The sequence below is a fragment of the Paenibacillus sp. FSL R10-2736 genome (assembly GCF_038000245.1).
GTDB classification, from domain to species: Bacteria; Bacillota; Bacilli; order Paenibacillales; family Paenibacillaceae; genus Paenibacillus_AQ; species Paenibacillus_AQ phytohabitans.
In genome coordinates this window covers 576714-692056 of record NZ_JBBOBN010000001.1, presented here as the reverse complement: position 1 = coordinate 692056, position 115343 = coordinate 576714, and the positions used below count along the sequence as shown (strand labels likewise).

General features: G+C 51.7%; 94 protein-coding genes, 16 tRNA genes, 2 rRNA genes, 1 pseudogene and 1 riboswitch (2 of these 114 cut by a window edge). Of the genes and pseudogenes, 33 read left to right on the top strand and 80 right to left on the bottom strand.

The genetic code is table 11. The features are described 5' to 3' along the window. Both NSQ73_RS03155 and NSQ73_RS03150 read right to left on the bottom strand, forming a co-directional pair. Positions 1–1400: the 5' portion of a hypothetical protein gene (locus tag NSQ73_RS03155; protein WP_340985359.1), read on the bottom strand. Its footprint begins 1012 nt before the window's first position; the window shows 1400 of its 2412 coding nt (coding positions 1–1400); its start codon is at positions 1398–1400; its stop codon lies off the left edge, out of view. A gap of 141 nt (positions 1401–1541) precedes the next feature. Beyond that, positions 1542–2588, bottom strand: coding sequence for a LacI family DNA-binding transcriptional regulator (locus NSQ73_RS03150; protein ID WP_340985358.1), 1047 nt, complete (start codon positions 2586–2588; stop codon positions 1542–1544). Between the two features lie 398 nt (positions 2589–2986). Here NSQ73_RS03150 and NSQ73_RS03145 point away from each other — a divergent pair. After that, a pseudogene (locus NSQ73_RS03145) lies at positions 2987–3151 on the top strand (ATP-binding protein); the annotation flags it as partial. Positions 3152–3321: 170 nt separating this feature from the next. On the opposite strand, the gene NSQ73_RS03140 reads toward NSQ73_RS03145, so the two are convergent. After that, positions 3322–4119, bottom strand: a complete 798-nt coding sequence (locus tag NSQ73_RS03140) for a TrmH family RNA methyltransferase (protein ID WP_340985357.1) — start codon at positions 4117–4119, stop codon at positions 3322–3324. Between the two features lie 321 nt (positions 4120–4440). Further along, on the bottom strand, positions 4441–5124 hold the full coding sequence (locus tag NSQ73_RS03135; RefSeq protein WP_144026190.1) for a potassium channel family protein: 684 nt from the start codon (positions 5122–5124) through the stop codon (positions 4441–4443). 171 nt (positions 5125–5295) lie between these two features. Between NSQ73_RS03135 and NSQ73_RS03130 the strand changes: the two genes are divergently transcribed. Further along, positions 5296–5532: a small acid-soluble spore protein SspI gene (locus NSQ73_RS03130; RefSeq protein WP_042139923.1), complete on the top strand. Its 237-nt coding sequence runs from the start codon at positions 5296–5298 to the stop codon at positions 5530–5532. Between the two features lie 120 nt (positions 5533–5652). Here NSQ73_RS03130 and NSQ73_RS03125 read toward each other — a convergent pair whose 3' ends face one another. From NSQ73_RS03125 to NSQ73_RS03085, 9 genes are all read right to left on the bottom strand, one after another. Further along, the gene (locus NSQ73_RS03125; RefSeq protein ID WP_042139924.1) at positions 5653–7239 is read right to left on the bottom strand and encodes a peptide chain release factor 3; all 1587 of its coding nucleotides are present in this window, start codon (positions 7237–7239) and stop codon (positions 5653–5655) included. A gap of 330 nt (positions 7240–7569) precedes the next feature. Further along, on the bottom strand, positions 7570–8445 hold the full coding sequence (locus tag NSQ73_RS03120) for a radical SAM protein (protein WP_340985356.1): 876 nt from the start codon (positions 8443–8445) through the stop codon (positions 7570–7572). Beyond that, positions 8446–9621: a hypothetical protein gene (locus NSQ73_RS03115; protein WP_340985355.1), complete on the bottom strand. Its 1176-nt coding sequence runs from the start codon at positions 9619–9621 to the stop codon at positions 8446–8448. It abuts the gene before it with no gap. Beyond that, on the bottom strand, positions 9611–10528 hold the full coding sequence (locus NSQ73_RS03110) for a hypothetical protein (RefSeq protein ID WP_340985354.1): 918 nt from the start codon (positions 10526–10528) through the stop codon (positions 9611–9613). The genes NSQ73_RS03115 and NSQ73_RS03110 overlap by 11 nt, the downstream gene beginning before the upstream one ends. Then, complete coding sequence (locus NSQ73_RS03105) at positions 10525–11754, bottom strand: MFS transporter (RefSeq protein WP_340985353.1); 1230 nt, start codon at positions 11752–11754, stop codon at positions 10525–10527. Before NSQ73_RS03105 ends, NSQ73_RS03110 begins: the two co-directional genes overlap by 4 nt. Beyond that, on the bottom strand, positions 11732–13141 hold the full coding sequence (locus NSQ73_RS03100; protein WP_340985352.1) for a hypothetical protein: 1410 nt from the start codon (positions 13139–13141) through the stop codon (positions 11732–11734). Before NSQ73_RS03100 ends, NSQ73_RS03105 begins: the two co-directional genes overlap by 23 nt. Before the next feature lie 49 nt (positions 13142–13190). After that, positions 13191–14762, bottom strand: a complete 1572-nt coding sequence (locus NSQ73_RS03095; RefSeq protein WP_340985351.1) for an amino acid--tRNA ligase-related protein — start codon at positions 14760–14762, stop codon at positions 13191–13193. A gap of 17 nt (positions 14763–14779) precedes the next feature. Next, positions 14780–16087: a radical SAM protein gene (locus NSQ73_RS03090; RefSeq protein ID WP_340985350.1), complete on the bottom strand. Its 1308-nt coding sequence runs from the start codon at positions 16085–16087 to the stop codon at positions 14780–14782. Between the two features lie 65 nt (positions 16088–16152). Then, the gene (locus NSQ73_RS03085; protein ID WP_340985349.1) at positions 16153–16326 is read right to left on the bottom strand and encodes a hypothetical protein; all 174 of its coding nucleotides are present in this window, start codon (positions 16324–16326) and stop codon (positions 16153–16155) included. Positions 16327–16568: 242 nt separating this feature from the next. On the opposite strand from NSQ73_RS03085, the gene NSQ73_RS03080 reads away from it, so the two are divergent. Further along, positions 16569–17294 carry a class I SAM-dependent methyltransferase gene (locus NSQ73_RS03080; RefSeq protein WP_340985348.1) on the top strand — a complete coding sequence of 242 codons (726 nt, stop codon included), beginning with the start codon at positions 16569–16571 and terminating at the stop codon, positions 17292–17294. Positions 17295–17361: 67 nt separating this feature from the next. Here the strand turns inward: NSQ73_RS03080 and zwf are convergent, their stop codons facing one another. Together zwf and NSQ73_RS03070 are read right to left on the bottom strand one after the other, a co-directional pair. Beyond that, positions 17362–18912 (bottom strand): glucose-6-phosphate dehydrogenase, encoded by a 1551-nt coding sequence (zwf, locus tag NSQ73_RS03075; protein WP_039307355.1) that lies wholly within the window; start codon positions 18910–18912, stop codon positions 17362–17364. A gap of 269 nt (positions 18913–19181) precedes the next feature. Beyond that, the gene (locus NSQ73_RS03070) at positions 19182–20003 is read right to left on the bottom strand and encodes a YwmB family TATA-box binding protein (protein ID WP_340985347.1); all 822 of its coding nucleotides are present in this window, start codon (positions 20001–20003) and stop codon (positions 19182–19184) included. 225 nt (positions 20004–20228) lie between these two features. On the opposite strand from NSQ73_RS03070, the gene NSQ73_RS03065 reads away from it, so the two are divergent. Further along, a complete protein-coding gene (locus NSQ73_RS03065) occupies positions 20229–21563 on the top strand; it encodes an MATE family efflux transporter (protein WP_340985346.1) in 1335 nt (444 codons plus the stop codon). Positions 21564–21632: 69 nt separating this feature from the next. On the opposite strand, the gene NSQ73_RS03060 is transcribed toward NSQ73_RS03065, so the two are convergent. From NSQ73_RS03060 to NSQ73_RS03030, 7 genes are all read right to left on the bottom strand, one after another. After that, on the bottom strand, positions 21633–22286 hold the full coding sequence (locus tag NSQ73_RS03060) for a response regulator (protein ID WP_039307403.1): 654 nt from the start codon (positions 22284–22286) through the stop codon (positions 21633–21635). Positions 22287–22307: 21 nt separating this feature from the next. After that, a complete protein-coding gene (locus NSQ73_RS03055) occupies positions 22308–23342 on the bottom strand; it encodes a sensor histidine kinase (protein ID WP_340985345.1) in 1035 nt (344 codons plus the stop codon). Positions 23343–23388: 46 nt separating this feature from the next. Continuing rightward, complete coding sequence (gene liaF, locus NSQ73_RS03050; protein WP_039307347.1) at positions 23389–24036, bottom strand: cell wall-active antibiotics response protein LiaF; 648 nt, start codon at positions 24034–24036, stop codon at positions 23389–23391. A gap of 298 nt (positions 24037–24334) precedes the next feature. After that, positions 24335–25042: a PspA/IM30 family protein gene (locus tag NSQ73_RS03045; protein ID WP_039307345.1), complete on the bottom strand. Its 708-nt coding sequence runs from the start codon at positions 25040–25042 to the stop codon at positions 24335–24337. A gap of 3 nt (positions 25043–25045) precedes the next feature. Beyond that, a complete protein-coding gene (locus NSQ73_RS03040; protein ID WP_340985344.1) occupies positions 25046–25516 on the bottom strand; it encodes a PspC domain-containing protein in 471 nt (156 codons plus the stop codon). Between the two features lie 4 nt (positions 25517–25520). After that, a complete protein-coding gene (locus NSQ73_RS03035; protein WP_042239590.1) occupies positions 25521–26198 on the bottom strand; it encodes a PspA/IM30 family protein in 678 nt (225 codons plus the stop codon). A 47-nt stretch (positions 26199–26245) separates the two neighbouring features. Next, positions 26246–26545: a LiaF transmembrane domain-containing protein gene (locus tag NSQ73_RS03030; protein ID WP_039307338.1), complete on the bottom strand. Its 300-nt coding sequence runs from the start codon at positions 26543–26545 to the stop codon at positions 26246–26248. Between the two features lie 288 nt (positions 26546–26833). Here NSQ73_RS03030 and NSQ73_RS03025 point away from each other — a divergent pair, with 288 nt between their 5' ends. The 6 genes from NSQ73_RS03025 to NSQ73_RS03000 all read left to right on the top strand — a co-directional run bounded on the left by NSQ73_RS03025 (position 26834) and on the right by NSQ73_RS03000 (position 36232). After that, a complete protein-coding gene (locus NSQ73_RS03025; RefSeq protein ID WP_340985343.1) occupies positions 26834–28687 on the top strand; it encodes a glycosyltransferase in 1854 nt (617 codons plus the stop codon). Beyond that, entirely contained in the window at positions 28684–31053 is a 2370-nt protein-coding gene (locus tag NSQ73_RS03020; RefSeq protein WP_340985342.1) for an exosporium glycoprotein BclB-related protein, read from the top strand. Before NSQ73_RS03025 ends, NSQ73_RS03020 begins: the two co-directional genes overlap by 4 nt. A gap of 165 nt (positions 31054–31218) precedes the next feature. Then, positions 31219–31905 carry a response regulator transcription factor gene (locus tag NSQ73_RS03015; protein ID WP_076247719.1) on the top strand — a complete coding sequence of 229 codons (687 nt, stop codon included), beginning with the start codon at positions 31219–31221 and terminating at the stop codon, positions 31903–31905. Further along, positions 31902–32936 carry a sensor histidine kinase gene (locus tag NSQ73_RS03010; RefSeq protein WP_340985341.1) on the top strand — a complete coding sequence of 345 codons (1035 nt, stop codon included), beginning with the start codon at positions 31902–31904 and terminating at the stop codon, positions 32934–32936. The genes NSQ73_RS03015 and NSQ73_RS03010 overlap by 4 nt, the downstream gene beginning before the upstream one ends. Positions 32937–33032: 96 nt before the next feature. Next, on the top strand, positions 33033–33731 hold the full coding sequence (locus tag NSQ73_RS03005) for an ABC transporter ATP-binding protein (protein ID WP_042139934.1): 699 nt from the start codon (positions 33033–33035) through the stop codon (positions 33729–33731). After that, the gene (locus tag NSQ73_RS03000) at positions 33728–36232 is read left to right on the top strand and encodes an ABC transporter permease (RefSeq protein WP_340985340.1); all 2505 of its coding nucleotides are present in this window, start codon (positions 33728–33730) and stop codon (positions 36230–36232) included. The genes NSQ73_RS03005 and NSQ73_RS03000 overlap by 4 nt, the downstream gene beginning before the upstream one ends. 50 nt (positions 36233–36282) lie before the next feature. Here NSQ73_RS03000 and NSQ73_RS02995 read toward each other — a convergent pair whose 3' ends face one another. The 4 genes from NSQ73_RS02995 to NSQ73_RS02980 form a co-directional block, all read right to left on the bottom strand. Beyond that, on the bottom strand, positions 36283–37143 hold the full coding sequence (locus NSQ73_RS02995; RefSeq protein WP_340989179.1) for a helix-turn-helix domain-containing protein: 861 nt from the start codon (positions 37141–37143) through the stop codon (positions 36283–36285). A gap of 36 nt (positions 37144–37179) precedes the next feature. Next, positions 37180–38151 carry an EamA family transporter gene (locus NSQ73_RS02990; protein WP_340985339.1) on the bottom strand — a complete coding sequence of 324 codons (972 nt, stop codon included), beginning with the start codon at positions 38149–38151 and terminating at the stop codon, positions 37180–37182. A gap of 4 nt (positions 38152–38155) precedes the next feature. Beyond that, the gene (locus NSQ73_RS02985) at positions 38156–38608 is read right to left on the bottom strand and encodes an Lrp/AsnC family transcriptional regulator (protein ID WP_076247727.1); all 453 of its coding nucleotides are present in this window, start codon (positions 38606–38608) and stop codon (positions 38156–38158) included. Positions 38609–39343: 735 nt separating this feature from the next. Continuing rightward, complete coding sequence (locus tag NSQ73_RS02980) at positions 39344–39907, bottom strand: GbsR/MarR family transcriptional regulator (protein WP_042139941.1); 564 nt, start codon at positions 39905–39907, stop codon at positions 39344–39346. A 224-nt stretch (positions 39908–40131) separates the two neighbouring features. Here NSQ73_RS02980 and NSQ73_RS02975 point away from each other — a divergent pair, with 224 nt between their 5' ends. From NSQ73_RS02975 to NSQ73_RS02950, 6 genes are all read left to right on the top strand, one after another. Continuing rightward, on the top strand, positions 40132–41082 hold the full coding sequence (locus NSQ73_RS02975; RefSeq protein WP_340985338.1) for a carbohydrate ABC transporter permease: 951 nt from the start codon (positions 40132–40134) through the stop codon (positions 41080–41082). 48 nt (positions 41083–41130) lie between these two features. After that, a complete protein-coding gene (locus NSQ73_RS02970; protein ID WP_039307391.1) occupies positions 41131–41967 on the top strand; it encodes a carbohydrate ABC transporter permease in 837 nt (278 codons plus the stop codon). A gap of 34 nt (positions 41968–42001) precedes the next feature. Continuing rightward, positions 42002–43348, top strand: coding sequence for an ABC transporter substrate-binding protein (locus tag NSQ73_RS02965; RefSeq protein WP_171721132.1), 1347 nt, complete (start codon positions 42002–42004; stop codon positions 43346–43348). Positions 43349–43409: 61 nt separating this feature from the next. After that, the gene (locus NSQ73_RS02960; RefSeq protein WP_340985337.1) at positions 43410–44309 is read left to right on the top strand and encodes an HAD family hydrolase; all 900 of its coding nucleotides are present in this window, start codon (positions 43410–43412) and stop codon (positions 44307–44309) included. Beyond that, positions 44306–44647, top strand: a complete 342-nt coding sequence (locus NSQ73_RS02955) for a DMT family transporter (RefSeq protein ID WP_039307319.1) — start codon at positions 44306–44308, stop codon at positions 44645–44647. The genes NSQ73_RS02960 and NSQ73_RS02955 overlap by 4 nt, the downstream gene beginning before the upstream one ends. A gap of 41 nt (positions 44648–44688) precedes the next feature. Beyond that, on the top strand, positions 44689–45639 hold the full coding sequence (locus tag NSQ73_RS02950) for a metallophosphoesterase family protein (RefSeq protein WP_340985336.1): 951 nt from the start codon (positions 44689–44691) through the stop codon (positions 45637–45639). 117 nt (positions 45640–45756) lie between these two features. On the opposite strand, the gene NSQ73_RS02945 is transcribed toward NSQ73_RS02950, so the two are convergent. The 10 genes from NSQ73_RS02945 to NSQ73_RS02900 all read right to left on the bottom strand — a co-directional run bounded on the left by NSQ73_RS02945 (position 45757) and on the right by NSQ73_RS02900 (position 58318). Continuing rightward, positions 45757–46581: a MetQ/NlpA family ABC transporter substrate-binding protein gene (locus tag NSQ73_RS02945; RefSeq protein ID WP_340989178.1), complete on the bottom strand. Its 825-nt coding sequence runs from the start codon at positions 46579–46581 to the stop codon at positions 45757–45759. An 87-nt stretch (positions 46582–46668) separates the two neighbouring features. Further along, positions 46669–47331: a methionine ABC transporter permease gene (locus tag NSQ73_RS02940; RefSeq protein ID WP_039307317.1), complete on the bottom strand. Its 663-nt coding sequence runs from the start codon at positions 47329–47331 to the stop codon at positions 46669–46671. Further along, positions 47324–48085 carry a methionine ABC transporter ATP-binding protein gene (locus NSQ73_RS02935; RefSeq protein WP_340989177.1) on the bottom strand — a complete coding sequence of 254 codons (762 nt, stop codon included), beginning with the start codon at positions 48083–48085 and terminating at the stop codon, positions 47324–47326. Before NSQ73_RS02935 ends, NSQ73_RS02940 begins: the two co-directional genes overlap by 8 nt. Positions 48086–48473: 388 nt before the next feature. Beyond that, entirely contained in the window at positions 48474–49487 is a 1014-nt protein-coding gene (locus tag NSQ73_RS02930) for an endo-1,4-beta-xylanase (RefSeq protein ID WP_340985335.1), read from the bottom strand. A 62-nt stretch (positions 49488–49549) separates the two neighbouring features. After that, complete coding sequence (locus NSQ73_RS02925) at positions 49550–50509, bottom strand: carbohydrate ABC transporter permease (protein WP_081970570.1); 960 nt, start codon at positions 50507–50509, stop codon at positions 49550–49552. A gap of 2 nt (positions 50510–50511) precedes the next feature. Continuing rightward, positions 50512–51489, bottom strand: coding sequence for an ABC transporter permease (locus tag NSQ73_RS02920; protein ID WP_039307312.1), 978 nt, complete (start codon positions 51487–51489; stop codon positions 50512–50514). A gap of 89 nt (positions 51490–51578) precedes the next feature. Next, entirely contained in the window at positions 51579–53270 is a 1692-nt protein-coding gene (locus NSQ73_RS02915; RefSeq protein ID WP_340985334.1) for a sugar ABC transporter substrate-binding protein, read from the bottom strand. 114 nt (positions 53271–53384) lie between these two features. Continuing rightward, complete coding sequence (locus tag NSQ73_RS02910) at positions 53385–54929, bottom strand: response regulator (protein WP_340985333.1); 1545 nt, start codon at positions 54927–54929, stop codon at positions 53385–53387. Positions 54930–54932: 3 nt separating this feature from the next. Continuing rightward, entirely contained in the window at positions 54933–56756 is a 1824-nt protein-coding gene (locus NSQ73_RS02905; protein ID WP_340985332.1) for a cache domain-containing sensor histidine kinase, read from the bottom strand. Between the two features lie 20 nt (positions 56757–56776). Then, on the bottom strand, positions 56777–58318 hold the full coding sequence (locus tag NSQ73_RS02900) for a response regulator (protein WP_340985331.1): 1542 nt from the start codon (positions 58316–58318) through the stop codon (positions 56777–56779). A 211-nt stretch (positions 58319–58529) separates the two neighbouring features. On the opposite strand from NSQ73_RS02900, the gene NSQ73_RS02895 reads away from it, so the two are divergent. Together NSQ73_RS02895 and NSQ73_RS02890 are read left to right on the top strand one after the other, a co-directional pair. Continuing rightward, positions 58530–58880 carry a DUF2294 domain-containing protein gene (locus NSQ73_RS02895; protein WP_340985330.1) on the top strand — a complete coding sequence of 117 codons (351 nt, stop codon included), beginning with the start codon at positions 58530–58532 and terminating at the stop codon, positions 58878–58880. Positions 58881–59033: 153 nt separating this feature from the next. Beyond that, positions 59034–59588 (top strand): UbiX family flavin prenyltransferase, encoded by a 555-nt coding sequence (locus tag NSQ73_RS02890; protein ID WP_042139954.1) that lies wholly within the window; start codon positions 59034–59036, stop codon positions 59586–59588. A 110-nt stretch (positions 59589–59698) separates the two neighbouring features. Here NSQ73_RS02890 and NSQ73_RS02885 read toward each other — a convergent pair whose 3' ends face one another. The 6 genes from NSQ73_RS02885 to NSQ73_RS02860 all read right to left on the bottom strand — a co-directional run bounded on the left by NSQ73_RS02885 (position 59699) and on the right by NSQ73_RS02860 (position 67120). Further along, positions 59699–61090, bottom strand: a complete 1392-nt coding sequence (locus tag NSQ73_RS02885; protein ID WP_340985329.1) for an ADP-ribosylglycohydrolase family protein — start codon at positions 61088–61090, stop codon at positions 59699–59701. A 3-nt stretch (positions 61091–61093) separates the two neighbouring features. Further along, positions 61094–62050, bottom strand: a complete 957-nt coding sequence (locus NSQ73_RS02880) for a nucleoside hydrolase (RefSeq protein ID WP_340985328.1) — start codon at positions 62048–62050, stop codon at positions 61094–61096. Positions 62051–62314: 264 nt separating this feature from the next. Then, positions 62315–63253 carry an ABC transporter permease gene (locus NSQ73_RS02875; protein ID WP_340985327.1) on the bottom strand — a complete coding sequence of 313 codons (939 nt, stop codon included), beginning with the start codon at positions 63251–63253 and terminating at the stop codon, positions 62315–62317. Next, positions 63250–64296 (bottom strand): ABC transporter permease, encoded by a 1047-nt coding sequence (locus NSQ73_RS02870; protein WP_340985326.1) that lies wholly within the window; start codon positions 64294–64296, stop codon positions 63250–63252. Before NSQ73_RS02870 ends, NSQ73_RS02875 begins: the two co-directional genes overlap by 4 nt. Next, positions 64289–65851 carry an ABC transporter ATP-binding protein gene (locus tag NSQ73_RS02865; protein WP_039307286.1) on the bottom strand — a complete coding sequence of 521 codons (1563 nt, stop codon included), beginning with the start codon at positions 65849–65851 and terminating at the stop codon, positions 64289–64291. Before NSQ73_RS02865 ends, NSQ73_RS02870 begins: the two co-directional genes overlap by 8 nt. Before the next feature lie 132 nt (positions 65852–65983). After that, a complete protein-coding gene (locus NSQ73_RS02860; RefSeq protein ID WP_042139960.1) occupies positions 65984–67120 on the bottom strand; it encodes a BMP family ABC transporter substrate-binding protein in 1137 nt (378 codons plus the stop codon). Between the two features lie 327 nt (positions 67121–67447). Between NSQ73_RS02860 and NSQ73_RS02855 the strand changes: the two genes are divergently transcribed. The 3 genes from NSQ73_RS02855 to NSQ73_RS02845 all read left to right on the top strand — a co-directional run bounded on the left by NSQ73_RS02855 (position 67448) and on the right by NSQ73_RS02845 (position 70158). Continuing rightward, positions 67448–68203, top strand: coding sequence for a helix-turn-helix domain-containing protein (locus NSQ73_RS02855; protein WP_171721068.1), 756 nt, complete (start codon positions 67448–67450; stop codon positions 68201–68203). Positions 68204–68496: 293 nt separating this feature from the next. Next, positions 68497–69840: a UbiD family decarboxylase gene (locus NSQ73_RS02850; RefSeq protein ID WP_340985325.1), complete on the top strand. Its 1344-nt coding sequence runs from the start codon at positions 68497–68499 to the stop codon at positions 69838–69840. 51 nt (positions 69841–69891) lie between these two features. Beyond that, positions 69892–70158, top strand: a complete 267-nt coding sequence (locus tag NSQ73_RS02845; protein ID WP_076247750.1) for a BMC domain-containing protein — start codon at positions 69892–69894, stop codon at positions 70156–70158. An 873-nt stretch (positions 70159–71031) separates the two neighbouring features. On the opposite strand, the gene NSQ73_RS02840 is transcribed toward NSQ73_RS02845, so the two are convergent. Beyond that, the gene (locus NSQ73_RS02840; RefSeq protein WP_340985324.1) at positions 71032–71403 is read right to left on the bottom strand and encodes a hypothetical protein; all 372 of its coding nucleotides are present in this window, start codon (positions 71401–71403) and stop codon (positions 71032–71034) included. Positions 71404–71554: 151 nt separating this feature from the next. On the opposite strand from NSQ73_RS02840, the gene NSQ73_RS02835 reads away from it, so the two are divergent. The 9 genes from NSQ73_RS02835 to NSQ73_RS02795 all read left to right on the top strand — a co-directional run bounded on the left by NSQ73_RS02835 (position 71555) and on the right by NSQ73_RS02795 (position 80190). Continuing rightward, on the top strand, positions 71555–72502 hold the full coding sequence (locus tag NSQ73_RS02835) for a hypothetical protein (protein ID WP_340985323.1): 948 nt from the start codon (positions 71555–71557) through the stop codon (positions 72500–72502). A 72-nt stretch (positions 72503–72574) separates the two neighbouring features. Next, entirely contained in the window at positions 72575–73012 is a 438-nt protein-coding gene (locus tag NSQ73_RS02830; RefSeq protein WP_340985322.1) for a BMC domain-containing protein, read from the top strand. A gap of 214 nt (positions 73013–73226) precedes the next feature. Further along, positions 73227–73508: a BMC domain-containing protein gene (locus NSQ73_RS02825; RefSeq protein ID WP_019908484.1), complete on the top strand. Its 282-nt coding sequence runs from the start codon at positions 73227–73229 to the stop codon at positions 73506–73508. Positions 73509–73516: 8 nt separating this feature from the next. Further along, positions 73517–74269: a hypothetical protein gene (locus NSQ73_RS02820; RefSeq protein ID WP_340985321.1), complete on the top strand. Its 753-nt coding sequence runs from the start codon at positions 73517–73519 to the stop codon at positions 74267–74269. Between the two features lie 16 nt (positions 74270–74285). Next, complete coding sequence (locus NSQ73_RS02815; protein ID WP_340985320.1) at positions 74286–74567, top strand: EutN/CcmL family microcompartment protein; 282 nt, start codon at positions 74286–74288, stop codon at positions 74565–74567. Between the two features lie 3 nt (positions 74568–74570). Further along, positions 74571–76385, top strand: coding sequence for an adenine deaminase (gene ade, locus NSQ73_RS02810; protein WP_340985319.1), 1815 nt, complete (start codon positions 74571–74573; stop codon positions 76383–76385). Between the two features lie 31 nt (positions 76386–76416). Then, a complete protein-coding gene (locus NSQ73_RS02805; protein WP_340985318.1) occupies positions 76417–77100 on the top strand; it encodes a cyclase family protein in 684 nt (227 codons plus the stop codon). Positions 77101–77124: 24 nt separating this feature from the next. Continuing rightward, positions 77125–77775 (top strand): urea carboxylase-associated family protein, encoded by a 651-nt coding sequence (locus NSQ73_RS02800; RefSeq protein WP_340985317.1) that lies wholly within the window; start codon positions 77125–77127, stop codon positions 77773–77775. Positions 77776–77958: 183 nt separating this feature from the next. After that, complete coding sequence (locus NSQ73_RS02795) at positions 77959–80190, top strand: AraC family transcriptional regulator (RefSeq protein ID WP_340985316.1); 2232 nt, start codon at positions 77959–77961, stop codon at positions 80188–80190. A gap of 1076 nt (positions 80191–81266) precedes the next feature. Here NSQ73_RS02795 and NSQ73_RS02790 read toward each other — a convergent pair. The 4 genes from NSQ73_RS02790 to NSQ73_RS02775 all read right to left on the bottom strand — a co-directional run bounded on the left by NSQ73_RS02790 (position 81267) and on the right by NSQ73_RS02775 (position 86611). Then, positions 81267–82823, bottom strand: a complete 1557-nt coding sequence (locus tag NSQ73_RS02790; protein ID WP_445669650.1) for an extracellular solute-binding protein — start codon at positions 82821–82823, stop codon at positions 81267–81269. Between the two features lie 160 nt (positions 82824–82983). After that, positions 82984–83877, bottom strand: coding sequence for a carbohydrate ABC transporter permease (locus NSQ73_RS02785; protein ID WP_039309445.1), 894 nt, complete (start codon positions 83875–83877; stop codon positions 82984–82986). 15 nt (positions 83878–83892) lie between these two features. Beyond that, positions 83893–84759, bottom strand: coding sequence for an ABC transporter permease (locus NSQ73_RS02780; RefSeq protein ID WP_425415555.1), 867 nt, complete (start codon positions 84757–84759; stop codon positions 83893–83895). Between the two features lie 454 nt (positions 84760–85213). Beyond that, positions 85214–86611 carry an MATE family efflux transporter gene (locus tag NSQ73_RS02775; protein ID WP_340985315.1) on the bottom strand — a complete coding sequence of 466 codons (1398 nt, stop codon included), beginning with the start codon at positions 86609–86611 and terminating at the stop codon, positions 85214–85216. Positions 86612–86776: 165 nt separating this feature from the next. Between NSQ73_RS02775 and NSQ73_RS02770 the strand changes: the two genes are divergently transcribed. Next, positions 86777–87658, top strand: a complete 882-nt coding sequence (locus tag NSQ73_RS02770) for a helix-turn-helix transcriptional regulator (RefSeq protein WP_171721054.1) — start codon at positions 86777–86779, stop codon at positions 87656–87658. Between the two features lie 129 nt (positions 87659–87787). Here the strand turns inward: NSQ73_RS02770 and NSQ73_RS02765 are convergent, their stop codons facing one another. From NSQ73_RS02765 to NSQ73_RS02750, 4 genes are all read right to left on the bottom strand, one after another. Beyond that, positions 87788–90856: a glycoside hydrolase family 2 TIM barrel-domain containing protein gene (locus tag NSQ73_RS02765; protein ID WP_340985314.1), complete on the bottom strand. Its 3069-nt coding sequence runs from the start codon at positions 90854–90856 to the stop codon at positions 87788–87790. Positions 90857–91236: 380 nt separating this feature from the next. Continuing rightward, positions 91237–91797, bottom strand: coding sequence for a cysteine hydrolase family protein (locus NSQ73_RS02760; RefSeq protein WP_340985313.1), 561 nt, complete (start codon positions 91795–91797; stop codon positions 91237–91239). A 19-nt stretch (positions 91798–91816) separates the two neighbouring features. Continuing rightward, entirely contained in the window at positions 91817–93229 is a 1413-nt protein-coding gene (allB, locus tag NSQ73_RS02755) for an allantoinase AllB (protein ID WP_340985312.1), read from the bottom strand. Positions 93230–93389: 160 nt separating this feature from the next. Then, positions 93390–93493, bottom strand: a riboswitch (purine riboswitch). Between the two features lie 416 nt (positions 93494–93909). Further along, complete coding sequence (locus NSQ73_RS02750; RefSeq protein WP_042139976.1) at positions 93910–94290, bottom strand: MerR family transcriptional regulator; 381 nt, start codon at positions 94288–94290, stop codon at positions 93910–93912. Between the two features lie 155 nt (positions 94291–94445). Here NSQ73_RS02750 and NSQ73_RS02745 point away from each other — a divergent pair, with 155 nt between their 5' ends. After that, complete coding sequence (locus tag NSQ73_RS02745) at positions 94446–95366, top strand: aldo/keto reductase (RefSeq protein ID WP_039309431.1); 921 nt, start codon at positions 94446–94448, stop codon at positions 95364–95366. A gap of 153 nt (positions 95367–95519) precedes the next feature. Here NSQ73_RS02745 and NSQ73_RS02740 read toward each other — a convergent pair. From NSQ73_RS02740 to NSQ73_RS02650, 19 genes are all read right to left on the bottom strand, one after another. Then, positions 95520–95598: transfer RNA gene (locus tag NSQ73_RS02740), tRNA-Leu, on the bottom strand. A 29-nt stretch (positions 95599–95627) separates the two neighbouring features. Beyond that, positions 95628–95701 (bottom strand) — tRNA-Cys (locus NSQ73_RS02735). 7 nt (positions 95702–95708) lie between these two features. After that, positions 95709–95783 (bottom strand) — tRNA-Gly (locus tag NSQ73_RS02730). 6 nt (positions 95784–95789) lie between these two features. Continuing rightward, positions 95790–95864, bottom strand: a tRNA-Gln gene (locus tag NSQ73_RS02725). An 18-nt stretch (positions 95865–95882) separates the two neighbouring features. Then, positions 95883–95958, bottom strand: a tRNA-His gene (locus NSQ73_RS02720). Between the two features lie 49 nt (positions 95959–96007). Then, positions 96008–96083 (bottom strand) — tRNA-His (locus NSQ73_RS02715). A 26-nt stretch (positions 96084–96109) separates the two neighbouring features. Then, positions 96110–96183: transfer RNA gene (locus NSQ73_RS02710), tRNA-Trp, on the bottom strand. A 5-nt stretch (positions 96184–96188) separates the two neighbouring features. Continuing rightward, positions 96189–96274: transfer RNA gene (locus NSQ73_RS02705), tRNA-Tyr, on the bottom strand. Positions 96275–96279: 5 nt separating this feature from the next. After that, positions 96280–96355, bottom strand: a tRNA-Thr gene (locus NSQ73_RS02700). Positions 96356–96375: 20 nt separating this feature from the next. After that, positions 96376–96451: transfer RNA gene (locus NSQ73_RS02695), tRNA-Phe, on the bottom strand. Positions 96452–96470: 19 nt separating this feature from the next. Next, positions 96471–96548: transfer RNA gene (locus NSQ73_RS02690), tRNA-Asp, on the bottom strand. A 4-nt stretch (positions 96549–96552) separates the two neighbouring features. Then, positions 96553–96629 (bottom strand) — tRNA-Met (locus tag NSQ73_RS02685). Between the two features lie 33 nt (positions 96630–96662). Then, positions 96663–96738: transfer RNA gene (locus NSQ73_RS02680), tRNA-Val, on the bottom strand. A gap of 5 nt (positions 96739–96743) precedes the next feature. Further along, positions 96744–96815 (bottom strand) — tRNA-Glu (locus NSQ73_RS02675). A 146-nt stretch (positions 96816–96961) separates the two neighbouring features. Next, a tRNA-Ser gene (locus NSQ73_RS02670) sits at positions 96962–97051 on the bottom strand. A gap of 3 nt (positions 97052–97054) precedes the next feature. Next, positions 97055–97130 (bottom strand) — tRNA-Asn (locus NSQ73_RS02665). Positions 97131–97192: 62 nt separating this feature from the next. Continuing rightward, a 23S ribosomal RNA gene (locus NSQ73_RS02660) occupies positions 97193–100121 on the bottom strand. Positions 100122–100416: 295 nt separating this feature from the next. Beyond that, positions 100417–101974, bottom strand: a 16S ribosomal RNA gene (locus tag NSQ73_RS02655). The 16S and 23S rRNA genes sit together here with 16 tRNA genes alongside, the layout of an rRNA operon. Positions 101975–102406: 432 nt before the next feature. Beyond that, a complete protein-coding gene (locus NSQ73_RS02650; protein WP_039310397.1) occupies positions 102407–103282 on the bottom strand; it encodes a nucleotidyltransferase-like protein in 876 nt (291 codons plus the stop codon). A gap of 131 nt (positions 103283–103413) precedes the next feature. Between NSQ73_RS02650 and NSQ73_RS02645 the strand changes: the two genes are divergently transcribed. Beyond that, positions 103414–103779: a DUF2614 family zinc ribbon-containing protein gene (locus NSQ73_RS02645; RefSeq protein ID WP_340985311.1), complete on the top strand. Its 366-nt coding sequence runs from the start codon at positions 103414–103416 to the stop codon at positions 103777–103779. A 105-nt stretch (positions 103780–103884) separates the two neighbouring features. On the opposite strand, the gene NSQ73_RS02640 is transcribed toward NSQ73_RS02645, so the two are convergent. From NSQ73_RS02640 to NSQ73_RS02595, 10 genes are all read right to left on the bottom strand, one after another. After that, the gene (locus NSQ73_RS02640) at positions 103885–105606 is read right to left on the bottom strand and encodes a glycosyl hydrolase family 18 protein (protein WP_340985310.1); all 1722 of its coding nucleotides are present in this window, start codon (positions 105604–105606) and stop codon (positions 103885–103887) included. A gap of 179 nt (positions 105607–105785) precedes the next feature. After that, positions 105786–106217, bottom strand: a complete 432-nt coding sequence (locus tag NSQ73_RS02635; protein WP_039310392.1) for a Fur family transcriptional regulator — start codon at positions 106215–106217, stop codon at positions 105786–105788. Positions 106218–106342: 125 nt separating this feature from the next. Continuing rightward, the gene (locus NSQ73_RS02630; protein ID WP_340985309.1) at positions 106343–108268 is read right to left on the bottom strand and encodes a DUF4097 family beta strand repeat-containing protein; all 1926 of its coding nucleotides are present in this window, start codon (positions 108266–108268) and stop codon (positions 106343–106345) included. 37 nt (positions 108269–108305) lie between these two features. Next, positions 108306–108779 (bottom strand): GNAT family N-acetyltransferase, encoded by a 474-nt coding sequence (locus NSQ73_RS02625; protein ID WP_340985308.1) that lies wholly within the window; start codon positions 108777–108779, stop codon positions 108306–108308. Positions 108780–108882: 103 nt separating this feature from the next. Further along, positions 108883–110328 (bottom strand): Asp-tRNA(Asn)/Glu-tRNA(Gln) amidotransferase subunit GatB, encoded by a 1446-nt coding sequence (gene gatB / locus NSQ73_RS02620; RefSeq protein WP_340985307.1) that lies wholly within the window; start codon positions 110326–110328, stop codon positions 108883–108885. A 38-nt stretch (positions 110329–110366) separates the two neighbouring features. Beyond that, positions 110367–111824: an Asp-tRNA(Asn)/Glu-tRNA(Gln) amidotransferase subunit GatA gene (gene gatA, locus NSQ73_RS02615; RefSeq protein WP_340985306.1), complete on the bottom strand. Its 1458-nt coding sequence runs from the start codon at positions 111822–111824 to the stop codon at positions 110367–110369. Positions 111825–111849: 25 nt separating this feature from the next. Next, a complete protein-coding gene (gatC, locus tag NSQ73_RS02610) occupies positions 111850–112137 on the bottom strand; it encodes an Asp-tRNA(Asn)/Glu-tRNA(Gln) amidotransferase subunit GatC (RefSeq protein WP_042139983.1) in 288 nt (95 codons plus the stop codon). 175 nt (positions 112138–112312) lie between these two features. Beyond that, a complete protein-coding gene (gene araA, locus NSQ73_RS02605) occupies positions 112313–113806 on the bottom strand; it encodes an L-arabinose isomerase (RefSeq protein WP_340985305.1) in 1494 nt (497 codons plus the stop codon). Between the two features lie 19 nt (positions 113807–113825). Then, positions 113826–114875 carry a DUF4432 family protein gene (locus NSQ73_RS02600; RefSeq protein WP_340985304.1) on the bottom strand — a complete coding sequence of 350 codons (1050 nt, stop codon included), beginning with the start codon at positions 114873–114875 and terminating at the stop codon, positions 113826–113828. A gap of 34 nt (positions 114876–114909) precedes the next feature. Beyond that, a protein-coding gene (locus tag NSQ73_RS02595; protein WP_340985303.1) for a class II fructose-bisphosphate aldolase crosses the window boundary here: on the bottom strand, positions 114910–115343 show its 3' portion. Its footprint extends 445 nt past the window's final position; the window shows 434 of its 879 coding nt (coding positions 446–879); its start codon lies off the right edge, out of view — the gene reads right to left on this strand; its stop codon occupies positions 114910–114912.

Sequence of the window (115343 nt, the reverse complement as noted above, 5' to 3'; positions counted from 1 at the left end):
AATAAATAATACACGTGGCCGATATAGTCAAAATCATATATACGGTAAAAGGACCCGTAAAGCGGTTTGGGATGCAGGAAATCCCCCTGTTCAAACCAATGGTATTTTAGATCAAGGAAAGCAGACAGCTCTACTTTTCTGACTTGTGCCGGTACAGGGGGCGATAGAAGATTCTTCATCAGAATGAAAGCTAATTTACCAAGCGATTCTCCTTGATTGGATAAAGGCAGAAATGAATAGGGACGGGTTACTGAGGCTGTATTAAAGCTGTTGTCACATAACCATTCGGCCCGTCTCTCAAGAATCTTATGAACAGGCTCGAGGACATTGCCGATTAGCACATCACATTTGCCGTTACTGAGCTGAGCAACCAGCTTGATCTCCCCCGCTGACTTCAGCGGCAGAACTGCGCGTAACCGATTAGATTTTGCTGCGGGAACGATTGTGAATTCACTTGAGATATCCGTCTCGTTAACAACGCCTGCTTCACAGGTTGCGCTATACATTTTTACCGACTGCAGCGTTTCCTGTTCCGGCAATTCTACTTCGGCAATAAATTTCCCTTCAGTAGTAGTAACGGACGAGTAGGTCCAGCCCGGATGTCCGTACTTGAGCGCTTTAGTATAGAAATCCGCCTGCCCATTAAATGTTGTAAACACAAATGACCATTCTCTTTCGCCATAAGGCTCTAAGGTGACAGGTGCGTAGCCGCCATAGATCCAATCACTGTCTGCCGACTGCTCAAGCGAGCTTCCATCCTCAATAAATGACAACCTGTGGTAGAGCATTCCATCCAGTGACGGGGAGACCTGTTCCAGAAAACGATTGACATAACTGCAATATGTACCAAAGGCGGCAACACGTTCCCCGGTACTGTATATAGCCAGATGAGGTGCCTCATTACTTCTGCGTACTGCTGCAAATTTGCTGAAATCCCCGCCGATATGCGGAAATACTGCGCAAGAATGCCTGATATTCCTCATGACATCACGATCACGGAACATGATATAGGCCAGAGAGAACCAGCTGTGAAATCCATTGATTCTTACGGCAGCAGCAGCAGGATTTGAACAACGGATCTTCCATGCCCATTCTCCATTGTTGTTCAGCAGATATTCATATTGAACTTTAAATTTATCATGCACAAAAGTTACAGTAGCTGATGTATCACCTGCAACTTCAATATAGGACTGCAGGTTAGCGCTTTCAATCCGTTCATCATCAACAATTGCCGTCCATTGTCCAAAAGGCTTATGCTCCTGGGCGTAGCCGGCCTCCTGAACATAATCTGCATCAATTACCCAGTTCATCCTTGCGGGATCATCTGTCATACGGAGGGATTCGACCGTTCCTTCTGTTGAGAGGTTTACTTCAAACGTATCATTACGAAGCAGTCTCAAGTTCTCACTCCTATCGATTTAATTTAAACGTTTAGATTTCGGGTTAATATTACCACAGTGTAAAATTGCCAGCAAGCCATTTATCGCTGCTGCAGGTAAAGAGACTGTCCACTTCATGTGAACAGTCTCTTCCCGCAATTATTATTTAATAGAGGTTCTTGGCCCGGCTACAGAATCCCGCTCAATCAGTTTGCATAACGGAGGTTCCTCTATTGTCTCCTCTTTTCCGCTAATCCTGTTACATAGAGTCTTCATCGCCAATATCCCCATATCATGCAGCGGTAAATCCATCGTCGTAATTCGGGGATTCAGATAAGCGCTGAATTCCCGGTTATCAAAACCGACAACCGACAGCTCCCTAGGTATGGAGATCCCGCGTTCAGCTGCAGCTCTCAGGGCACCGGCAGCCATCAAATCGTTCATCACAAGAATAGCCGTAGGCGGGTCGGGCAATTCCATAAGCTCACCTAATAACTGATAGCCTGACTCCCCTCCCCAGTCGCCTACTTTGATAAACTGCGGGTCGAAATACAGCTGAAATTCCGTCAATGCTTTGTAATACCCGTTAAACCGCAGTCTCGAAGGGATCGAATCCATTAAGCCGCTGATGACCGCAATCCGAGAATGCCCTTTGCTGACTAAATACTGGATGGCATCATAGGAGGCCTGTTCATCATTATACTGAATAGAACACTCATTCTGCGCGTAGCAATACGTATAGACAATCGGCTTGTCATTCGTATGAATTAATCCCGTTAAATCACGGGGATGCACGCCAATATATACGATTCCTTCAACCTGATTGGATACTAGGTCTGATACCGCATTTTGTGCATGCTTCTGGTAGGTAGCGGTATCCGCATAATTGTAGCCTACCTTTTTTTGCAGCCGCAGGTTGGTTAACAGGATATGCATATCATGTTGCTCTGCATAATCATTTATTCCATCAATAATTTCCGGCGTGTTAAAGACCGTTATGTCTTCCGCAATAACTCCGATCGTATTCGTTCTTCTGCTCTTAAGGCTTTGGGCAATCGCGTTAGGCCTGTAATTAAACTCTTCAATTACCTTCAAGACCCGCTCTTTCGTCTCAGGCTTCACATTACGGGTACCATTCATCACATATGATACTATCGCGGTGGATACATTTGCGCGCAAGGCAATATCTTTAATTCCGATTTTCTTCATACCTTCACCCTATTTAAACGTTTTACATTGCGCACACATTGTATCATTAACACGACTTGACATTCAAATGTAATTTTGAGCTATGCAGAGTCTAGCCCTCCCTTCAGAAATTCTTTAGAATTCTCCTACCTAATTCCTCAGAAATTTTAGTTAGTATTTCTGTATCGAAGTGAGCTGAGGGGATGGCATGTTGGCTGGTCATTCGATCTTAGAGTTAATTAAATCAGTATGGATATCTGTTTTTTTATCTTGCTTTTACGCTAGGCCCTTTTGGTATTCCAATCCCTAATGAACTTCTTCGTACAGAATCTTATCAGGATAAAGTTGACTCCCAGTTAAATCTAAAGAGAGTTGATTTGGCACAGCTAGTACAGCTAATAACTGATGCTGAATACAGCATTATCGAAATTGAGAATAAAGGGATTCCTCTATCAGAAGAAAAAATGGACCGGCTATTTGAGCGTTTTTATAAGGTTGACTATTCAAGAAATAGCGAGGGAATCCAAACGGGAGCTGGTCTCGGCTTGTCCATTGCCAGAAATATTGCCGAGCTACACCGAGGCATTTAGAGCAACTTTGATAATTCTCAGTCACATTTTAAAAAAAGCCCTGATAATCAAGAGTTTCTTGACCATCAGGACTGAGATACTTGTGCCAGAAATCGTTACAAACCAGTGACAAACTACGTTACAAACGGTGACAAGATGAATTACAACTCACACAACAATTTAGTCTACTTCCCGTGACTCCCCCGCTGCCGCATCCCCTCAAATAAAAGGATCGTCGCCGCCATCGCCGCGTTCAGCGATTCGGCGCGGCCGGCCATCGGGATGATGATGCTCTTGTCGACAAGGGCTGCCGTCTCCGGCGAGATGCCTTTGCCTTCGCTGCCGATCAGCAGCCACTGGCTGCCCTGGAAGTCATGGGTGTAGCAGGAATCTTCACCTGTCAGCGAAGTGCTGACCAGCAGCGCCCCGCGTTCCCGCGCCTGCGGCAGAATCGTGCCGAGATCTCCCTCCACTACCGGGAGATGGAACATCGAGCCCATCGTGGAACGGATGGTCTTCGGATTGAAGAGATCGGCGCAGCCTTGGCCGAGGATCACCCCGTCCGCACCTGCCGCATCGGCACTGCGGATGATTGTGCCCACGTTGCCAGGGTCTTGGACCCCGTCCAGCACAACAACCAGACTATCCGGCTTCGCCAGGATGGCCTCCACGCCCTGCTGCTCCTTGCGTACAACGGCAAACACCGGCTGCGGTGTATTCGTGCTGCTGCACTTCGCAATCACCGCTGCTGACACGCCAATTACCTCCATGCCCTGCACGGCCTGAAGCAGAGGCTTCAGCTCGGACGGCATGCCCTTATCCAGATCAAAGGCCAGGCATTCCACATCTGCTTCCGCCTGCAACGCCTCCTGCACCAGATGGATGCCTTCTACGATATATTTACCGGACTTGTCGCGGTGCTTCTTCTCCTGCAGTCCAGCCCATTCCTTCACCCGCGTATTCTGCGGCGACATAATTTCCATGAGGTCCTACCTTTCTGTTGCTTGCAGATTCCTGATTTTAAGTATGCTACACCAACCGGGCGGCTTAACTGTAGTTAGTGCAACTAAAAACTGCCTTTCCGCAGCAAATCCCCTTTTAACTGCAGTCTGTACAACTAAAAGTAGCGGTTGGAGTAAAATTCCGCCATTTGTGTAAATTTAGTTGTACCAGATACATCTATTTGCAAATAACGGATTAATTCATTTAAAATAACTGCACAAAATACAACTAACCCTACCTACCTGTACTAATATCTGTACTTGAACCTGGCCTGTACCTGTAATCACTTCATCCATACAGCCCTATTGATAAGCCATTTCCAGCTTCGTCAGGTTGTCCTTCCGGCCGACGATGACAAGTACATCGCCCTCGCTCAGACGATCTTCCGCTCTGGGGGAAATATTCATTTCCTCACCCCGGCGGATAGCCATCACGTTACAGCCATATTTGGCACGAATGTTAAGCTCCTGCAAATTCTTGCCGAGCATCGGCCCGGAGACTTTCATATCCAGAATGCTGTAGTCCGGCGACAGCTCTATATAATCAAGGATGTTCGGCGAGGCCAGATGATGCGCCACCCGCATGCCCATATCCCGTTCAGGGTAGATTACCTTATCTGCTCCGATTTTACTCAACACCTTGCCGTGCAGCTCGCTTTTGGCCTTAACCAGAATTGCAGGCACGCCAAGATCCTTCAGAATCAGCGTGGTTAGAATACTGGCCTGAATATCTTCGCCAATCGCGACAACCACCACATCGAAGTTACGGATACCGAGTGCACGCAGTGCCTCTTCATCGGTCGAATCCGCGGATACGGCATGAGTAACAATATTCGAAATTTCCTGGGTACGCTGCTCATCCGCATCAATGGCCAGTACGTCAAAGCCCATACCGCTGAGCGCCTTGGCTACACTTGAGCCGAAACGTCCCATTCCGATGACGGCATATTGTTTTTTTGCCATAATTGTTGTCCCTCCCGCCCGCATTTTGCATCTCAAACAGTATAGCATAAGCCGTTATAAACTTGAATTTTCAGCGCTGCCGCAGGGCACCTTATTAAGAGCCTATGCTAACAAAACCTAAGCGCATGCTCCCGAAGCCAGTTTTGCGAAGCTGAGCCAGGAAGCCTATGCCAACAAAACTTAAGGAGGTCGATTATGCCAGTCACCATTGATTTGCGCCAGGCTATTGTACACAAGATTCACGGACAGACCGAGGAAGGTCTGCGGGAAGTGATCGAGAACTCCGTGGACGGGCCGGAAGCCGCGCTTCCCGGACTCGGCGTTGTCTTCGAAATGATCTGGAAGGACCTTGATCCCGCCAAGCAGGACCGGGTGCTCTCCATGCTGCACAGACATCTGGAGAAGCTCACGCCAGGGTCCATCACGTCCTAAAGAGGTTCATTCCGCCAAAAACCTCCGCCTCCACATGTGCAGCTGCACAGTGGATCGCGGAGGTTTTTTATAACAAACAATGGAACAAGCGGTCAGCTTATCCTACTTCAACTGTACTTTTCAAGGCGCGGTTTCCAGGAATTTAGCCGTCGGATTCTTCTCCATCGCGGTCCGCATGGCGTATTCGTTCTCGAACAGCACTACATAATTACCCTTCTTATCGGTAACCAGTGTGGAGTTGATCCGGAATTTGCTTGCATCCGGCTTGGTGTCATCCACAATCCAGCGTGCGAACTGGTAGCTCATCCGCTGCAGTTGGACATCTACGCCGTACTCGCCCTTCATGCGGTACTCGAACACCTCGAACTGCAGCTGTCCGACGACACCCAGCAGGATATCATCGAAGTTCACCGTACGGAACACCTGAATCATGCCCTCTTCGGTCAGCTGGTCAATACCCTTCTGGAACTGCTTCGATTTCAGCGCATTCTTAATGCTTACTTTGGAGAAAATCTCCGGTGAGAAGGTCGGCAGCTCATCGAATTCGATATCCCCTGCCTGACTCAGCGTGTCGCCAATCCGGAAGATACCCGGGTCAAACAGACCGATAATATCACCCGGATACGCCTCTTCTACAATATCGCGGTCCTGGGCCAGGAACTGCTGCGGCTGGGACAGCTTGATGTCTTTGCCGGCACGCACATGCTTCACACTCATGCCACGCTCGAACTTGCCGGACACAATGCGCAGGAAGGCAATGCGGTCACGGTGAGCCGGGTTCATGTTAGCCTGGATTTTGAACACATAGCCGGTGAATTTCTCATTTGTCGGTTCAACAGATCCAGCTGTACTGCGGCGCGGTTCAGGCTTCGGTGCAAGATCCAGGAAGTTATCGAGGAAGGTCTGCACGCCGAAGTTGTTGATCGCACTGCCGAAGAATACCGGGGTAATCTCTCCGCGAAGTACTTTCTCATAGTCAAACGGATCACCCGCTACATCCAGCAGCTCCAGATCCGCACATAATTGGTCATGCAGGTATTCTCCGGCCATCTCGCGGATGATCGGATCGCGGTAGCTTTCCACTTTTTGTACTCTGATCACGGAATGATCGTCGCCCTGGAACAGCTCAACCTGATTCTTCATCCGGTCGTATACGCCGCACAGCTCACGGCCCATGCCGATCGGCCAGTTCATCGGCACAGAGCGGATACCCAGTACATTTTCCAGCTCTTCCATCAACTCAAATGGATTGCGGCCTTCACGGTCCAGCTTGTTGATGAAGGTGAAGATCGGAATGCCCCGCTTGGCACAGACCTGGAACAGCTTGATCGTCTGTGTTTCCACGCCCTTGGCAACGTCGATCAGCATGACCGCACTGTCAGCCGCAGTAAGCGTACGGTAAGTGTCTTCACTGAAATCCTGGTGACCCGGGGTATCCAGAATGTTCACCCGGTGGTCCAGATAATCAAACTGCATGACGGAAGAAGTGACGGAGATCCCGCGCTGCTTCTCAATTTCCATCCAGTCACTTGTGGCGTGCTTGCTTGCCTTACGGGCTTTGACTGTTCCTGCTAAGCGGATAGCGCCCCCGAAGAGGAGCAGTTTCTCGGTCAGCGTTGTTTTACCCGCATCCGGGTGGGAAATAATCGCAAAGGTTCTGCGTTTGTCTACTTCACTCTGAAGCTTGTGGTCCGGTGCCTTATTCATTACACATATCCCTTCATATATAAATTCATCCATGCTTCTGCTTCAATTACCGGATTTCATCAAATCGGTGCACTACTCATTCGTCCAGATCCTTTCACGTAGAATTCATCGTTACATCGTTGAAGTACGGTTTATAGGATATTTTATGGCGCCTTGCCTAGAAATTCTTTATTTTGAAAGCATCCTTTTTAGTATAGCAAAATCCGGCAAACATTATCTACAAAAAAGCAGCGGAACTGAAATAAGTTCTACAAGTTCACAAAAAGCCTGGAAGCTTCGTATTTAACAGTACAAAAAAGACACCGATTAATTATCAGTGCCTTTTCTGTATCAGAATAAGGAGAAGCAAGCATTCCTGTAGCAATTAAAGCACGACTGATGCCGGGTAATGAATTCTCCATGCTTATCCATAATCTCTAGGACAGAATCAGTAGTTTGGCCTAGAGGAGATTTATTGTGAAAACACGGATAGATTGTTCTATCGGAATCAATAATCAGCGTTTTTGCTGAGAAATAACATTTGGGAATTATCCGCGTCTGCTTTTTCAAAGTAAATTCCGCAAGTTTGTAATGGTACTGACGCTCCTCAAACGCATAAAACCCCTTAAACACCGTCAGTGCCTTATCTATTTCCGGCGTTGAGGCTTTGTTCCAAGACAACAGATCTTCAGAATCCATGAGATTTAGGTTTACACCGAAGCCCCGTTCTTCTGCATATGCAATCACTTCATCAATATGATCCACATTTTCAGGTGAGACAGTTACATTCAAATCTACATGATCTGAGTAATGCTGTTCATAAATCATATGCAGCACTTCCATTACTTTTGCATAGCGTCCGCGATATTGATCTGTATAGGCTTCATTTAGACTGTCAAGGGTAATGGCGAGATGTACCCGATGTGCTATAAGCTGCTGCAACAGCTCTTCTGTAATAAGCGTCCCATTCGTCAATAACATAATATCCCGGACCCGGCTGCCTGCAAAGACTATCAGCTCCATAATATATCCCATGCTGAGTGGTTCACCACCGGTTAACAACAGCGACTTAACCGGAATGACCTCTGTTACACGCTCCAGAAACGAGGTAATATCTTCAAGCTTTAAATTATCGTTAAGAGAGGGGTAAATATCATTATTGTAATAGCAATAATGGCATTTAAGATTACATTTGGACGTCAAAATGAAACCAAGCTGATTAATCATTTACTCCCTCCTGTCAATGGAGCCTATCCACTCACTGACAAAACCCGATAGCTCCATGCCTGTGCATTGCTCTAAAAGCTCAATAAATAAATCAAGTGAAACCACTCGTCCACAATTATCAAATAGCTCAATGAGCTGTTTCAGAATAGTCATATCCATATTTTTTGACTGGAACAGTTCATTAAATGCCAGAACACCCTTACCGCAGATGAGCGCCAAAAATGTTTGTTCGTCCATATGGGGCTCGAATTCGGCAATTGTAGTGTCCGTACCGGCAATATTGGCCTCAAATAAATGCTTGTAATATTGAAGTTGCCTGTCAAAAAAAGCCTCACCAAACCTGTTTTTTAGATAACACAGCTGTAGATACTCCGTAAAGCTTTCCAAAAGCCAATGCCGCCCCCGGCCTACAAAGACGGTAGTCAGCCCGAGCTCCTGGTGAATGATTTCGTGAAAAAGGTACTTATAAAGAAATACAAGAGGCTTGGCAGCCATACAACCATCTACTAAGATCAGATTTTTACATGAAATTGCATTGACCTGCAGATCCACTATATCGACGATCCGACACTCCAGCCGGCGTTTAAAAAGAGAATAATAAAAATCTAAAAATAGCGAGAGTTCACCCGCCAAATCAACCCTTTCAAACAAGGAAAGCGTCGGTTTAGAGACAGCCACACTTCTTCCGCTGATCTCAATATTGAGCTTTCGCTCATTGTGCGCAGAACAATCAGCAATGACCAAACAGCTTAAATCTTTGATTGTATATTCCCCGCAAATCTTTTCTGCATTGGTGACAAAGGACAAATCGCTCTCAATGAACAAATGCGCGTTATTCTTCAGTCCGGGGGTAATAGAGGGAAAATGAATACTGCCGGGAAGCAGGCGGAAGGAATTATCCCCCTGTCTTTTACTGTAGGAAACGGTGATCTTTTTAAACAGCCTTAACGCAGTAATCCGTACCTGAGTTCCCGTCCGCTCATAATCTATTTCCTCATCATCAGCACATAATAGATGGATGGTATAGGAGCTATCCAGCATAAACTCCAGTGCACCCAGACTCTCCTTAAATACAGCCTCGTATGTAACGGCGAGAAGGGCCGCTCTGCAGATGACCGAGACCCGGCATGCCGGCAGCAGCACCGCTCGCTCCGGAATTTGTCGATTATGAATCATAGAAATCACCACTTTTCCCATCGATACTTAAGGTGAACGATTCCAGAACAATATCAAAGTGATAGGCTCTTTCGAATACCCCCTGCATATTCCGGTTATGTCCGAACCCAAGATGACAGGTCCCCCACAGCTTCTCGTAACTGGGCATAAACCGCAGGTTGGCTAAGTCAGCATTAGTGCCGATGCCGAACTCCGCCAAGGGAACCGGGATACCCTGATATTCACCTGAACTGAAATAGGCCATCCCGTCCTGAATGGACACGCGCTGCAGCCCTCCAGCAACAGCGTAGATAAGCTCTCCTTGGGCAGTATAGGGCTGAGGAGCAAAAAACACCTCGCCTCCCGGAAGCTGAAAGAGATGTTCATGCTCGCTAAATTGACAGTTTTCCATCAGGATTTCTTTTTCCCGGTCTCTTGTAAACTTCAAATCGGTTCCTAGGCTACTGCGGAGCCGGTAGCTGGTTCCCTGTAACAGAATACTTTGAACTTGGCGGTTTCTCCTGCTTAGCGCACCATAATCAAGATTGATGGCTCTTTTGTATAACCGGACTACGGCGTCTGCGTAATGCTGCGGTACATACAGCGTTGGGTCATCCATCAGAATCAAAGGCAGCTTCAGCGCTTCACAACGATTAATAAAATCATGCACAGCCGGAACTGTCGATGCATTTTCAGAGAAGGGAAACAGCATAAACAAGACTTTCTGTCCGATATAATCCTCCAGGAATTCCGGCTGAATACATTCGGAGACAGCAGCTGTCCGGACGAGCCCATTTCCTATTCCCGGCTGTGTGTATAGCTCTTCCACAACAGTATGTATATAAGTTGATCCGGGCGGATCAAATATAATAACGATCTCCCTTTCTCTGAGAAAGTCCTGATCTTGACCGAATAACTGCTGCTTCATATAGCTGGCTGCTCCCCTTCTGCCTGAACCATCCCGATTTGTACATACTTAGCATTAAAATAAATTAACACGGCATTAGAAATCAACAGGCTAACTGCCCCTAAATACCAGATAAAGGAGTACCCCAGCCGTTCAGTCAGCAAGCCAAGGAGCAGGGTGATCGCAAAACCGGCAAGCGACTTAAGTGCGGATAAACCTGAGGAGAAGGTAGCACGCTTGCTTCTGGGAATAAAATCCTGAACCCAGGCGCCGAAGCAGGAGGATTCCATAGCCAGCCCGAACTCGAATAGGATCAAGCCGCCCACAAATACAATCGGATTAGGAAACCATCCTACAAGCAGCAGCCCCAGTGCAGAAATTAACGTGCCACCTGTTATAATTTTAAGGGAAGAGACTTTCCGTTTGGCCAGAAAAGATACAAAAAAGCTGGATACACTCATGACAGCCATGAAAACGATTAGAATAATCCCCAGATAGCTTACTGACATATGAAGTTCATTGACACCGTATACCTGCCAGGTGAGCAGGAATGCGAGCAATGCTGCATGGCTGAATATGCTTTTCAGCAGGACAAACCGCATTAGCTTATTCTTGGCAAAATCTACTGAGGTGTTATATACCTCTTTAAAAATATTCTCTTCAGTTCGTTCCCCATAGTTATCAGTGAACCGGAACCAGGCGTAGATACCAAGACCGATGGCCACAATCCCTGCTATTGCAACAGGAAGATAAAGGTGAACATTACTGCTCACTGTTGCCAGAAAAGCACCGACAATAGCAAATGCGGAGATAAAGCCGTTTAAGCGGGGCAGCACCACATTCTTATAATCCAACATGCCGAGATCATCCAGCTTATCAATATACCACGCCTGAGGTGATCCAGAGATTAAGGCTACCCCCAAAGACATAATGATCGCAGAAACGATGAACAGCATGAGATTAGAGGCAAAAGCGAATAGGCATAAGCCTATGCCCCAAGTAAAGAAACCGATAGCGGTTAATTTCTTCCGTCCGAATAAATCTGATAAATTACCGCTGGGATAATCAAAAATCGCCAATGACAATGAAGACACTGCAAATACAATACTGATCTGCAGCGGATCGATCCCCCTCATGCTCATCAGCACGATATACACTGCTCCGTACAGCTTATCCGCCAGGTTGTAGCCGGAGAGCATGACGCCTACAAAAATGCTGTACTGCTTATGATCTGGTAATTTCTTCATATGATAACTCCCCGTTCCTGAACAGATCCAAAAAATCATCGTTCGTAATATACGGATGCTTCTTTAATCCCGAACGAACAGCAGCAAAGCCTAAAGCATAGGAAATACTTTCAATAGGAGCACTGTAGGCTTGCAGACATATACTCCTTAGCTGAGAAGCTGACTCACGGCCTTCACAATAGCCGGCAAGCCGGTCACTGGCCTGGTTAAAGCTGTATCCGCAGCAGTGTATAAGCACAGTTGATATGGCAAGCAGCAGTGATTTTCTTAATCCCTGCCTGAACTCTGCCATTAATTCCGCATCCTGAAGGATAAAGTGGCTAAAGCTATATTCACAATATTTCGCCCAGCCCTCTTCCATTATCAGATTGTCCATTACCGTACTCTCAATCATATTCTCCCGTGATTTGACGAATTTGGAGTAATGATGTCCCGGAAAAATCTCATGCACAAACCCGAGGGTCATACTAAAATCATTCAATTTCGCCGAGTCATAGATCAAGGCACCCTTTACCGCTTTTTCTTTCAGAGAATAGGACTTTAAGTAAGCCAACCGGCCGGGCTGTTTGTATTTCAGATCCTTCATATCGGAAATAACAACATGCTGCAGAAACTCTTCCGTATCGGCCTCTATGAATGCTTTGCCTGCATGAAGCACATACTCAAGCTGCGCTTTAAGCGGTAACATCGAACTACGCCCTTCCCCGGCAGCATGTCGGGCGCTGTCCGTTGTACAATTATACTCACCCACTTCAGTCTCGATATCATTCAAAAACCGCTGGAAATCCATCCGGATTCCGGATTCCAACGCGATATAAGTTCTAAAGCGTTCCTCTCCTATGCCCAGCATAAAGGCAGCGCTCTCCTCTTGCCGGCTAATAAGATATGCCCGGAATTTCTCTGCCTCCTGCTTGAGCATATCCACCGTTCCGCCGGGGAGGCTAAGCCCGCCCGCCATTAGCAGAATCTGCTTCAGTTCATCCTCCAGCTGTCTAATTCCGAGGATGCAATCCAGCTTAGTGACGGGCGCTTCAGATAAATTCCGGATCGCTGCAGCGTAGAACTGTTGCAGTGAGCTTACATATGTACCCAGAAGATCACTTCGGATATCTGCTGAGAAGACTGCTTCATAGGTTCTCCCTAATAACGATATTGTCCGTAACGAATGTTGAATATAGAATGCCGGGGCCCGCCACGACTGCAATTCTTCAAGCTCAAATATCCGCAGCTTAAGTGTCCTCTTCAATGAATGTATTGGCTTCTCGTCGCCTTCCTCCAGTTCTTCCGCCAGCCTCAGGAGCCGCTTGTATTCCGTAGTCATCCTATGGATATTGTTCTCCGTAAAGATGAACAGCTCCTGTCTGTCAATTCCCCACTTAATAGCCATACTTGGGTAAAGGCAGCTTGATAATTGAATGTACTGGTCTACAAGATATTCACGCGTTGGTTTCATCGTATGCAACCGCTCCATTATTCCGGAATAAATAGCTTTGCCCATTCTGATCCTTGGGAAAAATCATCACGTCCTGCAGTTCCTGCGTGTCCATAAGCTTCCACAGCAGCCTCTCCCAGCCGATGCCTATTGTAAACACCGGAGGTGAACCGCTTTTCAAAGCGTCCAGGTAGTAGGCATATTGCTCCTCACTTATCTGTAATAGCTTCAGGGACTGCAAAAACTCCTTAACCTTGTATTCTTTTTCACTGCCGCTGGCAATTTCTACACCATTAAGAATGAGATCAATTCCTTTACTTTCCTGCCCCAGCCGCTTCGTAAAAATATTCTGTCCTATTCCCTCCAGCGGCTCCTGTCCAGGTGTGTCTGCTTCAACAAACGGGTAATTTTCAATCCAGCAGAAGGAATATTTCTCAGTTGGTTGCCGTCTGTTTAATGAGCGGAGAATGGACGAGAAGAAGGCTGAAATTAGCGGCTCCGATCCCTCAATAAGCAGAATTTCTCCTCTATCAACGGGAGCGATCCCTTCGATAAAGGTTTTGAATTGAGCAAGGTCAAGCGCTCTGCCATTTCTATGGGACAGCCGGTTTTCAGCAATCCTCAGTATTGAATATCCTGAGACCGGCAGTTTCTCGGCTCTGCCCGCAATAAACTGAAGGACTGTTTCAGGCAGGGAATAAGGAATTATTAGTGTTTTATATGTACTGCTGCTGTCCATGCCGAATTCCGTGTATTTAGGCTGCAGGAATTTCCGGTATCTGAAATCAGGCTTATCAGAGCCATAGAGGCGTATAGATTCCTTATAATCCAGCACCGGAAACGGAATGGCGATTTCAATATCAAAGCAATTCAGGCAAAGCTGCTTCAGCATTTCTTCAATAAGTGCCTTTCCCTCTTCATTTGTACAAAAATCGCAATTAATCGCCAGCTGGGTAAACTCTACCAAAGCATCCGTTTTGACCTCGGTACTTTCTTCCGACAGCCGGAAACAGGGGTGGAATTGAAAAATCCGTTCCAGACCGCCTATATTGTTCAGCAGATTTAGAATATTAGGGGATTGCAGCAGGGTATGTTCGAATTGGCGGGAAAGCACATTATAAACTTTGAATTCATTGAAGCCGTACTCTTGTACACTTGTCCAGAGCAGCGGATTTCTTGTCTCAATGAAGTAACGGTCACCGAGAAATTGTCTGATCTGCTGCTCCATATCATTTATTTTTTGGGCCAGCCGGATGTTCTTGTGATTAAAAAATTTAAGATGTGTATGTTCTCTTTTGATGTGATCAGCAGTAACAGTTGGTGTAGAAGTATTCAGTACCTCCAGCCTGGTTGCAAGTAAAGAAGAGCAAGTCTCTTCAGCTTCCTTCTCCAAAATAACCTCAACTGAAACTACATCCCTGATCTGCAACTGGTCAGAATTGCAGCAGATCATAATTTCACCAGTCATATCCCACAGCATAAACCCATGTGGCTTGATCTCCTTCACCCAGCCTGCCAATGAATATTCACCAGAGTGCGCAGTCAATTCTGCTATAAGGACTCTCTTGTGCAGCATACAGCTAGTTCCCCCTTTTATTTAGTCACTGCCCAAGGGATAACGCTTTTGAAAAATTTGCACTTTTCTGGATTCAGCTTACCTTCTCTTACAATCGCTTCAAACGTGCAGGGTCCGCCGCAAATGTTATAGCCGACACAATGCAGACAGGCCTTGGAGCTATGGTCATCGAAATGCCAGTCAATAAAGGCCTCATCCAGAGAAAAATCACTGAAATTGGAGGTACATCTTTCGTCGCACTCTACAACGCACTTGGAGACCAGACCATCGCTTGTGACGTAAACTCCCCAGGAATTCTCGGCCTGTCCATAGGTGAGATTCATACAGGAGTTGGTTTGCGGAAATTGATTGTTTACGAGAAACACAATATTGTTGCCGGGGTGGTTGAACGGGACATTTACCTTATCGCAATACATCCAGGCTTTAATAATAGCCTCACCCAACGCTGCACCGTCGATATCCCAGCCATGCTCATTCGGCTGCGGCGTATTAACGCTAATTTCGGTGAAACCTATATCCTCTACTAGATGGGTAATTATCTCTGAGAAAATATCCAGGTTATCTTTGGTTGGAGTAATGATTCCGGAGAGTCTTCCTCCTGCGTTCCTGAAATGATGTACACCTCTTACAATGGCATCGTAACTGCCCGTGCCATTATGATAGATTCTGTTCTTATCGTTAATCTCTTTCCAGCCGTCAATGCTAAAAACAAGCATCATTTTATTCTCATAAAAGTATTGGGCGTTCTCCTCGGAAACTAGGGTTCCGTTCGTTACGATTTCTTCGGTGAAACCGGTGATCTGCCCGTTTCTATGGGCTTCCTCCAGCATTTCATGCCCGCGTCTAATCAGATCCATACGAATCAGGGGCTCTCCTCCAAAATACTGAAGAATAGGAGCAGCGTCCTGGTTCTGCTCGATAAACCATTTCATAGTATCCTCGAATGCCTCGATGCTCATTGAACCTTTATTCTGGTAAATATCATTTACAAAGCAATAGGTACAGTTCAAATTACACAATTCTGTCAAGGAGATCCGCATGTAACCAATTCTGTTCTTTCTTATTCGCTTATTGACATCTCTGCGGGTATGCCGCTGAAGCCTGGCTTCGGCAAATTCATCATGCTCACACGGCACAAGGAATTTCTGTTCCGCCAGATCCAGGCTGTAAGTATCCTCTGCTAACGGACGTGGAGTCTTGTAAGTCTGGTAAGCTTCATATCCTTCTCCCGGAAGCTCAAATAAACCCAGTGTATGGGCATTAAAGAACACATAATTCTCCTCTTTATCAAAAATATTCGCAAATTTTGACTGTCTGTATAACATGGTCCATCCTCCCGTTCCGGATGGGAGAGAGGAAAACACCTCTCTCCTGAATAAGTACCGGTAAATTATTTAGCTGTAAGTAGTGCTGTTTCTGACTTTTTTTCTTCCAGTTCGATAGCCTCGAGGAGCTCCGCTTCAAATTCTTCAAACTCAACGTCAAGAGCAATGACGGCTCTTGATCTTTTGCATACATCTGCAAAAGCAGGAGCCTGTAAAGAGATTTTCTTTTCTTTCAGCATAATTCCGCCTCCTTTCTTTTTAAATAAATTTAATAATATGTAAATACATATTATATATTGGGATTATATAGAAACTTATTCTAATTGCAATTCAAATCCCCCAACGTTCAATTTTTATACATATTAAGGAATAAAAATATATTAAATACATTTAATGGTGATTTGGATTATTGACATCTTTTCAGCCGCCGAGATTAAATTAGATTGTGCGTCTATTCCAAATGTCAAAGGAGCCCCTATTGATGTCTATACAAGAGGAGAGTTTATATTATGATATCCTTTACGATAATTACCTCGATGATCTGGAGTTTTATAAAGAGCTTTTAAGCGGGAATGTGCTTGAACTGGGCTGTGGGACGGGAAGACTAACCCTTCCTTTGGCCTGTGCCGGTCTAAATATTACCGGGCTGGATATTTCTGCGGAGCACCTCGATGCAGCCCATTCAAAAACAAATAGACTACAATGTAGTCCTGATTTCATCAAGGCGGATATGCGGGATTTCAGTATAGACCGTAAATTCGATGTTATTTTTGCCCCCTTTAACACACTATGCTTTTTACACACTGTTCCTGATATTTCAAGCTGCTTTGACCGGGTGAAGAAACACCTTAAACCGAATGGCAAGTTTATAGTCGATGTTTTTTTGCCGTCTATGCCTATTCTCCTGCGTAATCCCAACACCCTGTATGAGGTTAAGGAAACAATTGATCCCTTGACCAGCGAACCGCTAAAAATTTCCGAAAAGAACATTTATAACAAGCTCACTCAGGTCCTGTCCATTTCTTATCTCTTTGAGACGGCTGAAAAGAAATTCTCCCGCAATTTGCAGATGAAAATGTACTTTCCTAAAGAACTTGAAGCCTACTTTACCTTTCACGGTTTCAAAATTGTCCATACCTATGGCGGCTATGCATACGAGCCGCTGTCAGTCAAATCCCGACAGCAAATAATTGTGTCTTCTCTCTAGCCTCAGCACAAAAAGATCCCCCTGCAGCGTATGCAGAGGGATCTCCAACAGTTCTCTTATGCAGGGCTTAGCGGTTAACCTGCCAAACCACATTATCTTCATCCTGGCCGTTAACCGGCCACCAGTGGAAGCCTTCGCCAGCCAGCAGCTGATCGGCTTCGACCGGCCCCCAGGAGCCGGCAGGATAGGAAGCGAGATCGTTGCTCTCTTCCTTCCATGCCTTGGCGATACGGTCCACGAAGGACCAGGCAGAGGACACTTCATCCCAGCGGGTGAAGTAAGTGGAATCCCCGCGCGCAGCATCATGCAGCAGACGCTCATAAGCTTCCGGCGAATTGATGCCGATCATGCAGCTCTGGCAGAAATCCATCGCCAGCGGCTGAATTTCCGATTCGGAGCCCGGCTTCTTGGCATTGATCTTCACGTAGATGCCTTCCATCGGATTCACACGGATTACGAGCAGGTTCGGCTCCAGATTATGCTTCTGGCCCAGATAAACATTGGTCGGCATTCCTTTGAACTCTACAACCACTTCCGTAGTCTTCACAGGCAGACGTTTGCCGGTACGGATATAGAAGGGAACCCCTGCCCAGCGGAAGTTGTCTACAAATACACGGGCTGCGAAATACGTCTCCGTATTCGATTCCGGGTCCACCTTATCTTCCTGGCGGTAAGCCGGAAGGGTCTTGCCCTTGTAGAGCCCTTGCGTGTATTGACCGCGCACTACGTTCTCGCGAACCTCTTCCGCAGTAGCGTAAGGACGCAGCGAACGGAGCACCTTCACTTTCTCATCACGGATATCTTCAGCCAGCAGACGGCTTGGCGGTTCCATAGCGATCATTGTCAGTAGCTGCAGAATATGGTTCTGTCCCATATCGCGCAGTGCTCCGGCATGATCGTAATACCCGCCGCGCTCTTCCACACCCACGGTTTCCCCGAGTGTGATCTGAATGTTGGCGATATGCTTGTTGTTCCATAGCGGCTCGAAGAAAGCATTGGCGAACCGGATCACTTCAATATTCTGCACCATTTCCTTACCGAGGTAATGGTCAATCCGGTAAATCTCTTCTTCCTTGAACACCTGGCGGATTTGCTCGTTCAGCTGTTCAGCGGATTCCAGATTGTAGCCGAATGGCTTCTCGATCACCAGACGGTTCCAGCCCCGGGTCTGCAGCATGCCGCCAGCCTTCAGGTTGAAGGAGACACTGCCGAACAGTTCAGGTGCAAGCGCCAGATAGAACAGGCGGTTGCCCGGAATATGGAACTTCTCTTCGAGCGCTTCCGTCTGGGCATTCAGCTCACGGAAACCGTCGATATTGTTGATGTCCAGAGACTTGTATTCGAAATGCTGCACGAACTCGTTCCATTCCGCAGCATCTCCTGCCTGGTAGCGGCAGAACTCGCGGATGGATTCCTTCACATCTTCCCGGAATTCATCCTGGGTACGGGGACGCCGAGCCACGCCAATTACCGCAAAATCATGTGTCAGCTTGCCTTCACGGTACAAACTGTAAATCGCCGGGAAAAGCTTACGCCGGGCTAGATCTCCGGTTGCCCCGAAGATAAAGAATACAGCACCGGGTGTATGCAGTGCATCAAGGGTTTGATTTTCAGCCATGGCTCCTCATCTCTCTGTATGTAATATAGTTGACATTCATTCTCAGCGGCGGTCATGATATAAAATACGCATGACGGCGTGATGTCATTTTATCATAATTGCACTAAGGATGCTATCACATTCCTGACAGTTTTTCTCGGGATTTCGTAATTTTCCATTACTCTTTCTTATGCTTTCACATGTTCCCGCTTATACTACCGATATTATACCGCCCCGCCAAAAGCTCCGCAACGTGGAGCCGCTGCGGAGTAAGCCCGGAAACTCCGGCTTCAATATTCGATCGTAATCAGCGGAAGTCCGAGGGTCACACGGTTTCTGTCCTCATTCCCGTCCCTGTGCACCGCCAGCTGGAGCGCAAGCTCATGTCCGCCGCTGCTGACGGTGCGCTGCAGGCCGGGCACGCTATACGAACGGCTGGATGTAGTTTCATCTGCGTAATTCTCTTCCGCATGAATGCCGGGGAGCTGCGCTGCAAGGTTCCGCTCTGTGGCCAGGAGCGCAGCCTGAGGTCCGCTCTGCTCCTTCGCCGGAGCCTGCAGAGAGACGTTCCACTCTGCCACAATACCCGCCTGTAGCATCGCCTGCCCGGCGTCACCTGCTGCTGACGTAAGCTCCGGCGAGTCCAGGAGATCCGCCGTCTCGAAGGTGACGATGCAATAGCTCCGTCCGCCGCCGAGCTCGCTCCAGAACAGGGAGACCTGCGCTCCTCCGCTGACTTCTGCGGAGGAGCGCGAGGTTAGATGCCCATCCTCATCAGAGGAGCTGACTTCACCGAGTCCGAGCCGGGAAGACAGGTTCTGTACAGTAGCGTCTGCCGCAGCCTCTCCGCTATATTCTCCCTGCCACTTCAATACGAGCCGGAGCGGAGCCCCGGGAGCAGATACCTCGCGGCCGAGTGTAGTCAGCAGCGCCAGAGAATCCTGAAGCTCTCCCGCACCAGCAGTGGAAGCAGTGACCGCAGACACAGCAGATACTTCCTGTAAGCCATTTCCTCCGGCTGTCCCCGCGCTGCGGAAGCCGCTAAGCAGCATAACCGCCACACACAAGCCCGCCAGCACCAGCCTCCCTTTGCTCTGTCCTCTGTTCCCCACTCTGCATCTCCCTCTCAATCCGTTCTAGTAATCTACTAGACAGGATATCCAGCTTCAGAGAAAGATATACCCCGCTGAGAGAGACTCTCTGAGACTCCCGATCCGGCAGTTGCATAGTTCACCGGAATGTAATGAGATTTTAATCACTTCTATAGAAGTATTTATTAGTTTATATTTCCATTAATAGGATTCACATTATATAAATAGAAGAGGTACTCAATCAGCATGCTTAAAAAGTGGTTTCACCGAAACAGCACTGACTTCCGGCTTATCAACGATCTGGTTGTCCCTATGTTTTTCCTTCAGATTCTCCAGCTACTCTTTCAGCTCGGCGACCAGGCGATTATCGGCAGGCTTAGCGTTGAAGAATTTGCCGCAGTGGGCATCGCCTCATCTTTTATTTTTCTAATCACCGGAACGATCGGCATTCTATGCGCAGCCTTCAACATCATCGGCGGAAGATTCTTCGGCAACAATGATATTCCTAAGTTTGGCCAAGCCTTTAATACAAGCATGACAATGTCCATCATTATCGGCATCCTGTTCGAACTGCTGTTATTAGGGACTGGCAGATGGATATTGGGCACGGTCTATGATCTGAATTTCGCACCTGCCACTCATTATTTGTATATCAGCGGAATGACCATGGGCATGAATATGGTTCTGTTTAATTTCTCAGCCTATTTCAAGAACATCAACCAAGCTAAGCTGTTAACCTTCAGTTTCGTGGCAGCAGGCATCGTGAATATATTCTTCGATTATGTGCTCGTCTTCGGCAAATGGGGATTTCCTGCGCTGGGTATGAGCGGCGCCGCTGTCGGCTCTGTCGCGGGCTATGGTGCGAGCATTATAGTCTGCATCTATTTTTTCCGCAAAAGCAGCTTATTCAGCTTCTCTCTTCAGATCAACCGTCCCATTGCCAAGCAGCTGCTGAAACTCTATTTCCCCATGGCCCTTCAGGACCTTATTGAATACACTTTGTTTGCAATGGGCATCATGGCGATCATCTCCAGAATGGAGTCTGAATTCATCGCGTCATACACCGTTGTGACCACTTTGCTTGAGATCATTCTGATTCCGATGTACTGCTTCGCGGGCAGCTGTATGACAATTACCGCGAAGGCCTACGGCACGCAGCAAGCAGGGTACACCAAATATTCGTATCTGTCGCTCCAGCTTATGTTAATGATCAGCATTCCGCTAACCTTGATCGTGATCTCCTTCTCCTATCCGCTTATTGCCATCATCACAGACAAAGCCGTTGTCATCTCACTAGTGGAACATGTTCTTCCCCTGGCGCTGGCGCTGAATCTGATAAACGGGCTGCAGATGATTATGCGCTCTACCCTGCAGGCGATTGACCTGGAGAAGTGGGTGCTTGTGTACTCGGGGGTGGTGTATGCAGTATCCCTGGTGATCATTTATTTATGTATCCGGAAGCTCGAACTAACCGGTGTCTATCTCGGGTTTGGGGTTAGTTATCTGCTCTTATCCTTAGGTTATGTATACAAACTGCAAGGACGTGAGCCTTACGCGCACGCAAAAACACTTTCAAGATAACTCCCCGTCCCTCCCGGGCCAGGGCTGATTTCTCTTGAAAGTGCGTAATGGCTTCTATGGTCTATGGCTTTATTCCGCCAGTCCATTCTTATATGCGTAAATAGCCGCCTGGGTCCGGTCTTCGACGCCCAGCTTGGCGAGAATATTCGTGACATGGAATTTCACTGTCTTGATTCCAATAATTAATTGATCGGCAATATCCTGATTGGACTTGCCCTGGGCCAGCAGCTTCAGCACTTCCATCTCGCGTTCGGTAAGCTCCTTGTAGGCCGGAGATTCACCTCTGGCATTCGAGCGGAACCGGTTCATCATTTTGGAAGCCACTTGTGATTCCAGCACGGACTGACCTCTTGCAGCAGCCCGGATCGCATCGGCGACTTCACTGGCCCGCGAGGTTTTGAGCAGATAGCTGAACGCGCCGGCTTCAATGACCGGATACATTTTCTCATCATCCAAATAACTGGTCAGCACTATAACTTTGCAGTCCGGGTACAGCTTCAGCAGCTGTCTTGTTGTTTCGATCCCGTCCATGCCGTCCATCACCAGATCCATCAGCACCACATCCGGATTATATTCCTGTGCCAGCCGGATTCCTTCTTCGCCGCTTCCGGCTTCACCTACAACTTCAATCCCATCCTCGGTGCCAAGCACCGCAGCAAGTCCGATCCGGACCATTTCGTGATCGTCCACCAGCAGGACCTTGATCGCTTCCGCTTCCTCCATCTCCATGGTTACCCTTGCCCCCTATTCATTGACTACCGGTACGGTAATATCAATCCGCATTCCTTTGCCGGGAGCGGTGATGAACTGGATCGAGCCCCCGATCTCCGTTATCCGCTCCTGCATATTCGAAAGTCCGTAGGATGTCTGCTTGCTCTCATCCAGCTCAAAGCCAATCCCGTCATCACGCAGCGTCAGACGGACCGTATCGCCGCGGCGGTGCAGGCGGATCTCCATCTTCTCCGCTTTGGCATGGCGCAGCGTGTTCGAAATCGCCTCCTGCACAATGCGGAACAAATGATTCTCGACGCCTTTGAGCAGCTGCACGCCCTGATCCATCTCGAACACAATATCAATCGGAACCTTGATCTTCAGTTCCTTGATCAGCTCCTGCAGCCCCTGCTCCAGCCCCTTGCCTTCCAGATATACCGGCCGCAGGTGCAGCAGCAATGCCCGCATCTCCGACTGGGCTACGGCGGACATCTCCTCAATCAGCGCAATTTGCCGCTGCGCCTTGTCGAAATCCTTCTCCAGCGTCCGGCCTACAGCCGTCGCCGTCATCGAGATCGCGAACAGCTGCTGGGATACGGCATCATGCAGCTCGCGTGCCAGCCGCTGACGTTCCTCGATAATCGCCGTCACCCGGGCTTGCTCGGCAAGCTTGGCATTATTGGTGGAGAGCCGCTGCAGCGTATTCACCTGATTCTCCCACTTGCCGCCAATCCGTCCGAGCTGTTCCCCGAGCCGGCCCAGCTCATCATGGCCCAGATCCGGCATTACCGGGGTGAGGTTACCCTTCTCCCAGGCTACCAGCGTAGCCCGCAGCAGCTCCAGCTTGCGCTTGCTGCGGAAGCCCTGATAGAATCCGTACCCGATGCCGAAGGCCATCGGCAGCAGAATCAGCGTCATTGCCGTTCTCACGCCGACCTTCCAGTCCTCAAACGGCTGTAATAATCCATATGTATACATAATGTATGTAATAACAAGCAGCATGATCAAAGAGAACAGAGCCCCCTCGCCCATACTGCGCGTTACCATGTTACTGCTTTTTTTGCCCATGCCCGGGAGCCCTCCCTTCCATCTCTCTGCTCATATGCTGTATTCATCAGGGAAACCGTATGTCGAGATCACCCATCAGATATGAGATATTGAATTTCACTTTATGCTCGCTGCTGTCGTAGTTGGGTGACTTCCAGTTCAGCCGGTTCAGCATCCCTGTGTCCCGGTGACTGCCGGATTCAATAGAGCCGAACAGCACGAAGGCTTCGATCTCTACCCCGTAATCCTCGGACATCAGAATATCCACATCGCCAAAAATACCCTGGAACAGCATAATTGTCTCTTGTTCTTCCGCCATTGCCAGCGAAAGATCCACGTCCGCCTCACCCAGCACATGCCAGGCACTGAGGCTGCGCATGACCCACGGCGAGAGATCCCAGTCGAATCTGGAAGAGAAGCTTTGCTTCTGCATAAACCCGGCCTTGCGCTGCATTCTTTTGGATTTGACAAAGAACATCCCCAGCGAAATCAGGCAGATTCCAAGCACCAGCAGCAGATGGTCCAGCAGCAGCAGCACCGCGCCGATCCCCAGAAGCTTATACCCCTGCTTCACCTTGCCTGACGTTGTCCGGTAAATCCCCAGCAGCAGGAACAGGAGTGCGACAATGGAGAAGAAGCCGATCCATTTGCCAAAAATCATCAAGCAGCCGACACCAATCAGTCCGATGGCAATCAAACGGTTCCGTTTATCCATTCCGCACCTCCTTAAAGTTTTGCCAAGCAGAAACAGCTACGCCGTCTTTTAAGGGACGGTGCGTTTCAGCGAGAAATAGAAGGATAAGTTATCATGCCAGCATATAAATTCTTATATTTGAAGCAAAACTGACTTCGTAAGCATAATCTGAGTTTTGCCAAGCTGACTTCGCAAGCCTCAGCTTATCTGCAGCTATAACCGCTTCCCGCTACAAAAGCCATACCGGTATGGAGAATCCATACCGTATGGCTTTACCTTGTTCAGCATATCATATCTGCCTATTCTTTAGGAACAGGCATTATTCTTCTTTTTTATCTAGTGAAGGAGCTGCCGGAGCAGAATTCAGCTTGCTCTTGAGTGCTGCGAGCTGTTCTTCCACTTTGAGCTGCTTCTCAGGATCTACCGGCTTAGCATATGCGGTTGCCGAAGGGCTATACGGAGCACGCATAACATCTGCTTCCGCTTCAAGCTGCATGATCTTTTCTTCCATGCGGTGGAATCCAAGGGATGCACTTCCGCTTTCAATGGAATGTACACTGCTGATCTGGGACATTTGCTTCTTGGCTTTGGCCATTTGAGCACGGGAGACCAGTTCATTACGTTTGTTGCGCAGCTTGTAGAACTCATCCTTCATATCATGAAGCTGCTGCACCAGTTCCTTGGCTTGAACCTCAGCCTGGGCGTGAAGCTCGCTGTATTCAACATGCTTCTGGTCGAAATAAATCTTCTCTTCCAGCAGCTTGCGGGTAACTTCCTCCTGGCCGTTCTTAAGCGCAAGTTCCGCTTGTGCTGCACGCTGTCCGGATACCTTAGCAGCTTCATCCACACGCTGCTTCATACGGCGTTCGTTGGCCATCTGCTTCGCTACCGTTACTTCAGCCTCATGAATCTCAGCCTCCATATCGCGCAGATATTGATTCAGCATTACGATTGGGTCCTCTACCTTATCCAACATGTCGTTTACCGACGCTTTAGTCATATCTTTAATCCGTTTGAATACTCCCATAATTTACACTTCTCCCTTCTCGTATTTAGACAGTTTTTGTTTGAGCTCTTCTACTTCTTTTTGCAGTGCCTTCTTCTCAATATCCTTCATCATGGCATCCAGACCGGAATCGGGAGCCGTGTAAGCGCCTGCTTTGTCATAGCCGGGATTATAGCCCGGCTGTCCGCCGTATGGGCCATATCCTTGTTGTCCCTGAGGTCCCTGCGGTCCGCGGCCATGCTCAGGTCTGCCTGAGTAAGGACCGCCGTATGGGCCGCCCGGCGCACCGGGTCCAAAGGGATTGTACTGGGTAGGCTCCTTGGGAATTACCATTGCTGCGATAAGGTACACCAGGATAGTGGCTCCTCCGCTAAAAGGAATGCTGACCACCAGCAGAATTCTGAACAGTGTGGAGTCGATGCCGAGTGTCTCGGACAATCCGCCTGCCAGCCCTGTCATTACCCTGTCTCTGGTTGAACGGTACAATCGGGTCATAGTACTACTCCTTTCTGCCATCATTGTTCAGCTTCTCCTTCAGGCGGGCCATTTCTCTTTCGAGCACGGTCGCCACCGTCTCACCGGCCTGCACTGCGTATTCCTGTCCCATCCGCCGCAAATCGCTCAGGCTTTTGGCTTCCAGCTCCCAATCGGTCATCTTGTCCTCCAGACGGCCGAACATCTTGGGAACATCACCGCCGCCGTAAGCACTCGCTCTTTGATTCATGCGCTGCTGCAGCCGAAGTGATTCCATCCGGGCTGCATAGAACTGGCGTTTGCTGTACACTGTCTGATACTCAATTTTGAGTTCATTCAACTGGCTTTCAAGCTCGAAGAGTGATTGCTGGCTGGTTTCCAGCAGCCCGCTGTATTGCTCCAGCTTTTCCTCGTGGATAATTTTCTCCTGCAATGCCAGTTTGGCGAGATGATCTTCGCCGGCCTTGAGCGCGAGGAGTGCCTGCTCTTCACGTTTGTTTCTCATGGCGGTTGCCTGATTCACCTGCTGCTGCAATTGCTTCGTATGGGAAGCGTACTGCTGGTACAGCCGCTCTGCCTCCCCTATTTCCTCACGGGTTGAATGTAGAAATTGATCAATCAGCTTCACGGGATCCTGACTCTGCTCCAGGCGTTCATTCAAGTTGGCTACGGTGATATCCCTCATTCTGCGAAAAACACTCATGATTTCCTGTTCCCTCCCTGCTTCTAATTAAGTAATTGTTCTACCTCTTAGTATGTTCTGCTCCGCTTACCCCGGAGTACCGAGATGCCCCACACTACCAGCGCCACACCGAGCAGCGGTCCGATAATCCAGGAAAGCTTGGAGAGCAGGGACATGATACCGATGAACATTACCACCCAGCCGATAATCTTGCGTCCGCTCTTAATTCCGTAGTATCCGAGAACAACCAGCAATACCGGGAACAGGATGCCGAAGATGCCGTGAATCAAATGAGGCAAAATCCCTAACAGCATTACCGCTCCAATTGCAATCAGCACAATCGCAAGTCCGTTACCTTTTCTTTGCATTTTTTCTCACCGCCTTTCGCTGATCTCTTTCTTATAACCTTATTCTAGGGCAAACCGCAGATTTTCAAAACAGACTGTGGACGGTTTTATGTACTGGACCTTAGTCGGGGACTTATGCACGACCGCAGACCGCGGGGCTCGGGAAATAATTCATCTTGCATAAAGCTACACAACTATTGTTGGACTCTACATTATAATGAAGACTTTTGTCGGATAATGTCCAGAATATGTCCACTTTACTGTGTTAGAGTGTGATATATATCATTTCAAATCAAATGGAGGGATTGAATGCAAGTATCCATTATCATATTGGCCCAACATCTTCGATTACTTAAATCATGCCTGGCCAGTATTGAGTTATTTACGGAAGCCCCCTATGAGCTGATTGTGATTAACGATGGCGGCGGTGAAGAGATCAGCAGCTATTTAACTCTCCATAAAAAAGCGCGCTCCTTCTCGTCCAAGGAACGTATCGGCGTGTCCGGAGGATACAATCTGGGCGCATCCTTTGCGGCTGGTGAATACCTTGTATTCATGCGTGACCATATGATTGTGTCTGAAGAATGGCTGTCCAGCCTGACCGGCTGTGCCCGGCAGCACCCGCAGGCAGCGATGATCGGCCCTGTCAGCAATGATGTTAGCGGCCCGCAAAGACTTCCGGTGATCTGTACAGAGATGGAGCAGCTGGATCATATCGCCAGATCGTTCGCACTCTCCAAAGCCGGACAAGCCAAGACCACAACCCGGCTGCTAAGCCATCTGCTGCTTATGCGCCGTGATGCCTTCGGTCAGCTCGGAGGCTTCGATGAACAATTCGGACTGGAATGCTACGAGGATGACGATCTATGCTACCGTGCGCTCCAGGCAGGATACAGTCTGCAGATTGCCCTGGACTGCTTCGTGCGCTATATCCAGCCTCCACCGCTGTTCCCGGAATATCCCGGCTGGTACAACGCACAGCTGATTGCCAATAAAGAAAAAGCCCGCAGGAAATGGGGCCTCGATATTACAAGTGCTCTATATGAAATGAAACGCAGCGTCACCGTGAGTCTCTGCATGATTGTCAAGAACGAGGAAGCCACTCTTAAACGCTGTCTGGACAGTGTCTCAGGACTGGTGGATGAGATCATCATTGTGGATACCGGTTCAACAGACCGTACCAGGGAAATTGCCCTGCGCTACACGGACAAGGTAGCTGATTTCACATGGGTCAACGATTTTGCCAAAGCGCGGAATTATGCCTTCAGCCTGGCGACACAGGATTACCTGCTCTGGATGGATGCTGATGATATTCTGCTGCCTGCAGATGCCGAGAAGTTCAGCACCTTGAAGAGCGCCTTGGAATGGGATACGGATGCGGTATCCATGAATTATAATCTGGCCTTTGACGAGCACGGTAATGTCACCTCCAGCCTTACACGCAACCGCCTGGTCAAACGGGAGAACGGCTTCCGCTGGATCGGTATCGTCCATGAATACCTGGAGGTTAGCGGCAAGGTGCGACGTTCGGATATTTCCATCACCCATGGCAGAGTCCACGGGAATTCTGACCGTAACCTGAATATCTACGAGAGCCGTCATGCGGCCGGGGAGATTTTCTCCACCCGGGATCTGTTCTACTTCGCCAATGAGCTGAGGGAACATAAGCAATGGGACAAAGCCATCTCTTTCTATGAAATGTTCCTGCAGCAGGTAGACAGCTGGATCGAGGACCGGATCAATGCCTGCGGAAGCCTCTCCGATTGCTACCGGGAGCTTGGCAATGAACAACAGGCTAAAGCTAAAGCGCTCCAGTCTTTCTCTTATGATCTGCCCCGCGCAGAGAATTGCTGCCGGCTTGGCAGCCTGTACATGCTGGAGAACGACTTCAGCAAAGCCATCTTCTGGTACAAAATGGCGAGCGAATTAACCAAGCCGCTGGACAATTACGCCATTCTCCAGCATGCCTGCTGGAGCTGGCTGCCGCATCTGCAGCTCTGTGTCTGTTATGACCGCATCGGCCAGTATGAACGGGCCAGTGCCCATAACGAAATGGCTGCAGAACACATTCCTTTTGACAGCAAAGTGCTGGCGAACAGAGCCTACTTCACCGGCCTGGGCGTTGCAAGACAAACATATACTTTAGGGGGAACTACTCGATGAAAAAAGCAACAACCCGCTATACAGAAATCGCCCATGGCAGCGAAAACTCCAAAAAGGATATCAAACCCGCTTTAGTAAAAACCTCAATGGCGGTTATGGTGCTTAGCCAGGTAGCAGCCGTGCTGCCCAGTGCCGGATTCGGCGGTACAGGCATTGCCTCCGCAGCTGAAAAGAAAGGCTTCAATGATGTAAGCAGCAGCTCGTGGATGTACAAATATGTAATGAAAATCGCCGCTTTGGGGTTTGCGGAGGGAGATACCACCGGGAACTTCAATCCAAAGGCGCCGCTGACTCATCAGGAAGCTGCAATTATGGCAGTCCGTTTCCTGGGCACAGAGGAGCCTTCCGCTACTTCGGCCAATTCTTCGCTTGAAGTCAGTAATTGGGCAAGTGCCTGGGTGCAGACCGCTATTAATGAAGGTTTAATTAAACCTGAAGAGGAAACCGCTTCGGGCTGGGGAACACAGAATGCCAGCCGCGAGTGGCTGACTAAACTTGTGATCCGTCTGCTCGACAAGGAGAATGAAGCACTTGCCCTGGCCAGCGAACCACTCCCCTTCAATGACGAGAATCAAATTTCCGCCTGGGCTACCGGCTATATCAATGCAGCTTCCCAGTTAAAAGTAGTCCAAGGCTTCGAGGATAAAACGTTCAGACCTACCGCTGATGTGACCCGTGCCCAGGCGGCAGCTATTTTCAGCTTGGCGGAAAGATATGCTCCAGCCCAATCCGGAACTGTTGCCCGCGGCACCGTCGTCAGCCTGACTGGCAGCCAGATTGGTGTACTGACAGAAGCTGGTCAAGTCGTGAACCTTAAGATTGACAGCACAACACTGATCTTCGGCACTGGCGGAGCTTCCGCTTCTGATATAGCCGTCGGGCAGCCCATCACGGCAATCTACAGTAACGGCGCAGCTTCTTATATTGAAATCGCCGACATTACCAAGGCAGAAATTACGCTGCCGGCGCCAAAAGGCGAAACCGGAGCTACTGGTGCAGCAGGCCTGGTGGGTGCTACGGGGGCGACTGGCGCTACAGGGGCGACTGGCGCAACGGGTACAACCGGAGCAACAGGCAGCGCTGGCTCCTCAGGAAACCAAGGAGCAATCGGGGCGACTGGTGCGACGGGGTCTGCCGGTCCTGTCGGTGAAATAGGCACAACAGGTGCAACGGGCCCGGCAGGTGAGACCGGCGTAACCGGAACCACGGGGCCTACCGGGGCAACGGGGCCTGCCGGCGAAGTCGGCGCTACTGGGGCGACGGGTGCTACCGGCCCTACGGGTGAAGAAGGAGTCACTGGTGCTACCGGCGCGACTGGACCTGCGGGCGAAGAGGGAGCTACTGGAGCCACTGGTGCAACGGGGGCGACTGGCGCTACTGGAGCCACTGGCGCTACAGGAGCCACTGGCGTTACCGGACCTGCCGGCGAAGAAGGAGCTACTGGGGCAACGGGGGCAACGGGCGCTACTGGAGCCACTGGCGCTACAGGGCCTGCGGGCGAAGACGGAGCCACAGGCGCTACTGGGGCAACGGGCGCTACTGGAGCCACTGGCGCTACTGGACCTGCGGGCGAAGAAGGAGCTACTGGGGCAACGGGCGCTACTGGAGCTACTGGCGTTACAGGGCCTGCGGGCGAAGATGGAACCACTGGCGCTACTGGCGTTACGGGAGCAACGGGTGCTACCGGCCCTGCGGGCGAAGATGGAGTCACCGGCGCTACAGGTGCCACTGGCGTAACTGGCGCTACCGGGGCGACTGGTGCTACCGGTGTTACAGGAGCCACCGGAGCGACTGGCGCCACTGGTACTCCAGGGGCTAGCGCAAATGCCTATATCCCGTTTTCTTCAGGAAACCCTGCTACTGTAACTACGATAGCAGGCGGTTTGCCAGGCACTGGCGCACTGATTGGCTTCGGAAGCTCAGTAAGCGGCGTATCCGTTACCTCAGGAACCATTGATTTAACCGGAGCAAGCGGCACAAATCTCAATTATGCCTTTTCTGTACCAAGTGCCGGAACCATTACATCCCTAAGCGGATATTTTAGTACAACACAAGCACTTTCTCTGGTGGGAACTACGGTAACTATTACAGCCCAACTGTACGCGAGTACAACGCCCAACAATACATTCGTGCCTGTACCTGGAACTGCAATGACATTGTCTCCCTCGCTTACAGGAATAATATCCGTAGGATCCATCTCTTCCGGTATAATTACAGGCCTATCTATTCCTGTTACAGCACAAACGCGCCTGCTTATGGTATATTCAGCATCCGCGGCAGGTCTCAGCCTTAACAATACTGTTCAAGGATACATGAGCGGCGGTCTCAATATTTCGATGCCGGCAACTGTACCAACACCTCCCTGATAATTCATTTTATTAATTAAAGGCTGTTTCCCGGCAGATTTCTGCCGGGAAACAGCTTTTTTACTGTCTCTTCCAAATTATACGGCATCATACTCCCTTGCAGGATCTCCCAGTCATGGCCATAATATTGAGATAACGCTTCATCCACACAAAGGAGTTACGCCCATGAAGACACTGCTGATCGTTGAAGATGACCGAAGCCTGAACAAGGGGATCGCCCTGTCCTTGGCTCAAAATGACTTAATTATAGAGCAGGCCTATTCTGTGGCGATGGCTGATCAGATTATATCCTCAACCCAGATAGATCTCATTCTGCTGGATGTGAATCTTCCGGACGGAAGCGGACTCGATTACTGCGAGAGAATCCGCCGAACCTCACAAGTGCCGATTATATTTCTGACAGCCAACGACATGGAGCCGGATATTGTTACCGGCTTTGCGCTGGGAGCTGATGACTATATTACGAAGCCATTCAGTCTGATGATTCTGCGGGCCCGGGTAATGGCCGTCCTGAGAAGGAGCGATGCACCTGCCAGTGACAGGATCGTTATCGGACCGCTGGAATTTGATTTTGGCAAAATGGAATATTTCAAGAATAGCCGCCCCCTGCTGCTGAGCAAGTCCGAACAGAAACTGCTGCGCATACTGGTAGTGAACAGAGGCAACATTCTGACCCGAGAGCAGCTGATCGACAAAACGTGGAGCCAGGAGGCTGTCTTCGTAGATGAGAACGCATTGACGGTAGCGATCAAAAGATTGCGGGCCAAAATCGAAGCTGAACCCTCCTCGCCCCAATATATTAAGACCGTTTATGGTTTAGGGTATACATGGACAGAAGGGCCGATTCTATGAAGGGACAAGAACGACTGCCGCATACCCGGCTGGTAAATCTGGGGTTTGCTGCGGCTTTTATCATTCTGGTGCTGGCTTATGTGACTTGTATTATATTACTGGATACCACTGGCTCATCCATCCTCGGACTCTCCCTTCTGTTTATACTCTGCATGCTGATCCTTGGAGGGGCCTGGTCCTGGTCGCTCAGGCAACAGCTCACTTCTTTTATGGGAAAGGTAGAGACACTGGTAGACAACGCTACTCTCGGGCGTGAGCCCAACTATAATTATGAAGAAACCCTTCTCTCCTCCATAGAACATAAATTAATGCGGTACATAGAGATTGCCAGAGTGAACGGACAGAATCTGGAGACGGAAAAGAATAAAATTAAAGAACTGATCTCCGATATCTCCCATCAGACCAAAACACCGTTATCCAATATTATGATTTACAGCCAGCTGCTTGAGGAAAATCTGGTGCATGATGAGCATGCGCTCCCGCTTGTTCTCCAAGTTAAAAAGCAGTCGGAAAAGCTCGACTGGCTGATCCAATCCCTGGTCAAGCTGTCCAGACTTGAGACGGGCATGATTTCTTTGCACATGGTGTCTTCTCCTGTGATCCGCGCCGTTTCTGAAGCAGTTTCGCAGATTTTCATCCAGGCAGAGAGCAGCTGTATCACTATCAGTATAAGCTGTGAAGCCCACATCACCGCGCACCATGACTCCAAGTGGACAACCGAGGTGTTATTCAATCTGCTGGAGAACGCCGTGAAATATACAGGAGCGGGAGGCAGCATCCATATCACCGCTGAAGCGAATGAGATGTTTGTACGCCTGGATATCGCAGATACCGGCCGGGGAATCTCCCAGGAAGAGCTGCCCCAAATCTTCAAGCGGTTCTACCGGGGAAATAATGTGCGCGATATAGATGGCGTGGGAATAGGACTATTCCTGGCGCGGGAGATTATCACTGCACAAGGCGGACATATGAAGGCTGCATCTGTGCCCGGGCAAGGCACTGTGTTCTCGATCTTCCTGCCGCTATGCTGAATATGTCCATTCCGTCAGATTTCAGACACTCTCCTGTTAGATTTGTCTGATACCTTGAAGATGTGAATAAGAACATACGCACAGGAGGAATATAACATGCCTATTCTGCGAATAGAGAATCTCAAGAAATATTATGGAAAAGGAGCGCAGACGGTCAAGGCTCTGGATAACGTATCTATGAATGTCGAGAAAGGGGAGTTCGTGGCAATCGTCGGCACGAGCGGCAGCGGAAAAAGTACACTGCTGCATATGCTCGGAGGTCTGGACCGGGCCACAGAAGGCAAGGTGTATGTCAACGGGCATGATATTTTTCAGATGAGTGATGAGAAGTTAACCATTTTCAGGCGCCGCTCTGTCGGATTCGTCTTCCAGAGCTATAATCTGGTGCCGATCCTGAATGTGCTGGCAAATATCGTCCTGCCCATTGAGCTTGACGGAGGCCAGATCGACCAGGAGTATCTGAACCTGATTATCACGAGTCTGGGACTGCAGGAGAAGACCCGCAATCTGCCTGCTGCACTCTCCGGCGGCCAGCAGCAGCGCGTGGCCATCGCAAGAGCGCTTGCGACCAAACCTTCCATTATCCTTGCTGATGAACCCACCGGCAACCTGGACAGCAAGACCAGCCAGGAGGTGCTTATCCTGCTGAAACAGCTCAGTGTCAAATTCGACCAGACTATTGTTATGATTACGCATAACGAAGCCATCGCCCAGATGGCGGACCGGATCATCCGCATTGAGGACGGCAGGATCGCCTCAGGATTAACGCAGTCACCCGGGGAGGGCCGGTTATGATCGCTACAAACAACCGGAAGACCGTGTTCAACCTGGCGATGGCCAGCCTGCGGGCCAACCGGTTGCGAAATTTGGCGGCCATCTGCGCTATTGTGCTGACTACACTGCTTATTACTTCCATTTTCACTATGGCTCTGAGTATCAACCAGTCTATGCAATATGCACAAATGAAAACAGCCGGAAGTGACTTCCACGGAGGCTTCAAATACCTTACTCCGGAAGAAGCCGCTATGCTGCGGAAGCATCCTTCAATTAAACTATACGACTACTCGCTTAGTTCCGGCAGATTGGGGAATAAAGAATTTAAGCATGATCCCGTTGAGGTGCTGCAGATTGATCAGGTCTACGCGGATCACAGCTTTATCGTGTTCACAGAGGGAGGATTGCCTACTGGAGAGAATGAGGTTGCCCTGAACACCTGGATTCTGGACAAGCTGGGGGTGCAGCCGGAGCTCGGCAAGGAAATCACGCTGCAGATAGATATTGGTGAGCGGATGATCAGCCAGAAGTTCACTTTGTCAGGCTATTATGAAGCGGACAAAGAGCTTGCGATGGCGGGACTGGCCTTTGTCTCGAAAGCTTTTACCGATAAAAACCTCTCAGACATCGATCCCGTACAATCAAGGGACAGCGGCTCCTACGTTAATACCTCAAATCTGAGTGTCATGTTCAGCAATTCCTTTCATATTGAGAGCAAGCTCAACAAGGTCCTGGCAGACACGGGAATTACGGCTCCTATCGGAATCAATTGGGCTTATTCCAGTGTATCTTTGGCGGAAAATGCAGTGAATATCATTCCATACGCCGCAGTTATCTTCATCATTATGCTTAGCGGCTACCTGCTTATTTATAATATTTTTTATATTTCGGTGGTCCGTGATGTGAAGTTCTACGGCCTGCTGAAAATGATTGGCACCACCCCGAGACAACTGCGGAGAATCATCGCTATTCAAGCCAGGCTGCTATACCTCATTGCCCTGCCGTTCGGCCTTGGCTTCGGCTATCTAATCGGCAGATGGGTTACACCTCTGACCACTTCGCTATCCGGAGAGTTTAAAGGAAGTTCGCTTTCGTCCAGTCCATGGATATTTGCAGGCGCAGCCCTCTTCTCCTTCCTGACCGTGTGGATCGCAGCGCATAAGCCGGGACGGCTGGCAGCGGACATCGCTCCCGTGGAAGCTGTTAAATTCTCAGGCGTTCAGAATGGCGGAGTGAAAACTCTCAGGTCCTCAAACCACGGGGCCAAGCTACACCGTATGGCGTTCTCCAATCTGTTCCGGAGTCAAAAGAAGCTGAGCCTGATGTTATCTTCGCTTTTCTTAAGCATTCTGCTGTTTAATACGATATTCACCGTAATCTCCTCCATGGACGTCAATAAGTACCTCAGCGCCTACATTCATGGGGATTATATGATACACAACAAGGGCATTATCCAGCAGGAGGGGGAACGCTCAGTCAATGAAACAGAGCTGTCCGAGGAACTGTGCAGGCAGCTGAGTCATATAGACGGGGTGAACAGTATCGATAAAGTCTATTATAGCCTGCTCACCGTTCCTCCGGATGATATCATCCGCGCTTCACTGAAGTCGTCAGCCAATCCACAGGGCATCCCTGCCCGTGTCCACGCTCAGCTCTTCGGACTGGATTCAGGCTGGTACGATCTCGCAGAACAGGATGTGCTCGAAGGGGAATTCAACCGGGAGCAATTTGATTCCGGGGACTTCATACTGGTGACCCAGACTCTTACAGAGCCAGGCGCCTATGCAAGCTACTATCATCCCGGAGATAGGATCAGCTACCCCGGATTGAAGCAGAGCTACGAAGTGATGGCCGTGCTGAAATATGACGCTTTCTTTGCGGCAACCACCCAAACGTATTTCGGCAACGGCTACAACGCCTTCCTGCCTGCAGCCAAGCTCCGCCAAGCCACTTTGGAGAGCGGGACTCCAGCAGACATCCTCTCGCTTACCCTGCATGCAGATCCCGCCAAGCTTGATGAAACGGGGCAATTGCTCAGAGAGGGCATCCGCCCGCTGGATGCTCTGCAGCTGAAATCCAGAGAAGATTACAGAGAGGAGTTAAGCGATAATATCCGTATTTTTGAGATTATCGGCTATGGCCTGAGTCTCGTAATCGCCCTCATAGGTCTGCTCAATTACATTAATTCTGTCCTTACCGGGGTGATCGCCCGCAGGCATGAATTTGCCGTTCTGGAGAGCATCGGGATGACTAAGAAGCAGCTCAAACGGATGCTTGTTTACGAAGGATTGTATACTGTACTGCTCACCGCTCTGCTTACCTCTACTATAGGCGTGCTGCTGACTTACTGGATCGCCAGGAATATTGCCGCGGGTATGGCCTATATGGAATTCCGCATGATGTGGCTGCCGTTCATTCTGGTCATTCCGGTACTGGCTGTTTTGTCTTATCTCATCACAATAAGTGCCTACAGACCGCTCGCCCGCAGCCCGATCGTCGAAAGGCTGCGTGAAATGGAATAAAGGCATGCTAAATAGCCGGATACTCTAACGAGTACCGGCTGTTTCAGCAGTTATTTGGCGAAGGTCCGCGACACCCAATCGCCCAGAATATCCTCACTGAGGAATGGAGCCAGCGGCAGGAGGGCTGCCGCACCTTCTTTATTGAAGATACGCTCAGCTAGTCCGTTCAGCGCCTCTTCACTAAGGAATGGAGCCAAGGGGAGCAGCGCTCCCGAGCCTTCCCGCTCAAAGATTGCTTCTGCCAGCTCATCCAGTAGCTCTTCTTCGAGGAACGGAGCCAGCGGGGGGAGCGCTCCCGGACCTTCTTTGGCAAAAGCGAGCTTGGCGCATTCCTCCAGCCCCTCCTCACTTACAAACGGGGCAAGCGCCACAAGTGCATGTTTTCCTCCTGAGGCATAAGCTTGTTTGGCAAGCTCGTCCAGCCCCTCCTCACTCATAAACGGGGCCAGCTTCAGCAGCGGCTGAATCCCCTCCCGCTCAAACACCTCCACGGCGCATTTATCCAGCGTCTCTTCGCTTAAGAATGGCGCCAGTGCCAACAGATCGTCTACAGCCGCACCCACCTTCACATGCTCAAACGCTTCGCCGATCTGTTCATTTTGCAGCAGCGGCGCAAGGTCCGAAAGCTCTTGTGCCGTGCCTTCCCCCCGCCGGAAATAATCCCCCGTGGTCTGATCCAGTACACTTTCGATAATCCGGGAGCTTCGCCCTTGCTCTTCTCCGAGGATCTCGCCGATCCCTACGCCAAAGATTTCCGCCAGCTCCGGAAGCTTGGAGATATCCGGCATACTTGCGCCCCTCTCCCAGTTGCTGACCGCCTGATAGCTGATTCCCAGCTTATCTGCGAGCCCCATTTGCGTAAGCCCGGCGGCTCCTCTCAATCTAACGATATTCCTGCCCACCTTCAACATGTCAAACACGCTTCCACCCCTTCGGCTAAGATGCTCTCAGTGTACCGACCGCTGCTGTTTTTGTATATCAAGCGCTGCTTGAGTTGCCGCCTGCTGGGGCTTGCCGCGGAAAATAGTCACCAGAACGACCGCTGCAATAATGATCACGGCTGCAATCAGTGTATTCAAGGTAAGCTGTTCACCGACCAGCAGCCAGCCAAGCAGTACCGCCACCACCGGATTAACAAAGGCATAGGTTGAGACGAGAGACGCGTCAGCATTCTTGAGCAGCCAGATGTAGGCCGTGTAGCCGACGATGGAGCCGAAGACGACCAGATAACCGAGTGCCAAATATGAGCGCATAGAAATGCCGGAGACATCAAGCCGGGACCAGTCGCCGGTGAAATAGGAGAAAATTATCAACAGCGCCCCTCCCGTCAGCATCTGTGCTGCCGTTGACATCAGCGGGGAATCCGGCATTGCAGCATTGCGTGAATACATCGATCCGACTGCCCAGCTTATGGAAGCTATTAATAAGGTAATAATACCGATCAAATCGGTGGCGGTCCCCGTATCTCCCTTCCCCGGCTGGAAGACCAGCACGGCAATGCCTAGCAGCCCCAGTACAATGCCGGCGATGACACCGGCATTCGGACGTTTGCCGCCGCGGCCAAACCAGCCCATCAGCATCATCCAGACGGGAACGGCCGCAACGATCAGTGAAGCGATGGATGAAGATACTCTTTGCTCTGACCAGGCCACCACACCGTTGCCTCCAAGCAGCAGCAAGGCGCCGACAATCGCCGAAGACCGCCACTCGCGCCCGGCCGGACGCTTCGCTCCGCTTAATCTGGCAATCATATAGAGCACAGCACCGGCTGCAAAAAACCGCACTCCAGCCATCAGAAAAGGCGGCATCGTCTCAATCGCAATCTTCATGCCGACATAGGTGCCTCCCCAAAACAAATAAACGCACAATAGCGCAATACCAACCACGTACACCGGATTCACTTTCTTCTTCTGCGGCATACCGCTACACCCCCTTCAATCCGTCCTCATATATAGTAGATAAAATAAAAGTGGTCGAGGTTTCCTTAATGTCAGGAATACGGAGAATCTCGTCAAGCAGCAGTGTAAGCTCCTCCGGCGAGGTCACCCTTACCTTGAGCAGCATGCACCACTCTCCCGCCAGCCGCTGGCATTCGATGATGCTCACTCCCGGGATTTGGATGCGGATAATCTGTTCGGCCGCCTCCTTAAAGCCCTGGCTGACCACCTTCACGGAGATCATGACTTTGATCTTCTGGTCCAGCTTGCTCCAGTCCACAATTCCCCTATAGCCCTTGATCACTCCGCTTTTCTCCAGCTTGCCAACCCTTTGATGCACAGACGGCCGCGAGATATGCAGCAGCTTGCCGATCTCTTCATGGGACAGTCTCCCGTTCTCTTCCAGCAGCTTTAGAATTCTAATATCGAGTTCATCCACAAGACCGCCTCCTGGGCAAAATTATAGCATGATTTATATGAATAATGACTAATCGTTAGTGTTCATCAGTAAAATCAAACGTTTCGTAAGATAAACGGGAAATAATATCGTTAATCGTTAGAATACCGGCTCAAATCTATCATGAGAATAACGAATCGTAGGTGCGTTTGATACGAAAAAACCCAAGTTTTGAGCCGCCAGCTGGAGAAGCTGGCTTAGGCCGCTGCTTGAGCAGGATGATGCTGGGGGATATTTGATATTTGCTGCGGAACTCCAGATGGGGGCAGAACGGAGAGAGCGTAAACTAACCAACTGGTGCATCAGTAAAACAAACGAATTTGAAAAGGCTGGGTTGTACTGAATTCGGCTTAATCGAACCCAGTTTTCGACCCCAAACCATAACTCAACCGGACTGAGAGGACCCTATTTTACGAAAAGGACTACTTTGTCCGGGCAAACGGACTCAGAATCCTCTATTTACTTCCGGGCACGCCAAAACAAGGGTCTTTGAGACATTTAGCGGAATCTGAGTCCGCGCAGGTTAAATAACAGGGTATTTTCGCCAAATAGGGGATTGTCAGTCCGGTTCCCGCAGGATATCGGTCTCCCCCACAGTTGTTCCCGTGTCACAGATGAACTGGAGACGCAGACTTTCATTGCTCCGTCCGCAGCGACAGAGCACAGCAGCTACTTCTATCCAGCGTCAGCGGCTTACGACTTCCCCGAGTTCAGCAGCTACTCTCTGCCCGGCAAGCCGCCGCCGAACACCGTTCCTTCCGCAAGCCCCGACACGAACTGCTGCAGCCAGACATAATATTCAGCGGCATGCTTCAGCTTGTCCAGATCCTTGAGGCAGGCCTGCCGTTCCTCCTCCGGAGTGTCCTCCGCATCGATAAGGGCCTGCAGTTCAGGCACCGCCGTCCCCATCGCCTCCTGCATCACATCGATCTCCCGCTGAAGCTTCAGCGTGAAGAAGTTCCGGAAGGCCTGGAAGAAATCCGTCTCCGCCGCATACAGCTCCTTCCGCTCACGCTTCTCCTCCAGCTTCGTAACCATCCGGGAGGCGATCAGGGAGCGGACACCGTAGCTCATATTGCTTTTGCTCATATTCATGACCTGCTTCATTTCCTCCAGCGTCATCGGCTTGTCCTCAAAGAACATAATTCCGTACAGCTGCCCGAAGGAATAATTCGCTCCATACAAATCCATCGTCTGCGCTATCGCATCAATCATCGGGCCGAGCAGCTGCTCCCGTGGTGAACGATGCGGGTTGTCCTCGCCAAATGCGGCCTGCTTCATCAGGGTAGCACCTCATTTTCGCATAGAATTGTTCTCTCTACATTACACAAAACTGAAGCTTTGCGGCAGACTTACTACAAATTTTACACAAATTCCGAAGTATGTTTACTCCCGCTTGACCACAAGCCTCATCCATGAGTGTACAATTTTTTTTGAACAGAGGAGCTGTCCTCTGCATTATACCGCACAAAACAATGTAGATGGAATGGGGTATTGGGACGAAAATGACACGTTCAAAGCTTATTAGCGGCCTTAAGCCCGTGCTGTTCACGCTGCCGGCAATGGTCCCGTTCGTCCTGTTCTGGCTGGCACCGCTGCTGTATGTACTGTATCTCAGCTTCACGGAATGGGATTTCATGAGCCCGGAGAAGACCTTTGTCGGCCTGCAGAATTATACCGACCTGCTCAGCAATCCGGCTTTTTACCAGGCCTTAAGAGTAACCGTGCTCTTCTGTGCGGGCAGTGTGCTGCCGATCATCCTGCTGGGACTGGGCCTTGCCCTCCTGATGAACCATAAAACAACCCCACGAAGTGGAGCTTTAGCTTCGAGGTTTACTCAGGTACTTCGCGGGGGCCCCACGTTCAACTTAAAGGGCTCTGCCCTGTATCAGGTGCTGCTGTTCTCGCCTTGGGTCACACCAACCGTTGCCGTATCCATCGTCTGGTCCTGGATATATGAGCCTGACGTTGGTCTCGCCAATACAGTGCTCGGCTTCTTCGGCCTTGAGCCGATCGGGTGGCTGCAAGACCCCAAGTGGGCGCTGATTGGCGTGCTGCTCGTAACGATCTGGAAATCAGTAGGCTGGGCGATGATCTTCTATCTGGTGGCGCTGCGGAATGTGCCTTCAGACCTGCTGGAAGCCGGGGAGCTTGACGGGGCAAGTTCGGTGCAGAAGTTCCTCCGCATCACGCTCCCGCTGATCTCGCCGACCACACTGTTTCTGTTCGTGGTACAGCTCATCTCGGCGCTTCAGGCCTACGATCAGATTAATGTGCTGACGCAGGGCGGCCCGTCCGGCTCTACCCGCACCTTACTGTATCTGTATTATCAGTCCGCCTTCGAATCGTTCCAGATCGGAGAGGCTTCCACTGTAGCTGTCGTTCTGGTCTTCCTCTGCATGCTGCTGTCGGTGTTCTCTTTCAGCATCAGCAAGCGGACCACCCATTATCAATAGCAGTTATCTGTTCTTATCTTTCGTACAAGGAGGTCTCACCGCTTGCGTATGCTCACACGGCTCAGCGGACCGGCCCGCCAGATTTTTTTCGCCGCGCTTGCTCTGCTGATGGCCTTTCCGTTCTACTGGATGGTTACCAGCGCACTCAAAACCAATGATGAAATCTGGCGCTCCCCGCCTACGCTCTGGCCTGAGGTACCGCTCTGGGGGAATTTCGCCGCAGCCTGGAACGAGGCCCCCTTCGCCCGATATATGGGCAACAGCATCTTCGTGGCTGTCTCCATCGTCATCCTGCAGACGATCAATTCCGGGATGATGGCGTATGCGCTGACGCATATGAAGTTCCGTCTGAAGGGTGTTTTTGCCGGAGTCATTCTGTTCGGTTATATGGTTCCTGCTACAGCTGTCTATCTGCCCGGATATCTGGTACTGTCTGAGCTTCATCTGCTGAATTCTTATGCGGGACTGATTCTCTCTAATTGTGTAAGTATCTTCTCCATCTTCCTGATCAGACAAGCCTTCCTGCAGGTATCGCATGAGCTGGTGGAGGCAGGTGAAGTGGACGGTGCTTCGCATATGCGGATTCTCTGGACGGTGCTGGTGCCGGTTACTCGTTCATCCTTCGCTGTACTGGCGCTGATTACCTTCATTGATCAGTACAACAATTATTTCTGGCCGATGCTGATTACCAAGGACCCCAGCCTGCAGCTGGTATCAGCCGGTCTGCGCAGCTTCTTCGTGGAAGGAGGTGCGTATGGACTGAAATGGCCGCTCATCATGGCCGCCAGCGCCTTCACGATTGCCCCGCTGCTGCTTGTCTTCCTGCTGGCGCAGAAAACGATTATGCAAAGTGTCAACATGACCGCAGGCTCCAGTAAAGGCTGAAATCTAATATTTCCAAACAAAGAGGAGAATGATGATGAACGTATTCAAAAGGTTGTCTGCAGTATCCATGATCGCCGGACTTTCCGTACTCACTGCCTGTGGCGGTAATTCTGCTTCGGGCAATGTTACGGCAGCGGACGGTGCCGCCACAGTGCCTGCCGCTAATGCTGCTCCGGCTGGAGGCGCACCGGTAACTATTGAATTCTGGTATGGACTCGGCGGCAAGCTCGGTGAAAATATGGAATCGCTCATTCAGAAATTCAATGCCTCCCAGCAGGAGGTCATCGTCAAGGGCATTGTGCAGGCAGATTATACAGAAACCGAACAGAAGCTTCAGGCAGCTATCGCTACCGGGCAGGTTCCGGCAGCCGTGCTCTCCTCCAATATAGACTGGGCCCGCAAAGGCTACTTCGCAGCGATGGATGAACTGATTGCCGGGCAGCCGGATTTCAATCAGGCGGATTTCGTCCAGACCTTCCTGAGCCAGGGCCAGGTTGACGGCAAGCAGTACTTCCTCCCGATGTATGGAACGACACAGGTGATGTACTACCGTAAGGATGCTTTTGAGAAAGCCGGCATTGATGCCAGCCAGATTAAGACCTGGGAAGACCTCGCTGCAGCTGCCAAGAAAATGACAGTCACAGAAGGCGGCAAAACCAGCTTCTACGGCTGGGAGCCGATGTGGGGCTCCGGCAATATGATTGACGCTGTACTCAGTAAAGGCGGCAACATTCTCAGTGAGGATGGCAAAACAGTTACGATCGACTCTCCTGAATGGATCGAGACCTGGGACTTCTTCCGCCAGTCGATTCATGAAGACAAGACCATGCGTATTCACTCCGGCGGACAAGGCTGGGAGTACTGGTACAAGACGATTGACGATGTAATGAAAGGCCAGGCGGCCGGATACACCGGCTCCAGCGGCGACCAGGGCGATCTCGACTTCAGCATCGTCTCCGCGATGGAGCAGCCGGGCTGGGCCGGAGTCGGCGAAGGCAAACCTGTGGCTCAGGCAATTATGGCCGGTATTCCTGCCAAGGCCGGAGATGCCGAGCAGCAGGCTGCCATGAAATGGCTGGCCTACTTCACGAACTCCGAGAATACCGCCTTCTGGTCCATTAACACCGGATATATTTCCGTCCGCCAGTCTGCACTCGAAGATCCGGCATTCGTCACATTCAGTGAGACTAATCCGCAGATCAAAATCCCGTTACAGCAGGCCTCTCACGCCTCCGCTCCCTTCCAGGACCCTACCGGCGGCAAAATCAACGATGCCCTGACAATCGCTGCGGACAAGGTGCAGATTGAGAATATTCCGGCGGCTGAAGCCCTTAAGGAAGCGCAGCAAACCGCCCAGGCGGCCTTGGATAAACTGAAATAACCGGCAATTCATGCTCTAAATACTTCAGGCAATGAACTATCAGATACAGGAGGACGGCAGCATGCCTACGCTCATCACCCCGCACGGGGAGCATTCCATATCCGCCATTCTGTTCGACAAAGATGGCACCCTCCTGGAGTTCGTATCCCTCTGGGGCAGCTGGGGAGAGTGTTTCCTCGCCCAATTCTCCCGGCAGCTGGAGGAGCATGGCCTTGAATTTCCGGCGCAGCACCTGGCCTCGCTGCTCGGAACCGTTCACGATGCAGAGGGCATAATTATTGATTATGACCGTAACGGCCCCCTGGCCATGGGAACCATGAACGATCTCTATGCCATTCTGTCCTGGCAAGGCTATCTGCTTGGCTTATCCTGGGCAGAGTCGATGGAACTGACTGACCGCTGCCGGCAAGAAGCAGATGCGTTAATGGAACAGAGCAAGCCTGTCCGACCACTCCCCGGCCTGCTGCATTTCCTTGACGGGTGCGCAGCCGAAGGAATTCCGCTGGCCGTAGTCACTGCCGATGAAACTGCAGCGGCGGAGAATCACCTCCGCTGGCTCGGCATCCGCGGGTATTTCAGCGCCGTGATCGGCACGGATCAGGTGGAACGCGGCAAGCCCTTCCCCGACATGGCGCTGCTGGCCTGCGAACGTCTGGGGATACAGCCGGCCGAAGCTGCCGTGATCGGCGACACGAACGGCGATATGCGGATGGCCAAGGCTGCCGGGATGGCGGTGGCCATCGGGATTGCAAGCAATGCGGCAGCCGAGGCGGCACCTGCTGCAGCTACGGCCAGAGCAGGTGCAACCAGCAGCCCGGCCGGCGTGAATACAGCGGCTACAGACCTGGCTGCCGGCAGTAGCCGTGCGGCAGATACACGGCCTGCACGCAGTCTTTTGCCGGATGCGGATTGTTTGGTGCAGTCTTATGCGGAGCTTGGTATAGGAAGGATCGCACGATGAGGGCCGAGGGGGCCTTAGCCTGGGTGTTTCTCGCAATGGCGATTGTGTTCGAGCTCTCCGGAACCCTCTCGATGAAACTATCCCACGGCTTCACCCGGCCCTGGCCCTCCGTGCTGATGTTCCTGTTCTACGGAATCAGCTTCACCTCGCTCAATGTTGCCCTTACCTCCATCAAAGTTGGAGTTGCTTATGCGGTATGGTCGGGGGCAGGCATCATCCTGATCTCCGTGGCGGGCGCGCTTTTTTTTGAAGAACGGCTGACCTTCTCCTCACTCTTGTGGGTGACCGTAATCGTAGCCGGTATAGTGGGATTGAACATTAGTGCCAAAGGGCATTAGCAGATTATTCATACATCATCAAAGGAGGCTCTCCCTGCGAAATGAACACAAGCGGACATGGCGGACAACCGCCGCTGTTAACCTTCCAGATTATTACCGACACCCACGTCACGGCCGATCCGGCACATGAATACAATCTGAATTTCGAACGGGCACTGCAGGATTTGGCCGTCCATGCGCAGGGCAGCAGCGGAATTATGCATATCGGGGATATCACGGATCATGGCTTCGCAGAGGAATATGCGGAGGTCCACCGTATTCTTCAGCTGCATCAGGCATCGCTGCCTGAGATCCGCTACACCTTGGGCAATCATGATGTGGGCCTCGGCCACTGGGAATCCCGCCTGGCGATGTACACTTCACGTATGGGTATGCCTGGTCCCTATCATGACCATTGGACCGGCGGGTATCATTTCATCTTCCTTGGAACTGAGGAGGGTCTGCCCACGTTCTGCAATCTGTCGGATGAGCAGCTCCGCTGGCTGGACCGGAAGCTTGGCGAAGGCGCACCGGACAGCCGGCAGCCTGACGGGCAGATGGAGCTGGAGCTCGGTGCAGCCGCGCCGCCGGATCAGCCGGTCTTCCTCTTCCTGCACCAGCCGCTGAAGGACACGGTGGCCGGTTCTCTGGAGTCGCAGGAGTGGTATGGCGTTACTCAAGACAAAGAGCTGCGCTCCATTCTGGCGAAGTATCCGCAGACGCTGCTCTTTACCGGACACACCCACTGGGAGCTTGAGGTCGATAATACGATGTACCCCGGCAACGGGGAGACAGCTACCATGTTCAACGCAGCTTCTGTCGCCTACCTCTGGACGAATGCGGATGAGCACAAGACGGGCAGCCAAGGCTTCTATGTGGAAGTCTACACTGATAAGGTGCTTGTACGGGGACGCGATTTCACTACGGGAACCTGGATTGAAGCGGCTGAATACGAGGTTGTTAACACCGTTAATGTACCTGGGCAATCTTCTGAAAAAGTCCATATTAAATAAACAAGCTTCATTATAAAAGCTGCAATAAAAACAGCCTTCTCCGTCAATAAGGAGAAGGCTGCTGTGCGTAAAGGCTGCAAAACTGTACATCCGTTTGCGGATGCAGTCTATTTTCAATCAAAAAGCAGGCAACGCGATATCCGCGTAATTATCCTCAAGGAACTTCTTCACTTCCGGGCCGCTGATCGCCTTAGCCAGCTTCTGGATCGCCTCTGAATCCTTGTTGTCCTCACGGGCAACAAGCGTGATCGTAAATGCGGAATCCTCACCTTCGGTGATCAGCGCATCCTTCTTGGGGGTCAGGCCGAGCGGGCTGGCATAAGCCGGCGTCATCGCTACCAGATCTGCATCATCCAGCATACGCGCCAGCATCAGCAGATCAACCTCTTCAAACTTAAAGTTCCTGGTATTGGCGGTAATATCAGCCTGGGTCGCCTGAATCCCTACCCCATCCTTCAGTGTAATCAATCCGGCATCCGCGAACATTTGCAGGGAGCGTCCGATATTCGAAGGATCATTCGCCATTACGAGGGTTGCTCCATCAGGCAGCTCATCAATGCTCTTATAGCGTTTGGAGTAACCACCATAGATGGCATCATATACTGGCTGAACCGCAACGAGCTTCGCATCTTTGCTGGCATTGAACTGCTCCATGTAAGGCACATGCTGGAAGAAGTTCGCGTCCACCTCTTTGTTCGCCAGCGCTTCGTTCGGCTGCACGTTATCGGACAGCACCACAACCTCCATATCCACGCCTTCTTCTTTCAGGATCGGCTTCACGATATCAAGGATATCCGTCATCGGCGGAATCAGCGAGGCTACCTTGATCTTCACAGATTCAGTGCTGGTGGCAGCCGGTGTCTCTTCTGCTTCCTTGTTGTTTCCGCAGCCCGCAAGGGCGAGTACCAATACGAGCAGTGTTAATCCGAAGGCAGCTTTCATTCTTGTTGCGGTTCTCTTAACCGTTCCGTTTCCTGCAATTATCGAATTCTTCATTGTTATCTCCAGCCCCCATTGTTATATAGTTACTCAGCGTTTATCCAGCAGTCTTGCCAGTGTACTTCCTGTGAACTGAATCAATTGCACCAGCACAATCATGACGAGTATGGCGTAGATCATCACTTCTGTCTCGAACCGCTGATACCCGTAGCGGATCGCGAAATCGCCAACCCCGCCGCCGCCGACCACGCCCATTACTGTTGAAAAAGAAATGAAACTGATCGTAGAAGCTGTCAATCCCAGCACCAGTCCGGAACGGGCCTCCACATACAGAAACTTAAAGATCACTCCCAGCCTGGATGCACCCATGGATAACGCCGCTTCTATCGTTCCTCTGGGAACCTCCAGCAGAGACTGCTCCACCAGCCGTGAATAATAGGCAATAGCGACGATAGACAGCGGCACCGTTGCCGCCAGCGTGCCAATCGCCGTTCCCACCACTAGACGGGTGAACGGAATCAGAGCCACTACCAGCAGCAGGAACGGAAAAGAACGCACCACATTTACAATGCTGTTCAGTATGAGAGACAAGCTTCTGTTCTCATACAATTGGCCTTTGCGGCAAAAATACAGCAGTGTCCCCAGCGGAAGCCCCAGCAGCAGCGCAGCCCCCACTGAGATTCCGACCATCACAAAGGTCTCTCCGATCGACTGCCACATCTGATCCTGATACTTCAGCATGCTCTCAAACATAGGGTTCCCCCGTTCTTCCCGTAATTCTCTCCCGGTAGGAGCCCGAATGGCTCCCCGGCGGAAGAAAGCCGGCCTCATCCCGGGAAAAGAAATCAACCATCCGCCCGCTCTCCATCACAGATACCTCTGAGCAGATGCTCCGGACGACATCCAGCTCATGGGTAACTATAACGACGGTAACACCGAGCGAATCATTGATGTGGCGGAGCACACCCAGGATATCCGCCGTGGTGCCCGGATCAAGCGCGGAGGTCGGCTCATCGCACAGCAGCAGCTTCGGATTGTTCGCCAGCGCCCGGGCAATCGCGACCCGCTGGCGCTGGCCGCCGCTGAGCTGTGCCGGATACTGATTAGCTTTGTCCGCAAGCCCGACAAACTGCAGACATTCCAGCACCCGCTTCATCCGCCCGGCACGCGGCACTCCCGCAAGCTCCAGCGGAATCGCCACATTGCGGCTGACGGTGGCATTGCCGACAAGATTGAACTGCTGAAAGATCATGCCGATTCTTTGCCGCTGCTGCCGCAGCTCCTTGTCCGGCAGCTCTGTAAGCAGCTTGCCGTCTACAGTAACCGTTCCCCTATCGGGCCGCTCCAGCAGATTGATCAGCCGCAGGAGTGTAGATTTGCCGGCACCGCTTGCCCCGATAATGCCGTGAATAGCACCCGTCTTCACTTCAAGCGATACATTGTCCACAGCAGTATAAGGGCCGTCCTTCAGAGCGAAGCTTTTGCTAACCTGACTCAGTGATAGAATATGAAGCCCTCCTCAATAGACTGCCCGGACTACAGCTCTCCACCTTCGGCTGTATTGTACTATAATTATTTAAAATCTGTTTCATTAAAAATCTCTTTAAATAATAAGGCATTTCTTCCGCTGTGTCATCATTTTTCTCAAAATGATTTATAAGCGCTCCGGAAGGGATACCCATTATAAGGATGCCCCCGGGCCGTTTGGGATTATTCTTGTATATACGCAAGTGGAAACGGCTTTGCCGTCCTTTTGTGAGGACGGTACCGTTTCAGCGAGAAATAGAAGGATAAGTTATCATGTGAAACATATAAATTCTTATATTTCAAAAAAGGATGCGGCCCTAATAGGACCCCATCCTTTTTGGCTATTTCACAAGAAAAATCTCCTCCGCTCAGCGGTTCCCCGGCACAATCCGGTTATACGCAGGCTTGGGCTGATGCTTCTCATCGAACAGAAACGGCCAGTTTTTCCGTCCCCGGACCGGAAAATCATCCAGCCAGGTATAATCATCGGCTGCGCCCCAGAAGGTGACAGAGGTGATGACCTCGCGGTATTCCTTCAGCAGCCGGAACACGGCTTCATACCGCTCCGCCTGCAGCTCAAGCAGTTCCGCAGGAGGAGCCTTAAGATCAGTTCGCCTGTCATCGAAGCGGAACAGTGACAGATCAAGCTCCGTAAGATGCAGCTGAAGACCGAGCGAAGCATATTTCTCAATCGCTTCCCTGATTTCATCCAGGCCCGGATCATACAGATTCCAGTGGGCCTGCAAGCCGACGCCGTGCACCGGCACCTCCCGGTCAATCAGGGATTTCATGAGCGTGTGAATTTTGTCCCGCTTCTGCGGGTCGGATTCATTATAGTCATTGTAGAAGAGCAGCGCCTGCGGGTCCGCTTCATGCGCGTACCGGAACGCTTCGGCAATGAAGTCCGGTCCGGCGATCTCCAGCCATTTGGAGGGGCGCAGCAGCTCACTGCCTTCATCGGCAATAGCTTCATTGACCACATCCCAGGCATAGATATCTCCCCGGTAACGCCCGACCACGGTTTCAATATGACTTTTGAGCCGGGCCAGCAGTGTATTCTTGTCTACCATTCCGTGCGATTTGTCCTCAAACAGCCAATCGGTTGTCTGATTATGCCATACGAGGGTATGCCCGCGCATCGCCATGCCATGCTTCCGGGCAAAGGCTGCCAGCGTATCCGCCGCCCCGAAACGATAGATCTCCTCTGCCGGATGCAGACTCTCAAACTTCATCTCATTCTCGGCAGTAATGCTGTTGAAATGATAAGCCAGCAGTTTTTCCTGTGAACTGGCCGTCCGCGGATTGACCGCTGCGCCGATCTTGAAATCATCAGCGAACACCAGCTTCAGTGCAGGCTCCTTGAAGTCCAGGCTTTCTCTCACGGCTAACAACACTCCTTATTCACATTAGTCGGATCAGGCAAAGCAAGCGCCGTTCCGGCAACCTATTCCTTCACACTGCCGACATTCAAGCCCACTACAAAGTACTTCTGCATAAACGGATACACCAGCAGGATAGGCACAGAGGCCACGACTGTGATTGCTGCCCGTATAGAGAGCGGCGTCACCATCGCTCTTGCCGAATTCTGATCCATCCCCACCCCATTCTGTACGGTTGGGTTGCCGTTGGAATTCATCGTTGAGGATAGCAGCTTCATCAGCTCATATTGCAGCGTACTGAGATTCTGTCTGGATGAGGTATAGATAAAGGCATCGAACCAGGAGTTCCACGCGCCGACAGCCACAAACAGTGCGATGGTAGCCAGCACCGGCTTGCAGAGCGGAAACACCACCCGCATGAATATTCTGAAATCCCCGGCGCCGTCGATCTTCGCCGATTCCAAGAGGCTCTCCGGAATGGTTCCGATATAGGTACGGATGACGATCATATTGAATGCGCTGATCATGGACGGGAAAATGTACACCCAGAAGCTGTTTAACAGATGCAGATCCTTGATCAGGAAATAGTTCGGGATCAGACCGGCGCTGAAATACATCGTAAGCACAAAGATAACAGTAATCGGCTGGCGGAATACATATTCCCTGCGGCTTAAGGTGTATGCAAGCATGGTGGTCAGAAAAATGTTAAGTATCGTAGAAATTACTGTACGGGCTACTGAAACCAGGAAAGCGTCAAAAATAGTTCCCGTGGCAAAAATCGCCCTGTAATTCTGAAAAGTCCATTCTCTCGGCCATAAGTAAATACCGCCGCGGATCGTATCGTTCCCTTCATTAAACGAAACAGCAATCGTGTTGATGAATGGATATAATGTCACAACCACCAGACAGACCATAAAGAGCGTGTTGAAGGAAGTGAACAGAATCGGCTCAAGCCTTCCGGTGCCTAGGCTCCTTTTCACCGTATAGCCTGCTTTTGGCCCAGGGCTAATTTGTCGGTTATCCATCATTATAACAACCTCTCTTCCCCAAGCCGCTTGGAAATCCCATTAGCCATAAGCAGCAAGGTTACACTGACAACTGTTTTGAAAATCCCGCCCGCAGTGGCGAGTGAATAATTCCCTTGGGCAAGCCCGTATTTAAGCACGAAGATATCTATCGTCTCCGCCCAGTCCACTACCAGCCCGTTGCCGAGCAGATACTGCACTTCAAAGCCTGCTTCCAGGACATGTCCTATGGACATAATCATCAGAATTACAATCGTTGCTTTGATACCAGGCAGGGTTACAAACATCATCTTCTTGTAACGGTTAGCACCGTCAATTTCGGCAGCTTCATAAAGGGCCGGGTCAATGGAGGCAATGGCTGCCAGATAAATAATGGTATTCCAGCCCACTTCCTTCCACACATGCGAAGCCCCTACGATTCCCCAGAAGTACTTTCCCTCACTGAGCCATAGAATCGGCTCTTTAATCAGATGCAGCTTCATCAGAACGATATTTACAATCCCGTCGTTAATGGAGAGCGAGGTGGCCACAATGCCGGTAACGATAATCCAGGACAGGAAGTGGGGCAGATAAGAGATTGTCTGCACGGTCCTTTTCCAGAAGACCTTCTTGATTTCATTCAGCAGCAGCGCAAGCACGATGGCTGTAACAAAACCGAGAATCAGATTGATAAGCCCCATCGCCAGCGTGTTGCGCAGTACACGAATAAAGTTATCATCTGTAAACAGAAACCTGAATTGCTTGAGTCCCACCCATTCCTGTTCACCGAAGGACTTCGCCGGCTTGTAATTCTGAAAGGCCATGGTCCAGCCCCAAACGGGAACATAGGCAAAAAGAATAATGTAGAGCATCAAAGGTACAGACATCCAAATAAGCTGATTCTGGTTTTTGATCAAACGCCAGGTAATCGGCTGTTTTTTCTTCTTTCGGTTCTTCTTCGGATGCCGGACGACAGTATCTATTTCTAGGGTCTCATCCATATTCATTGTCTCCTACTCCATGAAATTAATTTAGCAAGTGGAAGGCCCTAATCGGCCCTCCACCTTCTGATCCCGGAAACAGCGTTCCGTTATTTACTCCAGTTCTCAATTCTCCACTTAATCTGCTCATTGATCTTGTCTTCATATGCCTTCACATTAGCCTTTTCGATCTGTCCGGTGTAATCGGTCCATACGGAATCGAAATCTGCCGGGTCGGCAAGGATGGCTTTAGGCAGGAACTTGGTCTGCAGTTCATTCAGCTTGGTACTGGCTATTTTGGCATCCGATCCTTCAATTAAGTCGATGGACCAGGCAGGATAATAGACCGGGTTGGCAGGAGGTTCACTGAAGAAGTCCACGTAAGAGTCAAAGCCATAGGCATCAAGCACTTCCTTGTCAAAAGGCTTCAGACCCGCTTTGTATTCTTCCGGCTGTGCAGCAGCATCCGTTGAGTTGCCGTCACTGAAGCTTCCTTCGGTTTTGGGCAGGTAATCAAACATCGCTTTGGCTTTGTTGGCCAGCTGCCAGGTGGCATCGGCTGCATTGTCACGCTGTTCCTGGGTTCTCATAAATCTGCCGTTCTCCACGATATAATCTTCGCCTTCCACACCCCAGGAGAACGTTTTCTGCCAGTCTTCCTGGATCAGAGTGTCGAGCAGCTTGATGATCTGCACGGCATTTTTGGCATTGATACTGATACCGAAGCCGTTGTTAAGGTTAAGAACGGCAAGATCGCGGTAGTAGTCTTTGGTCGACTCGTCGTATACGAGCGGAAGACCGACATAGGTGCGTTCAATTTTACCTTGGGTAGTCAGAGAATCCTCAGCAGCGTTGAAGTTCCAGTGCTGGTCGAACATCCCCAGAACGGTTCCGCTGGACAGCTTTGCCATATACTGGTCATAGTTCTGTACAAAGGTCTCTTTATCGATCAGACCCTTCTGGTTGATTTCATTCAGCTTCTGGTAGTATTGCTTCGCATAATCTTTATTTGCAAACACTTCAGCTACGCCGTCATTGACAACGACACCGCCATCATTTGGATGGCCGATCAGATGCTGCGGCGCATTGAACAGACCCCAGTTTTTCCAGTCATAGTTCAGGATTTCGAACCCGATCGTCGGGCTTCCGTCGATTTTAGGATATTTCGCCTTATACTGCTCAATCAGGTCAAAGTATTGGTCCAGTGTCTTCACCTGCGGATAATTGAATTCCTTGAGGACAGCTTTTTGAATCCAGAAGGCAGGTCCCGAATACCAGGAGCTGTTGACCTTACCATTGTATACACCGTAGTTAGGCAGGATATAAATATGACCGTCGTTCGGGTCCTTCATCATGTTCCAGTATTCGGCATAATGCGCTTTCAAATTTGGCGCATACTCTTCAATCAGGTCTTCCAGCGGAATATAAGCCCCTGCTGCTGTAAGCTTGGTATTCCCGGTCATGAGATCCGGGTAATCCTGGCCGGCAATCATAACGCCCAGCTTCTGGTTAATGTCACCCGCCAGGAATTCCATATCGAAGCTGGCTCCGGTTTCTTCCTTGATCTTCTTGTAAATTTTGTTGTCCGGTGTCGGCTGTTGTCCAGCTGCCCCAATGAATACGCTTACCTTAAAGGGTTCTATTTTTCCTTCCGTGTTAGCTGAAGCGGTTCCTGCCGCAGTTGTCTCTTCAGCTTTGCCCGCAGTATTGTTGTTGTTGCCCCCGCAGCCGGATAGCGTAAAGCTTAGGGATAACAGAACAATCAGGGAAAACTTGTACATCGCTTTCGACTTGCCCCCCATAAAGCACCTCCATAATGTGTTGGTCTTTAATTTGTAAGCACTTACATATATGAATTATAGAGGTGATTACCCTGCTAAAATACGACCGAATTAAAGGTATACCCCCATAAAAGTTTAGAACTTTGCATGGCGGTACTCATTCGGGCCCATGTGCATCTCCTTTTCAAACCGTTTCAAAAACTGGCCGTAATTGACATAACCTACACGTTCAGCTATCTCCGAGAGCTTCAGCTTGCTGCCGCGCAGCAGAACCGCCGCCTCCTGAATCCGCAGATGATGCAACTGCTCATTGAAGGTCATGCCGTTCTTCTTAATCAGCAATTGCCCCAGATAGACGGGATGCAGGAAGAAGACCTCTGCCAGCTTCTGAATGCTCAGACTCTCCTGAAAATGCGCACCGATATACTCGTTAATCTCCTGCACAATGCCATGCGACTTTTGATTCTGCTCACGCATCAGGAGATCAATTGCCATTTCACCGCACATTAATAAGCGGCTGAGCAGTTCATCCAGCGGCATCATGGCCTGCTGGATCTCCGCGATTCCAGACCCTGCCGTCCCCTGCTCCCCGCCTCCGTCCTCCGCCCCGGGTGCGAGCTCGGTGATCCGGTACATGAGATGAATCACAATTTTCCGAACCACCTCCGGTGCCACCTGCTGTGCACGGAAGCTGCGGTCCGCTTCCTCCAGTGCTCTGCGGTAACCGTCCGCATCGAGCAGATTAACAGAATCAAGCAGGGCATCCATCAGCCGGATATGGTCATAATGATAGCTGAAGGAATGGCCCTGTATCCCGCGGTAAGCCAGAATCCCTGCATACTCAGGATTATAGAAAAAATGCTGCAAAGCCTCTTTGGCACTGCGGTAACTCTCCGCAATCCCCGGCAGGGAGTTCTCCGGGGCTCCAATGGCCATATAGATCTGTCCGCTGCCGTATTCCTGCCGGAGGATATTCAGCCCCTCTTCTATTGTGCCGCCTTCAGGTCTGTCTGCCGGCATACCGTATACAATCCCGAGTATGCCCGCCTCCAGATCCATCATCACCATGGCCGGATAGGCGGCCAGCAGGGCAGCCGCCCTTCCCCGCAGCTCTGCATACAGCTCCGGGACAGTCTGAATCAGACAAAGATTCCAGATGCTGACTCCCTGAAAGCCTGGCAGGCGATCCAGCAGCTCCTGAAGCTCCGGGTCTGCTTTTTTCCCGTACAGCAGTCCTCTAATCAAGGCCACCGCCTCTTCTTCAGAGGCAATCTCATGAATCATTCTGCGGTTCGCTTCCTGTTCCAGCTCCTGATGAATTTCCCGCAATTCCTCGGCAGCCTCCTCCGGAAAGACCGGCTTCAGCAGATAATGGCTGATTCCGTAGCTGATGGCCGTACGGGCATATTCAAATTCACTGTAGCCGCTCAGGATCACGAACTTGGGTCTGCCGGCATCCTGCTCTTGCCAGGCCTCTATCATCTCCAAACCATTCATGAGCGGCATGTTCACATCTGTAATCACCAGGTCCGGCTCCAGCAGCTTCATCAGCCGCAGCCCCTCCCGGCCGTTGCCGCAGGTTCCGCACAGCTCGAAGCCGAGTTCCTCCCAATCAATCCACAGCTGCATACCTTCAAGGGCGCTCGGCTCATCATCAATTAATAATACTTTGTATTTCATTGGTTACACCTCGCCTTCCAAGGGATGATTCATCTCCAGCAGCCTGAGCGGAATGCCGAAGGTGACCAAGGTCCCCAGACCCGGTGTGCTGGATATCTCGAAGCGCACCTGATCGGCATAATACAGCTCCAGCCTGCGGTAGACGTTGCGGATTCCGATATTGGCCCCGGAGGAGTCCTCCTTGCGGATGGCGAACAGCAGCTCTTTAAGCTTATCCGGCTCTATGCCTTTGCCGTTATCCGATACGCTAATCTGCAGCCGGTTATCCAGCACTGCCGTGCTCACCCGGATAATGCCAAGCCCTTCAATCGTCTGTAATCCATGCTTGCAGGAGTTCTCGACCAGCGGCTGCATGCTCAGCTTCGGAATTTTATATTTCAGTGACTGCTCATCAATCTCAAACACATAGTCGAATTTATCCCTGAACCTGAATTTCTCAATTTTGAGATACATCTCGATGAATGTGATCTCCTCCTGCACCGACACCAGGTCTTCCTTCCAGCTGAGCAGCCTGCGCAGCAGCTTCGACAGGCTTTTCACAATATCCGTAACATCGGAATACTTATTCTTGGTGCAGACCACCAGAATCGCATTCAGCGTATTGAACAGAAAATGGGGGTTCATCTGGCTCTGCAGGAAGTTCAGCTCCGCCCTGACGCGCTCCATCTCCAGATTCTTGCTCTGGATCTCCAGCTTATACACATCGTTGATCAGCGAGTGGATTCTGGAGGTCATCCGGTTGAAATTGCGGATTAAGCCGCCGATCTCATCCCGCCCCTCATCGATGGTGATCAGCTCAAACTTCTCGTTAGACACCTTTTGCATATGACGGGACAGGCGTTTCACCCGGTAATTGTAAGAGCGCAGCATAATATAGATGAATCCGCTGGTCAGCAGCGTAAGCGTTGTTGCCAGCCCAGCCGCGTACAGACGTATATCCAGAATCGCCTGGGAAATCCGCTCACCCTGGGTGATTCCGGCAATTCTCCAGCCTTTGAGATAGTTGGCCGTACCCACAGGTACTATCCGAACATCCTCCTCCTGACCTTGACCGTTACCCAGCTGATCGAATACGGGATAGGGTTCTTTGGTGAGCCGCTGATAGCCGCTGTCCGCTGACATGACAATCTTGTTCTGCTCATTGATGAGGTAGAGGCTTAAGTAATCCTTCTCCCGGACAATAATGTCATAGATCTCATTAAGATCCAGATCAATGCGCAGCACCTTCTCATACTTATTCAAGTTTCTGTAATTATCCATCGTTTCAACTACACTTAGCGTAGGGATTGACGATGCCAGATTCTTGTTCTCACTTGTCCGGTAGGCGGTCACAAACACCTGGGTACTCGCATTCTTAGCCTGTCTATACCAGTCGCTGGCCCATACCTTGTCATTCATGACCTGGTAATTCCCGCCGGATACAATGGTGCGGTTGTCTGTGTAGATGCTGATCCGCTCCAGCTGGTTGTTAACAGGTATGTAGCTGTTCATCCGGTCCCTCAGCTGTTCGTCGAACATATTATAGAATTCTATGGAGTCCGTGTAGGTGCGGTCCAGCATCTCGTACAGATTCTTATCCGTAGACAATGCATAACCGACGGAGACCCCCCCTTCGATGAAATCAAGAATATCCTTGCGCGCCCGCTCCAGGGAAATCTCCAGGTTCTGCTGTTCTCTGGATTTGATAAGATCCGTAATCCGGTCCAGAAATACAAGATTAAGCACCATTATAGGCAGAAGTACACCGACAATATAAATCAGGTAGAACTTGTAATTGAGCGGGATATCGTTAACAATCGTCGTGAATTTGAATCTTTTTCTCCACATGCCTTATGCACCCGGCTTTCTCAGAGCTGCTTGTTCTTATTGGCATTCTTGTAGACTGAAGGTGAAGAACCAACCCTCCCCTTGAACTTGTCGATAAAATAATCCGTATTCGAAAAGCCCACCTGCAGTGCGATATCCGATATCTTGAGCTGGGTGCGCTTAAGCAGGCCCTTGGCCGCTTCAATCCGCTTCTCATTCAGATAATCGCTGAAGCTCCGGCCCGTTTCCTTACGGAACAGCTGGCCCAAATAGGCCGAATTCATATGAAACTGCTTGGCAATATCCTGAAGCTGCAGCTTGCTCCGGAATTCAAGATCCACGTACTGAATGACATTATAGATCGTATTCCCTTCATTATCCGCCCGTAATTCAGCCAGATAAGCCGCTGCCTGCAGGCAGAGCTTGTCCACATACAGACTCAGCCGGTAATAATCCGCGAGTCCGCCCAGATTGCCATACTCCGTCCGCATCGCGTTCATGATTCGGTCGGGATCTCCCTGCATTTCAGCGATGCTACGGCATAAGGTCATCTCCAGATGAGCCACCTCGGCCTGGGCAGCATCGATCTTCAGCGGCTTGGCCGTAATGGCAGCGAACGCTTCCCTGACACAACTCAGAATCTGCCCGGTCTCGCCTGCCTTGACCTTCTCCAGCACACAGGTGAAGTGCCCTTCAGCTAATTCGAGGGACTGGCCCTTTGCTCCCAGGTCGTTATAGTAGAAGATTCCACCCTTCTCCCTGCGGTACTTCAATCCCCAGACCTCAAGGCTCTGTGTGTACAACTCCTGGATGGAGCGCGCCCCTTTCCGCTTGCCGCTGATCAGTACGGCCACAGGAACGCCAAGCTTCTCCGACTGTGCCCTCTGCACCTGGGCGGCGGCCGCCTCAATGGCTTCGGAGGACATCCCCGCACACCGCACAATAAGACCCGGCCTGCCCGCAGGGTCCTGAAAGACATAGCCAAGCTCACCCGGGAATCCTTCCCCCTCCCCTTCATTCAGGCTCATTGTGCTTGATACAGCAGCAGCAAGGATGCACTGCAGCTCCGTCTCAGGCTGAAGGTCCATCAGCCTATCCGCTGCGCGCTCCAGCTCTTCGCTCCATTCCCCCTGAATGAACCGGTTGATCAGATTATGGACCAGGAAGTTTTGCTTCTTGCGGCCCTCCTCTCTGGAAGCGATTTCATTTTGGATGATAGCTTTGATCTTCAAGAGCAGCGCCCCGATCTCCTCATCATCGACCGGCTTCAGCAGATAGCCATCCACCTTCTGGCGCAGCGCAGTGCGGGCATAATTGAAATCGTCATATCCGCTCAGAATAACGAATCTGGGCGGGTGATCCATCACTTCCTTCACGGCAGCAATCAGCTCGAGTCCGTTCATTACGGGAAGGTTGATATCCGTAAGCAGCAGGTCCGGCTTATGCTCCTGAATTAACCGGAGAGCCTCCACAGCGCTAAGCGCTTCGGCGCATACTTCGTAACCGGATTTCTCCCAGTCGACCATCGTCCTAAGTCCTTCAAGAACCCACGGTTCATCGTCAACAATCATGACTTTCAGCATGAGCCTCGCTCCAATCCCCGAATCTAAATTTTGTCAGCAAATGAATTACAAATAATGCTAACATACAAGTTCAATGATGTGAATTACAACTTAATCAGATATCGGAGTCACATAAAGTAACATTGGTCATTTACTTTTTGCGGATATTCTCTATAATTAGGGTTAATTTTATTGATTATCCGGCATTATCTCACACAGGGAAGTGATATTCTTGACGGTCCACAATCTTTTAGCCTCCAACGAATTCAAGAAGCGCCTCTCCCGCTGCTACAATGAAGTGCATAGGGAACTGTATGGGGTGGGTGTCACACAGCTGAGAATAGATGCCGCCGGCGAATCGATGATCCTCTTTCTGGTGAAGCATCAGCGGGTAACCGCGCTGCGGGCGCTGGAAGAGAACTATCCCGAGTTGAAGCAGTCGGTGGATGCTGCGCTACATCAAGAGTTCAAGCGGATCTTCCGGAAGAAGCTGGCCGATGAACTGGATCTGCCCGTCACCGGTGTACTCCGGGATTATGATCCGGGTACAGGCTGGGCCAGCACTATTATTATCAGTGAATAACAAGTAGAAGCGGCGGCGTCCGGATTGTATTCTGGGTGCGCTGATTAGGCCTAAGGTTTGCCCGATTTCTGTTTACAGACTGAAGGAAGCCGTTGATTAGAGGGATCCCCCTCTAGTTCAGCGGCTTCTTTTCATTTCAAAGGAGCTTACGCCATGAAAATTATCGTCGGCATCACCGGAGCCAGTGGCTCCATTTACGCTTATTCCCTGATCCGCAGCCTGCATCAGCTTGGGGCTGAAACCTATGTCATCGCCACAGGTGCCGGAGAGAATGTGATGAAATACGAGTGCGGCGCGGATATGCAGGAGCTTGCCGGATACGCCACCGTGCTGTCCAATACGGATCTGTTCGCACCCGTGGCCAGCGGGTCCTTCAAGACCGACGGGATGGTGATTATCCCCTGTTCAATGAATACGCTGGGAGCTATCGCTAACGGCATGGGGGATACACTGCTTAGCCGGGCAGCCAGTGTGGTACTCAAAGAGAAGCGGCGGCTGATTATCGTTCCGCGCGAAACCCCGCTCCATCTGATTCATCTGGAGAATATGCTGCGGATTGCCCGGGCGGGGGCGGATATCATGCCCGCTTCGCCGGGCTTTTACAATCATCCGACCGAGATCTGGGAGCTGGTGAATTTCATGAATGCCCGCGTCCTCGACGCACTCGGGATTGACCATCAGCTGATGAAGCGCTGGGGGGAAGCTTAGGAGGGCTGTCCCGGCCTTCTGCCGAAACAGGGAAGCCCGCAGCCAGTGTGGCATGGCTGCGGGCTTCCCTGTTCTTTTAAGAAAAATAATGTATGAAAGCCAAGCTAATCCTATTCTTCCAGCTCTGCACGGATCTTCAGGAACACCTGATAGCTCCGTTCGGCAACCTCCGAAATCGCAATCGGGTGGAAGCCCGGCAGATCCGCGTACAGCAGATCATTCAGCGGTGCGGTCCAACTGGCGGGAAGCCGGGCTGCGCCCAGCTTCGCTCCCATAATGGAGCCGACTGTGGCACCGTTGCAGTCTGTATCCATCCCGGCAGAGACAGAGGTAACCACGGCTTTCTCAAAGTCATTGCCGCCGTATATAAGCGAAGCTGCAACGATGGCGGCGTTGTTATTGGTATGCACCGGGTCATAATGGCTGAACCGGTCCCATAGCCTGCTGACAAGCTCACGCTCGCTGCCCGCTTCCTGTGCAATGGCTATTCCGGTCCGCACATCCCCGGCCAGTCTGCTCGTCTGAGGAATTTCGCTGAGTCCAATCTCCACAATCCGCTCGTTATCAAGGCCCGCAAACGCAGCAGAGATCATTGCAGCATTGAACATTTCGCCGTAGATCCCGTTCTTCACATGGGAGAAGGAGGCATCCCGCCAGCCCAGCTCCGCCGCAAGCTCGGGGTTCCCGGCCGATCCATAGGCCAAGGCGTCCGCACGGATGGCCGCCCCGATCCATTCGCGGTACGGATTCAGATGCATGCGCACCCGCTCCTGCCGCAGCGGCCAATCCTCCGGCTTCTCACCGTGCAGATGGGAGGTTTCACCGGCAAAGTTCATATAGGCCTGTGTTTCTGCTGTACATACCTGGCTGTAGGTCAGATGCCCGTGCCACAGCTTGCCGATATCCCAGGAATCCCAGTCCAGCCCTTTCTGCTCCAGCAGCATCAGACCGAGGACCGTATAACGGATATCGTCGTCACTCTCCATGTAGCTGATCTTCTCCCGGGTGCTGGTGAATGACCAGTCGCTTAAGCCCAGACCGTATTCCGCCCGGGCCGTAGAGTACTCAGGTGTATACCCTGTAATCGGCCAGGCATCCGCACCGCGGAACCACAGCTCGATGTTCTCCCAGCCGGTACGGCCGTCCTTCCCGTACAGATAATCCCAGTATTCCAGCGGCTTGCCCAGCGCACAGCCTACGCTCCGGCCAAGCCACGCTCCATAGAACCTGTCCCTCCACTCTTCCGGTGTCCAATTCACCGCAAGCTTACGCGGACCTCCGGGGCGCAGCCGTCTGATCGACGCCAGATCCGAAGGCTCCTCGTAAGGAAAGTCGGCAGCCACCTGAAGGGCCATCAGCTCCCGGTATACCGCCATGAGCTTGCCCTCATCACTTCCGGCAGCAGCCAGCTTATCTGCCAGACTGCCTGGCCGGCAGCCTTCCTCAATCCGCTGCTGTAGCTCCAGCCGCACCGTCTCCTGCAGACGTTCCCAGCCTGCCATCCGCTACAATGCTCCCGCCGCAGGCAGGGGCCCGCGGTCTAACCGCTCCAGTGAATCAAACAGCAGCTTAATAAAGGCTTCACGGTCTACGCCAAGCAGCACCTCTGTATTGGCAGGCTGCTCCGGCTTCTTGCGCCGGTCGGCAACAGTCATCCCCCGGGTCAGCTTGCCTTCGGTCTCCACCGTAACATACAGATGCTCCGATTCAAAAAGCTCTGGATGCAGCAGCCAGGCAATCGCGCACGGGTCATGCAGCGCATTGCCGATATATCCCATCTTTTTGCCGTAGATCGAATAGAAATCCAGCAGCTCACCGACCATTACCGATACGGGTCCACGGGTTTTCAGTTCCTGAATCTCCTCTTCAAAAATCGCCGCCTTATCCGTTACATCCAGTCCGCTCATCACAATGGGAATCCCGGATTCAAAGACAATCCGCGCCGCCTCCGGGTCGACATATATATTGAACTCCGCTGTCCGGGTCACATTGCCATAGGCCAGCCCGCCGCCCATCAGAGAGATCTTCTCGATTCTGTCCTTCACTTCCGGATAAGCGGTAATCAGGAGGGCGATATTCGTTAGCGGAGCTGTAGGCACCAGGGTAATCTTCTCTTTGGATGCGCGGATAATCTCCAGCATGAATTCTACCGCTCCCTGTTCCACCGGCTTGAACTTGCTCGCCGGAAGCGCGGGGCCGTCCATGCCGGACTCCCCATGTGCTGCTTCTCCGGTTACCAGCTTACCAAGCAGCGGAGCCGCCGCTCCCTTGGCTACGGGAATATCGGCATTTACAAAGCTAAGCACCTTGAGTGCATTATCGGTGATTTTATCCAGAACCTGGTTGCCGCCAACCGTGGTAATGCCCCGGATCTCCAGCTGCCCGGGATGAGCCAGCGCAAGCAGAATGGCAATCGCGTCATCATGCCCCGGATCGCAGTCAATTATGATAGGTGTTGGCATCGTTGTCGCTCCTTTATAGGTCGATTTCTAAACTAAAACGAAATTGAAACTGCTCCTATTGTGGTTGATCGTAACTGCGGTGAACATTTGGACTTCCGGCCGCTGTTGTCTGCAGATTTCTTGTATTTTTACCGTCGTTTTTGGGTTGAAATCCGCAGACAAAGGCGGTCGCTTACGCTCCTCCAGTTCAAACTTCCCCTCCGTTACTACCACTTGCTTGTCTTTCTATCTATTTCGTTGTATTAAGGCTACCTATAGCCTCAACTATTTGGTGGCAGTTGTCTTAAGCTTCTTGTTCTTCTTCCTTGTCTCCGAGACCGCGTATATAATCAGCCCCACTACCGTTGCCACGTAAGGAAGCGTAGCGATCAGCTCCGCCGGAATCTTCAGCACCTGAAGAGCATTGGAGAGCGCATCGGCTGCGCCGAACAGCAGGGAAGTTAACGCTGTTCCTACTGTTGTGCTCCGGCCCATCGATTCTGCAGCAATCGCAATCCAGCCCCGGCCGGCCACCATATCCCGGGTGAACAGCGACAAATAGCCCATCGACATATAAGCTCCGCCCAGACTGGCGAAGAAGCCGCTGAGCAGCAGCGCCGTGTACTGGATCCGGACCACGCTGACTCCAACCGACTGGGCCGCATGCGGATTCTCGCCTACCGAGCGGATACGCAGCCCCAGCGGGGTGCGGTTCAGCAGATAATAGACCACAAGCACAGACAGAATCGAGAAATAAGTCAGAATGTGATGTCCCGACAGAATCGGACCCAGCACCGGAATATCCTTCAGCAGCGGAATCTGCACACTCGGCAGTACTTTGCTTGCCAAGGAGGTCGATGAACCCTTGTCCCCACTGAGCAGATACAGAATAAACACTGTTCCGCCTGAGGCGAACATATTAATCGCCACACCGCCTAGAATGATATGCGTCTTGAATTTCAAGGTGAAAAAGGCCAAAATCCCGGCAATCAGCGTTCCCGACAATACCGCACCCAGCAGCCCGACCCAGGCACTATGCGTATAGGCGCTGACAATAACACCGGCCAGAGCCGAGACCAGCATAATCCCTTCCATCCCGATGTTGATGATGCCGGCACGGTTCGAGATGAGCGCTCCCAGTGCAGCGAACAGGATAGGTGTTGTCACACGCAGTACAGAGAAGGCAAAATCCGTCGTCAGAATGACATCCAGCAGACTGTTCATGCTTGCTTCGCCTCCTTCAGCAGCATGCGGTTCTTCCAGAACTTGAGGAACTGCTCAGCGGAAATCAGCAGGATAATCACAGCCTGAATGATCGAGATCATCTCGGACGGTACATCGGACAGCCGCGCCATGAGATCGGCTCCAATGCGGATATAGGCCAGGAAGAGCGCAGAGACAATGACAGACAGCGGATTGTTCTTGGCCAGCATCGCCACCAGGGCACCATCCAGTCCGTAGCCCGGCAGTGAGGTCCACTGAAAGCGGCTGTACATCCCGAGTACTTCCACCGAGCCGCCCATCCCGGCAATAAACCCGGCGATCAGATGCACGAGAATGATAACCTTGGCAGTCTTCATGCCCGAGTAACGGGCAAACTCCCGGTTGACACCTGTCATCCGCAGCTCATAGCCCCATTTGGTCCGGTAGAGGAACAGATGGGCCAGTACAATCAGCACCAATACAATAATAAGTCCGGTATGAATCCGTGTGCCTGCAAAAAGCTTGCTCAGCTGCGCAGTTTTCTCGAATTTAAACGAAACGTTGGCGAAGGCCTTGGCATCCCGCAGATGATAGTTCAGCAGGTATAGCCCCACCCCGAACAGGATATTATTGAACATCAGCGAGGTCACCAGTTCATTGGCGTTCCACTTCGCTTTGAGAATTCCGGGAATGGCTGACAGCAGCGCCCCTGTGATAGAGCCTGCCAATATTGCTACCAGCGGATGCAGCCAGCTGTTCAGGCTGAGATGAATCGCCAGTACAGAGGCCACGACACCGGAGAAATAAAAGATCCCCTCTGCCCCCAGGTTGAACATATTGGCCCGGAACAACAGCGAGACGGCAAGGCCGGTGAACATCAGCGGAATGGCCATCTCAATGACATTGCCGATATGCCCCTTGGTGGAGAATGGCTCCAGCAGGAAAATACCAATCGTCTTCAGCGGCTGGTCACTGACCAGCGAGATGATCAGGAATGCGATAATCAGCGCAATGACAATAACCACTGCCGTCCGGATTGCCTCAAAATATTTAGCTCTAAACATGATTTAAGGCCCTCCCGGTCTGCTCTTTGTCCTGCCTGTTAATTCCCAGCATATAGAGTCCCAGCTCTTCCTCACTCACGGCAGAAGGATTGTCGAAATACGCAACGATCTGCCCCTCGTACATCACAAGCAGACTGTCGCTCAGCTCCAGAATTTCATTCAGATCCGCCGATACCAGAACTATGGCGCATTTGTCCGAGCGCAGCTCCAGCAGCTTCTGATGAATGAATTGTGCGGCCCCGATATCCACACCCCGGGTCGGCTGCTCGGCGATCAGCAGCTGCGGATTCGTGGAGCACTCCCTTGCAACGACCACCTTCTGCATATTGCCGCCGGACAGCATGCCGACCGGCTGCCGGGTGCCGGAGCAGCGCACTTTGAATTCTTCTACCAGCGATGACGCCAGAGCAGCAATTTTGGAGCTGTGGAGAAAAGGCCCCTTATTCATATCCTTCGAACGGTAGCGTGTAGAGATCAGGTTGTCGGCAATGCTGGCGTCTCCGGCGGAGCCCTGCCGCATCCGGTCCTCCGGGATATAAGATACGCCCAGGCTGCGGATGCCCAGAATATCCAGCCCGCGGATATCCGTGCCTTTTACACTAACCGCCCCGCTGCCGGAGACGCCGCGCAGACCGCCGGTCAGCGCTTCAATCAGCTGTGTCTGTCCGTTCCCTTCGACGCCGGCGATGCCGACAATCTGGCCTTCGCGGACCGAGAAGCTAATCTCCGCGAGGAGTGCTTTGCCCTGACTGTCCGAAACAGCCAGCTGCTCTACCCTAAGCACCGGCTTGCCGTGCGGAATGCTGTCCTTGTCGTACTTCAGCACAACATCGCGGCCGACCATCAGCCGTGAAATTTCCTGCTCCGTCACCTCGCGGGTCTGGAAGACCCCTTCGCTCCTGCCGCCGCGCATAATGGTAATCCGGTCACAGATTGCTTTAACTTCCTTCAGCTTGTGGGAGATAAACACGATGGTGTGGCCCTGCTCCTTAAGCTGCTGCAGCTCATGGAACAGCTCCTCTGTTTCCTGCGGAGTCAGCACAGCGGTCGGCTCGTCGAGGATGAGGATTTTGGCCCCGCGAACCAGCGCCTTCAGAATTTCCACCTTCTGCTTCATGCCGACCGACAGATCCTCCACCTTAGCCCTGGCGTTTACCGAGAGGTTATATTTACGCGCCGTTTCCTCCGTCAGACGCACCGCTTCGCCCGCATTGAAGCCCACACCTTTTCGCGGCTCCATGCCCAGCACCATATTTTCGGCCACAGTAAAAGAAGGCACCAGCATGAAATGCTGATGAACCATGCCGATGCCGCGGTCAATTGCGTCCTGCGGGGACTGCAGCTTCACTTGTTCTCCCCGGATATAGATCGCGCCTTCACTCGGCTCCTCCATCCCAAACATGATTTTCATCAGAGTCGATTTACCGGCTCCATTCTCTCCCGCAATCGCATGGATTTCGCCCTCCCGCAGGGAGAATCCGACATCCTTATTGGCAACAACGCCATTCGGGTATACTTTGGTGATTCCCCGCATTTCCAGCAGAGCATTTGCCATGGGTCATCAACGCCTTTCAACTTGGGTGGTCTGCAAAAATAGGCAGCTGGAGCTCTCCCAAAGAGAAGAGCCTCCAACTGCAGAGCTGCATAAGCCAATATCATTGTATAAAGCTATCTTTGATCAATAATCTTAAGGCTTCACGGCATTGCGGATCGCTTCGACTTCAGCCGTTTCCATGCCCATCGCATTGTCGACGGTAACTTCCTTATTAATCAGCTTCTGCTTCACTTCTTCCACCTTAGCCTGCAAATCTGCCGGGAATACGTCTTTGTAAATGTCATTCTCCGCAATGCCTACGCCGTCTTCAACGAAGCCGAGCACATCGCGTTTGCCCATCTCAAGCGTCCCGTCCTGCAGTTTTTTCACTGCGCCGAGAATGGCCGTATCGATCTTTTTAATCGCGGAAGTGACAATCAGGTTTGCCTTTTCACTATCCGTATCTTTCAGCAGCAGCGCCTGGTCCGAATCAACACCGATAGCATATTTAGTCTTTTCCTTGGCTGCATCAAAGATTCCCAGTCCCGTACCGCCGGCTACGTTGAAAATAATATCCACACCCGAGTTGTACTGGATCAGCGACAATTCCTTGCCTTTGGCAGGATTCACGAAATCTCCGGCATAGGATACCGCTACCTTCACATCCGGATCAACATACTGTGCGCCCTGGATGTAGCCCACCAGAAAAGCATTGATGCCGGGGATATCCATCCCGCCCAGGAATCCGATCACATTCTCCGGGTTGGCATTCGGCATATCAGACTGTGTCGCAAGTGCTGCCGCCGCCCCTGCCAGGAAAGAGACCTCATTGGTCGAATACGACATGTTGTACATATTTTCAGGCGCTTCATCGATATCGGTATCGTAGTTGATGAATTTTTTATCCGGATTCGCCTCAGCCGTTGCATTGAACATTTCCGTAATTTCTGAGCCGCCCGAGATGACAACATCCCAATCCTCAGCAGCAATATCATTAAAAGTAGGTTCCCACTTCGTCTTGTCCGCGCCCATTTCGACCACTTTTGTTTCGGCGCCGAGCTCGTCCTTCACTTTTTGCAGGCCGCTGTTCGCCGCATCAAAAAACGACTTGTCGCCCAGCGTTCCCGGAATAAGCAGCACCACCTTGAGCTTGTCCCCTGCAGCAGCCTCTCCGCCTTCAGCATTTGTTCCGGAGTTGACCGCATTTCCATTGCCGGACGTGTTGTTTCCGCATGCAGTGACCAGTACCATAACCGCCATCAGCAATAAAGCGAGCATCTTCTTTTTCATTTTCTAAGTTCACACCCCTGTTTTGTAATAGATCAACGCTGATAAAATAGCATAAAGTTCCAATTACACGTTTTGTCTAACGGATAGCATCGGGCAGCATGAATAAAAGACTGTTGAAATTCTGAAAACAAGCAATTTACCTTGAAAACCAAACATTTCATGTTACATTTCTCGAAAAAACCGCATAAATCCGAACAAGATGGCCAGTCCAGTTGAGAATCTTCGGTTTAATTGATAAGATCATAACAAAAGAAAAGATAAATATTTATATATTTTCGGTCATCTTTTTGTACGATTCGGCTAAATGACGATAATGGGAGGCTCATCATGGACCGTGTTCTATATATTGTAAATGCAGAGCATGAAGCAAATACGTATATCCCCCCGCATCAGCATGAATGTTTCGAGCTTGTGTATTATATCCATGGCCAGGGAACCTGCAGCATTGGACCGCGCAGCTATCATTTCCGGCCCTTCACCTTTGGCCTGATTCCGGCAGGTTTCAAGCACGACGAGAATCATCAGCCCAGCCCGGAGGTGCTGTTCGTCGGCTTCCATTGCGGCAATCCGATTATCAATACACTATCCGGCGTTTTTGACGATGATAAGGAACATACCGTACTGCAGACCCTGCAGCGGATGAATGCGGAATTCAAGCGCAAGCGCGACGGGTTCGCCGAGCTGCTGAATCTGCAAATGAGCGAAATTACCGTGTATCTGCAGCGGCTGCTCGCCGCCTCGGATTTCCATTCCCCGGCAGAGGATCAGATGCAGTATGTGCTGAATTATATGAATGAGCATTACCGCCATAAGCTCTCCGTGTCCTCTCTGGCAGAAATGTCCGGTTATAGCTACGACCGCTTCCGGCATCTGTTCAAGGAAAGATTTGGACATTCCCCGCACCGTTATCTTGTACTGAAGCGCCTGGATTATGCCAAATCTCTGCTGCTGCATACCCAAATGCATATTTCCGAGGTCTCTTCCGCTGCCGGATTCGTCAATGATGCCCAATTCTGCAATATGTTCAAAAGAGAGAGCGGACTCTCCCCGCGTACTTTCCGCATCAGAAGTAAGGTTATATAATATAACATTAGTCATTTACTTTTCGCTTTTTTTCACTATAATGGAACTTAAGCTTACGTGATGATGACTTATACCGGCTGATCCCGATTATATCCAGATCCGCTGCCCCAATATAAGGTTTGCCCCATTTCTGTTCACAGAATGAAGGAAGCCGCGATTTAGAGAATCTTTTTTCTCTATGTCTGCGGCTTCTTTTTTTATTCCCTTTTTGGAAGGTACGCGAGTCAAGGCACGCTGAAGCTTACAACGGTGTGCAGTACAACAATTAATGAGGTGAAGGAGATGCAGCCTGGATGGCATTCATGAATATGCGGCAATTGCTGGAGCACTGGGAACGCAGCGGCAGACTGCTGAAGGTCCGCAAGGAGGTGGACCCCAAGTTTGAGCTTGGGGCCGTGATTAAGGCCGTGAAGGGCAGGCAGCCCATGGTCTTCCAGAAGGTAAAAGGCTATTCCGTCCCGATGGCAGCCGGTCTTGGCGGCTCCAAAGAGCTGCTCGCCGAGAGTATGGGCATGCAGCCGGAAGACTTGCTGCCACGGCTGATCGAGGCCGTTGTTCATCCGCTGCCTACGAGAAGCTGTGAGCAGGCTCCGGTGCAGGACAACGTGATTACGAGCCGGATTAACCTGCGGGAGCTGTTCCCGGTTTGCACCTATAACGCCTTGGACAGCGGAGCTTATTATGTCTCCGGGGTGATGGTCGTCAAAGGCGCGGACGGGCAGAAGCGCTACACCTCCATCCGGCGGATGCAGCTGCTGGACGGCAACCGGACCAGCATCCTGATCTCCTCCCCTGAATTATTCCAGCAGTACAGGGAATTCGAGGAACGCGGTGAGCCGATGGAGGCGGCATTCATGTTCGGCATCGTCCCGGCAGTCGTGCTGGCTTCCCAGGTCAGCACCCACCTGTTCCATGCCGATAAGCTGGAGGTCGCCTCTGCCCTGCTCGGCCAGCCGCTTGCAGTAGTCCGCTGCAAGACGATCGATCTTGAAGTACTGGCCGAGGCCGAGGTTGTATTCGAGGGCCGGATTCTCCCCCGGGTCCGCGAACCGGAAGGCCCATTTGGCGAACTTGGCGGTTACTACGGCCCGCGCACCGAGCAGCCGGTCGTCGAATTCTCTGCTGTCACCTACCGGAACAATCCGGTCTGGCAGACCATTCTTCCGGCCAGCTATGAGGAGAAGCTGCCGATGGCGATTGCACGCGAGATTGCCCTGCTGAGCTCCGTCCGCCAGGTCGTCCCCGGTGTCAAAGATGTTCACATCACCATGGGCGGCGTCGGGCGTTATCATGCGGTTATCCGCATCCGAAAGGTGCAGGAAGGCGACGGCAAAACCGCCCTCCTAGCCGCCTTCGCTGGCGACAAGGATCTCAAGCATGTGGTCGTTGTCGACGAGGACGTCAACCTGCTGGACCCGCTTGATGTGGAGTGGGCGATCGCCACCCGTGTCCAGGCTGACCTCGACACCTTCATTATCACTGGAGCGAAGGGTTCTCCGCTTGAGCCCTCGCACAACCTGCGCGGCGTCACCGCCAAAATGGGCATTGACGCTACCTTCCCGCTGGCTGAAGCGGAGCATTACCGGCGGACCTCTATCCCCGGCCAGGAGGAAATTGAACTGGCCAGTTATTTATAGACGATGAAGCCGGATCATCGAGACACAATTTAGCTTAACAGGAGGTGGATTATGCAAGCGATCGGATTGATCGAGACCCGGGGACTAACCCCGGCCCTCGAAGCACTGGATGCGATGTGCAAGGCAGCAAATGTGAAGCTGGTCGACTTCAAGCGTGTCGGCTCCGGACTTATAACGGTTATCGTCGAAGGCGATGTCGCCGCAGTCCAGGCGGCCGTGGAAGCCGGTATCACCGCCTGCCCCCGGGCCGGAGGACAGCTGATTTCCTCCAACGTCATTCCCCGGCCACACCCGGATCTGGCGCGGATGCTGCTGTAGATGGATTGAACTATAGAACTATATACATGCACCTAAGACTATAGCTAAACAGGCTGCAAATCAGCGGTGACCGGAGCAAGCTTTGGTTATAAAGGGCGGGTAGCAGGGAGTGCAAAAAGCGGTTCTGCGGCTGTATGTAAATAGCCATGAAGCTGCGCTGGCTATACACAACACGTGGCACTCTACCCGAGGACTAACGCGTTACTTTCCGGCCCGCTGCCCGGCAGCGAAGCGAGCTAACTTAAGTACATCTGTGAGTACTATCTCCTAGCAGCTACTGTGAGTACGTCTGTAAGTGCTACCTCCTAGCCGCATCTGTGAGTACTACTGTGAGTACATCTGTGAGGACTGTGAGTACTACTGCAAGTACATCTGTGAGTACTACCTTCTAGCCGCTACTGTAAGTACGTCTGTAAGTACTGTGAGTACTACTGTAAGCACATCTGTAAGCACAGGCCTAAAAGTTGTACGTTTTACAACTTAGATACCCCGATACTAGGGAATTTGTAAGGATTGTTGTATGAAATACAACAATTTCCCGCTTAGCAGCTTGAATACGGGAGGAATGTTGCCTTTTATACAACAATTCCGGATTAGGCTACCATTTCACGAGGGGAATGTTGTATTTCGTGCAGGATTTTCGTTAGTGTCTTTAAAGTTTAGCTTGTACTGCACGCTATATAGGACTCTTCCTATGCTTAGTGGACGTTTTTCCGTTTGGCATCACTTCTCTGCGTGTGAACAACACGATCCCAAGTTGTCTGAAAAATTGTCTGAAGGAAACCTATACGGGCGCATTAATACTTAGTTTAGGAGGTGATTTCCCTTGTCCAATTTCATGAAGAGCATTGTTGCCGAGGTTCTGGAGCGAAATCACCCTGCTGCTCCTGCTCTCATATCCGTTGTTTCACCTGTTACCGTTGCTCCACTTGTTACCGTTACTTCACCCGTTACCTTTCCTATTCCAGCTCCGGCGCTTGCTTCTGTCTTTGCTCCCGCTCCCGCTCCGGCTTCTGTTTCTTCTGCTACGGCTACTCCTGCTGCTTCTACTGCTCCGGCTACTACGGCTGCTCCTGCTGCTCCTGTTGCTTCTTCTGCTCCGGCTCCGGGTGCGACTGCTGCTTCTACTGCTGCTTCTGCTGCTGCTTCTGCTTCTGCTTCTGCTGCTGCTTCTGCTGCTGCTTCTGCTTCTGCTTCCGCCAGCCCTTCCTGTTCAGCGGGTAGCCGGGCGGACTGCCTGGACACTTGCAGCAGTCCCGGGGATTGCCCTAAACCGCCGGGCGGGATCAAGCGGGTCAATTACCAGCGGGAGCAGGCCGGGAAGAGGCTCGAATTACTAGGCCTGCCCGGTGATCCCGGCTCCACAGGGTCACACGGATTACCAGGATCACACGGATTGCCCGGCGCATCCCCTACTCCAGTCCGGTTGCCGGATGCGGCTGCACAGCTCCGCACCTCACACATTCTTCAAGAGCAGCAGGCAGCATACCCAGATACGGCACGATCCCCGGCAGTCAATGAGCCTGGGGATCATCGGAGCTTTGCCGAACGGTATCTGTCCCCTCTGCTCTTGCGCACCCTGCCTGCCGGGAGCAGGCAATCTTCCGGGAGTGGGCAGGCTTCGATTCCAGCCGGCGCTCAGCATTCGGGCAAGAATTCAGCCGGAGATATTCCCTGCCGGCCCGGCGGTATCCCGGGGGCTGGCGCTACCCAGATCAAGGATTCAGCTGGAATACCATACTCCCGGAACACCGCTTCACCGGACACTCCATTCCCCCTCATCCGGGATGGAACTATGGATGCCTGGCTGTTCCCTGTAATCAGCAGCAGGCTTCGCGGCGTGCTAGGCACTGCTGGCCGCAGCTACAGCTCAGCAGCTGTACTAAGCGTAGCAGTCAGCCATCCGGGCCAGCTGTTCGCCGCAGAAGAACTGCTGGGCAGTGATCCTGCTCTGGAAGCAGATATTCAGTGGGGCGCCAGCGGCGGGAGCTTTGAGCTGCGGCTGTTCAGCAACGATTCCGCCAAGCTGGACCGCTTGCTGACGGAGCTCACCGGCATCCTGCAGCGGGATTCCGCCCGCCGGGTCCGGGTATACACGAGCCTGCAGCCCGGTCCGCTGCTGCGGCGGCATCTGGCTGCAGGCCAGCAGGAGGCCATTGCCGTAATCGATGCGGCCTCGCGCTGGAGCAGCATCGGCCTCGCGGAACAGCTGCTCGGCAGCTGCCCGGATGCAGGCCTTAGCCTCCGCGCCGAGCGCAGCTACTGCATAATCAGCGGAACCTCCGCTCAGCTGGCAAGCGTGCTGCCGGGGTTAACGCGCCTTGCAGACCAGCAGCAACTCTGAAAAAGCAGTCCTGCCCTGTCGCCTAAGCAGCCCTAAAGACTAAGCCCATCAATAACAAAGGAGGAGCCCGTGATGCAGGCACTCGGATTGATTGAGACTCTCGGATATACCACCGCCGTCTCCGCCGCAGATGCGGCCCTGAAAGCGGCGGATGTGCAGCTGATTGCCGTTGAGAAGGTTATCGGCGTCGGCGGTTCACTCGGTGTAACCATTCACTTAAGCGGTGATGTTGCTGCGGTCGGCGCGGCGGTAGATGCAGGCAAAGCCGAAGCCCAGCGGATAGGTACAGTCATTTCCGCCCATGTCATCGCCAAAGCCCACGAAGATGTGAACCGCAAAATACTGTCCAGATTCCTGCCGGGCCTGCCGGCAGACTCCAAGACGACAGAGGCCGGAACTACATCGGACGGAGCCAAATCTGTCGCACCTGCCATACTTGCCGAAGCTGATCAAACCGACCAAACCGGAACTGCCAGTATCTCGGCCCCGGATCTGCCAGAAATTGAATAAGCACTAACAATCTACCTATCTACCTATCTGTCTATCTGTCTACCTATCTATCTGTCTATCTATCTGCCTATCTGTTCGTCTGTTCGTCTGTCCGTCTGTCTATCTATCTGTTCGTCTGTCCGTCCGCCTGTCTATCTGTCTTATCCCCTTACTGCGTATCTCGTTTCCAGCAGGCATTTTTGAATTACAACTAAATTATTGGAGGTTTTCTATAATGGGAGAATCACTCGGATTGATCGAAACTAAAGGTCTGGTAGGCGCTATTGAAGCAGCGGATGCCATGGTGAAGGCAGCAAACGTGGAAATCTGCGGGTATGAGAAAATCGGGTTCGGACTCGTTACTGTTATGGTACGCGGTGATGTCGGAGCGGTAAAAGCCGCTACGGATGCGGGAGCTGCCGCTGCCAAACGGGTCGGTGAACTGGTGTCCGTTCATGTCATTCCCCGTCCGCACAGTGAAGTGGAACGCGCCTTGCTCTCTAAGGGTATTGAATAAATACTCCCATGGACAGCCGGCATAGCATAGTTGCGGAGAATGCCCTGCTGGGATTGTCTTACCGGTCCAGAACGGCAGCGCTAAATGAGGAATACCCCCGGGTGCTGGTGCTGCTGGCCGGCCATTTTATCGGTATGGAGGAAGGTTACGCTGCGCTGCGGAGCTTAAGTACGGAGAAACTCAGGCTGCGCTTATGGGCGGAAGATCAGCTGCTTGAAACCAAAAACGCCGGAGAACTTGCACGACAAACCGGAGTAGATGACCTTATCCCCCCCGGGCAGGCCCATAAACTCTCTCCTGCCGATGCTGACGCCTTGTTGATTCCTGTACTATCGCTGTCGCTCCTGTCCCGGCTCGTTCAGCTGGATACCGGGCATCCCTTCGTGAGGCTGATTGTCGAGAACCTATGTGCCGGCAAGCCGGTGGGCGCTCTTACTCTCGGAGCGGAGCCGGAACATTACCGCTGGAGCGAGCAGGGTTTATCTCAGACCAGTCCGCTGCTGAAAGAGAAAATGCGCAGCATGGTGACCGCAATATCCGGCTACGGGATCAGGCTCCTGGCGCCCAGCGGTCTAGGAAGCTGGCTGTCTTCCAGTAAGGAACCGCCGAGGAAGCAGGTGCTGACAGAGGAGGATATCACCGCAGCAGCCAAGCTGGGCAGAACCACCATCCGTCTGAAAGGTCCGGCAGTGATTACCCCCCTGGCCAGGGACACCGCCCGGCAATACGGAATTGAGATTAAACAGGCAGGATTTGAATAGAAGAGGTGACCATCACATGAAGCTGGGAATCATTACAGGACACGTTGTGGCTACGCGCAAAGACGAGCACCTCGTCGGTGCCAAGCTGCTGATCGTACAGCCCATTCTTCCCGATAACACCCCTGCGGGACAGCCGCTTATTGCGGTTGATACTGTAGGAGCAGGCATCGGAGAGACCATTATCTATGCAGTGGGCAGCGTGGCTTCACGGGCGTCGACGCATCCTAATGCTCCTATAGATGCCGCAATTGTCGGAATCGTGGATAGTGTGGATTGTCCCAGAGCAGGAGGCTTGTAGATTATGCTGACAACCGATATCAAAGATGCGATTCAGCGGCGGCGGATGATTGATGTGCTGCTCTCCGGCCAGCTCCATGCCGACCTGGTGTTGAAAGGCGGCTATATTATCAACGTAATCACCCGGGAGATTTACCCCGGGGATGTAGCTATTAAAGGTGACCGGATTCTTCTTGTCGGTGAGGCTGATAAACTGATCGGGCCGTCCACAGTAGTCGAGGATATGCGCGGTAAATTCATCAGTCCGGGCTTTATCGATTCACATATGCATTTTGAAAGTGCGATGCTGACGGTTACGGAGTTCTCCAAGCTGTCGATTCCAACCGGAACAACCACGCTGGTGGCTGATCCGCATGAGATTGGCAATGTGCTGGGTGTTCCCGGAATGAAGGCGATGATTGAAGAAGCGAAGACCCTGCCGAACCGCGTGCTGTTCACCGTCCCTTGCCTGACGCCTGATGTGCCCGGTCTTGAGACCGCAGGCGCAGATATCAGCTCCAAAGACATGCAGGAACTGCTGAATGACGACTATGTTCAGGGAATCGGCGAGCTGCAGGGCTTCAGCAACGTCCATCCCGTATACCGCAACGCCCCTTACCTGATCGATGATCTGCTCGCTTCAGTGTCCTATGCCAAGGCTATCGGCAAAAGCATTGAGGGCAACGCCCCCGGCCTGTCCGGCCAGGAGCTGGCTGCCCACATCATCTGCGGCGGAGGCCATGTCTCCTGCCATGAGACAACAACCAAGGAAGAAATGATGGAGAAGCTGCGCTATGGGGTCAGTGTATTCATGCGCGAAGGCTCCTCGCAGCGCAATATGGCGGAGTGCATCCGGGCAATCACCGAGGAAGGTATGGATTCCCGGCGGGCCATCCTGGTCTCCGACGATATGGTGCCGGAGGATCTGCTGAAGCACGGCCATATGAATGATATCATCCGCCGGACGATCGCCGTCGGCATTGATCCGGTTGAGGCGATTCAGATGGCCACGATTAATCCGGCTACCCACTTCGGTTTCCAGGATATCGGCGTGCTGGCTCCAGGCAAGAAGGCCGATATCGCCGTCATCAGCGACCTGACGAACATGACCATTGCCGAAGTCTATATTAGCGGAGCCAAGGTTGCCAGTGATGGCGAGCTGACCCGCGAGATCCCCTCCTATATCTATCCGGACTCTGTTAAAAGGTCTGTGAAGCGCAAGCCGGTTAAGCTGGAGGACCTTCAGCTCTCCGCTGAAGGTGCCCAAGGAACTGTCCGGGTCCGCGCTATCGAGGTCATCCCCGACCAGAATCTGACCGGCTCCGGCATCTACACCGCTGCCGTGAAGGATGGCGTTGTGCAGCCCTCTGTCGAGGACGATCTGCTGCCCTTGCTTGTCGTAGAACGGCATGGCCGCAGCGGCAAGATCGGCAAAACCTTCGTCCGCGGCATGAAGCTGAAGACCGGCGCCATCGCCGAAAGCGTGGCGCATGACACCCATAATATTATCGTCACCGGCACCAATTACGCCGATATGGTGACTGCGGTCAACCGGGTCATCGCGATGGACGGCGGCATCGCCATGATCGAAGGGGGCAAGGTAGTCGGCGATCTGCCGCTGCGTATCGGCGGACTGATGACCGATGAGCTGACCGGCAAAGAGATGAGCGCAAGAATTACCGAGCTACACCGGCTGGCCCGCGAGGAGCTGGGCTGTACGCTGCATGTGCCGTTCATGCATCTCTCCTTCCTGTCGCTGGTCACCAGCCCGGCCTGGAAAATCACCGACATCGGCCTGATCGACGCCGATGCCTTCACCGTGCTGCCGCCGCTCGCCTGAGCCCGCATTTTAAATGAAAGGAGTACGCTACATGGGGATTCAAGTGATTGATCTCTCACAGGAAATCTATCAGGGAATGCCGGTTTTTCCGCCGCATCAGAAGACGATGATCTTCCCCAATATGAGCCATGAAGAGAGTAAGAACAAGCTCGGCTTCGAGTTTGCCACGAACAACCTGCTGATTAACGAGCATGGCCCGACCCACAGCGATGCGATTTACGAATATGATCCGCACGGGCCGACGATTGATGAGATGCCGCTGGAGTATTTTTACGGACCGGCTGTCTGCCTGGACCTCTCCCATATTTCACCGGACGCCTACATTACCCGGCCTGATCTGGAACAGGCCCTGCGCAAAGACTATCTCCATCTGGATAAAGGCGATATCGTCCTGCTGTACACTGGACATTATAACCGCGCTTACGGTACCGAAGAATGGCTAACCCGCTACACTGGCCTGGATTATGAAGCGGCCGGATGGCTGGCGAAGCAGGGGATCATTAACATCGGTATTGATGCGCCTTCTATTGACAACCCGCTGGACCCGCTATTTTCCGGCCACCTGATCTGCCGGGAGTACCGGATGACCAATACCGAGAATCTCTGCAATCTGCATCTGATCGCCCAGAAGCGTTTCCTGTATTTCGGACTTCCGCTCCGGATCCGCCGAGGCACCGGCTCCCCCATCCGAGCCGTCGCGGTATTCATAGAATAAACAGATGAGGCAGGTGATTGTACCGTGACCACAGACAAGGTAATTGAAGAAATCCTGGTACCGGCTTACGAGGGAAGAAGCGCGCGGGTCCGCCAAGGCCAGACGCTCTACATCATCGATACCGAGGGCAAGCAGGTGGGTGATTTCGTCTGCTTCAATGCTGAAGACCCTGACGAGCATGTCTCCCCCGTACACATGAGGTCCTCGCTCAGCAGTATCCGGCTCAAGCCCGGCGACGGCCTATACAGCAACCGCCGCAGACCGCTGATGCAGCTGACGAAGGATACGGTGGGGAAACATGATTTCTTTTTTCCGGCATGCGACTATTACCGCTATAAGATCGACTTCGGGCTGGAGGAGCATCCGAACTGCCATGACAATCTGCAGAAGGCGCTGTACAAATATCAGCTGGGTCACAAAGAGCTGCCCGATCCGATCAACTGGTTCATGAACAATGCACTGGACGGGAATCTCGACTACGTTATCCAAGAACCGCTCTCCCGGCCCGGCGATTATGTCGCACTCCTGGCGCTGACCGATGTGATCGTCGCCCTTTCCTCCTGCTCGCAGGATCTGGCCCCGGTCAACGCCTTTAAGGTAACTCCGCTGATGATGCAGATTACTGAACCAGCTCCGGCTGTACCCCCGCTTTACCGGGATATGCCGTATCGTTAAAACTGCACTATGGTAGCTTTTGTACACAAATCTTGCATTTGTTCACTGCCGGAGTGTCCATCCTGTTCACTGTTGTAACCTTGCTCTACTGTCCCGTTCATGGTATGCAGCTTATAATTGTACTATGAACAATATAGATCAGGCCGGTATCGCCAGAGTACACAGTGAATCAGGGGGCTGTTTATGGGACTGCACAAACTCGGCAATCGAAGAGCATTGTACAGCAGGTTATTAGTCAGTATTACGCTTTGCGTCTCCTTAACTTTTCTTGTCTCCACCATCATCTATTACAATTACTATATCGGTGTGGAAAAAAAGCAGGCCTTCCAGTCCGACCTCGGCAACCTCACGCAGACCAGCAGGGAAGTCGTTAACATGACCGATGCTGCGCAATCGCTTTCCTTTCAAATTTACCGCAACAGTACGATCTCCAAAATTGTTTTCTACGACAAGCCCGATATCTATGATGTCACGGCAGCCATGTCCGAGCTGGGCAATTACTTGAGCTCCATGCCTTATATTGAGTCTATCTATGTCTATAATCCCAAAAGCGGACAGCTGTATATCGCCTCTTCCCACGGGCAGAACGGTGTATTTACTGAGCAAGAGCTGGTAGACACCCCTATTCTGGATATCCTGGGCCATTATCAGGACTACAAGGCCTTCACACCGATTCCCAGAGTGTATTCCAATGGTGCGCGGGAGAATGACCAGGTTCGTGCTTATACTTTTTTGTGTCTGGATGCCATCGGCTGGGACCGGGCCATCAACTCTGCGGTAATCGTCAACATCTCTGCACCCTGGATCAATAAGGAAATCACCAGTCCTATTAATTCTGCCAGCGCCACTTATATTCTGGACGATCAGGGGGCTTTTCTGTCCGGCAACAGCCTGAAGCAGCAGGAGCTCTCCCCGGAGGAAGCCGGATGGATTGAACAGCGGATCAAAGGCCAGGAGGCAGGTTATTTCATCGGGCCCTTCGGAGGTGTGAACTCGCTGATTTCTTATACTGCACCGGATGACTTAAGCTGGCAGTATGTGCGGATTACCCCCTACGACAACATTACTGAGCATACGAATACTATCCGCAACACCACCCTGCTCATTGCAGCCCTTGTTCTGGTGGCCGGCATCGGCCTCTCCTGGATCATGTCCAGAAGCCTGTATCTGCCGATTGACCGGATTGTCAGCGAGATGAATATTCTCGAGACGGAGAAACGCGACAGCATGTTCATGATCCGGCAAAATACACTGCGCGATCTCATTCTCGGCCTCAAGCCGTTGCAGTCTATTCAGCAGGTAGAGAAGCTGCGCCAGCTCGGGATTCACTTCACCTTCAATGATGATTTCCGCCTGATCCTGCTGCGGATTGATCACTACAAAGAGTTCAGGGAAGCCCGCTCTTCCTACCTGCTGGCCTCGAAGTTTGCCATTATGAACATCGCTTCGGAAATTTGCGGCCAGACCTACCGGGTCGAGACTGTGGATATGAACGATGACGGCATCCTTGTGCTGCTGAACATTATCGATCCCGTGGAATATACGGATACCGGGCTGATTGAGGCGCTGCTCCGGCAGATCCAGCAGGCCTGCTCCGACTATCTGAAGCTAAGCCTTACCCTCACCTACAGTCATATTGACCATAACGCGGGCCAGCTGCACCAGCTCTACAGGCAGGTCCGGGAAGCGTCGAATCACCGACTGTTCTACGGACATGGCTGTATCATTAACGCCCAGGACATATGTGCTCTTGAGTCCAGTACGTATCATTATCCTACCGACAAGGAGAAGAAGCTCACCGATGCGCTCCTGAGCGGTAAACTGGAGGACGCTGCCGGGCAGTTCAGCAGCATTATCCGGGAGACCGAAGCCTTTCCCTTTCAGACGGTGCAGTTAACAGTATCCAGACTCAGCGTGACGGTCAGGGAGATCGTGAATACCGTTCAGAAACGTAACCGTTTACAAAATAACGCAATCAGCGGGCTGCCTTGCCTGGATTCCATTGAGACCATTGACGAGCTGGAGGAGGCCTTCTCCGCTCTCTTCACTGCATTGCGCGAACAGCTGGACGAGAAGAAGAACTCTAAGCAGCATGATCTGATCTGCCAGATTAATAGCAAGATCAGCGAAAATTACATGAAGCCGAACCTAAGTCTCAATCAGATTGCTGATGAGCTGGATATGTCGCCGATCTATATCAGCCGCCTTTACAAGCAGCAGACCATGAACAGTATCGTCGATGTCATTCTGGAGGTACGGATGCGCGAGGTATGCGCCCTGCTGGAGAACACCGACCTGCCCGTAACTATCATTGCGGAGCGCTGCGGCTTCACCAGCAGCTCTTATCTGCACCGGATGTTCAAGCGCAGCTTCGGAACGACGCCTACGGATTACCGGCGTTCGAAGAATGCTTAGATAGTTGACTCATTAATGTTCTGGGAGTGCCGGCTATGCTGGCATTTCCGGCTGTTCTGCTGTAGCAGTTCCAATTCTAGTTCCAGTTCTAATTCCAGCTCCAGCTCAAGTTACAGCTCAAGTCCCAATCCAACTCCAGTTCCTGTTCCAGCTGCCCGCCCGGTTCCCATTGAAATTGCTTGTGACAAGCTAAATGTTGTACGTATTACAACTCTAAGCCAACAATACAGGGCATTTTTAAGGATTGTTGTACGAAATACAACAATCCTCGCGATTAGTCGCTAGAATGAGGCGAAATGTTGCATTTCATACAACAATCCCCGCTTAGCTACCGCCTATAGAGCGGGAATGTTGTATTTTGTGCAAGATTAGTCTCCAGTACACAGAGAAGTCCCCCCGCTTTGGTGGATATTCTTCTACTTTGGTGGATGCCCCTCGCTTAGGTGGAACACCAAGCCTGTCTTTAACTCTACGGAGGTGCTCCCTCCATTTTGCTAGATATTCCCTCGCTTTGGCGGGTGTTCCCTCGCTTTGGTGGGTGTTCCCTCGCTTTGCTGGATGTTCTCACGCTTTGCTTGGTGTTCCCTCGCTTTGGCGGAACGCCAAGCCCGCCTCTAGCTACGCGGAGAAGCTCCTCCGCTTTGGCCAGTCTCCATATACACGGAGACTGGCTTTTCTGCTCTCCTCCCACCACGGAAGCCGATGTCTGACGTGGCTTTCTTTTGCTTCGAGTGCTGTGTGCAGGTCTGGCTACCACTTAAACAGCGGGGAAGACGGAATGAATGTGGAGAAGCGGCAGCGGTCGCCTTTGTATACGGATTTTCACCGCTAAGGTAAAAATAAATAAAATCCGGATACAACAGCGATCGGAACATCATTCCGTTTTCGGAGCGTCCACCCAATGCGCCTCCGTTGCACCAGCACCAGCACTTGCACCTGCACCTGCACCCGCACTTGCACCTGCACCTCGCACTCGCACCCGCCCTGCACCTCGCACTTGTACCCGCCCCTGCACCCGCACCTGCCATCTGCCCATAAAAAAGCCCCAAAAGCCATGCGGCTTCCGGGGCCCCTCTCTACTTAATACCTTTCTCCGCAGTATAAGCATTCCACTGCTTCGTCCACTCCGCCTGGATCTTCTCGAGTCCGGCCTGCTTGGCCTTCTGCATGAAGGTCTCCAGCCCCTTGTCGATATCCTCCACCAATCCCGCTTCGAGCGGGAACAGATATTGCTTCTCGACCTGCTCCAGCGCCGCTTTTTCCGCCTGATAGGAAGAATAGTCCTCTGCAAAGCCGAGGAACAGATCCGGCTTCTGAATCTTGTCGAGTTCATCGAAGATTGCTTTCACCCCGTCAAAACCCTTGTCGAACAGCATATACTCCGGATTTCTCCACGCCCAGCCGTTCATGCCCTCCCGGGTGAAGCCGTTGGTCTGGCTTGTTCCAAGCAGCTTGTAATAGCCGTCTTCCACAGTATAGTTCTTGCCTTCAATCCCATATTCGGTTAGCTGGTTGTAGCGTTTGTCCAGGACCAGCTTTTCATAGAAAGCGAGCGCCCGCTCCGGATTCTTGCTGCTCTTCGGAATCGCAAAACCATTATGAACCGGATGCACCGGAGTGGCATACCCCGTCGTCTTGCCGAACGGATAATACCCCAGCTCCCATTCGGGATGTGTGGTGCTGATCTTCATGACCATATCATTAAAGCGCGTCGGATTATCCCCGAACATGCTCGCCGCCTTGCCGGAAGTAATCGGGTCCTGCATCGTATCCTTGATATTCAGCACATTCTTGGGAATGAAGCCTTTTTCCTGCCAGCGCTTCATGACCTTCAGCTCTTCTTTTTGCTCATCGGAGCCCCAGTAAGAGTACACCTCAGTAGGCGATTCGTATTTCACGCCCATCCCATATGGCAGCGCACCGACCATCTTATTCAGCTCGGTATAAATGTAATGAAGATTATTGCCGATATCGCTATTCAGGGAAGCCGGCATCATATCCGGTTCATTCTGGCGGATTCCGTCCATGTAAGCCTCATAGCTGGCCAGATCCGTAGGCTGGGGAAGATTGTATTTCTTGCGCAGATCCTCCCGCCAGACGAAACCGTTGGTCACGTATTCTTTGTAAGTCGCAGGCACTGTATAGATTTTGCCGTCTACCTTAACATCCTCCCACATCGACTCAGGGACGAATCTCTGCAGCTCTGGCGCGGCCTTAGGCAGCAGATCATCGAGGGCCAGGAATGCGCCGCGTTTCGCATAGGAAGCATACTGTGTCCAGTCCGCCGTGAAGATCAGGTCAATCGCTTGACCCGAAGAGAGCAGCAGCTTGTATTTCTGATCCCAGTCCGTCCAGCTCGTATAGTTGAATTTAACCGTTGTATTAAGCTCCGCCGCCGCCATCTTGTTGACTTCGGCTTCAATCGCCAGCAGATCCTTCGGCGCATCGCCGAGCATGTAGAACTGCAGCTCCACTTTCTTGGAGGTGTCAATTCCGGGTTCTGCCGTAGCAGTCGTACTGCCCTCTGTGGCCGCAGCCGTGTTGTTTTTACCGCTATCCGTGCTGCCCGCTGCCTCTTTATTGTTGCCGTTACTGCCGCCGCATCCCGCAGCGAGCAGCGAGACCGCCAGCATGGCTGTCAGGACAGCCAGCGGTTTTTTCCGTGCATTCTTGCTCATCATGAACCCTCCCAAAAATGTTGTTTGGTAATACTGCTTCCTGGTTCAGCTCCTCACAATATCTATGTTAGCCGAATAGCAGCCGCGAAGAACAGCGCGGAGCCGCTACAAGGTTCTAACCTTTTACCGCGCCGATCGTCAGGCCTTTAACGAAATAGCGCTGAATGAACGGGTACAGAAACAGAATAGGTCCGGTGACAACGATGGCCATCGCCATTTTCGTTGACTCTGTAGGCAGGTCTGCCCCGAGGCTTACCCCGGTTCCCGCTCCCATATTCGCAATAAACGAAGCCGAGTTGATCACATTGTACAGATGGAACTGCAGCTGATACTTGTGTGTGTCATTGATGAACAGGGAAGACGAGAACCAGTCGTTCCAGTACGTCAGCGCGAGAAACAGTCCAACCGTGGCAATGCCGGGCATCGACAGCTGCAGCACAATCCGCCAGTATATTTTGAAATCGCCCGCCCCGTCAATCTTGGCAGATTCGAACAGCTCCTCAGGAACAGCGGAACGGATGAAGTTCTTCATCAGAATAATCAGGAACGGCGTCATCAGCCCCGGCAGAATCAAGGCTCCATACGAGTCGGTCAGATGCAGATATTTGGTCATCATAATGTACCAGGGCACGAGGCCCCCGCCGAACAGCGTGGTGAAATAGATATAGAACGAGAACGTATTGCGGTATTTGAAATCCCTGCGGGCCAGCACATAACCAGCCATAGTCATGAAGAACAGCCCCAGCGTCGTCCCCGTAAGTGTAGTGAACAGAGTAACGCCATAGGCGCGCAGTACCTCATCCGGAAAAGTGAACACCGTCTTATACCCTTCCAGCGAGAACTCCGCAGGAATCAGATGGTAACCGTCCCTGATAATCGATTCATTGGAGGACAGCGAGGCGGATATAATCAGCAGAAACGGGATCAGACACGCCAGCGAGCCGATGATAATGACCGTGTACGCCAGCCCCTGCAGCAGTCTGGTATAGTGATCGTCTTTAATATGCATGCTCTTTCTCTCCTCCTAAAACAACGCGTAATCATCATTGATTTTGCGGATCATGTAGTTCACCGTCATGATCAGGATGAAGCCGAACAGGGATTGATACAGACCCGCTGCCGTCGCCATGCCGATATCAAAGGTCACCTTCAGGGAGCGGAAGACGTACGTATCCAGAATATCTGTTGTGTTATACAGCACCCCGTTGTTGCCGATCAGCTGGTAAAAGAGGTCAAACTGCCCCTTCATAATGCTTCCGAGTGAGAATAGCAGCAGCACAACGAAGGTAGACTTCAGCATCGGCACCGTAATATACCAGATCCGCTGAAAAATATGCGCTCCGTCAATTTTGGCCGCTTCATAGTACTCATCGCTGATCCCTGTGATGGCCGCCAGGTAGATGACCATGCTGTAGCCGAGATTTTTCCACAGATAGAACAGGATGATCAGGAAGATCCAGACCAGCGGCTTATTATAGACATCCACAGGTCCCGCTCCAAACCGGGCCAGCAAGGTGTTCAAGAAACCGCTGTCATAATTGAACACGTTGTAGACGATAACGCTCAGAATAACGAAAGAAACAAAATACGGCAGGAACATAATGGACTGGGTCAGTTTCTTGAACCATTTGTGGCGCAGCTCGCTAAGCAGAATCGCACAGACAATCGCCAGTACGTTGCCGAGCAGGATGAAGGCCAGATTGTAGCCGATGGTATTGAGCGTCAGCTTGATCAGCGTACCCGATTTCCAGAGAAACTCGAAGTTCTTCAGACCCACGAAGGGAGCATCGAACAATCCGGAATTGAAATCAAATTGGGTGAACGCATAATACACGCCGACCATCGGGAAATACGAATTGACCAGGAAGAACAGCAGTGCCGGCAGCAGCATCAGAAAAAGAATCCGGTTATGAATCAGCTCATGCAGAAATCCCTTCTTCCTTCTCTTCCGCGTGCCGGACTCTATCTGCGGGGACAGCCCGCCTGTTCCCTTCAGTGGAAGCTGGATAGCGAGTGGCATACCCGACTTGCGCTTACGGTGTCTCAAAGCCTTCACTCTCCTATACCTATATAAGTTGGCGGCACTGGCTCCGAAGCCTCCGCCCCTCGCGGCCCTTATGGCTTCGTCCAATGGATGACCTGAGTATAGAAGACGCCTCCTGCAGCTGAATAGTGAAGCTTACAGCTATTCCTGTATTTTATTGCCAACCCCAGGGTGTACATTTCATACTTTTGTGCAGTAACCACAGCCTGAACGCAAATAAGCCCCCGGATCGCTCTCCTTCAGGAGAAGAATCCGGGGGAAAGGTGTGCATACTCCCGCGCTTATATCATCATATATACTTCTAAAGCTCTGCCGAACATGCCACGCCCGGCTTCTCCCTCACTCCCTGCCGGCGCCCGGCAAACTGCGATTCGGCCTGATTCAGCACCTTCCGTTTCCGCCAGCGCAGCAGCACCAGTCCTCCTCTTGCCGCTTCATCGGCAATCATGCAGCAGTAGATACCCAGCAGCCCCCAGCCGGACGAAATTCCGAGCGAGTAGGAGCCGCCTACGCCAATCAGCGTCATGGAGATCATCGAGACCACCATGGTATAGCGGGTGTCACCAATCGCATTAAGCGAGTTGCCCATAGCCATATTTAGCATTTTGCACGGCTGCAGCAGCAGATTAAGCGCCAGCAGGGATACGCCGATAGCGACAATCTCCGGATCGGCAGTGAAGAATCCGAGCAGCGACCGGCCGAACAAATACAATAGCAGCACATTGGCGCTGACGATAGCCAGCCCTATGTACAGCGTCCGGTATGCTGCGCGATAGGCCTCCTGCGTCTGCTTGGCACCGAAGAGATAGGCAATCTGAATCTGCCCGGCCATGGCGATGGCGTAACCCAGCGTGAAGCAGAAGGACTCCAGCGTGTTCAGATAGGTACGTGCAGCCAGCTCTTTGGCACCCAGCATGGCAAGGAAAGAATAGATTACCAGCTGTGACAGCACCCAGGAGGAGGAGTTCAGTCCCAGCGGCCAGCTGATCCTGACGATCTCCGCGAATAATTTGCGGTGGAAGGTCCGGAAATCCGGCAGCCTGATTCTGCGCTCAAAAGCGCTGCTGAACATATACAGCAGTACAGCCACACCGATCAGCCTGCTGATCATCGTGGAGACCGCAATGCCGCTTAGTCCCATCTCCGGCAGGCCGAACATGCCGAAGATCAGAATATAATTGAGCAGGATATGAATAACATTCACAGCCACTCCCGTATACATCGGCCCGCGCGTATTGCCTGTATTGCGGATTGCAGAGCCTAGAGAGGCAGTCATTCCAACCATGAACAATCCGCCGCCCACATAAGTGAGGTAGACATGAGATAGCGGAATCAGATTTCCTGAAATATGAAGCATCCGGGCAACCGGATCAGCATACAGAAACAAGCTGACACTGAAGGCAACCCCCAGGATAGTGCTTACGGTAACTCCCATAATCGCAATCGTACGCGCCTCTTCATTGCGGCCAGAGCCGAGCCGCTGCGCAATCAGTATACCTGCACCTCCGGCGAACGTGGTAAACAGTGTAATCAAAGCGCCAAATAACTGATTCGAAATGCCTACAACGGCAACGGCATCATCAGAGATCCGGCTGACCATGATCGTGTCCACTGTCCCGAGCAGCGTTTGCAGAAATATTTCAATAAATATTGGCCAGGCCAGCATCCACAGTCCGCTCTTCCCACCCATGGGTTTCATGGAATAAACCCTCCTCTGCCGATATGCGGCTGCTATAACCTGTGTAATCAAGCCTTGCAATTCAAGCTTGCTCGAAATAAATTATAGATGATATACTCTGGAAAATGTACCATATCTCAAACCTAAACTTTCAATATTCAAACCATCCTGCAGGAGGCTACTCTAATGAATCCGCTCCTATTCCGTATTCCTCCCCTGCCGCATTATATTGCAAGCGGCTTCAATCACTACCCGCCCGGCTATCAGCATCCGAACCGCCAGCATATCAAAGTATTCGATCTGCTCGTCGTCCGGCAAGGCTGCCTGTACATCGGTGAAGAGGAGCGGCGGTTTACGGTAAAGGCAGGAGATGCCTTAATCCTTCGTCCGGATTGCCACCACTTCGGAACGGAGGGCTGCCGGGAGGAGACAGCCTATTATTGGCTTCATTTTCAAACCTTCCATGACTGGCCTGCGCTGCCCGGTTCCGCACTTGATTCCGGCAGCCCGAATGAGCCGGTGGGCGGCCTGCCCGCTTCGTTCTTCAATATCAGCTCGTTTAACCTCGCGTTGTCGCAATTCGTCACTCTGCTGCAGCCGGTCAAGATCGAAGAGCTGCTAGCCCAGCTGGGGCAGCTGCAAGCCACTGCCCACCTGGAATCGGTCCGCTTCCGGCAGCAGACTCTCTTCCAGGATATTCTGCAGCTGCTTGCCGCTTCCGTGAAGCCGGAGCAGCACAGCTCCCAGTCCACTGTATGCGCTGAGCAGGCCGCCTCCTTCCTCCGCGCCCATTACCGCGAAGAGATCACTACGGCGATGCTCGGAGACAGCCTTAACTTTCATCCGGTCTATATTGCCCGCTGCATGAACAAGGCGTATGGCTGTGCACCGATGGAATATCTGCTCCGTTACCGGATCGAGCAGAGCAAGCTGCTGCTGATGCAGACCAGCTTCCCTATCGCCCGGATTGCCGAAGAGGTCGGCTTCAACCAGGCGCCTTACTTCAGCTCCACCTTCATGAAGCTGGAGGGGCTGTCACCGCGGGAGTACCGCCAGCGCTTCTCATGAGAACAGGCCATCAGCGGTTTCCTCCGCTGATGGCCTGTTTCACTATTGTATATATTTCGGGGTCTCCGCAAATTACCAGAGTAATTATCGAAGCCAAAATCCCGCTTTGCAGGGTTATTGTACTAATGCTTACTCCGTCTCCGGCAACGCCGCAGTCATCCAGAACTCCCACTCCAGCTGCTGGTCAGCAGGTATCCGGTATTCCGGATGTACCGGCGCGCCCCAGCTGTCATCACCGCCGACACCCATTTGCTGCGCGGCAATGGTGACAACCGTGTAGTGCACCTTGGGCAGCTCATAAGGATGCGCTGCCTGCTCCAGCTCGAACGCTGTGTATGGCGACAGCGTACATTCCAGCGGCTCTCCTGCAGCCGCCTGAATCTGCAGCCCGCGGCCGCGCTCGTCCGTAATGCGTACCTGGCGTACGCCGGTACGGTTGCCGGACTCCTGCGGCACCAGATAGGGTGACGGCAGCTCCGTCACCTTACGCCGGAAGCGTCCCAGACGCGCTCCAGACGCGCGGTCACTGTAATTCTCTTCCGGCCCGCGGGCATACCAGTCCGACTCTCCATAATCGGCGGACATCCGGAAGGACACGGCCACAACCGGCACATCCGGCAAGCCGGCTGCTCCGGTATAGACCATACGGACCCGCAGTTTGCCGTCTGCGTAGACCGTATACTCAATTCGGGTCTTCAGCTCCCGGCTGATGCTGAATTCATAGTCAAAGGTCACCGTGGCCCGGTCCTTCCCGGTCTCAAGCCTTACCGCCACGCAGCTGCGGGCAAGACTGGCCGCGAACCAGCCGCCTGCGTGGTAAGCAAGCGAAGTTCCCTTATCATTATCTGTGGTTGCCCGCCAGAACAGCGGAGCAGGCGGAGTAGCAATCATCTCACGCCCCCCGTAGCAGAGCGACACCAGCGAACCTGCCTGCTTGGAGAACAGGGCAGCGAATCCGCGGCCGGTTACGCCAATGTTCACGTCTCCCTCGATCACCCTGAACGCTCCAGCCTCAGGCAGTATAGCGTCCTCTAGGTCCGCCGCAGCCTCAGCGGCTTCAATCCGGAAGACATACTCTCCGTATGCCGTCTCGAATCCCGCCTCAGCCCACAGCTCCGCTTCCTTCAGCAACAGGCTTGCCGCCAGCGTGTACTCTCCCGGAGCTCCTGACACATCCGGCAGCGCAAGCGGAATCCACGCCTCTGCCTGCGGCGCAACCGCCACCTCCTGCTGCCCCTTGAAGATCTGCCGCCCTTCCCGGTACAGCCGGAACTCCAGCCGCAGCCCTTCCGTCCCTTCGAACAGATTACTGTTGATGATCTTCACTGCATCCCGTTCCGGTACAAGCCGGATGTTCTGGTAGAGGAACTTCACCTCCTGCATCTTCGGGGTCACGGTCCGGTCGGCAAAGACAATCCCGTTGCCGCAGAAGCTGTAATCCGTCGGCCGGTCATCAAAATCACCGCCATAGGCCAGATACTCCTCTCCGTATCTGTCTTTGGCCACCAGCGCCTGGTCAATATAATCCCAGATGAAACCGCCCTGATACTGCGGATACCGGCTCTCCAGCTCGATGTACTTATGAAGTCCGCCTACTGAATTGCCCATGGCATGCATATATTCACAGCTGATGTATGGCTTATCCGGGTGACCTTCCAGGTATTCTTCAATATCCGCAGGCTTGGCGTACATCCGGCTCTCCATATCACTGGTGTCATTGTATTTGCGGTTATGGAACACCCCTTCATAGTGCACCAGCCGCCCCGGATCGGTCTCGCGGAAATAATGGGACACATTCAGAATCACCTCACCCGCATACGATTCATTACCGCAGGACCAGATGAGGATGGACGGATGGTTCTTATCGCGCTCCAGCATCGACACTGCACGGTCCATTACAATATCCTGCCACTCCGGTCTATCACCGGGAATGTTCCAGGACGGCTCAACCGCGCCCATCTTCTGCCACGAGCCATGGGATTCCAGATTCATCTCGTCAATCACATAGACACCGTACTCATCGCATAGCTCATACCAGAGCGTCTGATTCGGATAATGCGAGGTCCGCACAGCATTGATATTATTCTGCTTCAGGATAATGATGTCCTTAATCATATCCTCTCTGGTGATGTTCCGCCCTCTGCGGCTGTTGAATTCGTGACGATTGACTCCTTTGAAAATAATCCGTTTGCCGTTCAGCAGCATCAGCTTGTCCTTCAGTTCAAACACGCGGAACCCCGCCCGCTGCACAATCGCCTCCACCAGGTCTCCGCGGCCATCGAATACAGAGATACAGACGCTATAGAGATACGGATTTTCTGCGCTCCACAGCGATACCGTACCTGCCTCCAGGGTGAACACCGCTTTTCCCGTCACAACCTGCCCCTCGGTCTCCGCCACAACGGCTCCGGCCGCATCCTTCAACCCGATTTTCACGAAAGCGTCCGCCGCCGTTGCCATGCTAAGTTCAGCAGTTAACGTTCCCTCCTGATAGGCAGCATCCAGCCCCGCGTTAATCCGCAGATCCTGCACATGAAGCTCCGGCACCGTATACAGATACACCTCGCGGAAGATACCCGAGAACCGCCAGAAATCCTGATCCTCCAGCCAGCTGCCCGTGCAGCGCTGATAGACTTCAACGGCCAGCTTGTTCACCCCCTCCTGCAAATAAGGGGTCAACTCAAACTCCGCAGGTGTGAAGCTGTCTTCACTGTAGCCGACGAATTGTCCATTAAGCCAGACATAACAAGCCGCCTCTACGCCCTGAAAAGAAATAAAGACCGGCCCGTTCTCCATATTCACCGGAACCTCAAAATATTTCACATAACTCCCCACCGTATTGCTCTCCTCCGGAATCGCCGGCGGCCGCACAGCATCAAGCCCGTCCCAGGGATACATCGTGTTGGCATATTGCGGCTTACCGTACCCCTGAAGCTGGATATGACCGGGCACCTGAATGTCCCCCCAGCCTCTGGTATTATAATCCGCCTTATAGAAATCCTGAATCCGGCTGGCCGCATTCACCGCGTAGCTGAATTTCCAGTCTCCGTTCAGGGAATGACGCAGCTCCATCGGGGCTTGCCGCTCCGCTTCCTCCATGGTCTTGTAATAACGATGGTCCGAATGCGCTTCCAATCGGTTCACCTTAAAAACCGAAACATCGCTTAACCAGTCCAGACTGGGCTCGTTGCTGAACATTATATTTTCCTCCTTATTGGTCTCTCACAATGATTTTGTTCTCTTCCATGATTCCCTTACCGTCTGCGTCAGCAGTTCCAGCTTAATTTTACCCAAGACCTTCGCAGGTTCATAGTGCAGGATCACAACTAAGGTGCACATAGCTGACTTTGGGGCATTTGACCCTGGCCTCTTACTGCATCTTAAGCTTTTAGCAGCGGCAAATGGAATAGCATATTTACCGTTTTTACTGGATTATTTATCTGTGTATTAAGAGGAACACCCTCACTCCACTTTCACGCACATAATCATAAAAAGCCCCAGCTGAGCGGCAACCGCCGTACAGCATGGAGCTTTTAGAATACGAAGTTTAGCCTTTATCGCACTAGCCTTTCAACATATTAGCCTTTTACAACAGCATTAACCTCTTTATACTCGGCCAGCGTCAGCACTTCTCCAAAAATCCCGATATCCCGCAGACCGGAGACATGCATCTCCTCATCCTTGGAGGCGCAGCAGTCGCTGATACACTTGACCTTGTAAGTGTGGTACATCGCATCGGATGCCGTAGAGCGGACACAGACGTTGGTCCATACCCCGGTAACTACAACCGTATCTATCCCCTCCTCACGGAGAAAAAGATCCATATCCGTATAGCTGAACGCACTATGCCGTCTTTTCTGCACGATATAATCGCCTTTATCCGGCTGCGGGGTCAGCTCGGTTATGAAATCCGATCCCCAGGTACCTTTGATCGCGTGCACAGGTCTTACCCTGAAGTCAGCATCATTCTGCCGGTGCGCCTCCTGTACGAAGATCACCTGAATATCATTCTCGTGGCTGAATTCGATCAGCTCCTGAATTGCAGGCACGATTCCCGCCCCGTTCGGACAAGTCAGCGCTCCATCGGGATGGATGAAATCATTCAGCATATCAATAATTACTACCGCGTGTTTAGCCATTATGTTCTCTCCCCTTCTCCTAGTATTTCAGCAAACGCGGAAGCTCGCTGATCGTCTGCCGTTTCACGAACTCGCCATAGCCCGGTTTACCGACCACACCAAGCTCGTCATCGTAGACCAGTGTGCCTCTGACAATGGTTTTATCCACCTTGCCCTTCAGCTTCATTCCGTGGAACGGGGTGTATTTCGGTTTGCAGTGCATTTTATCTTTATCGAGCGTCCATTCCTTCTCCAGATCGACAATCGTGAAGTCGGCATCGGTGCCGATTTCCAGCGCGCCTTTCTTCGGATACAGGCCATAATGGATGGCCGGATTCGTACACAGCAGCTCCACCAGGCGGGACAAGCTGAGTCTGCCTTTGTTGTAGCCTTCACTAATCATGATCGGCACCAGCGTTTCTACACCCGGAATCCCCGGAAAAGAAGTCCAGACATCCATGCCCGGCGCATCCTTTTCCGTAGCAATCTCATAAGGAGCATGGTCGGTAGCCATGAAGTCAATCGTTCCATCCATCAGCCCCTGCCAGAGCGCTTCATTATCTTCCGGACGGCGCAGCGGAGGTGCAATTTTGGCAAAAGTTCCAAACTCCGTCATCGCATCCACCGCATTCAGCGTCAGGTAGTGCGGACAGGACTCCGCTGTCACCTTCACCCCTTTAAGCTTCGCTTCCTTGATTAGCTGATTGCCTGCCGCCGTACTCATATGCACGATATGCAGGCGCGCTCCCGATTCCTCCGAGAAGCTGATGCCCAGCTGGATCGCCGCCTTTTCCGCCAGAATCTTGCGCGCTTCAGCCCATGCCGGGTAATCCATCCGTCCTTCCTTTTTCAGCTTCTGGGTATAGTAATCGCAGATGGCATAGTTCTCAGCGTGAATTCCGATGGGCATTCCAGTTTCGGCTACAGCACAGAAGGCTTCGAGCATCTCAGGGTCCGTCACACGCGGGTAAGATGGCACAGACGGTGTCATATATACTTTAAAAGCAACCACGCCCTCAGCAGCCTGCTCCTTCACAATATCCAGCACATCATTGCGTACATCCTCGCCGGTAATCCCGCCCCACATGGCGTAGTCGACGATTCCTTTACCTTCGAGCGCATTCAGCTTGTTATGCAGGTTCTCCACCGAACGCACGGACGGCACACTACAGCAAGGCATATCTACAATCATCGTTACCCCGCCCGCCGCCGCACTGCTGGTTCCGGTAACGAAGTCTTCACGGTGTGTGAACCCCGGATCATTAAAGTGAGTATGCGAATCAATAACTCCTGGCAGCACCAATTTGCCCTGTGCATCAATAATCGTATCAGCCTCCGCGTCAATATCCTTGGCAAACCCTACGATAACGCCTTTGTTCACCAGAATGTCCGTCAGCACCTGTCTGTCGCCTTGCGGAATACTCGCATTTTTAATGATCAGTTCATAACCCATGAATACACACCTCTTCTTTATGATTTGGTTGAATCCTCACTCTGGCCGGACGAGGCAAGATCAGCTCCACGCTTCTGTACACAACAAAAAACCCAGGGTACAAAAGGCACATAATAGTAAACACTGCCTCACCCGGATACCTCCGCACAGTGAAAAGCAATTCCTATCACATACCTCCTGTAGCCTGGGGCAATTTACGGTCGCCTGGTCGAAACGCTCAAACCAAATTATTGAGCTTATACAAGAGCAAGAGCTTATTTGATTAGTCCATCTGATAAGCAAGCAGCCCGGCAGCATTATGTAATCTTTTATAACGCAATATCCGGAATCGGCTTCCTTAAGTACCTTTATCATATCATCAAGAGGCTTCCCGTCAAGATTATAAACCACTTTGTCAAGAAACGGTCAATTTATATGTTATATAACATAACATTAACGGACTTTGCATTCCATTTTCCCGGATATTCCGCTCTTTCTGCTCCCCTTCTTATCTACTGTATAAGCAACTTAAGGAAACCCGGGAACCCGGTCTCCGCAAGGATTTCAACCCAGTATAAGGCCTTACTCTATTTATAATTCATCTCATTCTTATACCGTTTTCCTACAAGCTTAAGTACTGGCTGCAGCATTTCCAATCCTTAATTGCAGCGACAATAATCATACGACCCTGCGGCTCAAGATTAGGGTCTGGCTGCTTTCGCTTCATTCTCCAGGGAGGCAAAATAAGCGATTTTGTGGTCCACCTTTTGCGCAAAGCTCTGAAAGAATTTAATCTTCTCATCAATATGCACTTTATGCTCCTGCAGCAGTCTGCGCTGATCGGGCAAAGCACTTACCCCTTCTTTCGAAAGCGCAATGAATTGCTTGATATCGGCAATCGCCATCCCTGTATCCTTAAGACAGCAGATTAACGAAATTAACTCCAGATCCTCATCGTCAAAACACCGGTTGCCGTTAACATCTCTTGCCACAACCGGCAATACGCCCTCCCGTTCGTAGTAACGCAGCGTATATTGGCTCAGTCCGCTTTTTTGTGCTATGGTTTTGATGCTGTATCCCATTATTGCAGCTCCCTTCTGTCAGCTGGTATCGGTTTCATCTCTTAAGGTAACACCATTTGGTTTCTATGAAAAGCCGCTCTATAAATCTATTGACTTACACCTAACTCTAAGGTCTAAGCTTAACACTGTACCTTCATTTAAGGAGTGAATAATTAATGGTAAAAAGAATTAACGTTGCTAATGGTGCGCTGGAGGTCGCTGAAATCTCCCTGGGCTGTATGCGGATTGCAGATCTGTCACCACAAGAGGCCGATGTACATATTCACAGCGCCCTTGAGGCTGGCATAGACTTTTTTGACCACGCTGACATTTATGCTGCCGGTAAAGCTGAGGAGGTGTTCGGCGACGTGCTGGCTGCAAGTCCTGGCATGCGTGAGCAACTGCTGATCCAGACCAAATGCGGGATCCGTAATGGCTTCTTCGACTTCTCCAAAGAGCATATTGTGAGCTCGGTAGAGAACAGCCTGAAGCGCCTGAAGACCGATTATGTCGATGTTCTGCTGCTGCACCGCCCGGACACCCTTATGGAGCCTGAAGAAGTAGCAGAAGCCTTTGATCAGCTGGAGAGCAGAGGTTTGGTGAAACACTTCGGCGTCAGCAACCAGAATCCCCTGCAGATTGAATTGCTGAAAAAGAACGTCAAGCAACCCCTGCTGTTCAACCAGCTTCAGCTCAGCGTAATGGTCACCGGCATGATCGATTCCGGGATCAACGTCAATATGACAAATTCCGGATCAGTTGTCCATGATGGAGGCATCCTGGAGTATAGCCGCCTGCATGATATGACGATCCAGCCTTGGTCACCGTTCCAATACGGTTTCTTTGAAGGCGTATTCCTCGGCAATGAGAAGTTCCCGGAGGTGAATGAAGTCATTAACCGTCTGGCTGCGGAAAAAGGTGTAGCAGATACGGCCATCGCCATCGCCTGGCTCCTTCGCCATCCGGCTAAGATGCAGCCGGTGGTCGGTACCACCAACACAGCGCGCTTGCTTGATATCGCCAAAGCTTCCGATATAACCCTCAGCCGCCAGGAATGGTACGAGATCTACCGTGCAGCGGGTAATGTGCTTCCTTAAGTGGGTCTTAGCATCAACATATAAAACACATTAAAACCCGCAACGAATTTGAGGATCTAAGTTCGTTGCGGGTTTTATCCTTAATTTGAGATGGAGTAGAAATATAAAAAAACCTCAGGAGTCAGACTCCTAAGGGACTAGTTTCATAAATTATACCGGCGAGAGGACTCGAACCTCCACGGTTTCCCACTCGATTTTGAGTCGAGCGCGTCTGCCATTCCGCCACGCCGGCGTATACATAGAATTAGTACTAAAAGATAATGGAGGTGCCACCCAGATTTGAACTGGGGATAAAGCTTTTGCAGAGCTTTGCCTTACCACTTGGCTATGGCACCAAAAAAATGGAGCGGACGACGGGAATCGAACCCGCGACCCTCGCCTTGGCAAGGCGATGCTCTACCGCTGAGCCACGTCCGCATATAATGGCTGGGGATATAGGAATCGAACCTATGAATGACGGAGTCAAAGTCCGTTGCCTTACCGCTTGGCTAATCCCCAACATTTGATTTAATAAAATGGGGCGACTGATGGGTCTCGAACCCACGAATGCCGGAACCACAATCCGGTGCGTTAACCCCTTCGCCACAGTCGCCATATGAAGCTTATTTAATTGCAATGCCTTATAACTCTTATAAAATAAATGGGGCGACCGATGGGTCTCGAACCCACGAATGCCGGAACCACAATCCGGTGCGTTAACCACTTCGCCACGATCGCCATATTAAATTTTATAGGATATTACTTGGCAGGGGCAGCAGGAATTGAACCCACACCAACGGTTTTGGAGACCGTTGTTCTACCTTTAAACTATGCCCCTAAAAATGGTGGAGGCTGATGGATTCGAACCACCGAACACGTACGTGAGCAGATTTACAGTCTGATGCGTTTGGCCACTTCGCTAAGCCTCCGAGGATGGTGCCGGCGAGAGGACTTGAACCCCCAACCTACTGATTACAAGTCAGTTGCTCTACCAATTGAGCTACACCGGCATATTAAGTTGTAAAAAATATGGTGGCGCGGGAGGGAATCGAACCCCCGACACAAGGATTTTCAGTCCTTTGCTCTACCGACTGAGCTACCGAGCCGAACATTTCTTCATAAAGATGGCGGAACCGACGGGATTCGAACCCGCGATCTCCTGCGTGACAGGCAGGCATGTTAGGCCAACTACACCACGGTTCCAAATTGGTTGCGGGGGCAGGATTTGAACCTGCGGCCTTCGGGTTATGAGCCCGACGAGCTACCGGGCTGCTCCACCCCGCGTCAATGTTAAAGATCTATTCTGTTAAAGATAGATGGTGGAGGCTGAGGGGTTCGAACCCCCGACCCTCTGCTTGTAAGGCAGATGCTCTCCCAGCTGAGCTAAGCCTCCATATATGACTCGTATGGGATTCGAACCCATGTTACCTCCGTGAAAGGGAGGTGTCTTAACCCCTTGACCAACGAGCCATGCTGTTTAATTACTTGTAAGGTAAATCTACGGAGAGTGAGGGATACTCTTCACTTCGTTACGAGATTGCGAAGCTGTGCTAACGAAGCCTATACTCCAACGAACCACTGAGGGTTCTCATCCCTTTACAGGGAAGGTATTGCTACGGAGAGAGAGGGATTCGAACCCTCGAGACGCTTGTGGCGCCTACACGATTTCCAATCGTGCTCCTTCGGCCAAACTCGGACACCTCTCCAGATGGCTCCCCGAACAGGACTCGAACCTGTGACAACTCGATTAACAGTCGAGTGCTCTACCAACTGAGCTATCAGGGAATATACATATCAGGCTTGATCGCCTGAAAACTGAATCCGAAACGAATCTGCGTATTAAAAATTTGGATAAGCCCTCGACCGATTAGTATTGGTCAGCTCCATGCATTGCTGCACTTCCACCTCCAACCTATCTACCTCGTCGTCTTCAAGGGGTCTTACTAATTGGGAAATCTCATCTTGAGGGGGGCTTCACGCTTAGATGCTTTCAGCGCTTATCCCGTCCGTACGTAGCTACTCAGCCATGCTCCTGGCGGAACAACTGATGCACCAGCGGTACGTCCATCCCGGTCCTCTCGTACTAAGGACAGCTCCTCTCAAATTTCCTGCGCCCACGACAGATAGGGACCGAACTGTCTCACGACGTTCTGAACCCAGCTCGCGTACCGCTTTAATGGGCGAACAGCCCAACCCTTGGGACCTACTTCAGCCCCAGGATGCGATGAGCCGACATCGAGGTGCCAAACCTCCCCGTCGATGTGGACTCTTGGGGGAGATAAGCCTGTTATCCCCAGGGTAGCTTTTATCCGTTGAGCGATGGCCCTTCCATGCGGTACCACCGGATCACTAAGTCCGACTTTCGTCCCTGCTCGACTTGTTGGTCTCGCAGTCAAGCTCCCTTATGCCTTTGCACTCTTCGAATGATTTCCAACCATTCTGAGGGAACCTTTGAACGCCTCCGTTACTCTTTAGGAGGCGACCGCCCCAGTCAAACTGCCCGCCTGACACGGTCCCCGTACCCGGTAAGGGTACTAGGTTAGAACCTAGATACGATCAGGGTGGTATCCCAACGGCGCCTCCGCAGAAGCTTGCGCTCCTGCCTCAACGGCTCCCACCTATCCTGTACAGATCGTACCCAAATTCAATATCAAGCTGCAGTAAAGCTCCATGGGGTCTTTCCGTCTTGTCGCGGGTAACCTGCATCTTCACAGGTATTAAAATTTCACCGGATCTCTCGTTGAGACAGCGCCCAAGTCGTTACGCCATTCGTGCGGGTCAGAATTTACCTGACAAGGAATTTCGCTACCTTAGGACCGTTATAGTTACGGCCGCCGTTTACTGGGGCTTCGGTTCACAGCTTCGGATTGCTCCTAACCACTCCCCTTAACCTTCCAGCACCGGGCAGGCGTCAGCCCGTATACTTCGCCTTGCGGCTTCGCACAGACCTGTGTTTTTGCTAAACAGTCGCTTGGGCCTTTTCACTGCGGCCCCCTCGGGCTATTCACCCTACCGAGGCACCTCTTCTCCCGAAGTTACGAGGTCATTTTGCCGAGTTCCTTAACGAGAGTTCTTCCGCGCGCCTTAGAATTCTCTTCTCGCCTACCTGTGTCGGTTTGCGGTACGGGCACCTTCTCCTGGCTAGAGGCTTTTCTTGGCAGTGTGAGATCATGACCTTCGCTACTACAATTTTCGCTCCCCATCCCAGCCCAGCCTTAATGATGTGCGGATTTGCCTACACATCAGCCTCACTGCTTAGACGGACATATCCATCAGTCCGCGTCACTACCCTCCTGCGTCACCCCATCGCTCATAGCGGATTACGGTGGTACAGTAATTTCAAACTGTTGTCCTTCGACTACGCCTTTCGGCCTCGCCTTAGGTCCCGACTTACCCTGAGCGGACGAGCCTTCCTCAGGAAACCTTGGGCTTTCGGCGGATCAGATTCTCACTGATCTTTTCGTTACTCATACCGGCATTCTCACTTGTATGCTGTCCAGCGCTCCTTACGGTACACCTTCAACCTACATACAACGCTCCCCTACCCCAGATACAAAGTATCTAGCCATAGCTTCGGTGGTGTGTTTAGCCCCGTTACATTTTCGGCGCAGAGTCACTCGACCAGTGAGCTATTACGCACTCTTTCAATGGTGGCTGCTTCTAAGCCAACATCCTGGTTGTCTGTGCAACTCCACATCCTTTCCCACTTAACACACACTTGGGGACCTTAGCTGATGGTCTGGGCTGTTTCCCTTTTGACAATGGATCTTAGCACTCACTGTCTGACTCCCGGCAAGAAGTTAATGGCATTCGGAGTTTGACTGAGCTTGGTAACCCTTGCGGGCCCCGCACCCAATCAGTGCTCTACCTCCACCACTCCATTCACCGAGGCTAGCCCTAAAGCTATTTCGGGGAGAACCAGCTATCTCCGAGTTCGATTGGAATTTCTCCGCTACCCCCACCTCATCCCCGCATTTTTCAACATGCGTGGGTTCGGGCCTCCAGTGCGTGTTACCGCACCTTCACCCTGGACAGGGGTAGATCACACGGTTTCGGGTCTACGTCCACATACTCAGTCGCCCTATTCAGACTCGCTTTCGCTGCGGCTCCGGCTTCTCACCTTAACCTTGCATGTTAAACGTAACTCGCCGGTTCATTCTACAAAAGGCACGCCATCACCCAGTAATAGGGCTCTGACTTTTTGTAAGCACACGGTTTCAGGTTCTATTTCACTCCCCTTCCGGGGTGCTTTTCACCTTTCCCTCACGGTACTGTTTCACTATCGGTCGCCAGGTAGTATTTAGCCTTAGCAGATGGTCCTGCTGGATTCATACGGGGTTTCACGTGCCCCGCACTACTCGGGATCCGTCTCGGAGAGAACACAGTTTAGGCTACAGGGCTTTTACCTCTATCGCGGGCCTTTCCAGACCTCTTCGCCTACCATATTCCTTTGTAACTCCATGTGAGACGTCCCACAACCCCAAGAGGCAAGCCCCTTGGTTTAGGCTGTTCCGCGTTCGCTCGCCGCTACTGACGGAATCACTATTGTTTTCTCTTCCTCAGGGTACTTAGATGTTTCAGTTCCCCTGGTCTGCCTCTGCGTATCCTATGTATTCAGATACGAGTAACTGCGAATTACCACAGCTGGGTTTCCCCATTCGGACACCCCCGGATCAAAGCTTGCTTACAGCTCCCCGAGGCAGTTTCGTTGTTCGCCACGTCCTTCGTCGGCTCCTGGCGCCTAGGCATCCTCCGTGTGCTCTTATTAGCTTAACCACAATTTTCTCCGCAGGAGAAATATTGAACATTGAATTGCTTCAAAGCCCGTTATTTCCTGACGAATGAATTGTATCAACTAATAACTATTTCAACTTGCTTACACAAGTTTCAGCTAAAAGATGTTCTAAAACGCAAATTCGTTTCGGTATCCAGTTTTCAAGGATCAAGTGTCTTACTTGAGAGTTTGAACTCTCAAAACTGACCAACGAGTGAGTAACAGGCCTAAACCTGAGTTTTGGAAGCTTACGCTTCCGATTTGAATGTCACCGTTGCAGGTGACGATTCTCCATAGAAAGGAGGTGATCCAGCCGCACCTTCCGATACGGCTACCTTGTTACGACTTCACCCCAATCATCTACCCCACCTTCGGCGGCTGGCTCCCTTGCGGGTTACCCCACCGACTTCGGGTGTTGTAAACTCTCGTGGTGTGACGGGCGGTGTGTACAAGACCCGGGAACGTATTCACCGCGGCATGCTGATCCGCGATTACTAGCAATTCCGACTTCATGCAGGCGAGTTGCAGCCTGCAATCCGAACTGAGACCGGCTTTGCTGGGATTGGCTCCACCTCGCGGTTTCGCTTCCCGTTGTACCGGCCATTGTAGTACGTGTGTAGCCCAGGTCATAAGGGGCATGATGATTTGACGTCATCCCCACCTTCCTCCGGTTTGTCACCGGCAGTCACTCTAGAGTGCCCAGCACTACCTGCTGGCAACTAAAGTCAAGGGTTGCGCTCGTTGCGGGACTTAACCCAACATCTCACGACACGAGCTGACGACAACCATGCACCACCTGTCTCCGATGCTCCGAAGAGGGGCACTATCTCTAATGCTTTCATCGGGATGTCAAGACCTGGTAAGGTTCTTCGCGTTGCTTCGAATTAAACCACATACTCCACTGCTTGTGCGGGTCCCCGTCAATTCCTTTGAGTTTCAGTCTTGCGACCGTACTCCCCAGGCGGAGTGCTTACTGTGTTAACTTCGGCACCAAGGGTATCGAAACCCCTAACACCTAGCACTCATCGTTTACGGCGTGGACTACCAGGGTATCTAATCCTGTTTGCTCCCCACGCTTTCGCGCCTCAGCGTCAGTTACAGCCCAGAAAGTCGCCTTCGCCACTGGTGTTCCTCCACATATCTACGCATTTCACCGCTACACGTGGAATTCCACTTTCCTCTTCTGTACTCAAGTCACCCAGTTTCCAGTGCGACCCCAGGTTGAGCCCAAGGTTTAAACACCAGACTTAAATGACCGCCTGCGCGCGCTTTACGCCCAATAATTCCGGACAACGCTTGCCCCCTACGTATTACCGCGGCTGCTGGCACGTAGTTAGCCGGGGCTTTCTTCTCAGGTACCGTCACTCCGGTAGCAGTTACTCTACCGGACGTTCTTCCCTGGCAACAGAGCTTTACGATCCGAAAACCTTCATCACTCACGCGGCATTGCTCCGTCAGGCTTTCGCCCATTGCGGAAGATTCCCTACTGCTGCCTCCCGTAGGAGTCTGGGCCGTGTCTCAGTCCCAGTGTGGCCGTTCACCCTCTCAGGTCGGCTACGCATCGTCGCCTTGGTGAGCCGTTACCCCACCAACTAGCTAATGCGCCGCAGGCCCATCCCCAAGCGGCAGATTGCTCCGCCTTTCATTCTCTCTTCAGGAGAGGAAAGAAATTATCCGGTATTAGCTACCGTTTCCGGTAGTTATCCCAGTCTTGAGGGCAGGTTGCCTACGTGTTACTCACCCGTCCGCCGCTAAGCATGAATGGAAGCAAGCTTCCATTCAAACTCCGCTCGACTTGCATGTATTAGGCATGCCGCCAGCGTTCGTCCTGAGCCAGGATCAAACTCTCCAAATTGTATTTAGAAAGAGCGATTGCTCATTTTGAAACATCTGACGAGAATTTTCATTCTCTATTTTGGAAGTCACTTTCGTGATTTCCTACTCACTCGTTGTTCAGTTTTCAAAGATCAATGTCTCATCGTTTGTCGCCGTTGTTTGTTTCAGCAGCGACCTTTATAATATATCACAGCGTCCTCGTTTTAGTCAACCTTTTTTTTGATTTCTTTTTTCGGCTGATTTACGACTGCTTTGCAGCGCATCGTTATGTCAGAGGGACGAGTTATAATTTATCACATAAGTTGCGTCCTAGTCAACCCTAAATATTCCCCTCATTTTCTGCGCTCATGCAGCAAGGAACAAATAAAAAAAGAGAGTACACTACCTCTCTCCATCCTCCTGCTTACTTTTTCTATTATAGGTCTATTCATGTCCGTGGACAGCCACCTAACTAAAGGGTATACCGAATTGCATGCCCGTCCCCGGCCTCAACAGCCCAAGAAGTAATTTCTCTAATTAATGAACGCGATACAAGCTTGCGCAGAACAAGCGGCAGCTCTGCCTGGAGCTGGCTCAGTCCTGAATGCTGCAGAAGTTCTTTAATACTCCAAGCCTCCTTGCGGCTGCTCAGGATATGGAGAAGCATAGCGCAACAATCCGCCATTTTTGACATTAACGCAAACTCGCAGGCCAGCAAAATCAGTTCGACTCTCTGCTCCAGCGTTTCTGTACTTACTGTCAGTTCTTCATATAACTTATGAACCGGAGAATTCAAATTCTTGACCTGTCCCCAAACTGCGGGTTCCGGAAAATATCCGGCCTCGCTCACTTCAATACGTGCCCAATGATACAGAGCGATCAGCACGCAGTTATAAGCATCCATAGTACAGCTTGCTTCAAGGTAACGTTTCGACTTCACATACATATGTAGAAAACGCGAGAATTCCATAAACAATACCCGCTCTTTCAGCGGACCTTGAAACTGAATGAGTTCCTTCCGCATCTCCGCCAATATTCCCTTAGGGTCCCAGATCACCTCACCGGACATTAAACTGGTAAGGAGTTCATTATTGTCCCCTGCCATCACAGCGCGTTCCAAAGCAGATAGACCCACATGCACGGATTGCGTCCGCCGGTCCCCGGCAATGGTGTGGGTTATAATTCGCTCTGTCTCCTGTTCCTCATGCAGCATGAGCACCATCATATCAAAGTCGTGCAGCAGCGCGCTCTGAAATGTGTCATTGCCTCTTTGCCGCAAAGCAACGGCTCCAAGAACATTCTCATCAAATGTCTCCCCACTTAATAGGGTCAAATTGGACAGTTCCATACTTCCCTCCATCAAATTTGGCGATTTTGCATCCAGTCAGTTATAATTCTCTTTACATAAATGATATTCTACATATTCATGTCAGTTCCTCCTGGACAACCGAACTATATTTCAGTTAGGAGATAATACTCATGAAATTTAAATCGGCCAAAATCAACGCTTTTCGCACATGGGGACTGCTTCTTACGATGCTGGGTATGGGTCTTATGATTATGGGGACCGCAGGCATTGTATTCTGGGGGTCTGCAGGCAAGGTTGTCGCTGCTATCGGTCTCGTCATTGGTCTAATCTCCATGATGGCCAGTCTGGCCATCTACTTCTGGGCGGGCATGCTCTCAACCAGTGCTGTCCAGGTGGAATGTCCCGAATGCCATAAGCTGACCAAAATGCTTGGCAAAACGGACCGCTGTATGTTCTGTCACACCATCCTTACGATGGACCCTTCACAAGCCACAATTACCGCTGAAGAACTTGAAGTCCAGCAATTGAAGCAATAATCGAATTCATATGTCTTTACAGAAATAATCTCCTGCCGGATACAAACCAAACGGGTGTCGTCCTCTACTGGACGACACCCGTTTTATAATTAATCCACCTAAGCATTATTCAATAATTGCCTTGAGTGCTTCCCACGCTTCCGGATTGGCAAAGCTGCGATTCCATGAGGCTACACCGCCAAGTCCGAAGGACTGCGCCAGCTCGACTCTGGCTGCCAGCGAAACTTTATCCTCAATCCATATTTTGCGCAGAGCATCCTCTTCTTTATATTCCACATAATTCTGTCCTGCTTCCTTATCAAGAACCGGTGTCAGCTTCTTCTCGGCAAGTATCTCCTGGACCGCATTCATACTGACGGCCTTGGAACTTACTTTGGTTTCACCTTTCTCGGTCTTCTCGGTCCAGATACGAGTGTACAATGGTATCCCCAGAATCAGCTTCTCGGCAGGGACTGCATCCTCTTCAATAATCCGGCTTATAGAATTCTTCACCCACGGCAGGGAAGCTACAGAACCGGCAACCGGACTAGCCGCCCAATGCTCATCGTAAGCCATCACGATCAGGAAATCCGACACGGCTCCAAGCGCCCGGCGATCCAGGAACAAGGACCACATTTCACTGTTTGATTTCGGTGTTACATCAATAGAGACAATCAGATTCCGGCTCTGAGCCATGGGCTTCAGTTCCCGCATAAACTGGGTTACATTAGGTCCATCCTTGGTATATACATTCTCAAAATCGATATTAATACCGTCCAGGTTGTACAGATCCGCATACTTCAGCATCTGCACAATTGTATTCATCCGTCTGTCATACGTGGATAATGCCTCCGTAGTCAGGTCCGCCTCAAAGCTGTTGCTGAGCAGTCCCCATACCTCCATGCCCTGGGTGTGAGCCCACTCTACATAGGCGCTGTCAGCCTGGCTGCGTACATTACCATTAACATCGATAATGCTGAACCAGGTTGGACTAACCACATTAATTCCTGGCAAATCAGCGAATTTCGCAGGATTCGGCTTGCGTTCGTAGACTGCCTCCCAGAACATATTAACGGGCTTTCCTTTCCAGCTGCGTTCGGCACGGGTAGGAGCCACAGGCTGCTGCACTACTGTTCTATTCCCGTCTGCTAGAATATCGTCCGCCTTGGCGAAGCCTGTATATCCGCTCTCCAGCTGCACATACAGCCAGCCTTTGATGTCTGAATTCCAGATTCTCACTGTGGCTCCCGGCGGCATATCAGCAAGGATTGGCGCATGTACGGAGGCTCCGCTGCGGAGCGCTTTGGTCCGTCCGCCTTCCTTACCCTTCACCTTGCCTAACGGCACCGTTTCGCCGGCAGTCATTAACAGAACAGCACCGGTACTGCTATCCTCGTCTACCTCAAAGCCATATAAGTCCTCCAGTGTATCTGCCGGAAGATATGTCACCCCATCCTTCTCTTCCGGCGCAAGACGAAGCTGCAGGGGTTCATTGTTCAAACTTGCTGCTGTTGAATCTTCCTGCATATATAAAAGACTGCTGTCTGTCGACAGAATCACAGACTTGCTCTTTTCCTCGTAACGGATAGATGAATCTACGTATTCCTGTAATAGCGGCAGTGGTAATAGCAGGCTGTCCCCTGTCCCTGAGGCTGAGTATCCGGTAAGCTCTCCCTTAACAAAAACAGGCTTCTCCAGCCCCTTCCAATCCGGATCCAGATGCTGACGGTTCGGTAATACATAATAAACAACCCAAAAGGCTGCGGCAGCTATAATGACAAGTCCCAATAAGCGGCGAAAAAGACTTCCACGCTTTTTGACGCGTCTTTGTCTCTGTCTTCTGTCCAAAATATATCCTCCAAATAGTATGATAAATTTATAATCAGATAGCACTTCTGTTAAGTATACGACATCGCGGCCCTATTGGTTGCGCCAAACTGCTGGAAGCTTTGTATTTTTGTAACAGCTCCATAGAAAAAAGCGTGTATAATCCGCATTCGGATTCTACACGCCTGCAATTCCATATCTTAGTGTTGCTTCTCGTTGCAGCATTTGCAAACACCATACAGTTCCATACGTAATCCATGAATCTTAAAGCCTGTAGCCAATTCGGCACGCTCCTCTACCTCATGGAGAGAAGAATAGCTGAAATCCTCAATCTTACCGCATTCCTGGCAGATGACATGATAATGATCAGACACATTGGCATCGAAACGGCTGGAATTATCACCGTAGGTCAGCTCGCGGACCATACCCGCTTCTATAAACATCTTAAGATTGTTATACACCGTTGCCACACTCATACTGGGAAACTGAGGCTCAAGCGCTCGGTAAATATCGTCTGCCGTAGGATGATTCATTGCTTCCATCAGGTACGTAAGAATCGCATGACGCTGAGGCGTAATACGGACACCGGTTGTCTTCAGTTGCTCCAATGCATGCTGTACGCCACTACCCATCCATGCCACCGCCTTTAATTATACAACTTAATAATAACTCTAATGTAATTGTAAGACCGGGCTTTCAATGTTGTCAACGAAGTCCTTACATTATATTTATTATTATATAATAAAAATTACTTAATTCAATATTTGCTCACATTTAGATTGCTGTTTCCATCCACACGAAGCTTGAACTCACCCGTTCCGATCTGGCCGGAGAGGTTTTTTTTGTCGATTACAAGTCCCGGCAGGTTCGTTACAATATCCCCGTACCCGCTTGAGCCCTCCACCGTATAATTACCCGTAAGCGGCAAGTAGAGATCAATATCTCCGACAGCACTGTAGATATCCCAGTCTCCGCCGAAGTCGTTCGAACGAATGTTGATTCTGCCATTCAAAGATTCGGCATGCAGCTTCGATCTGGCTCCGGCTACCTCCACATTGCCGTTCTTCGTGGACAGATCCAGTGCATCTCCGCTATCCGTTGCCGATATATTACCGACTGCCGATGACAGCTTCAGAGCCCCGCTAATCTCCCAGGCCCCCATATCACCACCGCTCGTAGTCAGTTCAACACTCCCCTGTACGTTTCTGGCGCGTACTGCGCCATTGAGGGTTTTCCCTTTTACATTGCCGTAAATACGGTGCAGGATCAGTTCCCCGTTCCCTGTCTCCAGAGAAATATCTGAAATAGCCTCCATGTTCTGCAGAGTAATACCGCCGTTCATCGTGCGTACCCCCAGATCAAACCGTCGGTCCTCGGGCAGGGAAATGTCCAGATCTATCCGCGGCTGGCGTTTGCCGGATTCACCGTACGCCTTCCCCTGAGGAGTGATCTTGATCGTCGTGTCTTCTGTCACATCGACAAAAGACTGATCCGCTATGGATTCGGCAAGTACCCCGTCCAGCTGATCCACCCAGACTGTTGCTGTAATCTCAATATCCTCCACAGCAGCCCGGTGGATCAGAATATCCCCGTTAATCGCATCAATATTGATTCCGGACGTATTCAGTTCAACTGGAACAATAAGCGGAGCCTTCTCATAACGGCTTCCTTCAGCTTCTCCATAATCAACTGCCGCTACAGTCAAATTAAGACTGACCCGGTTCCACAGATGCAGATAATGCTCCTGCTCCGTTACGATAAATACACATGCCGAGAGAAGGATGGCCGAGAACAGTCCGCGCAGGTCCATACGGGCTCTGGCAGTAGTGACGTTCTGGCTGCGGCGCCGGGAAAAGAAGTGGATCAGCAGATACTCCACTCCCCATAATACCGGAATAACAGGCCACCATTTCAGCAGCATCATCATATAATCAGTTCCGTCACGCCAATCCATGAGCAACAGAACTCCCACCGCAATCAGCACTGCGGATGCAGTATATCTGCCCACACGCCGGCTCCGCCGTTCCTTGCTCAGACGTGCACCCGAGTCCTTAGCTATCTCCCGTACACCCAGAAGCAGGCCCAGAATCATCAGCAGAACCGCTACGGTTGCACCTGCGGAGTTCTCAATGAACACTTGAAGCCAGGGCGGCTTCTGGCGGAAGAGGAAGAGCAGCGCCCCGCCAATGAGCAGCAGCAGACCAAAGGAAACTCCCGGCTCGCTGATTCTCACCCGGCGCCCTGTATTCTTTGCAGAATCCTTCATATCCGATAGTTCAGGGTCATGCTCTTCAGGGAACCGCAATATCCGGTCTGCAGACTGGAGCACATCGAACACATTATAGAAGTACAATGCCGGGATCAGAAGCGCCAGCAAAATTAGCAGCGGTACATTGATCTGCATCCCGATGGATGAGAAATACAGCAGCGCCACAATATCCAGCAGAATAAGAAAGATAAACGAAATTCCTTTACGGAGCAGCCCGAGATACAGATGTCCCGTGCCGGGAATAACTGCAGCCAGCAGGCCGGCTATAAATTTGCGTTTGCGGGGACGCCGCTTTTGGCGGGGAGGGATATAAGGGGCATTATGTGCTCCGCCAGCTTCAGCTTCCTGCAAATCAGCTTCCTTCTCTTCATCCTGCACGGGATTATTCTCATGATCATGTTGACCTGAATTCATCTCGGCACTCCTCCTTTCAGAACGTTTGCTTCGCTTGTCATTCAATCTTGCCGCTCTTGTGAAACTCTATCAGCTCCACACCCGGAGCTACCTCTTCAACACCTGCAGGAATAAACCCGTGTTTGGTGTAGAGCGTTACTGCCGGAACATTCAGCTTTCCCGTAGATACGATAAACTGTTCCATTTCCGCATAACGGGCAAAGATAAATTCTAACATTCTGCCCGCCACCCCTTGGCGAAAATGATCCGGACTTACCATCATGCGTGTAACGGTCAGCTTACCGGGAGCCTCCTCCATTACTGCAACAGCCCCCAAGAGCTCCTCATTGTCGTCGAGACAGCCGTAGAAGTCCTCTTTAACCCGGCTCAGCATGTCTCTGGTCTCCAGCAGCGGCGGGATATCACGGAACCCTATGATCTCCGCTTCCAGGCGGTAGGCCTTATGCTGAAGACTCCAGAGCTCATCCAGCGTTATCTCATCCTGCAGATCCAGCTTCACTATTGTATCCATCCGTACAGTCCCCTTATATACTGCAGAGGGCCTGCCGTTGCCGACAAGCCCTGTGCTCATGATTCTATGACTTATTACCCAATCTATTAGCCAAAAGCAGCCCCTAGCTGTTCAATACGTCAGCGAGCAGTGTGTTAACAAGACCGGGGTTTGCTTTCCCTTTGCTTTCTTTCATAACCTGGCCAACGAGGAAGCCGATCGCTTGTTTCTTGCCGGCCTTGTAGTCTTCGACAGATTGCGGATTAGCAGCGACCACATCCTGGACAATTTTTTTGATTGCCCCTTCATCACTGATCTGGACCAGCCCCTGCTCTTCAACGATAACTGTCGGCAGCTTACCGCTCTCCAGCATTTCTTTGAAGACGGTCTTGGCAATTTTGCTGCTGATGGTTCCGCCTGCGATCAGGCCGATCATCTCACCCAGCCCCTGCGGCGTAATCTTCACCTGGGATAATTCCAGATTATTGCTGTTCAAGTATCCCAGCAGGTCTCCCATCATCCAGTTGGCGACAGCCTTGGCATCCTGTGTGTAGGCCAGACTGCCCTCGAAGAAATCAGCGAGCGGCTTGGATGAAGTAAGGACTCCGGCATCATAGGCGGTCAGGCCAAATTCTTCACTGTAACGGGCCTGCCGCGCATCCGGAAGCTCAGGAATGGTTGCGCGGATCTGTTCCTTCCAAGACTCGCTAATATGCAGCACGATAAGATCCGGGTCCGGGAAATAACGGTAGTCATGCGCTTCTTCCTTACCGCGCATAGACAAGGTCTTGCCTCCAGCTTCATCCCAGCGGCGGGTCTCCTGGACAACGATCCCCCCATCGTCCAGAATCTCGCCTTGACGGAACTGCTCATACTCCAAACCACGGAGTACGCCGCGGAAGGAGTTCATGTTCTTCAGCTCTGCCCGGATGCCGAATTCCTCCTGGCCTTCCGGCCGCAGGCTGATATTGGCATCGCAGCGCATCGAGCCCTCTTCCATCTTCACATCGGATACATCGCAGTACTGCATAATGGCGCGGATCTTCTCCAGATAGGCGCGCGCCTCCTCCGGTGAACGCAGATCGGGCTCAGAGACAATCTCAATAAGCGGAGTCCCCACCCGGTTGAAGTCAACCAGTGAAGCAAAGCCGCCGTCCACATGAGTCAGCTTGCCAGCATCTTCCTCCAGATGAAGACGGGTGATGCCGATCCGTTTGGTCTCTCCGTTCACTTCAATATCAATCCAGCCGTTCAGGCCGATAGGCTGGTCATATTGCGAAATCTGGTACGCTTTTGGCGAATCGGGGTAAAAATAGTTTTTGCGGTCGAATTTGCTGACATCGCCAATCGTACAGTTAAGCGCCATCGCCGCTTTCATCGCGTACTCTACGGCCTGGCGGTTAAGAACCGGCAATACGCCGGGGTGGCCGAGACAGACCGGACAGGTATGTGTATTGGGCGGAGCGCCGAATTCTGTGGAGCAGCCGCAGAAGATTTTGGACTTGGTATGAAGCTCCACATGAACTTCAAGCCCGATGACCGTTTCATATTTAGACATAGATAATCTCATCCCTTAAAAGTTTTGTGGGCATATACTCAAACTGGTAGCTACATTTGCGGACGGGCCTTGTGATGCTCTGTATGTTGTTCAAAGGCATGCGCAACGCGCAGTACCGTACTCTCGTCAAACTCCTTGCCGATAATCTGCAAGCCGACAGGCAGGCCTTCCGCGAAGCCGCAAGGAATGCTGATAGCAGGAATACCGGCCAGACTGACAGGAATGGTAAGGATATCATTCAGATACATGGTTAGCGGATCTTCAGTCTGCGAGCCCAGCTTAAAGGCTGTCGTAGGCGCAGTCGGACCGATTACGACATCATATTTCTTGAACACTTCATCAAAATCCTGCTTAATCAGCGTGCGGACCTTCTGTGCCTTCAAATAGTAAGCATCATAATATCCGGAGCTCAGTGCATAGGTACCCAGCATAATCCGCCGCTTGACTTCAGGGCCGAAGCCTTGACTGCGGGAGTTATGGTACAGGTCAAGCAAACCTCCGCCATTGTCTACACGAACCCCATAGCGGACGCCGTCAAAACGGGCCAGGTTGGAGGAAGCCTCCGAAGAGGAGAGCAGATAATAAGCGGCTACGGCATATTCAGTATGCGGAAGAGAAACTTCTTCCCACACGGCGCCAAGACCTTCAAGAACTTTAAGCGCTGACAGCACAGATTCGCGGACCGGTGCGTCTACGCCTTCGCCGATGTATTCCTTCGGCACTGCAATACGCAAACCGGAGATATCGCCGGTCAGCGAGCTCAGGTAATCCGGAATGCTGACCTTGGCCGAGGTGGAATCCTGGGCGTCATAGCCTGCAATCGCCTGCAGTACATACGCGGAATCCTCAACGGTCCGGGTAATCGGGCCAATCTGATCCAGTGAGGAAGCAAATGCCACCAGACCGTAACGCGACACTAACCCGTACGTTGGCTTAAGGCCGACCACTCCGCAATAGGAAGCCGGCTGGCGGATCGAGCCGCCGGTGTCGGAGCCGAGGGTGAAGAACACTTCTCCGGCCGCAACCGCCGCTGCCGAACCACCGCTCGAACCGCCGGGAACACGCTCCAAATCCCATGGATTACGCACAGCGCCGAAGCTGGAATTCTCATTGGACCCGCCCATGGCGAACTCGTCCATGTTCAGCTTGCCAATCGTTACCGCATCGGCCTGGCGCAGCTTGGAAACTACCGTGGCATCGTAAACCGGCTGGAAATTGGTCAGGAACTGGCTGGCACAGGTGGTGCGCAGACCTTTGGTGACAATATTATCCTTGATTCCGGAAGGAAGTCCGAACAGCAGACCGCGCGCGGCTCCGGAAGCCAGCTTGTCGTCTAGTGCTCGTGCTTGATCACGGGCACCCTCTTCATTCAGTGTCAAAAAAGCATGAACCTTACTGTCATGCTCCGCAATGGCAGAAAGCGACGCTTCCGTCAGCTCACTGACCGAGACCGCTTTACTGTGCAGCATGTTATGTACTTCAGGTAATCGATATTGAAACAGGCTCAACTTGCTTCCTCCTCTCAGGCTTTAGTTATTCCAGAACAGCGGGAACCTTAAAGTGTCCGTCTTCATCTTCCGGTGCGTTAAGCAGCGCTGCCTCCTGGGACAGGCTCTCCTTGACTACATCGTCACGCATCACATTACTGACCTGCAGCACATGAGTGGTCGGCTCTACATTCTCAGTATCCAGCTCATTCAATTTCTCGGCATATTGTAAAATAGCATTCATTTGTTCGGTGAAGGTAGCCTCTTCTTCCGGGCTTAATTGCAGTCGGGCCAGCTTGGCCACATGCTGCACATCTTTGACGGTGATGCTCATAATGAATATCCCTCCTGTTTAAAGGGCTAAAGCGCCCGGATAACGTTTTTAATTATATTGTAGACGGCCTTACAATTCAATGCGCTTGTCGATTGAGGGAGATATATGCAGCAAAAGACCCGCACCTGCTGATTGTGGCAGGAAGCGGGTCTTTGACTGATTAAGCTTAATCCGGCTAATGATTCAACCGGTAATACAGGTCATTCCAGCGCAGCTCATTTTCAAGTGAAATCAAGGTGCTGGAGGCGTCGATGACAAGACACTCGATTCCTGCCATGCGCGCCCAATCCCGGAGCTGTTCACTCGTTGTGTGGAAGGAAAAGGCGAAGTGATGTGCACCCCCGGCCAGAATCCAGGCTTCCGATGCACGGGTCAAGGACGGCTGCGGCTGCCAGAGCAGGCGCGCTACCGGCAGATGAGGCATTCTATATTCATTCTGTACGGCATTCACTTCATTGACGATCAGGCGGAACCGGTCGCCCATATCCACCAGGGTGGCATTGATTCCTGTGCCGCTTGCGCCGCCAAATATTAGACGCGCCGGAGCTTCCTTGCCGCCGACAAACAAGGGATGCACTTCAATCCTTGGTCTGTCCGCAGCCAGGGACGGGCAGATCTCCAGCATATGGGAACCCAGCACCATTTCATTGCCCTTTTGCAGATGATACGTATAATCCTCCATGAAAGAGGTGCCTTGATTCCCGGCCATAATCTTCATCATCCGTACCAGCGCGGCCGTCTTCCAGTCGCCTTCACCGCCGAAGCCGTAGCCTGCCGCCATCAGCCGCTGAGCCGCCAGCCCCGGCAATTGCTTCAGTCCATGCAGGTCCTGGAAGCTGGTCACGAACGCTGTATATCCGCCCTCCTCCAAAAATTCGCTCAGCGCAATCTCCATCCGCGCCTGTTCACGAATGGCTTCCCGTTCAGCGCCATCGGCGCGACCCTGATCCGTAAAGTCGTATAATTCCGCGTATTCATCCATCAGCGTACGCAGCTTGGCATCACTTACACTCCGAACCCGTTCAGCCAGATCGCCGGCCGGATAGCCGTTGACCGTCCACCCCAGCTTGATTTGCGCCTCCACCTTATCGCCTTCCGTCACCGCGACATCACGCATATTGTCGCCAAATCTGGCGATTCTCATCGTCTGGCTCCCGGTATAACCCGCCGCCGTCTTCATCCACCCTCCGATTCTTGCACGCACCTCTTCATCCTTCCAGTGGCCTGCAATAATCTTTCGGGCCATGCGCAGGCGGGCGCCTATGAACCCGAACTCACGGTCGCCGTGCGCCGCCTGGTTCAAGTTCATAAATTCCATATCAATACTGTCCCAGGGAATCTCGATATTGTATTGGGTATGGAGATGCAGCAGCGGCTTGCGCAGCTGGGTCAGCCCTGATATCCACATTTTGGCCGGAGAGAAGGTATGCATCCATGTGATCACCCCCGCGCAGGTCCCGCTGGAATTGGCTTCAAGGCACACTCGCAGAATCGCTTCCGGAGCCGTAACCGTTTCGCGGAATTGGATCGGATACGGGAGGCCCCCTTCGCGGTTTAACTCCTCCACCATTTTCCTGGAATTCTCCTCCACTTGCTCGAGTACATCCTCTCCGTACAAACCTTGGCTCCCTGTGACAAACCAGAATACATAAGGCTTAGCCTGCAGCATATCAAATTCCTCCGTTTGTTCAACTCGTTTTGAATTTCAATTCAATTTCGTAATGAACGGCTTCTCCAGGCTCAAGCAGCTTCGAAGAATGCGCTCCGCGCTCTTCCGCTCTCCCCCGGGTCCAGCAATTGGACGGCTCGAGTCCCAGCACATGTTCGCCTGCTCCGGGCATTCTCCACTGCACCAGTCTGGGCAGAGTCCGCTGATCCCACTTCAGCTCTGCCGTCAGGCCTCCCGCAGAAGAGGATAAGCCGGGTACAGGAAAAGAAGGGCTGCTGATTTGAGCGCAGATGTATGTTTGCCGTTCCAATGGCTCATGGTAGTACACTTGTTCCTTGAAACGATGATCCGGCGCCTGCCATTCATGTATCCGTGATATCTCCATATCATCATCACGCGGAGCACAGCTGCTCTGCGGCAAGATGATCCTGGTATCCTCCGCAAGCAGCGGAAAGCCAAAGTTGAAATGATACAGCATCAGATGCGGGGCCGGGGTAAAGCCTGCATTCTCCACGCTATCGCGAAGCTGCAAGCTGTTCTCTCCAAGCCTGCTTGTAATCGTGCGGGTCAAACGCAGCTTATGTCCAAAAATGGACGTCTCCTCTACGACTCCCCGCAGGCGCATCTCATATTCATTGCCTTGCCATTCCGCCTGATATGAAGCCTGGCGTGCGGGTGTATGATGGATCTGCCCATGCAATCCATAAGCTCCGTATTCGTCCCGGCCGGCCGCACCCGCCTGCGACAAGCCGCAAGTCATCAGCAAACCGCCGGAAGCAGTCTGCAGCCAATGATTCCCTTCTTCCCTGAAATAAGCAGCATGGGGATCGCCGTTGCCGGCAGACCAGCTAACCGGAATGCCGCAAAATTCAGCCAAAGAGATATCCATTCCTTTCCCGGGATGCACCCAATAGGAGAGGCCTGAGCCCGTCCGCACGCGGAACACTTCCTGACCGGCCTCCGGCCCCTCTCTCATTACAAAGGGCTGCACTCCCGCAAGCTGCTCTATTCGGCCTACTCTGGCCTCCAGCTCGCGCCGGGTCCATTCTCTGCCATAAAGTCTTGCCATACCGCCATTCCTCCTGCACCCGGGAAGGCAAGCCTCAAGCTTGTCCGGCACTCCCGAAAATTCTCATCGTGCGTACAATATCCTGCTGCACTGCTTCCATAGCCCATCTGGATATGTCATGATAATAGCTTTTGTACTGCTTCGCGCTGTTGGCCGCCAATTTCGCCTGGAGGGTATTCGCCACTTCATGCGCCATATTGGAATAATAGTTGAGCTTGCGGATGCCGCACTGTATGGAGGTGATATAGGCGGCTTCATCCAGTCCGGACCCGCCATGCATCACCAGCGGCAGGCCGGTAAGCTCTTTGATGAGCTTCAAACGCTCAAAATCCAGAACCGGTTCTGTCAGATAAACACCGTGCGCAGTCCCGTAAGCAACGGCGAGCGCATCGACATCGGTATGTGCAATAAAGGTCTGTGCCTCTTGGGGATTGGTGTATACATCGTCCGGATCATATTCTTCGATCT

What these genes read in the sequence shown, in the direction of transcription:
- NSQ73_RS02995 (WP_340989179.1), bottom strand. Translation starts at nt 37,143, where the DNA reads ATGTTGAAGGTGGGCAGGAATATCGTTAGATTGAGAGGAGCCGCCGGG.
- NSQ73_RS03100 (WP_340985352.1), bottom strand. Translation starts at nt 13,141, where the DNA reads ATGGCTATTAAGTGGGGAATTGACAGACAGGAGCTGTTCATCTTTACG.
- NSQ73_RS02635 (WP_039310392.1), bottom strand. Translation starts at nt 106,217, where the DNA reads ATGGGTAGTGGCGTACAGCATGCATTGGAGCAACTGAAGACAACCGGT.
- NSQ73_RS03090 (WP_340985350.1), bottom strand. Translation starts at nt 16,087, where the DNA reads ATGTTATACAGACAGTCAAAATTTGCGAATATTTTTGATAAAGAGGAG.
- NSQ73_RS02940 (WP_039307317.1), bottom strand. Translation starts at nt 47,331, where the DNA reads ATGTTTGAGAGCATGCTGAAGTATCAGGATCAGATGTGGCAGTCGATC.
- NSQ73_RS03030 (WP_039307338.1), bottom strand. Translation starts at nt 26,545, where the DNA reads ATGCAAAGAAAAGGTAACGGACTTGCGATTGTGCTGATTGCAATTGGA.
- NSQ73_RS02950 (WP_340985336.1), top strand. Translation starts at nt 44,689, where the DNA reads ATGAACACAAGCGGACATGGCGGACAACCGCCGCTGTTAACCTTCCAG.
- NSQ73_RS03120 (WP_340985356.1), bottom strand. Translation starts at nt 8,445, where the DNA reads ATGATTAATCAGCTTGGTTTCATTTTGACGTCCAAATGTAATCTTAAA.
- NSQ73_RS02885 (WP_340985329.1), bottom strand. Translation starts at nt 61,090, where the DNA reads ATGGCAGGCTGGGAACGTCTGCAGGAGACGGTGCGGCTGGAGCTACAG.
- NSQ73_RS03135 (WP_144026190.1), bottom strand. Translation starts at nt 5,124, where the DNA reads ATGCGGGCGGGAGGGACAACAATTATGGCAAAAAAACAATATGCCGTC.
- NSQ73_RS03000 (WP_340985340.1), top strand. Translation starts at nt 33,728, where the DNA reads ATGATCGCTACAAACAACCGGAAGACCGTGTTCAACCTGGCGATGGCC.
- NSQ73_RS02890 (WP_042139954.1), top strand. Translation starts at nt 59,034, where the DNA reads ATGAAAATTATCGTCGGCATCACCGGAGCCAGTGGCTCCATTTACGCT.
- NSQ73_RS03085 (WP_340985349.1), bottom strand. Translation starts at nt 16,326, where the DNA reads ATGCTGAAAGAAAAGAAAATCTCTTTACAGGCTCCTGCTTTTGCAGAT.
- NSQ73_RS02850 (WP_340985325.1), top strand. Translation starts at nt 68,497, where the DNA reads ATGGCATTCATGAATATGCGGCAATTGCTGGAGCACTGGGAACGCAGC.
- NSQ73_RS02865 (WP_039307286.1), bottom strand. Translation starts at nt 65,851, where the DNA reads ATGGCAAATGCTCTGCTGGAAATGCGGGGAATCACCAAAGTATACCCG.
- NSQ73_RS02795 (WP_340985316.1), top strand. Translation starts at nt 77,959, where the DNA reads ATGGGACTGCACAAACTCGGCAATCGAAGAGCATTGTACAGCAGGTTA.
- gatB (WP_340985307.1), bottom strand. Translation starts at nt 110,328, where the DNA reads ATGAGATTATCTATGTCTAAATATGAAACGGTCATCGGGCTTGAAGTT.
- NSQ73_RS02970 (WP_039307391.1), top strand. Translation starts at nt 41,131, where the DNA reads ATGCTCACACGGCTCAGCGGACCGGCCCGCCAGATTTTTTTCGCCGCG.
- NSQ73_RS02900 (WP_340985331.1), bottom strand. Translation starts at nt 58,318, where the DNA reads ATGCTGAAAGTCATGATTGTTGACGATGAACCGTGGGTTCTTGAAGGA.
- NSQ73_RS03110 (WP_340985354.1), bottom strand. Translation starts at nt 10,528, where the DNA reads ATGAAGCAGCAGTTATTCGGTCAAGATCAGGACTTTCTCAGAGAAAGG.
- NSQ73_RS03105 (WP_340985353.1), bottom strand. Translation starts at nt 11,754, where the DNA reads ATGAAGAAATTACCAGATCATAAGCAGTACAGCATTTTTGTAGGCGTC.
- NSQ73_RS02990 (WP_340985339.1), bottom strand. Translation starts at nt 38,151, where the DNA reads ATGCCGCAGAAGAAGAAAGTGAATCCGGTGTACGTGGTTGGTATTGCG.
- NSQ73_RS03150 (WP_340985358.1), bottom strand. Translation starts at nt 2,588, where the DNA reads ATGAAGAAAATCGGAATTAAAGATATTGCCTTGCGCGCAAATGTATCC.
- NSQ73_RS03140 (WP_340985357.1), bottom strand. Translation starts at nt 4,119, where the DNA reads ATGGAAATTATGTCGCCGCAGAATACGCGGGTGAAGGAATGGGCTGGA.
- NSQ73_RS02790 (WP_445669650.1), bottom strand. Translation starts at nt 82,823, where the DNA reads ATGCTGGCGGTCTCGCTGCTCGCTGCGGGATGCGGCGGCAGTAACGGC.
- NSQ73_RS03115 (WP_340985355.1), bottom strand. Translation starts at nt 9,621, where the DNA reads ATGATTCATAATCGACAAATTCCGGAGCGAGCGGTGCTGCTGCCGGCA.
- NSQ73_RS02820 (WP_340985321.1), top strand. Translation starts at nt 73,517, where the DNA reads ATGGACAGCCGGCATAGCATAGTTGCGGAGAATGCCCTGCTGGGATTG.
- NSQ73_RS02980 (WP_042139941.1), bottom strand. Translation starts at nt 39,907, where the DNA reads ATGAAGCAGGCCGCATTTGGCGAGGACAACCCGCATCGTTCACCACGG.
- NSQ73_RS02945 (WP_340989178.1), bottom strand. Translation starts at nt 46,581, where the DNA reads ATGAAAGCTGCCTTCGGATTAACACTGCTCGTATTGGTACTCGCCCTT.
- NSQ73_RS02825 (WP_019908484.1), top strand. Translation starts at nt 73,227, where the DNA reads ATGGGAGAATCACTCGGATTGATCGAAACTAAAGGTCTGGTAGGCGCT.
- NSQ73_RS02920 (WP_039307312.1), bottom strand. Translation starts at nt 51,489, where the DNA reads ATGGATGAGACCCTAGAAATAGATACTGTCGTCCGGCATCCGAAGAAG.
- araA (WP_340985305.1), bottom strand. Translation starts at nt 113,806, where the DNA reads ATGCTGCAGGCTAAGCCTTATGTATTCTGGTTTGTCACAGGGAGCCAA.
- NSQ73_RS03095 (WP_340985351.1), bottom strand. Translation starts at nt 14,762, where the DNA reads ATGCTGCACAAGAGAGTCCTTATAGCAGAATTGACTGCGCACTCTGGT.
- NSQ73_RS02905 (WP_340985332.1), bottom strand. Translation starts at nt 56,756, where the DNA reads ATGTGGAGAAAAAGATTCAAATTCACGACGATTGTTAACGATATCCCG.
- gatC (WP_042139983.1), bottom strand. Translation starts at nt 112,137, where the DNA reads ATGAGCATCACCGTCAAAGATGTGCAGCATGTGGCCAAGCTGGCCCGA.
- NSQ73_RS02625 (WP_340985308.1), bottom strand. Translation starts at nt 108,779, where the DNA reads ATGGATACAATAGTGAAGCTGGATCTGCAGGATGAGATAACGCTGGAT.
- NSQ73_RS02915 (WP_340985334.1), bottom strand. Translation starts at nt 53,270, where the DNA reads ATGGGGGGCAAGTCGAAAGCGATGTACAAGTTTTCCCTGATTGTTCTG.
- NSQ73_RS02860 (WP_042139960.1), bottom strand. Translation starts at nt 67,120, where the DNA reads ATGAAAAAGAAGATGCTCGCTTTATTGCTGATGGCGGTTATGGTACTG.
- NSQ73_RS03010 (WP_340985341.1), top strand. Translation starts at nt 31,902, where the DNA reads ATGAAGGGACAAGAACGACTGCCGCATACCCGGCTGGTAAATCTGGGG.
- NSQ73_RS03015 (WP_076247719.1), top strand. Translation starts at nt 31,219, where the DNA reads ATGAAGACACTGCTGATCGTTGAAGATGACCGAAGCCTGAACAAGGGG.
- NSQ73_RS02880 (WP_340985328.1), bottom strand. Translation starts at nt 62,050, where the DNA reads ATGCCAACACCTATCATAATTGACTGCGATCCGGGGCATGATGACGCG.
- NSQ73_RS03065 (WP_340985346.1), top strand. Translation starts at nt 20,229, where the DNA reads ATGCTTAAAAAGTGGTTTCACCGAAACAGCACTGACTTCCGGCTTATC.
- allB (WP_340985312.1), bottom strand. Translation starts at nt 93,229, where the DNA reads ATGGGTTATGAACTGATCATTAAAAATGCGAGTATTCCGCAAGGCGAC.
- NSQ73_RS02875 (WP_340985327.1), bottom strand. Translation starts at nt 63,253, where the DNA reads ATGAACAGTCTGCTGGATGTCATTCTGACGACGGATTTTGCCTTCTCT.
- NSQ73_RS02815 (WP_340985320.1), top strand. Translation starts at nt 74,286, where the DNA reads ATGAAGCTGGGAATCATTACAGGACACGTTGTGGCTACGCGCAAAGAC.
- NSQ73_RS02910 (WP_340985333.1), bottom strand. Translation starts at nt 54,929, where the DNA reads ATGAAATACAAAGTATTATTAATTGATGATGAGCCGAGCGCCCTTGAA.
- NSQ73_RS03025 (WP_340985343.1), top strand. Translation starts at nt 26,834, where the DNA reads ATGCAAGTATCCATTATCATATTGGCCCAACATCTTCGATTACTTAAA.
- NSQ73_RS02785 (WP_039309445.1), bottom strand. Translation starts at nt 83,877, where the DNA reads ATGCATATTAAAGACGATCACTATACCAGACTGCTGCAGGGGCTGGCG.
- NSQ73_RS02965 (WP_171721132.1), top strand. Translation starts at nt 42,002, where the DNA reads ATGAACGTATTCAAAAGGTTGTCTGCAGTATCCATGATCGCCGGACTT.
- NSQ73_RS03055 (WP_340985345.1), bottom strand. Translation starts at nt 23,342, where the DNA reads ATGGGCAAAAAAAGCAGTAACATGGTAACGCGCAGTATGGGCGAGGGG.
- NSQ73_RS02845 (WP_076247750.1), top strand. Translation starts at nt 69,892, where the DNA reads ATGCAAGCGATCGGATTGATCGAGACCCGGGGACTAACCCCGGCCCTC.
- NSQ73_RS03005 (WP_042139934.1), top strand. Translation starts at nt 33,033, where the DNA reads ATGCCTATTCTGCGAATAGAGAATCTCAAGAAATATTATGGAAAAGGA.
- NSQ73_RS02805 (WP_340985318.1), top strand. Translation starts at nt 76,417, where the DNA reads ATGGGGATTCAAGTGATTGATCTCTCACAGGAAATCTATCAGGGAATG.
- NSQ73_RS03045 (WP_039307345.1), bottom strand. Translation starts at nt 25,042, where the DNA reads ATGGGAGTATTCAAACGGATTAAAGATATGACTAAAGCGTCGGTAAAC.
- NSQ73_RS02925 (WP_081970570.1), bottom strand. Translation starts at nt 50,509, where the DNA reads ATGGATAACCGACAAATTAGCCCTGGGCCAAAAGCAGGCTATACGGTG.
- NSQ73_RS03125 (WP_042139924.1), bottom strand. Translation starts at nt 7,239, where the DNA reads ATGAATAAGGCACCGGACCACAAGCTTCAGAGTGAAGTAGACAAACGC.
- NSQ73_RS02645 (WP_340985311.1), top strand. Translation starts at nt 103,414, where the DNA reads ATGAAATTTAAATCGGCCAAAATCAACGCTTTTCGCACATGGGGACTG.
- NSQ73_RS03035 (WP_042239590.1), bottom strand. Translation starts at nt 26,198, where the DNA reads ATGAGTGTTTTTCGCAGAATGAGGGATATCACCGTAGCCAACTTGAAT.
- NSQ73_RS02760 (WP_340985313.1), bottom strand. Translation starts at nt 91,797, where the DNA reads ATGGCTAAACACGCGGTAGTAATTATTGATATGCTGAATGATTTCATC.
- NSQ73_RS02630 (WP_340985309.1), bottom strand. Translation starts at nt 108,268, where the DNA reads ATGAATTCAGGTCAACATGATCATGAGAATAATCCCGTGCAGGATGAA.
- NSQ73_RS03080 (WP_340985348.1), top strand. Translation starts at nt 16,569, where the DNA reads ATGTCTATACAAGAGGAGAGTTTATATTATGATATCCTTTACGATAAT.
- NSQ73_RS02775 (WP_340985315.1), bottom strand. Translation starts at nt 86,611, where the DNA reads ATGAAACCCATGGGTGGGAAGAGCGGACTGTGGATGCTGGCCTGGCCA.
- NSQ73_RS02750 (WP_042139976.1), bottom strand. Translation starts at nt 94,290, where the DNA reads ATGGGATACAGCATCAAAACCATAGCACAAAAAAGCGGACTGAGCCAA.
- NSQ73_RS02650 (WP_039310397.1), bottom strand. Translation starts at nt 103,282, where the DNA reads ATGGAACTGTCCAATTTGACCCTATTAAGTGGGGAGACATTTGATGAG.
- NSQ73_RS02830 (WP_340985322.1), top strand. Translation starts at nt 72,575, where the DNA reads ATGCAGGCACTCGGATTGATTGAGACTCTCGGATATACCACCGCCGTC.
- NSQ73_RS02765 (WP_340985314.1), bottom strand. Translation starts at nt 90,856, where the DNA reads ATGTTCAGCAACGAGCCCAGTCTGGACTGGTTAAGCGATGTTTCGGTT.
- NSQ73_RS02975 (WP_340985338.1), top strand. Translation starts at nt 40,132, where the DNA reads ATGACACGTTCAAAGCTTATTAGCGGCCTTAAGCCCGTGCTGTTCACG.
- zwf (WP_039307355.1), bottom strand. Translation starts at nt 18,912, where the DNA reads ATGGCTGAAAATCAAACCCTTGATGCACTGCATACACCCGGTGCTGTA.
- liaF (WP_039307347.1), bottom strand. Translation starts at nt 24,036, where the DNA reads ATGGATAAACGGAACCGTTTGATTGCCATCGGACTGATTGGTGTCGGC.
- NSQ73_RS02770 (WP_171721054.1), top strand. Translation starts at nt 86,777, where the DNA reads ATGAATCCGCTCCTATTCCGTATTCCTCCCCTGCCGCATTATATTGCA.
- ade (WP_340985319.1), top strand. Translation starts at nt 74,571, where the DNA reads ATGCTGACAACCGATATCAAAGATGCGATTCAGCGGCGGCGGATGATT.
- NSQ73_RS03020 (WP_340985342.1), top strand. Translation starts at nt 28,684, where the DNA reads ATGAAAAAAGCAACAACCCGCTATACAGAAATCGCCCATGGCAGCGAA.
- NSQ73_RS02870 (WP_340985326.1), bottom strand. Translation starts at nt 64,296, where the DNA reads ATGTTTAGAGCTAAATATTTTGAGGCAATCCGGACGGCAGTGGTTATT.
- NSQ73_RS03040 (WP_340985344.1), bottom strand. Translation starts at nt 25,516, where the DNA reads ATGACCCGATTGTACCGTTCAACCAGAGACAGGGTAATGACAGGGCTG.
- NSQ73_RS02855 (WP_171721068.1), top strand. Translation starts at nt 67,448, where the DNA reads ATGGACCGTGTTCTATATATTGTAAATGCAGAGCATGAAGCAAATACG.
- NSQ73_RS02600 (WP_340985304.1), bottom strand. Translation starts at nt 114,875, where the DNA reads ATGGCAAGACTTTATGGCAGAGAATGGACCCGGCGCGAGCTGGAGGCC.
- NSQ73_RS02955 (WP_039307319.1), top strand. Translation starts at nt 44,306, where the DNA reads ATGAGGGCCGAGGGGGCCTTAGCCTGGGTGTTTCTCGCAATGGCGATT.
- NSQ73_RS02960 (WP_340985337.1), top strand. Translation starts at nt 43,410, where the DNA reads ATGCCTACGCTCATCACCCCGCACGGGGAGCATTCCATATCCGCCATT.
- NSQ73_RS02780 (WP_425415555.1), bottom strand. Translation starts at nt 84,759, where the DNA reads ATGCTGCTGCCGGCACTGCTGTTCTTCCTGGTCAATTCGTATTTCCCG.
- NSQ73_RS03060 (WP_039307403.1), bottom strand. Translation starts at nt 22,286, where the DNA reads ATGGAGGAAGCGGAAGCGATCAAGGTCCTGCTGGTGGACGATCACGAA.
- NSQ73_RS03130 (WP_042139923.1), top strand. Translation starts at nt 5,296, where the DNA reads ATGCCAGTCACCATTGATTTGCGCCAGGCTATTGTACACAAGATTCAC.
- NSQ73_RS02745 (WP_039309431.1), top strand. Translation starts at nt 94,446, where the DNA reads ATGGTAAAAAGAATTAACGTTGCTAATGGTGCGCTGGAGGTCGCTGAA.